Here is a 113,308-nt window from a genome sequence, read left to right as displayed (position 1 = left end):
TCTCGCGCGGCAGCGTCAGCCGGAACCGGGCGCCGACGCCGAGCACGCCGGAGGCCTGCAGCCAGCCGCCGTGCAGCCGTGCGTCCTCCAGCGAGATGGCAAGCCCCAGACCGGTGCCGCCGGTCTGCCGCTGCCGGGACGGGTCGGCCCGCCAGAACCGGTTGAACACCAGCGACGCCTCCCCCGGCCGCAGCCCGACACCGCGGTCGGTGACGGTGATCGCGATGGCGCGGGTGCCGGCGGCGAGTTCGATCTCCACCGGCCGGCCCTCGGCGTGGTCGATGGCGTTGTGGATCAGGTTCCGCAGGATCCGCTCCACCCGCCGGTAGTCGATGTCGGCGACGACCGGATGGTCGGGCATCACCAGGCGCAGCTCCACGCCGACCTTGGCGGCGATGCTGCGGACGCCGTCGCAGGTCTGCCGGACCACCGCGCGCACGTCCATCGGTTCCGCGGCCAGTTCGGCCATACCCGCGTCGTGGCGGCTGATCTCGAGCAGGTCGGCGAGCAGGCTCTCGAACCGGTCGAGCTCGTCGACCAGCAGTTCGGTGGACCGGCCGAGGTGCGGCGGCAACTCGTCCCGGCTGGAGTGCAGCAGGTCGGCCGCCATCCGCACGGTGGTGACGGGGGTGCGCAGCTCGTGCGAGACGTCGGAGGTGAAGCGGCGCTGCAGTTTCCCGAACTCCTCCAGCTGCCGGATCTGCGCCCGGATGGCGTCGGCCATGCCGTTGAAGGAGGTGGCCATGGTGGTCAGCTCGATCGGTCCCTTGACCGGCATCCGCTCGGCGAGGTCCCCACCGGCCAGCCGGCGGGCCACCAGCGCGGCCCGGCGGACCGGGCCGACCGCCTGGTATGCGACCAGCGCCGCGATGAAGGTCAGTGCCACCACCAGCACGACACCGCCCAGCAGCAGCGTGTTCTGGACGACGGCGACGGTGCTCTGCTCGCCGGTCAGCGGGAAGATCAGGAACAGTCCGAAGGACGCGGTGGCGGCCTGCGCGGCGGGCGACCCGACCACCAGCGCCGGCACCGAGCTGCCACCGCGGGAGACCGTCGTGTACTGGGTGGCGATGCCGCCGGCGGCCACCCGCTCCAGCAGCGCGTCCGGCACGTCGTCGACGGCACCGAGGTCGTAACCGGGGTCGGCCCCAGGGCCGATGGACAGGATCACCGGTTCGAAGGTGCCCGCCGAGTTCTGGCCGGAGCCGCCGGCGGCGGTGGTGACGCTACCCAGGCTGTCCCGCACCCTGGCCAGCGCGTCGCGCAGCGAGGTCTGATCGGAGTCGACCCCGGCGATCCCCTGCTGCACCACCGCGACGTCGTTGGTCAGCTCGGCGAGCGCCGCGTTCGTCTTGTCCTCCAACAGCTTCGAGGTGATCTGCGACTGCAGCACGAAGCCGACGCCGACCATCACCACGGTCGTGAAGAACAGCGTGAGGATGACGACGCGGAGCAGCAGCGAGCGGCTCCAGAACGCCAACCGGACCCGCAGCCGCCGGATCGCCCCACGCCGGCGGCGGGTGTCGGGGCCGGCGGTGCCGGGGGTGGCGGTGCTCATGGGTGGTGCCGCCGGGTCAGGCGTTCCCCGCCTTGTAGCCCACACCGCGGACCGTCACGACCACCTCGGGGCGCTCCGGGTCACGTTCGATCTTGGAGCGGAGCCGCTGCACGTGCACGTTGACCAGCCGGGTGTCGGCGGCGTGCCGGTAGCCCCAGACCTGCTCCAGCAGCACCTCCCGGGTGAAGACCTGGCGCGGCTTGCGGGCCAGCGCCACCAGCAGGTCGAACTCCAGCGGGGTGAGCGGGATGATCTCGCCGTCCCGGGTCACCTGGTGACCGAGCACGTCGATCTCCACGTCGGCCACCCGCAGTCGCTCGGCCGTGCCGACGTCGGCGCGGCGCAGCCGGGCCCGGATCCGCGCGGTCAGCTCCTTGGGCTTGAACGGCTTCATCACGTAGTCGTCGGCGCCGGACTCGAGACCGAGCACCACGTCGACCGTGTCGGTCTTGGCGGTGAGCATGATGATCGGGACGCCGGACTCGGCGCGGATCTCCTTGCAGACGTCCAGGCCGGAGGTACCGGGCAGCATCAGGTCGAGCAGCACCAGGTCGGGGTGGGCCTCGCGGAAGGCCTCGACGGCCTTGGCCCCGTCCCGCACCACCGCGGTGTCGAACCCCTCGCCGCGCAGGACGATGGTCAGCATCTCGGCCAGGGCGGGATCGTCGTCGACGACCAGCACACGTGCTCTCATGCACCCCATGGTGTCATCCCGCAGGTGAATGTGGTGGCAACCGGGTCCGACGGAGGATCATGACACCATCAGGGGGTGACCTCACCAGGCCCGTACGGCGCACCCTTCCCGTCCCGCCACACCCCGCAACCGGGTATGTACCCGCTGCGGCCGCTGGCGGTGGGCGAGATCCTGACCGGCGCGGTGCGCGTGGCGTGGCGTCATCTCCTGGTGCTGGCGCCGATCGCGCTGCTCTTCTCCGCGATCTCCACGGGCGTCCAGCTCGGCCTGTTGTCCGCCACCGGGATGCTCGAGGCGGTGGCCACCGGCAGCTATGCCCAGCTGCCCGCCGCGCCGACGGCGGCGCAGCTGGAGCAGGTGCTGCAGGACACCGGCACGGTGCTGCTCGCGCTGCTCGGCTCGGTGGTGGTGACACAGGTGCTGGGGCCGGTGCTGGCCGGCATCGCCGCACCCTTCACCGCGGAGGCGGCGCTGTCCACGAAGGGCACGAACGCCCGCGCACTGGCCCGGTTGAACGGCCGTTGGGGCGTGCTGCTGGGCTCGGCCGTGCTGGCCGGGCTGGCCACCGCCGGCGGGTTCCTGCTGCTGCTCGTCCCCGGCATCCTGCTGTGGATCGCACTCGCCCCGGCCGGTCCGGTGGCCGCGATGGAGGGCACCGCCCCGGCGATCACCTTCCGCCGGGCGCTGCACCTGTCCCGGGGTTTCCGCCCGCGCATCTTCGGGACGGTGCTGCTGCAGGCCCTCTTCGTGCTGATCGCCGCCTTCATCGCCGGCATCGTGGCGGTCTCTCTCTTCGGCGTGGGGTCCGCCGGGATCGGGTCCTACATCACCACGCAGATCATCGGCATTGTGGTCGGCGCCTTCACCGGGTCGTGGACCGCCTGCGTGGTCGCTCTGCTCTACGTCGACCTGCGGATGCGCCGGGAGGGCCTGGCCGAGGCGCTGCAGCGGTCCGCGCAGCCGCCCACCAGCATCTAGCCGAGGAGGTCGCGGACGTCCGGCACATCGTCCGGCGCCAGCACCTGCCAGGGCGAGAGGTACTGCGCCGCAGCCAGTTCCCGGTACATCTGCCCGGTGCGGTGCTGCAGGGAGGTGTCGGCCTCGAAGCGGTCCAGCGCCCGGTCGGCGTCGGTCTCGGCGCGGCTGCGCGCCCGCTCGGCGGACAGCTCGACCGAGGTGGCCAGCAGCAGCTGCAGGTCGGGCACCGGCACACCGAAGCGGTCGATCTCCAGCTCCCGCACCCACTCCGGGAAGCCGTGGTCCTGCTCCGGCCCGCCCAATCTGGCGGAGCCGTAGGCGGCATTGGAGCTGACGTAGCGGTCCAGGATCACCAGGTCGTTGCTGCGCAACATGTTCCGGATGTGCCGGGCGGCGTCCCGGCGATCCAGCGCGAAGAGCATCGCGGTGCCGTGGACGGAGTCGGACAGGTCGCCGAGCCGGCCGTACAGCGCGTCCTGGCAGAGGTCGGCGAAGATGCTGTCGCCGTAGCGCGGGAAGCCGAGCCGGGCAACCTCCAGGCCGCGGGCCTCGGCCGCGACGGTCATCTTCCGGGTCAGCGTCTGCTTGCCGGAACCGTCCAGCCCCTCCACCACGATCAGCCTGCCCACGTCGGGTCACCCTACGGCAGCGGGGGTCGGTGGCCGGATCGTGCTTGGATGGGCGCCATGACATCTGCATCCAAGCCCGAGGTCGACCACCCGACCGGGCCGGCCCCGACCGACCTGCACATCCGCGACATCACCGTCGGCGACGGTGCCGAGGCCACCCCCGGTGCGAAGGTGACCGTGCACTACCTGGGCGTCGAGTTCGACTCCGGCGAGGAGTTCGACTCGTCCTGGGGCCGCGGCGAGTCCATCGAGTTCCCGCTGCGCGGCCTGATCAAGGGCTGGCAGATGGGCATCCCGGGGATGAAGGTCGGCGGTCGTCGCGAGCTGATCGTGCCGCCGCACCTGGCCTACGGCCCGGCCGGCTCCGGCCACCGCCTCTCCGGCCAGACCCTGATCTTCGTGATCGACCTGCTCGGCGTCGGCTGAGCTCAGGTTCTCGAACGGAACAGCACAGCGCCCCGGTCACCGCGAGGTGACCGGGGCGCTGCTGCGTACAGGTGGGATCAGAAGCAGATCAGTACCGGTAGTGCTCCGGCTTGTACGGACCCTCGACGTCGACACCGATGTACTCGGCCTGGTCCTTGGTGAGCTTGGTCAGCTCGCCACCGAGGGCCTCGACGTGGATCCGGGCGACCTTCTCGTCCAGCGCCTTGGGCAGCCGGTAGACCTCCTTGGCGTACTCCCCGTTCTTGGTGAACAGCTCGATCTGCGCGATCACCTGGTTGGAGAAGGACGAGGACATCACGAAGGACGGGTGCCCGGTGGCGTTGCCCAGGTTGAGCAGCCGGCCCTCGGACAGCACCAGGATGGTCTTGCCGCTGGCGAAGGTCCACAGGTGCACCTGCGGCTTGATCTCCAGCCGGTGGATGCCGGGGATCCGGGCGAGGCCGGCCATGTCGATCTCGTTGTCGAAGTGGCCGATGTTGCCCAGGATCGCCTGGTGCTTCATCCGCTGCATGTGCTCGGCGGAGATGATGTCCTTGTTGCCGGTGGTGGTGACCACGATGTCGGCCCGCTCGATGGCGGTGTCGACGGTGGCGACCTCGAAGCCGTCCATCAGCGCCTGCAGGGCACAGATCGGGTCGATCTCGGCGATGATCACGCGCGCACCCTGGCCGCGCAGCGACTCGGCCGAGCCCTTGCCGACGTCGCCGTAGCCGGCGACCAGTGCGACCTTGCCGCCGATGAGCACGTCGGTGGCGCGGTTGATGCCGTCGATCAGCGAGTGGCGGCAGCCGTACTTGTTGTCGAACTTGCTCTTGGTGACCGAGTCGTTGACGTTGATCGCCGGGAACAGCAGCTCACCCTGGGCGGCCAGCTGGTACAGGCGCAGCACGCCGGTGGTGGTCTCCTCGGTGACGCCCTGGATGGCCGGGGCGATCGTCGAGTAGTAGGTCGGGGCGGTGGCCAGCGAGTTGCGGAGCAGGTCGAGGATGACCTTCCACTCGTCGGAGTCGCTCTCGTCGGCGGGCGGTACGACGCCGGCCTTCTCGTACTGCAGGCCCTTGTGCACCAGCATGGTGACGTCGCCGCCGTCGTCCAGGATCATGTTCGGCCCGAGCACCGAGCCGTCGGCGGTCGGCCACTTGAGCATCTGCTCGGTGCACCACCAGTACTCGGTGAGGGTCTCGCCCTTCCAGGCGTAGACCGAGACGCCCTTGGGCTCCTCGACGGTGCCGTGCGGCCCGACGACGACCGCGGCGGCGGCGTGGTCCTGGGTGGAGAAGATGTTGCAGGAGACCCAGCGGACATCGGCGCCGAGGGCGACCAGCGTCTCGATGAGCACGGCGGTCTGCACGGTCATGTGCAGCGAGCCGGCGATCCGGGCACCCTTGAGCGGGTTGACCTCGGAGTACTCGCGACGCAGGGCCATCAGGCCCGGCATCTCGTGCTCCGCGAGGGTGATCTCCTTGCGGCCGAACTCGGCCAGGGACAGGTCGGCGACCTTGAAGTCCAGGTCACCGATCTTGTCGGCGGTGGGGAGGGTGACTGCGGGGGCTGACATGGCGCTCCTCGTCGAATGGGCGCCGCCGGACTGCGGCGCGGTGTGGCCGGACTCGGGGGCCTTCGGGCTCACCCTGCACCGGACGCCCCGCGCGGGGCGTGCATGTCGGCTACCAGGGTACCCGGCCGGGCCCGATCCGCCGGACATCCGCGCCGCGGGTCAGCGCGACCGCGGCGACGCCGCCCACCAGCACCACACCCCACACCGAGAGCAGCCGGTAGATCAGCACCGCGGCGGCGGCCGGTGCCGCCATCGCACCCGCCGCGGCCAACCCGGCCAGCAGTGCGGCCTCGACCGGCCCGGTGCCGCCCGGGGTGAGCGGGATCTGCCGGATCAGCTGCACCCCGAGGTAGAGGGCGAGCAACGGCAGCAACGCGACGGACACGCCGAACCCGACGCAGACCAGCCACAGCGAGGCGGCGTCGAGCAGCCACTTTGCGGTGGAGGCGGTGAGCACCGAGCGCAGCTGCGGTCCGGTGAGCCCACCGATCCGCCGGCCGGCCCGGACCAGTTCGCGCGTGACGGCCGCCGTCCGCGGCCGCCGCTGCGCCCACCGGTCGATGCCGGGCATCGGGTCGTCGACCGCGGCGACGTTCCCGAGCGGCCGCAGGGTCAGCAACCACAGGGACACGACCACCGCCGCCGGCAGCAGCCACCAGAGCGCGGACCCGGACAGCGCCGGCAACAGCAGCGCACACAGTCCGAGCCCGATCGCCGAGAGCACGCCGGACAGCACCATCACCGTGCCGGCCGTGCCCGGATCGGCACCGAGCCGGCGGTACTCGCGGAAGGCGTAGCCGCCGGCCACCGCGCCGCCCGCGGGCAGCACCGAGCTGACCGCGCCGGCACCGTAGGTGATGGCCTGCACCCGCAGCACGCCGGCGCGAACACCGAAGGCGCCCAGGAGGAGTCGCTGCTGGCGGGCGACCAGGCCGATGGACGCGCCCTGCAGCAGGACGGCCACGCCGATCCATCCCCACTGCGCGGAGGTCAGCGCGGACCACAGCTCGGCGGGGTCCGGCAACCGGTCGCGCACCAGCAGCAGCGCCGCTCCGGCCAGTGCGACCCCGACGACCACCGGCAGCCAGGTCCGCAGCCGGGAGCGGGACACCGGCAGCTCGGGGGCGATGGTCACACCGGAATTGTCTCCGGTCCCGGCCACCGAAAACCTCAGGGAGAAACCCCGAGGTCGCCCCGGGACTTCTCCGGCTCCCGCGCGGCCGGGGCCAGGACCCCCGCCAGCGCGATCAGGCCGACCACCACCAGCAGCGCGTGCAACAGCCCGGTGTGCTCGCCGAGCAGGCCGATCAGCGGCGGGCCGGCGAGAAAGGCCAGGTAGCCGACGGTGGCGACGGCGCTGGTACGGGCCGCGGCGACGGCCGGGTCGTCGGAGGCGGCGGACATCCCGACCGGGAAACCGAGCGACGCGCCGAGGCCCCAGAGCACCACGCCGGCCACGGCGACCGCGGGACTCGGGACCAGGATCACAATCAGCAGGCCGGTGACGGCGAGTCCCGCGGTCACCCGGAGCACCGGCACCCGGCCGAACCGGTCCAGCACCTTCACCCCGACGATCCGGCCCACGGTCATCGCGCCGAGGAAGACACCGAGGATCAGCGCGCCGCCTGAGTTGCTGACGCCGTGCCCGTCGACCATGGCCAGGGCCAGCCAGTCGTTGGCGGAGCCCTCGGCGAAGGCCATGCCGAGCACGATGAGCCCGATCAGCAGGGTGCGCCGGTCGCGCCACATCGCCAGCCGGTCGCGCCAGCCCTTCTTCGCCGCGTCCGGCTCCGGCGCGGCGTCCGCCCCGACGTCGGGCACGCCGCGGATCACCACGAAGGTGGCGCCGAAGACCAGCACGCAGATGATCGAGACGTGCGTCAGTACATCGAGTCCGGCCTTCTCGGCGAGCGCGCCGAGGCCGGCGCCGACCATCGTGCCGACCGAGAACGCCGCGTGGAACAGCGGCATGACGGTGCGGCCGAGCTGCCGTTCGTTGGCGGCGCCGGAGACGTTCATCGAGACGTCGAGGATGCCGTTCGCCGCACCGAACACGGCGAGACCGATCACCACGGCGATGATCGAGCCGAGCAGCTGGGCCGCGAGCGCTGCGGCGAGCAGGCCGACGGGGACGAACAGCAGGCACACGAACATCACCGCGCGCGGTCGGTACCGGGCGATCAGGTGGCTGGACCCGAGCAGGCCGGTGATGGAACCGACCGCGATGCCGAACACCACCCAGCCCATCTGCGCGGTGCTGGCATCGAGCAGGGTCCGGATCGCGGGGTTGCGGGACAGCCAGCTGGCGAGCGCGACCCCGCTCATGCCGAACACGGCGAAGATCGCAGTACGCCACCGGGTGACGTCGTGCCGGTCCATGAGCTGCGGGGTCGTCAGCGGCTGCTCGATCATTCGAAACTACCTGTGCCTGGGCTGGGAGGGCGATCGAAACGATTCGACCGGAATGCGGCTACCATAGCCAGCGATCCGCGCGGTCGTCAAAGACCCGGATCCTTCACGGTGGTCTTCGAGGACGGAGCAGTACTGGTGGTGGGCAAGAGACCGACCCTGGCCGCGGTGGCGGCCCGGGCGCAGGTCTCGGTGTCGACCGCATCGCTGGCCTTCAGCGGGTCCGGCCCGGTGTCGGAGTCCACCCGCGAGCGGGTGCTGGCGGCGGCGAAGGAACTGGACTACGCCGGGCCGGACCCGCGAGCACGGTCGCTCCGCCGCGGGAAGTCCGGCATCGTCGCGGTGGCCATGGAGGAGACGGTCCGGTACGCGTTCCGGGACCCGGTGATGATCGCCTTCCTGGACGGTATCGCGGCGGAGATCGCTGCCGCCGAGCTGGCGCTGCTGCTGGTGCCGGAGATCGGCCACGGGCCGGCCACGGTGGAGACGGCGTCGATGGACGCGGCCATCCTCATCGGCTGCAGCCCGGTGGTGATGGAGTCGGTGGAGATCGCCCGGCGCCGGTCGCTGCCGGTGGTCGCGCTCGGCACCCCGCCGTCCCCGGAGCTGCCGGCGGTCACCCTCGACGACCGGGCGGCGAGCACCGCGCTGGCCCGGCACCTGGCCGACCTCGGCCATTCCCGGGTCGCCGTGGTGGGCCTGGAGTTCGACGGGTCCAAGCACCGCGGACCGCTGACCCCGGCGAAGGAAGCGGCGGCCACGGTGCAGGTGTCGCTGGACCGGCTGCACGGGGTGCGCGAGGTGTACCCGGACGTGCCGGTGTTCGTCACCGGGGGCAGCCTGGTCGAGGAGGGCTGGCACGCCGGGCGGGCCCTGCTCGGCCTGCCGGCCGGGATCACCAGTCCCCCATCGGTTCCGGACACCGGCGGCCTCGACCTGTTCCCGGCGGACGGCTCGGTGGAGCTGGTGCCGCGACCGCGCGAGCACCGGCCGACCGCGGTGATCGCACAGAGCGACCTGCTGGCCGCGGGGGTGATCCGGGCGGCCGAGGAGCTGGGTATCGCTGTCCCGCAGGACCTCTCGGTCGTCGGGTTCGACGGCATCCGAATCGACACCGTGATCCCGCACGACCTGACCACGATGGTGCAGCCGGCGACCGACCAGGGGCGGGCCGCCGCCCGGATGGCCCTGGACCTGCTGGACGGTGTGGTGCCGGCGGACGTGCACTTCCGGTCCACGTTCCACCAGGGCGCGACGACCGCGCCGGTCAGCTCCTGACCCAGGTCCGCCGCCCGATCTGCAGCGCTCGGGTCCGCCCGGCCCGTGCGGTCCTGATCCACCCGTGTCGTGGCCGCGGCGTGCTGCTGCCGTCGTAGGTCAGATCCAGTCGGCGCAGCACCAACTCCCTGCGCCCCAGTGTCTTGAGGTGACCGGCATTCTCGGCCAGTTCGGCGAGATCCCATCCGTCCCGCAGCGATCCGAGGGTGGCGCGGTGTGCTGCGAGCTCGACGAACATCGGCAGGAACTGTGTGCCGAGATCGGCGGCCAGGTAGGGCCACCGGGCCCTGACCTCACCGGCCCGCTTGCGTAGCAGGGCCTTCCGGGCCACCTCGAGGTGCTGCGCGTCGAAACCCGGTGGCACCGGGCCGGTGCCGGTCACTCCGGCCACCAGGGCCGCCTGGGCGCGGGCGAGGTCAGGTGACACGGGGCCGCCCGGCGGCGTCGGCGATCGCGTCGAGCTCGTGCGCGAGTGCGGCGGCCGGCGGGTAGTCGCCGTCGCGCTCGAGCAGGAGTCCGGGCGGGGTGCTGCGCCGGCACAGTTCCGCAACGAGGTCGAGCACCTCCGCCGGCACCGGGTCGGTGTGGGTGTCGTGGTAGACGCCCTCCTGCGGTGTCGCCGAGCCGCCGGCCACGTGCACGTAGGCGATCCGGTCGAGCGGGAAGGCGGTGAGCTCGGCGACCGGGTCCTGCCCGCGGTTGATGGCGTTGGCGTAGACGTTCGCGACGTCCAGCAGCAGCGGACAGCCGGTGGCGTCGAGGATCTCGGTGACGAACTGCGCCTCCTTCAGCTCCTCGTCGGGCCAGTCGAAGACCGCGGCGATGGGTTCGAGGGCCAGCGGCACGTCGAGGTCGGCCTGCACCCGGCGGACGTTGGCGGTGACCGCGGCGACCGCTTCCCGGGTGCGCGGCAGCGGGAGCAGGTGCCCGGCCTCCACCCCGCCGGCCCGGACGAAGGCGATGTGCTCGCTGACCAGCGGGCTGCCGGTGAGCCGGGCGGTGCGGGCGAACTGCTCGATGCGGTCCGCCGGCACCGGTTCCGCGCCGCCGAGGGAGAGCCGGGTGCCGTGCGGGACGACGGTGACACCGCGGTCGCGGAGTTGCTGCAGGGACTCGGGCAGGTGGTCGCCGATCCCCTCCGCCACGACCTCGACGAACCGCAGGCCGGGCAGCCCGGCCACGAAGTGCTCGATCTCCGGGCGCCAGCCGATGCCGATGCCCAGGTCAGCCACCGCAGCCGCCTCCCCCGCCGCCGCATCCTCCCCCACCACCGCCGCCGTCCCCGCCACCCCCGCCGCCGTCACTGCTGCCACCGCAGGAACTGCTGGACGTGATGCCGCCGTCGCCGCCGGCCCGCGGGTCGCCGTAGCGCTCGAGCGGCAGTCCGATGGTCTCGGCGAAGGCCGGATCGAAGGAGAACATCGCGGCGGTGCCGAACAGGGCGACGCCGAGGGCGAGCCCGCCGGCTCCGTAGGTGGCCCAGGCCGGGTTGCGGGTGGCGAGCAGATGCCGGTTGCCGGCGCGGAGCGAGAAGACCCGCAGCCGGCCGCGTCTGGTCACGCTCTGCACCTTGAGCAGCGGCAGTGTGCAGATCAGCAGGACGCCCATGGCGACGAGCAGGTAGCCGAAGGCGTGGCCGTTCTGGAGAGCGAACGCCAGCCGCACCATGCCCAGTACGAGTACCGCCACCGGGATCAGAAAAGTGAGCTGCATGGCCACTCGGGTGCCGTCGCTGCGGATCAGCCCTTCGGCGATCAGCCGCTGCCGGATCGCCCGGAGCGCCTCGTGCACACCTGGGTCCGACCGCACGCCGGGCAGGGTGCGGCCGGGGCCGGTCGCGGCGACCAACGCCTGCTGCAGCGGGGTCAGCCGCTGTCGCGGGTCGAGGGTGCCGACCGCGACCGCGCCCGGACCGGCATCGACCAGGACCTGTTGGGCGCGCAGCGCGGCCAGCGCGACGTACACCGCCCGCGCCGGTCCACCGGCGAGATAGCCGGTCTCCTCCGGGTCCGGGGTGGGCGGCGGGCCCTCGGGTGCCGGCGAGCGGCCGATGACCGCCCGCACCACCAGCGCCAGCACCAGGGATGCCAGGCCGAGGACGATGTACCAGCCCAGGAACGTCGGGCCGGGGATACCCCAGGTGTCGTTCATCTGCGCCTCCTGGGCACCAGTGTGCCCCGGGAGGGCTCAGCCCGTGACCGCTCCGGTGGAAGCCGACTGCACGAGTTTCGAGTACTTCGCGAGGACGCCGCGGTCGTAGCGGGGCGGCAGCGGCTGCCATTCGGCGCGGCGCCGGTCCAGTTCGTCCGCGTCGACCAGCAGCTCCAGCGACTTCGCGGCGATGTCCACCTTGACCCGGTCGCCGTCGCGGAGCAGTCCGACCGGTCCGCCGTCGGCCGCCTCCGGGGCGATGTGGCCGATGCACAGGCCGGTGGTGCCGCCGGAGAACCGGCCGTCGGTGAGCAGCAGCACCTCCTTGCCCAGGCCCGCGCCCTTGATGGCGCCGGTGATGGCCAGCATCTCCCGCATGCCCGGGCCCCCCTTGGGGCCCTCGTAGCGGATCACAACGACGTCGCCGGGCGAGATCGCACCGGCGGTGAGGGCGTCCATTGCGGCCCGCTCGCGTTCGAAGACCCGCACCGGTCCCTCGAAGACGGCGAGGTCGAAGCCGGCGGTCTTCACCACGGCACCTTCGGGCGCGAGACTGCCTCGCAGGACGGCGATCCCGCCGGTCCGGTGGATCGGGTTGTCCAGGGTGCGGACGACATCGCCGTCCAATCCGGGGATCTCCATCTCGGCCAGGTTCTCGGCCATCGTCTTCCCGGTGACGGTCAGCGCGTCGCCGTGCAGCAGCCCGGCGTCCAGCAGCGCCTTCATGACCACCGGGATGCCACCGACCCGGTCCATGTCGTTCATGACGTACTTCCCGAACGGCTTGAGATCGCCGAGATGCGGGGTGCGGTCGCCGATCCGGTTGAAGTCGTCGAGCTCCAGCGGGACACCGGCCTCGTGCGCGATCGCCAGCAGGTGCAGGACCGCGTTCGTGGAGCCGCCGAGCGACATCACCACGGTGATGGCGTTCTCGAACGCCTCGCGGGTCATGATGTCGCGGGCGGTGATGCCCAGGCGGAGCAGGTTGACGGCGGCCTCGCCGGACAGCCGCGCGAAGTGGTCCCGCCGCCTGTCGGCCGACGGCGGTGCCGCAGAGCCGGGCAGGCTCATCCCGATCGCCTCGGCCACGGAGGCCATGGTGTTGGCGGTGTACATGCCGCCGCAGGCGCCCTCGCCCGGACAGATCGCCCGCTCGATCCGGTCCAGGTCGTCCTCGCTCATCCGGCCGGCCTTGCAGGCGCCGACCGCCTCGAAGGCGTCGATGAGCGTCACGAAGCCCTCGGTGCCGTTCGACAGCTTCACCCAGCCCGGCGCGATCGAGCCGGCGTAGAGGAACACCGAGGCGAGGTCGAGCCGGGCGGCGGCCATCAACATGCCCGGCAGTGACTTGTCGCAGCCGGCCAGCAGGACGGAGCCGTCGAGCCGTTCGGCCTGCATGACCGTCTCCACCGAGTCGGCGATCACCTCGCGGGAGACCAGGGAGAAGTGCATGCCCTCGTGCCCCATCGAGATGCCGTCGGACACCGAGATCGTGCCGAACTGCAGCGGGTAGCCACCCGCCGCGTGCACGCCTTCCTTCGCGGCGCGGGCCAGCCGGTCCAGGGACAGGTTGCACGGGGTGATCTCGTTCCAGGAGCTGCCGATCCCGATCTGCGGCTTCTCCCAGTCGTCGTCGCCCATCCCGACCGCCCGCAACATTCCACGGGCGGGCGCCTTCTCGATCCCGTCTGTCACGTCCCGGCTGCGCGGCTTCAGGTCGGCGGCGGTGGTCGCGGTGGTCGTACCTGCGGTGGTTCCAGCGGCGGCTGTCATCACCCGACCCTATTCCTGCACCTGCCGGTCCGCGCCGGACACCCCGGTCAGAACGGCGGCGGTTCGTCGGCATCGGTCACCTGCTCCGTGGTGTCGGTCTGGGTGGTCTCCGTGGTGGTGGTGATCCAGGTGTCGGTGTCGGTCCATTCGCCGGGGTCGGTGGTGGCCGGTGGTGGTTTCTCGGCGATGCGGCCGGTGGCGGTGGTGAAGGTGGCGGACCGGTCGGGGTGCTTGCGGATGGTCCAGTCGGTGTGGGTCTTGAGTCGGTGGTGGAAGCGGCAGTAGGGCTCGAGGTTGCACAGGTCGGTGGCGCCGCCGGCGTCGGGATCGTCGTGGTTGTAGGGGATGTGGTGGTCGGTGTCGCAGCGTTCGGCGGGACGGCTGCAGCCGTACCAGGAGCAGGTGCGCGAGAGGGCGCGGACCTTGCGGGCGAGTTCGGTGGAGGGCACGTAGCGGCGCTTGGAGGCGCCGACGGGTGCGCCGGTGGCGGGGTCGATGATGACGAGTTGGACGGAGGTGAACAGGGCGGCGATGGTGCGGGCGAGGTCGGGTGAGACGGCGCCGTAGTGCTCGAGGTGGCCGGGGTGCTGGGCGAGTTCGGCGTAGGTGTCCAGGGACAGGGTGAGCAGCAGGTGCGGGGTCAGGCCGCGGCGGACGGTGCGGTGTCCGCGGGCGGGGGTGATCAGCGGGTCGGTGCAGTTCTCGTGGGCGTCGTCGCAGGGCCGGTCGCGGTGGCAGCGGGGTCCGAGTCGGGTCGCGAATTCCCGGACCCGGCGGGCGCGGGCTTCTTCCTTGGCTGCAGCCCAGGCGGGCTCGTCGACGCCGGTGTCGGCGAGCGAGTCGGGTCCGGTGTCTGCGGGCGAGTCGGGTCCGGGCGCCGGTTCGTCGGGGTCGCCCGGGGTCGAGGTGCCCGTGTTGGAGCTGTTGAAAGCTGTTCCGGAGCCGTTGTCGGGGTCGCTCGAGCCGGTCGGCGCCGTGGTGGCGTCGGCCTCGCATGGGTGGGCTTCACCCTCGTCCGGGGTTGGTTCGTCCGGTGGCAGGGCGCACTCCGGGTCAGATCCGGGATGCTGGCCGCGTTCGGATTTCTCGTCGTCTTCCACCACACCCTCGTCGAGACCGTGCCTGGTGCCCTCGGCCCGCTCGTTCAGGACGCCCACGCTGCGCTCGTATCCGTCGACGGGCTCCCCAAGGACAGGGTCCTGGTCGCCGGCGTCGCCGGTGTTCTCCTCGGCGGCACTCCGCTCGTCCGAATCCTGGACGCAGGCATCCTGTTCCGCCAAGTTCTGCTCGTCCGGCTGCCGGTCGTCGGCGCCCTCGTCATCGGGGCTCCCGGCCGTCGACCCCAGATCGACACCGCTCCAATTCCCCTCGGGATCGAAAACCTGCTCGCCGACACCGGTATCGATGTCCGTCCCGCCGGAGCGGTCGCGTCCGAAGCCTTCGCCCGCGACACCGGTCTCCTCGTTCGAATCCTGGTCGGCGTCGAAGCCATCAAGATCCTCGCCGTCGGGACTTACGCCGTCGTAGCGATTCTCGCCGCCCTGGCCCTCGTCGCCCGGAACGTCTGAATCGGAACTTCCTCCCAAGCCGTCGCCGTCCAGGTTCCCACCTTCAGAACCTTCGCCATCCGGGCCGCCGCCACTGCAAGTACCCTCATCGCCGTGGCCTTTGGCGCCCGAAGCGTCGCTGTCCGGCCTGTCGCCGTCCGGGCCGTCGCCACGGTCAGAGCTCTCATCCTCGAGGCCCTCACCGCCGGAACTGTCGCCGTCGGCGTTCTCGTCGTCGCGGCCGCCGTCGTCCGAGTTACCGACTTCGGCGCCGTCCGACTGGTCGCCACTGTTGGGGCCGTCGACATCGGGGCCGCCGTCGTCCTGGCTTTCGTCGTCAGAGTTCTCGTCTGTGCTGTCGCCGGCGGCGTGGCGGGCCAGGTCGGGGTCGGCGGCCAGCACCGCGGCGGCGGCCAGGATCCCGGACACGTCCACCGCACAACCCTCGGCCAGCCGGGCGAAGATCGACACGAACACATCCGCCCGCCGCTGCGCCAACGTGCGCCCGTCCTGCTCGTCCAGGGTGCGGGCGATCGCATCGATCAACTCCTGCACCATCACCGCGTCCTCCACCCGCAACTCGGCGTAGAACCGCGACATCGCATGATCAAGATCCCGCCGCCCCGTGCACCGCTGCTGGAAAGCCCGCTCCTCGGCCTCCGCGGCGGCCACCGGGTGCATGTCCAGCCACAACCGGTCCAGCAGCCGCTCCAACTGCGCCGGCGCCCGACCAGGCACCAACGCCAACGCCCGCGCCTCGAACTCGCCGATCCGCTCCGGGTCCTCCACCCGCATCGCCCGGTCATGCACCATCCGCATCCGCTGCTGATCCAGCCCGCCCCGCTCGAACACCGCCCACGTCGCCTGCAGTTCGCCGACCAGGTTCAACGCCCGGTCCACGAACAGATCACCCGACACCGGCGACAGCGTCAACGCCGCCGACACCTCCGCACCCGCCATCCGCCGCCGCGCATCCGCCCGCTCCCGCGACTCCCGCGACTCCTTCGACCCCTCGACCCCTTCGGACCCGGCAGCCTTCGCCGCTGCAGCTTTCGCCGGGTACTTGAGCAGACCGATCGCCGACGGAATCTTCTCCGGCGCCGCCAAGGCGGCCGCCCACAGATACATCCGCGCCTGGACGAAGGCCACCGCCTCCCCCGCCGCAGCCACCCCGTCCGCCACCGCCCGACCGGAGAGCTGCAACGGATCCTTCGACACCAACGCGGACAGCGCCGCCACCGCACGCCGATCCGCCGGCAGCACCCGAGCATCCCTGCGGCGACGCGCCATCACACACCCTCCCTTCGACGAGAACCGGAAACCCCACCCCGAGGCAACTGCCAACAAACTTACCAGTTCCAGACGCGCTATGGAACAGATGTTCTGAACTTCTCGAACTACTTCGCTCCGCGACCACCGCGTGACACCCTGCTACCTGCAACAGATATCGGTCACCTACAGCGGCAAGCCTCCCGAAGTCACCCCACCACCACATCGCCGGCGGCACCGCCGCCGTGGCAGCAGATCTCAGACACGGCAATATTCAGCACCTGCCTCGGCAGTTGCGTTGACCGACCGGGACACCCCTCACCTCGAGGGCACCCCGGGAATCACCCCAGCATGCAGACCCACCCCCTCCGACACCAGAACCACCACCACCCTTCTCGGAGAACACCGCACCACGAGGCACCGACAGGCGCTGCGAGTGCGACCCCGGACCGACCAAGGGTGGCCCGGCAGGTGTGCCGATACAGGTTGGAATACAATGTATTTCGGCTCGACCACTGTCAGGCGTTCCCAGAGTCAGGCTACTTCAACCTCATGGCGAGGTCGACGCTTCGCGGCGATCGCGGTCGGCGACGACCTCCACGCGGGACCGGTCCAGTGGATGTCACATCTGTCGACGGTTGCTGCCGACTTCTACCTCGCCACGGACCTCGGTACCGGTTGCAGATCCGCCACCAGAGCGGCAAGGCCGATGTCCGACCGCCGGAGGCTGCCGACGCCGGCGCACCGGCCCGGCCCCCGACCAGCAGCTGGTCCCTTCAGCCCCACCAGAACCTCAGGACAACAAGCGGGACAACAGGTCCCGCAGGGCCAGCACCGCCGGATGCGGCGCGTGCAACGGCCAGGCGAGCTGCACCGGCACGTCCGGCGCATCGACGAGCGGCAGGTAGACGACGCCCGGCAACGGGTGCTGGAAGGCGGTCGCGGCCGGAGTCACGCCGATCGCCTCGCCCGCAGCGATGCTGGCCAGCCACTCGTCGACGTTGCCCACCACGACGATCCGCTGCGGTCGGTGCGCGGACGGCCAGAGCCCGGTCGTGGTGGTGCCCGTCGTCGGCGTCAGCGCCAGGGTCTCGTCCGCCAGGTCGTCCAGACGCACCTCCACCCGCCCCGCCAACAGGTGTCCGGCCGCGACTGCCGCCATCCGGCCCTCCCGCGCGAGTTCGACCGTCTGCAGCAGCGGGTCGGAGAAGTCACCTCGGATGATGGCCACGTCCACCGCACCCCGGCGCAGTCCGGCATCCCGGCGGTCGACCCGACGCAGTTCCAGCGGCACCTCCGGATGCTCCTGGCGCCACGACCGCAGGATCACCGTGGTGCGCTCGCCGAACGCCGCCCAGCTGAATCCCACCCGCAGCGGCGGCACCACCCCTGACGCCGCGTCCTGCACCGCCGCCACCGCCCGCAGCGCCGCGACTGCGGCATCGTAGGTGCGCGCACCCGCCTCGGTCAGCGCCAGCTCCCGCGAGGACCGGGCCACCAGCTGCACCCCCAGCACCTGCTCCAGCTGCGCCAACGACCGTGACACCGCGGGCTGGGACAGCCCCAGATCGATCGCCGCATCGGTGATCGTGCCGGCGTCCTGCACCGCCACCAGCGTCCGCAGATGACGCAGCTCGAGCTCCATGCGTCGGAAGCATAGATGGTGCACGGCAGACATTTTTCAACCCACCACACCCGGTCCTACCGTGACCGGCATGAGCACGCAGTCGACCGCACCGCAGCAGGCAGCGGACCGCACCCTCGGCGGGATCGGGCTGACCGTCACCTCGGTCGCGGCGGTCCAGTTCGGCGCCGCAACCGCGGACGGCCTGATCCTCGCGGTCGGTGCGGTCGGAGCGGTCGCGCTGCGGCAACTGGCCGCCGTTGTGGTCATGGTCGGCGTCTCCCGACCGTGGCGCGTCCGCTGGAACGCGGCGGACATCCGTCGCTCGGCGATGTTCGGCGGGATCCTGGTGGTGATGAACCTCAGCCTGTACGAGGCCATCGCCCGGCTGCCGTTGGCCACAGCCATCACGCTGGAGTTCCTCGGCCCGCTGGTGCTGTCCCTGGTGACGGCACGCGGCCTGTGGCAACGACTGTGGGCACTCCCGGCGGGTGCCGGCGTCGCCCTGCTCGGCGGCGGCCTGGACCTGACCGACCTGGTCGGTGTGCTCTTCGCCCTCACCGCGGCGGCCTGCTGGGTCGGCTACATCCTGCTCGCCCGCAGGATCGGGCAGTCCGGTGACCCGCTGGTCCAACTCACCGTTGCCAGCGCACTGGGAGCGGTGATCCTGGTGCCGATCGCCGCCTTCTCCGCCGGTGCCGTCCTCTGGCACCCGCAGACACTCTGGATCGCGCTGGTCGTGGGCGTCCTGTCCTCGGCCCTGCCCTACTCACTGGACGTGCTCGCGCTGCGCCGGCTGCCGACCGCGGTGTTCGGCGTGCTGACCAGCCTGCACCCGGCGGGCGGCGCACTCGCCGGTTGGCTGGTGCTGGACCAGGTGCTGCCCGGCCACGACCTGACCGGCATCGGGCTGATCGTGCTCGCGTCCATCGGGACGACGATCACGGCGACCAGAAAACGGCAGCAAGCGATGCAGCGGCCGACCGAGGTTCAGCCCAACGCGGCCTGCACCTGATCGACCGACTTCCGGGCGGCGGCGCGCAGGGCCGCGACATCCGGCCCGGCGCCGAGCACCTCACGACTGGTGGTGGGTAGCACCGCGGACAGGTCGTCGCCGAACACCGTCCGCAGGTCGGCGGCGGTCGCACCCTGGGCGCCGATGCCGGGGGCGAGCAGCGGCCCGTTGACCGCCGACAGGTCCACCCCGGTCCGGCCGATGGTCGCCCCGACGACCAGCCCGACACTGCCCAGCGGGGAGGCCCCGGCGTTCTCCGCGGCCGCGTGGTCGGCGATGGTCTGCGCGACCGAGCGCTCCCCCGCCACCGCGTGCTGCAGCTCGGGACCCTCCGGGTTGGAGGTCAGCGCGAGCACGAACAGCCCCCGCCCCGAGACGGCTGCGGCGTCCAGTGCCGGGCGCAACGACCCGAACCCCAGGTACGGGGAGACGGTGAGGGCATCGGCGGCCAGCGGTGAGTCGTCGGTCAGATACGCCGCGGCGTACGCGGCCATGGTGGACCCGATGTCGCCGCGCTTGGCGTCCAGCAGCACCAGCGCACCGGCCTCCCGGCAGCCGGCCAGCACCTTCTCCAACACGGCCACCCCGGCGCTGCCGAAGGCCTCGAAGAACGCCGACTGGGGCTTGATCACCGCGACCTCGGGACCGAGCGCCTCGACTGCCGTCATCGCGAAGCGTTCCAGACCGGCCACGGTGCGCGGCAGGTCCCAGGCGTCCAGCAGGCCGGGGTGCGGGTCGATGCCGACGCAGAGCGGGCCCCGCGTCGCCGTCGCGGCCGTCAACCGCTCACCGAAAGTCGTCATCGAGACTGCCTCTCCCGCTGCAGGATCGCCTTGTTCAGGCCCGTCACGAGGCCCGGCCCCTGGTAGATGAATCCGGTGTAGAGCTGCAGCAGGCTCGCACCCGCGTCCAGCATCGCGAGCCCGTGCTCGGGCTGCGACAGACCGCCGACGCCGATCACCGGCAGGTCGCAGTGCCCGGCCACGAACCGGACGACCTCCAGCGCGCGCGACCGCAGCGGGTCCCCGGAGAGCCCACCCGCCTCGGAGGCCAGCCGGGAGTCGTTGCCCCGCAGCCCGTCCCGGGACAACGTGGTGTTGGTGGCGATGATCCCGGCGATGCCGCGGTCCGCACACACCTGCAGCAGATCACCGATCGCGGCGTCGTCCAGATCCGGCGCGATCTTCACCAGCACCGGCACCGGCCGCCCGGCCCGCCGGTCCGGCGAGGCGAGCAGGGCGGCCTGCTCGGTGAGCGCGCCGAGCAGCTCGTCCAGCGGCGCCTTGTCCTGCAGCCCGCGCAGGCCCGGGGTGTTCGGCGACGAGACGTTCACCGCGATGTAGTCGGCCCGGTCGTGCAGCAACCGCAGCGAGGTCAGGTAGTCGCCGACCGCCTCGTCCACCGGGGTGATCTTGGACTTGCCGAGCGAGATGCCCAGCGGGACATCGATCGGGCCGGTCCGGCGCAACGTCGCCGCGAGCGCCTCGGCGCCGGCGTTGTTGAAGCCCATCCGGTTGATGATCGCCCCGGACTCACGCAGCCGGAACAGCCGCGGTCGGTCGTTGCCCGGCTGCCCCACCGCCGTGACCGTGCCGACCTCGACGAACCCGAAGCCGAGCGACGGCCAGGCGCGCAGCGCCGCGCCGTCCTTGTCCATCCCGGCGGCCAGCCCGACGGCTGCCGGGAAGTCGACGCCGAACACGGTGCGGGTCAACCGGTGTCCGGCCAGCAGCTTGTGCAGGGCGGTCCGCGCAGGTTTCACCTTCCCGACGGTCGAGAGCAACCGCAGCGTGGTGTGGTGCGCGGTTTCCGCATCGCCGCGGCCGAGCCGGAACAGCACCGGACGGGCCACCCGGCGGTAGGCGGCGTCGAGCACGGTCACGGCCTCACCCGGCCACCGGTTCCCGGCTCGCCCGGAGCCGGGCCTGCAGCACCTGCAGCGGCGCCACCCCGACGTCGGACCGGGTCAGTGCCTCGATGCCCTGGATCGCAGCTGCCGCGCCGGCCACCGTGGTGATGCACGGGACGTCGACAGCGACGGCGGCGGTACGGATCTCGTAGCCGTCGACACGCGGTCCGGACTGGCCGTACGGGGTGTTGATGACCAGGTCGACCCGACCGGCCCGGATCAGGTCGACGATGGTCTCACCCTGCTCGTTCTCGAAGTGCTTGCGCACCACCTCGACGTCGATCCCGTTGCGCTGCAACATCTCCGCGGTTCCCTCGGTGGCCAGCACGCGGAACCCGAGGTCGGCCAGCCGCTTGACCGGGAACACCATCGACCGCTTGTCGGCGTTGGCCACCGACACGAAGACGGTGCCCTTGGTCGGCAGCGATCCGTAGGACGCGGTCTGCGACTTGGCGAAGGCCGGCCCGAAAGCCGTGTCCACGCCCATCACCTCGCCGGTGGAGCGCATCTCCGGCCCGAGCAGCGAGTCGATGCCGCTGCCGTCGGCCTTGCGGAAGCGGTGGAACTGCATGACCGCCTCCTTGACCGCGACCGGTGCGTCCGCCGGCAATGTGCCGCCGTCGCCGACCGGCGGCAGCAGGCCCTCGGCGCGCAGGTCCGCGATCGTCGAGCCGGTCATGATCCGGGCGGCGGCCTTGGCCAGCGGGACCGCGGTCGCCTTCGAGGAGAACGGCACCGTCCGGGACGCGCGCGGGTTCGCCTCCAGCACGTACAGCGTCTCGCCCTTCAACGCGTACTGCACGTTGAGCAGACCGACCACCCGGCCGCCGAGCGCGATCGCCTCGGTGTGCGCCCGCACCCGGGCGATGTCGCTGCGCCCCAACGTGATCGGCGGCAGCACACAGGCGGAGTCGCCGGAGTGCACACCGGCCTCCTCGATGTGCTCCATCACGCCGCCGAGGTAGACCTCGGTGCCGTCGCAGAGCGCGTCCACGTCGATCTCGATCGCGTCGTCCAGGAACCGGTCCACCAGCACCGGTCGGTCGGCGGAGATCTCGGTGGCGCGGGAGATGTAGTCGGCCAGCGACTGCTCGTCGTAGACGATCTCCATGCCGCGGCCGCCCAGCACGTAGGACGGCCGGACCAGCACCGGGTAACCGACGCGCGAGGCCACCGCCCGGGCGTCGTCGAAGGACACCGCGGTGCCGAACGCCGGCGCGGGCAGACCGGCGGTCGTCAGCAGGTCGCCGAACCGGCCGCGGTCCTCGGCGAGATCGATGGCGTCGGGCGAGGTCCCGAGCACCTGGACCACCGTCGACCCGCTGCCGTCCCGGTGCGCGACGGCGACGCCGTCCAGCGCGGAGGCCAACTTGAGCGGGGTCTGCCCGCCCAGGGTCACGATGACGCCGGCGACGGTGCCGCTCTCCTGCTCGGCGGCGATGACCTCGAGCACGTTCTCCTCGGTGAGCGGCTCGAAGTAGAGCCTGTCGGAGGTGTCGTAGTCGGTGGAGACGGTCTCCGGGTTGCAGTTGACCATGACGGTCTCGAACCCGGCGTCGCGCAGCGCGAGAGCCGCGTGCACACAGGAGTAGTCGAACTCGATGCCCTGCCCGATGCGGTTCGGACCGGAGCCGAGGATGATCACCTTCTGCCGCTCGGTCTGCGGCGCCACCTCGGATTCCGCGGCCGGGTCGGTCTCGTAGGCGCTGTAGTGGTACGGGGTCAGCGCCTCGAACTCGGCGGCACAGGTGTCGACCGTCTTGAACACCGGCCGCACCCCGAGCGACCAGCGCAGCTCGCGGACCGTCTTCTCGTCGGTGCCGCGCAGCACCGCGATCTGCTCGTCGGACAGGCCGTAGCGCTTGGCGGTGCGCAGCAGGTCGGCGCTCAACTCCGCCGCGTCCCGCACCTGGCCGCCGATGGCGAGCACCAGCGCGATCTGGTCCAGGAACCACGGGTCGATGGCCGTCGCCTCGTGCACCTGCGCTACCGACGCACCCATCCGCAGCGCCTGGAAGACCCCGTAGATCCGGCCGTCGGTCGGCACCGAGATGCGCTGCAGCACAGCGTCCGACGACTCGGCGGGGTCCTCGGGGGCGGTCCAGAAGCCACCCACCTTGGTCTCCATCGACCGCATCGCCTTGCCCAGCGCCTCGGCGAAGTTCCGGCCGATCGACATCGCCTCGCCCACCGACTTCATGGTGGTGGTCAGCGTCGGGTCGGCGCCGGGGAACTTCTCGAAGGCGAACCGCGGGATCTTGACGACCACGTAGTCCAGGGTCGGCTCGAAGGCGGCCGGGGTGGCCTTGGTGATGTCGTTGGCGATCTCGTCGAGGGTGTAGCCGATGGCCAGCTTGGCGGCGATCTTGGCGATCGGGAAGCCGGTGGCCTTGGACGCCAGCGCGGAGGACCGGGACACCCGCGGGTTCATCTCGATGACGATCATCCGGCCGTTGTCCGGGTTGATCGCGAACTGGATGTTGCAGCCGCCGGTGGCGACGCCGACCTCGCGCAGGATGTCCAGGCCCAGATCCCGCATGTCCTGGTACTCGCGGTCGGTGAGGGTCATCGCCGGCGCGACGGTGATCGAGTCGCCGGTGTGCACGCCCATCGGGTCAAGGTTCTCGATGGAACAGACGACCACGGCGTTGTCCTTGCCGTCGCGCATCAGCTCCAGCTCGAACTCCTTCCAGCCGAGCACGCTCTCCTCGATCAGCACCGACCCGGCCGCGGCCTCGGTGGAGGACTCCAGCGAGGCGTTCGACGCGGCCAGGCCGGCACCGGCGATCCGCTCGAGATCCTCGACGTTGTAGGCCATTCCGGAGCCGAGACCGCCCATGGTGAAGGACGGCCGGACGACCACCGGCAGGCCGAGCTCGGCGATCGCCGCGTGCACGTCGTCCATCGTGTGGCAGACCGCGGAGCGCGGGACGTCGCCGCCGACCTTGCGGACGATGTCCTTGAAGATCTGCCGGTCCTCGCCGCGCCGGATCGCCGGGATGTCGGCGCCGATCAGCTCGACCCCGTATTTCTCCAGGATGCCGCGGTCGGCGATCGACATGGCGGTGTTCAGCGCGGTCTGGCCGCCGAGGGTGGCCAGCAGCGCGTCCACCGGGTGGCCGGCGGCGGCCTCCCGGGCCAGCACCTTCTCCACGAAGTCGGCGGTGATCGGCTCGATGTAGGTGGCGTCGGCGAACTCCGGGTCGGTCATGATCGTCGCCGGGTTGGAGTTGATCAGCGAGACCCGCAGGCCCTCCTCGCGGAGCACCCGGCACGCCTGGGTGCCGGAGTAGTCGAACTCGCACGCCTGGCCGATGACGATCGGACCGGATCCGATGACCAGAACGTGGTGGATGTCGTCCCGACGGGGCATCAGGCACTCGCCTTTCCAACTGCAGGTACGTCCGCGGGCGTGCCCTCGAGCAGGCCGATGAACCGGTCGAACAGGTATTGCGCGTCGTGCGGACCGGCGGCCGCCTCCGGATGGAACTGCACCGAGAAGGCCGGTCGATCAAGGCATTCCAGCCCCTCGACGCAGCCGTCGTTGAGATTGGTGAAGGCGACCTGCGCCCGGCCGTACGGGGTGTCGACGACCTCGCCGACCGGCGCGTCCACCGCGAAACCGTGGTTGTGCGCGGACACCAGCACCCGGCCGGTGACGTGGTCGAGCACCGGCTGGTTGATGCCGCGGTGCCCGAACTTGAGCTTGTAGGTGCCGAAACCCAGTGCCCGGCCGAGGATCTGGTTGCCGAAGCAGATACCGAAGAGCGGCATCCCGGCGGCCAGCACCTGCTCGGTCAGGGCCACCAGGTGGTCCTGGGTACTCGGGTCGCCCGGTCCGTTGGACAGGAAGACCCCGTCCGCACCCAGCGCCCGGATCTCCTCCAGGGTCACCGTCGCCGGCACGACATGGGTGGTGATGCCACGGGCGGCCATCATCTGCGGGGTGTTCGACTTGATGCCGAGATCCACTGCGGCGACGACGAACCGCTGCTCGCCATGGGCGGCGACCGTGTAGGTCTCGGAGGTGGAGACCTCGTCGGTCAGGTTCGCGCCGGCCATGCCGGGCTCCTGCAGCACCTGCGCGACCATGTCGTCGACGGACCCCACCGCCGCGCCGGAGAAGACGCCGCAGCGCATGGCGCCCGCGGTGCGCAGGTGCCGGGTCAGCGCCCGGGTGTCGACACCGCTGATCCCGACCACGCCCTGGGCGCGCATCTCGGTGGGCAGGTCGGAGGTGGACCGCCAGTTCGACGGCTGCGGTGAGAGGTCGCGGACCACGAAGCCGGCCACCCAGATGCGGTCGGACTCGTCGTCGTTGGCCGCGCGGTCACCGCCGGCCACCCAGCCGGTGTTGCCGATCTGCGGCGCGGTGGCGACCACCACCTGGCGGCGGTAGGACGGGTCGGTGAGGGTCTCCTGGTAGCCGGTCATCCCGGTCTGGAAGACGACCTCGCCGAAGGTGACACCCTCGGCACCGAAACCGGTCCCGCGGTAGACCCGGCCGTCCTCGAGGACCAGCGCGGCGGGGCTATCGGTCATGCTGTGGCTCCATCCGTTCTCGTGCTGCTGCCACCCTGGTCCTCGGTCCCCTCCGGGGCCGTGGCCGGTGCGTCGGTGGTGGGTGTGTCGATCGGTGTGTCGAAGTCGCCGGCGTCGGAGACCAGGCCGCGCGCGGCGGCGATCCAGTCCTGCTGCAGGTCGCGGTCCTCGGCCCGGATCCCGCTGTCCAGCAGCCGGGAGCCGAGACGCCAGCTGATCACCAGGATCCCGTCCGGCTGGCCGATGACCTTGCCGGCGATGCCCGGGGCGGTGCCGATCATGGTGATCGACGCGGCCGGGATGAACACCGGTGTCTCCCCCACCCGGTCGATCAGCACGCCTTCGGGCACGGCGCGCACCTCGGCGGCCGCCCGGCGGCCCAGGGTGTGCACGACGACCCGGTCCTGCCAGGAGCCGGACCGGGTGGTCGCGACGTAGACACCGGCCAGCGGCTCCACCAGGTCGGCGCCGAGGGTCGCGGGCACCTCCGGCAGCGCCGGGATGTCGACCTGCCGGCCGGCGCGGTGCCGCCAGCCGAGCAGCAGCAGGCCGGCCATCAGGGCGATGAAGGCGACCAGGCCGAGGGTCCAGAGTGCGCGGTCCATCTCAGACCGCCTGCACTGCCGCGAGGGTGCCGTCGAGCACCGTGGGCCGGCCGCGGAGGAAGGTGGCGACCACCCGGCCCGGCAGCTCCATGCCCTCGAACGGGGTGTTGACCGACAGCGAGGCGAGCTCCGCGCCGCGCACCGTCCAGGTGGCGTCCGGGTCGACGAGGGTCAGGTTGGCCGGCTCACCGACCGCGATCGGCCGGCCGTGATCGGCCAGACCGCCGATGGCCGCAGGGTTCTCGCTCATCACCCGGGCGACGCCGCGCCAGTCCAGCAGTCCCGGCCGGACCATGGTGTCGACCACCACGGACAGCGCGGTCTGCAGGCCGAGCATGCCCGGCTTGGCCTGGTCCCACTCGCATTCCTTGTCCTGCACCGCATGTGGCGCGTGATCGGTGGCGACGATGTCGATGGTGCCGTCGGCCAGCGCCGCCCGCAGCCGCTGCACGTCGACGTCGGTGCGCAGCGGCGGGTTGACCTTGAAGACCGGGTCGTAGCCGACCGCACGCTCGTCGGTGAGCACCAGGTGGTGCGGGGTGACCTCGGCGGTGACCCGGGTGCCGCGCGCCTTCGCGGCGGCCACCACGTCCACCGAGCCGGCGGTCGACAGGTGGCAGACGTGCACCCGGGATCCGACGTGGTCGGCCAGCAGGCAGTCCCGGGCGATGATCGCCTCCTCGGCCACCGCGGGCCAGCCGGTGAGCCCGAGCCTGGCGGACAGCTCGCCCTCGTGCATCTGCGCACCCTCGGTCAACCGCGGTTCCTGCGCGTGCTGGGCGATCACCCCGTCGAAGGCCTTCACGTACTCCAGCGCCCGGCGCATCAGCAGCGGGTCGGACACGCAGTCCCCGTCGTCGGAGAACACCCGGACCCGGGCGGCGGAGTTCGCCATCGCGCTCAGCTCGGCGAGCTTGGCGCCCTTGCGGCCCACGGTGACGGCGCCGATGGGCTGCACGTCGACCAGCCCGGCCTCCTCGCCGAGCCGGCGCACCTGCTCGACGACACCCGCGGTGTCGGCCACCGGCTCGGTGTTCGGCATCGCGAACACCGCGGTGTATCCGCCGAGGGCGGCGGCGGCGGACCCGGAGGCGACCGTCTCGGCGTCCTCCCGGCCCGGCTCCCGCAGGTGCGTGTGCAGGTCGACCAGACCCGGCAGCAGCACCGTGCCGGCGCCGTCGATCACCCGGGCACCGTCCGGACGCGCGAGAACCGCTGCGATGGCGGCGATCCGGCCGTCGGAGAGCAGCACGTCGACAGGGTCACCGCCGTACGGGCGGGTCCCGGTGATCAGCACGGCCGTCTCGTCGCTCGTTCCATCCGTCATCGGTCGGTTCACCCGTTCTGTTCGGTCAGCAGCAGGTACAGCACGGCCATCCGGACCAGGACGCCGTTGGCGACCTGCTCGACGATGACCGATCCGGTGCCGTCGGCGACGTCCGGGGTGATCTCCATGCCCCGGTTCATCGGGCCGGGGTGCAGCACGATGCCACCGGGGCGGAGCAGTCCGCGGCGCCGTTCGTCGAGGCCGAAGGCGCGGCTGTATTCCCGCGCGGTCGGGAAGAAGGCACCGGCCATGCGCTCCTGCTGCACCCGCAGCATCATCACCGCGTCCGCACCGGCCAGCGACGCGTCCAGGTCGTAGGACACCCCGACCGGCCAGTTGCCGACCCCGACCGGCAGCAGCGTGGGCGGCGCGACCAGGGTGACATCGGCGCCGAGCGTAGACAGCAGCGCCACGTTGGACCGGGCGACCCGGGAGTGCAGCACGTCGCCGACCACCACGATCCGGCGGCCGGCCAGGTCACCGCGGCCGTCGGCCAGGTGGCGACGCAAGGTGTACGCGTCCAGCAGCGCCTGGGTCGGGTGCTCGTGGGTGCCGTCGCCGGCGTTGACCACGTGCCCGTCGACCCAGCCGGACAGCCGTTCCGGGGCGCCGGAAGAGCTGTGCCGGCAGACCACCGCGTCGGCACCCATGGCCTGCAGGGTCAGCGCGGTGTCCTTGAGCGACTCGCCCTTGGACACCGAGGAGCCCTTGGCGGAGAAGTTGATGACGTCGGCCGACAGCCGCTTCGCCGCCAGCTCGAACGAGATCCGGGTGCGGGTGGAGTCCTCGTAGAAGAGGTTCACGACGGTGCGACCGCGCAGGGTCGGCAGCTTCGGCACCTCGCGGCCGGCGATCGCCTGCTCGAGCCGGGCCGCGGTGTCCAGCACGTGCACCGCGGTGTCGTGGTCGAGGTCGCCGGCGGAGAGCAGGTGCCGGGGCATCCGCACGGCCTGCGCGGGCACGGTCGTCGAGGTGGGCGCAGTCGTGGTCATGAGGCACGCTCCAACGCGACGGCGTCGAGTCCGTCGACCTCGGCCAGCCGCACCGCGACGTCGTCGGCCAGGGCGGTGGGGATGTTCTTGCCGACGTAGTCGGCGCGGATCGGCAATTGCCGGTGACCGCGGTCGACGAGCACCGCGAGCTGGACGACGGCCGGGCGGCCGTGGTCGCGCAGCGCGTCGAGGGCGGCCCGGACGGTGCGGCCGGAGTAGAGGACGTCGTCGACCAGGACGACGGTGGCGCCGTCGACGCCGCCGACCGGCAGCGAGGTCTCCTCCAGCGCGCGCGGCGGGCGCAGCCGCAGGTCGTCGCGGTACAGGGTGATGTCGAGCGAGCCGACCGGGTAGCCGTCGCCCCCGGTGAACGCCCGGAGCCGGTCGCCGAGCCGGGCGGCGAGATGGACGCCGCGGGTGGGGATGCCGATCAGGACCGCGGGCTCGTCGCCGAGCTTCTCCAGGATCTGATGGGCCATCCGATCGATGGTCCGGGCGATGTCGGCCGGGCCGAGGAGCTGGGTGCCCGCTCCGTGATCAGGGCGCGCCGAAGCCACTCTGACCTCCTTTCCCGCCTCACTGGACGGTGACTTAAAGGATGTCGGACGGTGCCGGTGGGACCGCACGATCCCCGGGCGCCGTACCTTGCGATCCTAACAAGTGACCACCGGGAGTCCGACCACCGCGGGAGCGGGCCACTGCGGCGCCGGGTGACCGCCCGTTCGCGGACCCGGTGACGCCGATCGGCTGCCTCGGGTGGCGCGCGGCACGCCGTCGGGTGGCGCGTCCGCCACGAACGGTCGAGCGCTCCGGCATCGTGGCCGGTCACCGAATTTCCACGGATGTAGCGGGCCCCGGCGCGTCATGCAGCGGAGGGACGGTGACGGCGCGGAGACTCAGGTTTTGAACACGTAGAGGAATGTTTGGTTACCTGTAGTCAGATCGGCGCAGTTTCGACTACTCTATGTACAACAGAATGTCGTCGGAGTCACCAAGCCCGGGTCACCGGGTGGCCGGGATTCCACCAGTGCTCGGAAGGGCCGTCATGAGTCAGGACTACGCGCGGGCGCTCGGTCAGCGCCTGCGCTCCATTCGATCCCAGCAGGGTCTGAGCCTGCACGGTGTCGAGGAGAAGTCCGAGGGTCGCTGGAAGGCAGTGGTCGTCGGCTCCTACGAGCGCGGTGACCGTGCGGTGACCGTCGCCAAGCTCGCCGAGCTGGCCGAGTTCTACGGCGTCCCGGTGGCCGAGCTGCTGCCCGATGCGCGGGCCTCCCGTCGTGGTGCCCCCGCACCCAAGCTGGTCATCGACCTCGGTCGGCTCTCCGAGCTGCCGGCGCACCAGGCCGGACCGCTCGCCCGCTACGCCGCCGCCATCCAGTCCCAGCGCGGTGACTACAACGGCAAGGTGCTGACCATCCGCCAGGAGGACCTGCGCTCCCTGGCCGTCATCTACGACATGTCCCCCGAGAGCCTCACCGAGCAGCTCGTCGGCTGGGGCGTCCTCCCCGCCGGTACAGAACTGGATTAGGTCGCTCGTCGGGATCGTGCGGGCGAGCATCGCAGCCGGCGCGAGGGACGAGCAGAGGCGAGAAGCGCAGCCCGCGGGATCCCTTACAAGACGAGCGACCCGCGAGCGCCAGCTCGCCATGAATGGTCGTCCGTCGGGATCGCGGGAGCGAGCATCGCAGCCGAAGCGAGGCACGAGCGCAGGCGAGAAGCACAGCTCCTGCGATCCCTTACAAGACGGGCGGCCCGCGGCCGCCAGGCCGCCATGTTCAGCGCAGGACGCGGGATCCCATAAGAGACGAGCGACCCGCGAGCGCCAGCTCGCCATGTCACCTGCTGGCCCTCAATCTCGGGGCGATGGTGACGATCTGGCCGAGGACCCCGTTGACGAAGCGGGGGGAGTTGTCGGTGGACAGCGACTTGGCGAGCTCGACGGCCTCGTCGACGGCGACCGCCGGCGGGACGTCGGTGGAGTAGGCCAGCTCGTAGGTCGCGATCCGCAGGATCGCCCGGTCCACGGCCGGCATCCGGTCCAGGGTCCAGCCCTCGGCGTGCTCGGCGATCAGGTCGTCGATCCGCAGGATGTGCTCACGCACCCCGCGGACCAGCTCCTCCGCGTACTCCCCCATCGGCACCGCACCGACACCGGCCGTGCCGCCCGCGTCCTCGGCGGTCAGCCGTTCCTGGAGGATCGACTCGGGGTCGACGGAGCGGGCGTCGGCGGCGAACAGCACGTCGAGCGCGCGTTTGCGGGCCTTGGACCTGGCAGACATCGTGAGCAGCTTTCGCGGTGCAGGAGCAAGCGGGGATCAGGCGGCTGGGATCAAGCGTTGACGCGGCCGAGGTAACGGCCGTCGCGGGTGTCCACCTTGATCCGGTCGCCGGTGTTCAGGAACAGCGGCACCTGGATCTCTGCGCCGGTCTCCAGGGTGGCGGGCTTGGTGCCGCCGGTGGATCGGTCGCCCTGCAGGCCGGGATCGGTGTGCTGCACGACCAGCTCGACCGAGGCGGGGAGCTCGACGTAGAGGACGACGCCCTCGTTCTGCGCGACCATCGCCTCCTGGTTCTCCAGCAGGTAGTCGGCGGCACCGCCCACGGTCGCGGCCGGCACGGTGATCTGGTCGAAGGTGTCGCCGTCCATGAAGACGAAGTCGCCGGCGTCCTTGTAGAGGAACGTCATGTCCCGCTTGTCGACGGTCGCGGTCTCCACCTTGACGCCCGCGTTGAAGGTGCGGTCGACGACCTTGCCGGAGAGCACGTTCTTCAGCGTGGTCCGCACGAAGGCCGGGCCCTTGCCGGGCTTGACGTGCTGGAACTCGGTGATCGTCCAGAGCTGGCCCTCGATGTTGAGGACGAGGCCGTTCTTGAAGTCGCTGGTCGAGGCCATGGGAGGGGGACGTGCCTTTCGTGTCGGTGCGGGCAGGAGTGCCCGTGCCGCCGCCCGTCGGGCGGCCGCGATCGGAACCCGATCAGAGCTCGAGGAGTTCCTTGGAGGTCAGGGTGAGCACCTCGTACCGCGACCCGGGAGCCCCGTTGCGCACCACACCGCTGTCCTCGATCCGTACGCCGCCACGGCCCGGGAGGTAGACCCCCGGCTCCACGGTGACGCACATGTCCGCGTCGATGATAGCCGCTGCGCCACGCCCCAGGCCCGGCGCTTCGTGGATCTCCAGGCCGATGCCGTGGCCCAGACCGTGCGCGAACCGCTCCCCGTACCCGGCGGCGGTGATCACGTCCCGGGACACCGCATCGACCTCGCCGCCGGTGATGCCCGGCACCAGCGCGTCGCACCCGGCCTGCTGGGCGGCCGCCACCAGGTCGTAGATCTCCCGCTGCCAGTCGGCGGGCGGCCCGAGCACCACGGTGCGGGTCATGTCGGAGTGGTAGCCGCCGACCTCGGCACCGAAGTCGAACTTCACCAGGTCGCCGGTGGCCAGCACGGCCCCGGTCGGCCGGTGGTGCGGGATCGCGCTGTTCGGCCCGGCGGCGACGATCGTCTCGAACGACGGCTCGCGGGCGCCGAGCAGCCGCATCCGCTGGTCGAGGTCCAGACCGACCTCGCGTTCGGTGCGGCCGGCGCCGATGCCGCCGGCGGCGATCAGCTCGGCGAAGGCCCGGTCGGCCACGGCGCAGGCCTGCCGGAGCAGCTCGATCTCGCCCTGGTCCTTTACCGCGCGCAGGCCCTCGACCAGGTCGGCGGTCCCGCTGAGCCGGGCGCCGGTCGCCGCTGCCTCGAGACGTTCCAGGGCCAGCACGCTCACGTGCGCCGCCTCGAAGCCGGTGCGGCCCTGCGCCTTGCCGGCCAGTGCCAGGTCGCTGGCCCGGTCCAGCACCAGCGGGAGGTCGGGAACCTCTGCGGCGGACTGGGTCTCGTAGCGACCGTCGGTGCAGAACAGGTCCCCGGCCGGGTCCGCGGCGACCAGCAACGCCGCGTTGGAGCCCGTGAATCCGGTCAGGTAGCGGATGTTCAGCAGGTCGGTGACCAGCAGCGCGTCCAGGTCCTGCGCGACGAGCAGAGCGCGGAGACGGTCACGGCGGGCGCGGGTGTCGGCGGTCGGGGTGCTCACGCACCGATGCTAGTGCCGGCCCGCCCGTCGCGATCCGCACGCAGGTACTCCACCAGCCGGGCCTCCGGCAGCGCCCGCGCGAAGTGGTAGCCCTGCGCGGTGCGACACCCGGCGGCCAGCAGCAGGTCGGCCTGCTCCTGGGTCTCGACGCCTTCCGCCACCACGTCCAGGCCGAGGGCTTCGCCGATGGCCAGGATCCCCCGCACGACGGCTGCGGCGGCCGGGTCGGCGACCATGCCCGCCACGAAGGTGAGGTCGATCTTCAGCATGTCGACCGGCATCTCGGTGATCCGGGACAGGCTGCTGTACCCGGTGCCGAGGTCGTCGATCGCCAGCCGCAGGCCGCGGTCCCGCAATCGCAGCAGGTCTTTGAGCAACGACTCGGCGAGCAGTGGCATGTGCGTCTCGGTCAGCTCGAGCACCAGGCCACCCGGCGGGACCCGATGTCGCTCCAGGGATGTCAGGACGTCGGCGTACAGGTTGCCGATGTCGAGCTGCCGCCCGGAGATGTTGACGTGGACCGCCGGCGCCTCGTCGCCGAACTCCTCGGCCCACTGCGCCGCCATCCGGCACGACTCGTCCAGCGCCCGCCGGCCGACGTCGAGGATCAGGTCGGAGGCCTCGGCGACGTCCAGGAAGTCCGCCGGGGAGAGCAGCCCGCGGGTGGGATGCCGCCAGCGGAGCAGGTTCTCGACCGCCACCACCTCGCCGGTCCGCAGGTCGTGCACCGGCTGACCGAACAGCACCAGCTCGTCGTTCTCCAGCGCCCGGGTCAGCTCGCCCTCGAGCCGCATCGCCCGGGACAGCCGCGCCGACCGGGCCAACGACTCCGGGTCCTCGGCGCCGCTGATCCGGACCCGGCCCTTGCCGTCCCGCTTCGCCCCGTACATCGCCTGGTCGGCGGCCTGCAGCAGCTGCGCCGGGGAGGAGTCCTCCCGGGACATCGAGACACCGACACTGGCGCTGAGCGCATAGGTCTCGCCTCCGTGCACGAACGGGACGCGCACCGCGGCCAGGATCCGTTCGGCGATCCGGCTGACGGTGCCGTCGTCCTCCAGTCCCTCGCACACCACCACGAACTCGTCGCCGCCGAGGCGGGCCACGGTGTCCTCGGGCCGCAGCGCGTGCCGGAGCCGGTCGGCCACCTGGACCAGGAGGTCATCACCCGCGGCATGGCCGGCCGTGTCGTTGACGGCCTTGAACCCGTCCAGGTCGAGGTACAGCACTCCGACGAACAGGTGGGAACGGGTGGTCGCGGCCAGGGCGTGCTCGATCCGGTCCATCAGCAGCAGCCGGTTCGGCAGCCCGGTCAGTCCGTCGTGCAGCGCCTGGTGGGTGAGCCGCGCCTCGGCCTGCCGCCGGGCGGTGACGTCCTCGACCTGGCCGACCACGTAGGAGGTGTCGCCGGGCGGCGGCGGGCTCGCGTTGAAGTGCACCCAGAGATCGGCGCCGTCGGCGCGCCGCCAGTGCCACTCCCCCGCCGCCTCCGGGTCCCCGTCGACCAGCGCACGCAGCCAGTCCTGCTGGACAGCGGCGTCGTCACCCGCCGCCAGGTCGGTGACCGACATCGACAGCAGCTCGGTCTCGGTGTAGCCGGTCAACCGGCACAGGGCCGGGTTCACCTGCTGGAACCGGCCCAGTTCGCCGGCCAGGCCGACGAGCATCATGCCGTTCGGCGCGAACCGGAAGGTGTTGCGGAACCGCGCCTCGCTGTCGGCCAGCGCGGACCGGGCGGCCATCAGGTCGGTGACGTCCGCGCCGACGGTGATGTAGCCGGTGATCCGGCCGTCGCCGTCGGTCATCGCGTTGGCGGTGACGAAGGTCTGCAGCGCGCTCCCGGACTTCGTCAGATAGGTCCACTGCCGGGACACCGGGCCGGCTGCGGTGGTCCGCTCCAGCATCGCCGCGATGGTCGGTGCGACGCCGAGTTCCCCGGCGCGGGCATCGATGTCGCGGATGTCGAAGAGCCGGTACGGCGGGTGGCCGACCATCTCGTCGGCGGTCCAGCCCAGCATCCGCTCGGCGCCGGCGTTGAACACCGTGACGTTGCCCGCCGGGTCCAGCGCGATGATCGCCTGCGAGGTCGCGGCCAGCACGCCGGCGAACAGGTCCCGCGACTCGCGCAGCCGGCGCGCGGTCTCGCGGCCCTCGGTCAGGTCCTGGAAGCTGCCGGCCAACCGGAGCAGCGTCCCGTTCTCCGCGTACTCGCTGCGACCCCGGCCGATGACCTCGCGGACGGAACCGTCCGGACGGACGATCCGGTGCTCGGAGACGTAGGGGGTGCCGTTGGCGTAGGCCTCGGTGATGATCGCGACGTGCCGGTCCCGGTCGGCGGGGTGCACCTGCTGCAGGTAGCCGTCGAGGTCCAGCTCGCCGGCCGCCGGGTCGATGCCGAGGATGCGGAAGATCTCCTCCGACCAGAGCACCTCGCCGGACCGGGCGCACCACGACCAGGTGCCGAAGTGCGACAGCTCCTCGGCGGCCTGCAGCGCCCGCTCCCGGCTCTGCGACCGGGCGATCTCGGCGGCGAAGGACTGGGCGATCTGCGGCGCGTGCCCCGGGCGTTGCGCGGGCACGGTGCCGTTGGCGCGCGCGGGCGGGCCGCTGCCGTGCGGTCGCCGTGATGCTGCCATGTCTTCCCCCGTGGGATGCCGGATGGCTCCTGGACGTGCACCGACGGTGAAGGCCGGCGCAGGGACGGGGCGCGATCTGCTTCGGCGACCCACACACAGAGTAGTCGAACGATCACAATCAGCGCTGCTGTGCACACCACAAGATCCACAAGTCGCCCGGATCGTGTGGCGCCGAATCCGTGCGGGACCGCATCGGATGGTCCGATCGCGCGACGTCACGACTCTGCGCTACGGCGGCGCTGCTCCGGTGGTGTGCCGCGAACGCGTTTCAGCGACCGCCGTGACGGAACGAAGATTGGTGCAGGGCAACAGGAATCGCCCACCGGGAACGACAATTCGGACACCGCGGGCGTTTTCGTGCACGGAGACGTGACACGCATCCGGGCCGGACTCAGCCCTTGACCAGCCGCTGCAACCGGGTCAGATCGGCGGGTGCGAGCGTATCCAGCGGGATCACGTGCGCCGCCCTGACGTCCCGCCGCTGCAGCACCAGCACCCCGGCCCGCGCCCAGCAGTTGCGGATCGCGGTGTACGGGATCTCGCGGCTGCCGTCGACGTCGCCCAGCACGACGGCGGACTTCCCCAGCCGCAGCGAGTGCTCGGAGCCGGCCGGGAACCGGCTGCGCACCGCCGCGCGGCCCTGGGCACCCAGCAGCAGCACGAGCAGCACCGCGACCACCAGACCGATGAGGATGCGGTCGAGCACACCCGACCCCAGGCCGAACCCGATCAGCCCGGCGGCGACCGGGACGACGATCACGTTGAGTGGTTGCAGCAGCCGGACGACGGCGAACCCGTCGGCCATCCGGCGTCCGGTGCCCTCGTCCGCGATCACCACGTTCGTCCCACCGGCCACCGGAGAAGTCTCGCACGCGGCCGGTCCGGTCCACTGCCGCGAAATGTGCAGGACACCGCGGCCACGGCACGGCAGCATGTGCGGATGGGGATCCCCGAGCGGATGAACGACGTCTCCGCGCAGCCGTTGATCGACTGGGCCATCGCCGGACTGGCCGAGCAGGGCATCACGGCGGACGGCGCGCCGGAGGTGCGGAACCGGGACTGGTCGATCGTGGTCCGCCAGCCCACCGACCGCGGGGTGGTGTGGCTGAAGGCGAGCGCCCGCGGTTTCGCCGCCGAGGCCGGCCTGCTGGTGCTGCTGGGTGCGGCGGCGCCGGAGCACGTGCTGCAGCCGCTGCTGGCGGACCCGGACCGCGGGTGGTTCGTCACCCCGGACGGCGGCCCGGTGCTGAGCGATTCCGGGGCGGCCGGCAGCGGGCAGTGGATCAGCCTGCTGACCGGCTACGCCGACCTGCAGCGCGCGGTGGCCGACGAGGTCGACGCGCTGCGCGCCACCGGGCTGCCGGACATGTCGCCCGCGACCCTGCCGGCGTGGTGGGAGAAGGTGCTGGACCGGGCGGCGGAGGAACCCGATGTGCCGTTGGGCTTGGCCGATCTCGACGCACTGCGCGGGCTCGGCGGGCAGGTCGCGGCGTGGGCGGCGGAACTGGACGAGGACATCACCTCCGGCCGGCTGCCGCTCAGCGTCGACCACAACGACCTGCACACCGACAACGTCTTCGTCACCGGTGGCGAACTGCGGATCTTCGACTGGGGCGACGCCGCCCTCGCGCACCCCTTCACCTGCCTGGGGCTCGCGCTGCGCACCGCCACCGGCATCGAGGACGTCCCCACCGGCATCGACGACGGACCGCTGCGTGCGGCCTACCTGCAGCGATGGGCCGGTCCGGACGCCGAGGTGCCGACCTGGATGCAGCGGTCCTGCCTGCTCGCCGAGGGCATGTCCTACCTCTCGCTCGCGGCCAGCTGGCTCCGGCTGCCGGGCGGGTTCGGCCCGGAGTTCGCCGGGTACTTCGCGAGCTTCCTCACCGGCTTCCGCGACTTCGCGGCCGACCCGCAACTGCCGACTACAGGTTGACGGTGCCCGGGCTGCGCCGCTGCCCGGCGACCACGGAGTAGGCGGCGGCCAGCAGCGACGGGTCCGGACCGACCAGCCGGCCCGGCTTCGCGAGGGCATCGAGCACCACGAAACGCAGTGTGCCGGAACGGGTCTTCTTGTCCGATCCCATGGTCTTGACCAGGTCACCCAGCGCGTCCGGGTCGTAGGTGGTGGGCAGGCCCAGCGTGTGCAGCACGGTCAGGTGCCGGTCGGCGGTGGCGTCGTCGAGGCGGCCGGCCGCCCGGGACAGCTCGGCCGCGAACACCAGACCCACCGACACCGCGGCACCGTGTCGCCAGCGGTAGCGCTCGCGCTTCTCGATCGCATGCCCGAGAGTGTGTCCGTAGTTGAGGATCTCGCGGAGATCCGACTCCTTCAGGTCGGCGGCGACCACCTCGGCCTTGACCGCCACCGCCCGCCGCACCAGCTCGGCGAGCTGCGGCGTGGCCGGGTCGACGGCAGCCTCCGGGTCGGACTCGACGATGTCCAGGATCGCCGGGTCGGCGATGAATCCGGCCTTGACCACTTCGGCCATACCGGCCACCAACTCGTTGCGCGGCAGCGACTCCAGGGTGGCCAGGTCGGCGATGACGGCGCTGGGCTCGTAGAACGCGCCGACCATGTTCTTGCCGGCACCGGTGTTGATCCCGGTCTTCCCGCCGACCGCCGCGTCCACCATGCCCAGCAGCGTGGTGGGCACCTGCACCAGCTTCACGCCGCGCACCCAGGTCGCTGCGGCGAAGCCGGCCAGGTCGGTGACGCTGCCGCCGCCGAGACCGACGACGACGTCGCCGCGCTCCAGGCCGATCTGGCCGAAGACGTCCCAGCAGAACCCGAGCACCTGCAGGCTCTTGCCGTCCTCGGCGTCCGGGATCTCCAGCAGGTGGGCGTCGATCCCGTTGTCCTGCAGCGCCTCCCGTACGGTCTCGGCGGTACGCACCAGGGTCGGCGCGTGCACGACCGCGGCCTTGCCGCTGCTGTTCGCCTTGACCGCGGCGACCAGGTCGTCCAGCAGGCCGCGGCCGATCAGCACGTCGTACGGCGAGGTCGCCGACCGCACCGGCACGGTCACGGGTTCGGTCGGTGCGCTCATGACAGGTCCAGCTCCTCGATGATGTGCACGGCGACCTGGTCGGCGGTGCGGTGATCGGTGTCCACCTCGAGCACGGCGAGCCCGCGGTAGATGGGCAGCCGGGCGTCCAGCAGCGCCTTGTAGGTGGCCCGCGGGTTCACCCCGGACAGCAGCGGCCGGTTGGTGGCCATCCCGGTCCGCCGCACGCCGACAGGCATGGACAGGTTCAGGAACACCACCCGGTGGCCGCGCAGCAGCTCCTGCGTCTCCGGTGCCAGCACGGCGCCGCCGCCGAGGGACAGGATCCCGTCGTGGCCGGCCAGCGCCTGCGCCACCGCCGAGCGCTCCAGCGCCCGGAAGTGCTGCTCGCCGTCGTCCACGAAGATCTCCGGGATCGGTTTGCCGGCAACGGTTTCGATGTCCGCGTCGGTGTCACGCAGGCGTGCGCCGAGCCGCCGCGCGAGCGCCTTGCCGACGGTCGTCTTGCCCGACCCCATGGGTCCGATCAGGACGACGACGGGGCGGGTGGCGGGATCAGGCGACACCGGTGTGCCCGGCGCCGGACCCGGCCGACGGGTCCGCCGGGATCGGCAGCGTGTCGGTGAGCCCCGCCAGGTACGACTCCACGTTGCGCCGGGTCTCGGCCACCGAGTCACCGCCGAACTTCTCCAGCACCGCGTCGGCCACCACCAGGGCGACCATCGCCTCGGCGACCACGCCGGCCGCCGGGACGGCGCAGACGTCGCTGCGCTGGTGGATGGCGACCGCCGGGTCCCCCGTGGACACGTCCAGCGTCGACAGCGCGCGCGGGACGGTCGAGATCGGCTTCATCGCCGCACGTACCCGGAGCACCTCGCCGTTGGTCATGCCGCCCTCGACGCCGCCGGCCCGGTTCGACCGGCGGGTGACGCCGGGGTGCCGTGGGTCCATCTCGTCGTGCGCCTGGCTGCCGCGGCGGCGGGCCGTGCGGAAGCCGTCGCCCACCTCGACGCCCTTGATCGCCTGGATGCCCATCAGTGCGGCGGCGAGCCGGGCGTCCAGCCGGCGGTCGGCGTGCACGAACGAGCCGAGCCCCGGCGGCAGGCCGTAGACCAGCACCTCGACCACCCCGCCGAGGGTGTCGCCGTCGGCCTTGGCGGCGTCGATCTCGGCGACCAGCGCGTCGTTGGACGCCGGCTCCAGGGTGCGGGTCGGCGAGGCGTCGATGGCGTCGCGGTCCGTTGGCTCCGGCAACCGGCCGTCGACCGCGTCGGCATCACCGATGGACACCACATGGCTGACCACCTCGGCACCGACCACCTCGCGCAGGAAGTGCTGGGCGATGGTGCCGAGCGCCACCCGTGCCGCGGTCTCCCGGGCCGAGGCCCGCTCCAGCACCGGCCGGGCGTCGTCGAAGCCGTACTTCTGCATGCCCGCGAGGTCGGCATGGCCGGGGCGCGGCCGGGTCAGCGGGGCGTTGCGGGCCAGGCCCTCCAGGATCTCCGGGTCGACCGGGTCGCTGGACATGATCTGTTCCCACTTGGGCCACTCGGTGTTGCCGACCTGCACCGCGATCGGCCCGCCGAGGGTGATGCCGTGGCGGACACCACCGAGCACGTCGACCACGTCCTGCTCGAACTTCATCCGGGCGCCGCGGCCGTAGCCGAGTCGGCGCCGGGCGAGCTGGGTGGCGATGTCGGAACTGGTCACCGGTACACCGGCGGGCAGTCCCTCGAGGACGGCGATGAGGGCAGGCCCGTGCGACTCGCCTGCGGTGATCCAGCGCAACACGTGGACCATCCTCCCACGCGGCGGAGCCTCCCCCGGCCGGTGCGGGCGGGGGAGGCCCGGGCCGGAGGCTCAGGCGTTGTTCGGGTCGGCGGAGGTCATGCAGACCTTCCAGCCGTTCTGCTGCACCATCATCGCGGTGAGCCTGCTCAGCTGACCGTTGGCCGAGCTGCCGCCGCGGGTCACCTCGAGCCAGGCGTGGTCGCCGCTGGGGGTCACCGCGCCGACGTCCAGCACCACACCGCCGCCGGAGTTGCTCGGCATGGCGCCCTGCTGCAGGTAGGACGCGATGTCCACCCGGCAGGAGACCGAGACGAAGGTCTGGGCGTCCTGGTAGTTGAACGCGGTCACCCAGGCCACGGCGACCTGCTGCGGGCTCATCGACCGGGTGTCGGCCTGCATCGCGGACACCTGGTCCTCGGGCTGCTGCTGGTTCTGGCCCTGCTGGTTCTGGGCCTGCTGGACCGGGGGCTGCTGGACCGGGGGCTGCTGGACCGGGGGCTGGTTCTGGTTCTGCTGGGCCTGACCCTGCTGCTGGTTCTGCTGCTGAGCCTGGCCGAGGGCGCCGGACTGCTGGGCGGGTGCCGGAGTGGTGCCGCGGGTGGTCAGCAGGATCACCACGACCACGGTGCAGATCATGACCAGGATCGCGGTCACGCTCAGCACCACGCGGTGCGACGACCGCTGCGGCTGCGCGACCGGGGCCCACTGCTGCGGGTACGGGTGCTGGGTCTGCGGGTACTGGGTCTGCGACAACATGGCCGGGCCTTCCGGGGCGGGTGGAACAGCAGGGGTGGTGCTGCTCCGACGACATCCCGGCCGGTTCGGTTCCGCCTGGTTGGGCGCCGGATGTCCGGATCTCCCGCGGGCGTCACGCAGCCGTCAGTGCGCGGCCTCCCAGGCGGCGTAGGCGTCGTGCACGACCCGCACCATGTCGTCGACGTCGTCGGTGACGTGGATCAGGTCGAGGTCGGGCGGCGAGACGTTGCCGTTGCCTGCGACCGTGGTGCGGATCCAGTCGACCAGCCCGCCCCAGTACTCCGACCCGAAGAGCACCACCGGGAACTTGGTGACCTTCTTCGTCTGCACCAGGGTCAGCGCCTCGAACAACTCGTCCAGCGTGCCGAAACCGCCGGGCAGGCAGACGAACGCCTGGGAGTACTTGAGGAACATGGTCTTCCGGGCGAAGAAGTACCGGAAGTTGATGCCCAGGTCGACGTACTGGTTGATGCCCTGCTCGAACGGCAGCTCGATGCCCAGGCCGATCGACATCCCGCCGGCCTCCTTGGCACCGCGGTTCGCCGCCTCCATCGTCCCCGGTCCGCCGCCGGTGATCACCGCGAAACCTTCCTGCGCCAACGCGGCCCCGATCCGCTGCCCCAGGGCGTACTGCGGATGGTCCGGCTTGGTGCGCGCACTGCCGAACACGGTGACCGCACGCGGCACCGCGGCCAGCGCGCCGAATCCCTCCACGAACTCGGCCTGGATCCGCATCACCCGCCACGGGTCGGTGTGCACCCAGTCCGACGGACCGCGGGAGTCCAGCAGCCGCTGGTCGGTGGTCGAGTCGCTGCGGCTCTGTTCGCCGCGCAGCACGACCGGGCCGCGCATCTTCTCGCCGGTGGGGACCCGCTCGCCGGGAGGCTGTTCGGTGTTCGTCACACGCGCAACAGTAGTGACCGGTGCCAGGGATCAGGCCAGGAACGAGCGCAGCGTCTCCGTCATCTCCCGGATCTGGGTCAGCGACACGTGTTCCTCGCGGGTGTGCGCCAGCGACGGGTTGCCCGGGCCGTAGTTGACCGCCGGGATGCCGAGGGCGGCGAACCGCGCGACATCGGTCCAGCCGTACTTCGCGCTCGGGGTGCCGCCGGCCGCGGCGACGAACTCCGCCGCCGCCGGGGCCGAGAGTCCGGGCAGCGCACCGGCTGCCACGTCGACCACCTCGACCTCGTAGCCGTCCAGCAGCTCCCGTACCACCGCCACCGCCTGCTCCGCCGACCGGTCCGGCGCGAACCGGAAGTTGATCCGCACCCGGCACTCGTCCGGGATCACATTGCCCGCGACGCCTCCGGTGATGCCGACGGCGTTCATGCCCTCCCGGTAGACGCACCCGTCGATGTCGACCTCGCGGGCCGGGAACGACGCCAGCCGCTGCAGCACGTCGGCCGCGCCGTGGATCGCGTTGACGCCCATCCAGGACCGGGCCGAGTGCGCGCGGTGCCCCCGCACGGTCGCCCAGGCCGCCAGCGTGCCCTGGCAGCCGGCCTCCACCTTGCCGTCGGTGGGCTCGCCGAGGATCGCCAGGTCCGCGGCCAGCCAGTCCCGGTGCTCCCGCTCGATCCGGGTCAGGCCGTTCCGCTCGTGCTCGATCTCCTCGCAGTCGTAGAACACGACAGTCAGGTCGCGGGAAGGGTTCTCGAGCGTCGCGAGCAGGTGGAGCAGCATCGCGTCACCGGACTTCATGTCGGTGGTGCCGCAGCCGTGCAGCACATCGCCCTCGGTCCGGGACGGCACGTTGCCGGCGATCGGCACGGTGTCCAGGTGCCCGGCCAGCAGCACCCGGGTCGGCCTGCCCAGATCCGACCGGACCAGCACGGCGTTGCCGGAGCGCAGCACCTCGTACCGGCCCAGACCGCGCACCGCCTGCTCGACGGCGTCGGCCAGCAGCTGCTCGTCGCCGGACACCGACGGGATGTCGACCAGGGTGCGGGTGAGGTCGGCGGGGTCGGCGTGCAGGTCCAGACGCGGTACGGCGGCGCTCATGGAAGCGCACAGTACCGTTGCCGAATGCGCAGATCGGTGGTGTGGCTGGTGGCCGCCCTGGTGGTGACCCTGGTCGCAGCGGCGGTCGTCTGGGTGGTCATCTTCGTCCGCGGACCGCAGGGCACCTCGTCCGCCGAGTGCTCGGTCCCGGCCGTGCCCGGACCGGACGTCACCGTCGTGGTCGAGGGGCCGCAGACCACCGGCGCCGGTGCCGCCGGGCAGGCCGAACTGGGTGCCAGCGCCACCGCGTCGACCGAGATCGTCACCGCACCGGCGGTCTCGCTCACCGCCGTGCAGCTGCAGCACGCCTCCACCATCAACGCGATCGGCCTGTCCCGGGAGCTGCCGGAACGGGCCCGGATCATCGCCGTGGCCACCGCCTGGCAGGAGTCCGGGCTGCGCAACCTGCCCGGCGGCGACCGCGACTCGGTCGGCCTGTTCCAGCAGCGGCCGTCGCAGGGCTGGGGCACGGTGGCCCAGGTCGGCGATCCGGTGTACGCCAGCAACGCCTTCTACGACGCCCTGGAGCAGGTCGACGGCTGGGAGTCGATGTCGCTGACCGCCGCGGCGCAGGCGGTGCAGTACTCCGGCTACCCCGACGCCTACGCGAAGTGGGAGCCGACGGCGACCACCCTGGTCCGCGAGCTCTCCGGCGCGGCCGACCTGGCGCTGAGCTGCCGGGCCGGCGCACAGGGGCCCTCCCCCGTCACCGCCACCCGGACCGCGGTGTCCGGGGCGGCGGAGGCGAACGCCGCGCTCGGCCTGCTGCTCGCCGACGCGCAGGCGGAACTCGGTGGCCTGACGGTGGTCTCGGCCACCGGCGGGGCCGCTGTGCTGTCCGCGCAGGTGCCCGGTCTGTCCGACACCGATGCCGCCCGCGCGCTCGCCGGCTGGCTCGTCGCGCACGCCGCCGGCGACGGCGTCGCCGACGTCACCGTGGCCGCGCGCCGGTGGACCACCGCCGGCTGGGCGGCCACCGACGCACCGGCCGCCCCGGGCCGGGTGTCGCTGACCCTGACCGGCTGAGACTCCTGGACCCCGCCTCCGACCCGGACTGCCCGGGGCTCAGGCGATGTCGGCGCCCCGGCCCACCCCGGCCCACTCGTCGAGCTCGGCACGTGTGCGGTCCATGCTCGCGGACACCGCGGCCACGGCATCGCTGCCGACCACCAGGTGCAGCGGCGTGCGCTCCGCGGCCAGCGCGGTGAGGATCGCCGCGGCCGCCTTGTCCGGGTCGCCCGGCTGCTGCCCGTCACCGCCGGCGAGACCGTCGCGGACCGGCGCGATCTGGTCGTCGTACTCGGGCATTCCGGCCGACACCAGCAGCGCCTGCGGCCCGTTGAACGATGTCCGGAACGCACCCGGCTCCACGACGAGCACCCGGATCCCGAACCCGGCGACCTCGCCGGCCAGCGCCTCGGACCAGCCGGCCAGGGCGAACTTGGTCGCCGAGTAGCCACCGACACCGGGGAAGGACAACCGGCCGCCCTGGCTGCTCATCTGCACCACCGCGCCCGATCCCCGTGCCCGCATCGACGGCAGCACGGCCCGGGTCAGCGCCACCGGCCCGAAGAAGTGCAGCTCCATCAGGCCGCGCAGTTCCTCGTCGGTGGTCTCCTCGACCGCCCCGACCAGGCCGCGGCCGGCATTGTTGACCAGCACGTCGATCCGGCCGTGGGCGGCCAGCACCTCCTGCACCGCCGCCGGGATCCGCGTCGCGTCGGTGACGTCCAGCGCCACCACGCCGACCCGGCCCGGGTACCGCTGCTCCAGGTCGGCCATCGAGTCCGGCCGCCGGACCGCGGCGACCACCGTGTCCCCCGCGGCCAGTGCCGCCTCCGCGATCGACCGGCCGAAACCGGACGACGCACCCGTGATCATCCACACCCGCTCGGCCATGTCCGTCTCCCCGGTCCGCCGGTCCTGCCCTGGGTCGTGCCTGCTGTAGTCCCGCTGAAGTCCATGGTGCCCGTGCCCGCCCGATAGGGTCGTTGCTCATGAGCGAGACGCCTTCCACCACCACCGGCGCCCGGGTGATCGGCCTGGCCACGGTCACCGCCGACGACGTCGTGCTCGACGTCTGGTACCCGGAACCGGCACTGACCGGCGCCGGTCGGGCCGAGGTCGCGCAGCCGGACCTACGGGCGGCGGAGCGGTTCGACGAGATCCGTGAGGTCACCCTGCGGATCGTGGAGACGGAGATCGAGGATCTCGCCGCACCGGCAGCCGGCACCGCCGACATGTACCTGCGGCTGCACCTGCTGTCGGCCCGGCTGGTCACCCCGCGCAGCATCAACCTGGACGGCGTGTTCGCGCTGATGCCGAACAACGCCTGGACCGATCTCGGACCGGTCCCGCCGGAGCGGCTGGAGCAGGTGCGGCTGGCGGCGCTGTCCGCCGGCCGCCGGCTCACCGTCTTCGGCGTCGACAAGTTCCCGCGGATGACCGACTACGTGCTGCCGTCCGGGGTGCGGATCGCCGACGCCGACCGGGTGCGGCTCGGCGCGCACCTGGCGGCCGGGACCACCGTCATGCACGAGGGCTTCTGCAACTACAACGCCGGCACCCTCGGCACCTCCATGGTCGAGGGCCGGATCTCGCAGGGCGTGCTGGTCGGCGACGGCAGCGACGTGGGCGGCGGCGCCTCGATCATGGGCACCCTGTCCGGTGGCGGCAAGGAGCAGGTGACGATCGGGGCCGGCTGCCTGCTCGGCGCGAACAGCGGCGTCGGGATCTCACTCGGCGACGGCTGTGTCGTCGAAGCCGGGCTCTACCTGACCGCCGGGACCAAGCTGACCCTGCTGGTGCCGGACGAGCAGGCGCGCACGCTCAAGGCCCGGGAGCTGTCCGGGGTGGCCGGGCTGCTGTTCCGCCGCAACTCGCTGACCGGCGGGGTCGAGGCCGTGCCGCGCACCGGCAGCTGGGGCGGGCTCAACGAGATCCTGCACACCCAGTAGGCCCGGCGGGCCGGACCGGCGGGTTCACCTGCGTGATGGATACTCGCGCCGTGGCAGTCCAGCGACCTTCCCGCCGGCCGGCAGCGAACCCGGCACCGGCACCGGCCTTCTCCGACTCCCCGGCTGCGGTCCCGGCCGCGCCGGCGACCCCGGCTCCGCGGACCAGGCGCCCACGGGCGGCCGCGGCGGCACCGGCGGACGCACCGGCAGCACCGGCAGTTCCGAAGGCAGCAGCAGCTCCGAAGGCAGCGCGGGCGCGCGCGACCCCGACCGCCCGACCGGCCCGTCGCCCCAGGACCGCCGCGGCGACCACGCCCGCCGACAGTGCCGCTCCGGCCCCCGCCGCGGCCCGGCCCGCGCGCCGGTCGCGCGCGGTGAAGGCACCGATCGCGGCGACACGGGCCACTGCTCCGGCCGCCCCGGCTCCGGTCAACCCGGCTGCGCCGGTCGCCGACGAGGCGGACCTGCTCCCGGCCGACCCGGTGACCGCCGAGGAGGCGTTGCCGGAACCGTTGCCGGCGCCCCGCCGACCCGGGCTGATCCCGACCGACATCGCCGACGCGCTGGCCCGGGTGCTCACCGCGGCGACGTCGAGCATCCGCTCCCACGAGGCCGGTAGCCGGGCGGGCGGCGACATCGAGAACGTGCACCAGATGCGGGTCGCGACCCGTCGCATCCGGGCCTACCTCAAGGCCGCGAAGCCCGCGCTGGACCCGGACGCCTCCGGCGGGATCCGGGACGAGCTCAAGGATCTCGCCGACGCGCTGGGCCAGGTGCGCGACCTCGACGTGATGATCCAGCGGATGCACACCGAGGCCGCCGGGCTCGAGGAGCCGGACTCCACCGCCCTCGAAGGACTGATCGGCGCCCTCGACGACGAGCGCGGCACCGCCCGGTCCGCGCTGATCGAGGTGCTGGACGATCCCGGGCACGCCGCGCTGCTGGCCGACCTGGACCGGGCCGCGTTCCGTCCGCCGGTCGCCGACCCGTGGGCGGATCTGGAGGAGCTGGCCTCCGCCGAGTGGGGCAAGCTGGCCAAGGGCCGCCGCAAGCTGCACAAGACCTTCGGCGAGCACCCGCCGGACGACGACCTGCACGACCTGCGCATCCTCGGCAAGCGCGCCCGGTACACCGCGGAGCTGCTGCCGCGGAAGAAGAAGGTGCAGCGGTTCCTCGCCGCCCTCGCCGACTTCCAGGAGGTGCTGGGCGACCACCAGGACGCCTGTGTGCTGGAGGACCGGCTGCGCGAGATGGTCGCCGGGACCGGCAGTGCCGCGGGCGGGATCGCCGCCGGCCGGGTCATCGAGCGCTGCCGGGCCCGCCGGGTGCAGGCCCGCGCCGACTACCCGAAGGCCTGGGCGGCGGTCGAGAAGGCCGCTGCCGACGCCTATCCCGCGTCGAAGTAGGAAGACGCCGTCAGCCGGCCAGGCGCTCGCAGGCGGCCTGCACCCGCTCGTCGGTCGCGGTGAGCGCGATCCGCACGTGCTGGGCGCCGCCCGGCCCGTAGAAGGTGCCGGGAGCGGCGAGGATGCCGTCGGCGGCCAGCCGCTCGATGGTGGCCGCAGCCGGCTCGCCGCGGGTCGCCCACAGGTACAGCCCGGCCTCGGAGTTGCTGATCCGGTAGCCGGCGGACTCCAGCGCCTCGGCCAGCGCCGTCCGACGCTGCTCGTAGCGACCGCGCTGCGCCTGGACGTGGCTGTCGTCGTCCAACGCGGCGATGGCGGCCGCCTGGATCGGGGTGGAGAGCATGAATCCCAGGTGCTTGCGCAGCTGCAGCAGGTCACCGATCAGCGCCGGGTCGCCGGAGACGAAGCCGACCCGGTACCCGGCCAGGTTGGACCGCTTGGACAGCGAGTGCACGGCCAGCAGGTTGGTGTGGTCACCGCCGCTGACGTCCGGGTGCAGGATCGAGACCGGCTGGGCGTCCCAGCCGAGATCGATGTAGCACTCGTCGGAGGCCACCACGGCCCCGTGCGCACGCGCCCAATCGACCACCTTGGCCAGGTGCTCGACCGGCAGCACCCGCCCGGTCGGGTTGGACGGCGAGTTGATCCAGACCAGTTTCGGCCGTTCCGGGCCGAGACCGGCCAGGCCGTCCGACCGGACCGGGGTGGCACCGGCGGACAGCGCACCCACCTCGTAGGTCGGGTAGGCGATCTCCGGGATCACCACGACATCGCCCGCGCCCAGTCCGAGCTGCGCCGGCAGCGAGGCCACCAGCTCCTTGGAGCCCAGGGTCGGCAGCACGTCGCGCTCGTCCAGGTGGTCGATCCCGTGCGCCCGGGCCAGCCACCCGGTGTAGGAGCGGCGGAGCGCGTCGGTGCCGTGCACCGTCGGGTAGCCCGGGGAGTTCGCGGCGTCGCCCAGTGCCCGCCGGATCGGTGTGCAGACCGGGTCGACCGGGGTGCCGATGGACAGGTCCACCAGCCCGCCCGGGTGCGCCGCAGCGGTTCGCTTGGCCCCGATCAGCTGGTCCCAGGGGAACTCGGGCAGCCGGGCGGCGGGCGACAGCGAGGTGGTCATGACGGGGTCAGTGGTCCTCGCCCATCGGGGGGAGCCCGGCGACGAACTTGTCGTCCTTGCCGACCTTGCCCACCTTCGAGGCACCGCCCGGCGATCCCAGGTCGTCGAAGAAGTCGACGTTGGCGCGGGTGTACTCGCCCCAGGCGTCCGGCACGTCGTCCTCGTAGAAGATGGCCTCGACCGGGCAGACCGGCTCGCAGGCGCCGCAGTCCACGCACTCGTCCGGGTGGATGTACAGCATGCGATCGCCCTCGTAGATGCAGTCGACCGGACACTCCTCGACACACGCCCGGTCGAGGACGTCCACGCACGGCTCGGCAATCACATAGGTCACGGCAGTTTCTCCACCTACACGGAAGGTTCTCGGTCCTGACGGGCCACCGGCGGCGGTCCGATCGGGCCCGTACCCCTGCAATCTATCCCGCGCACCGCCGGGAACCGTCATCCCGAGCGCCCGGCACCGCCCTGACACGGCCCCGGCGAGACGACCGTCACACCTGCGGGGCGGCCGGCGGCCGGGCGACCCGGCCCAGCAGCCCGCCGAGGGTCCAGGCGGCGACCAGCACACCCACCCCGATCAGCAGGTACATCCGCCAGTCGGACACCGACACCGGCGCCCGGTACATCGCGTTGCGGGTGAGGGCGAGCCAGGCGGTGACCAGGAACCAGACGATGACCGGCGCCCCGGCGCCGAGCACCGAGCCGGTCAGCCCGTGGCAGGCCCGCGGGGCCCAGGCCAGCACGGCGCCCACCAGCAGCACCGACACCGGGAACGGCACCGCGCCCAGGTGCTGCGGCAACTGGAAGACGGAGACCAACGCGGTCAGCGCGGCCACCGCGCACACCAGCACCACCAGCGCCCAGTCGGCGGGCCCGCCGCGGCGGACGTCCGCGACCGGCTCCGGAACCACGGGCTCCGGCTGCTGCTCCGTGAAGGGCGCGGTCACAGGCCGGCGTAGAGGTCGGTCCGGTCGGTGACCGGAGGTCCGGACAGCACCCGGAAGTACTCGCGCCCGAGCAGCGGCTGGGCGAACCGGTTGGAGAGCGCGAACGCATCCGCGCCGAGCACGTCGACCTGGGTGGCGTGGGCGGCCAGCGCAGCGGACCGGGCCCGCGCCCCGCCGTCGGTCACCGGCACCGCCACGCCCACCAGCTCGTCCTCCACGAAGAACCCGAGATCGCCGTCGCCGGCCGTGAGGTATCCCGCCGGCACCTCGAGTGCGGTGAGCGCGATCCGGTACGGCGCAACGGGTTTCACCACCGCCAGCACCCGGGGCACCCCCGCCTGCGCCGCCGCGGCCACCGCCACCTCGTGCGCGGCCAGGTGGTCCGGGTGGCCGTACCCGCCGTCGGCGTCGTAGGTCAGCAGCACATCGGGACGCACATCCCGCAGCACCTCGACCAACTCCGCCACCGCGGCGGCGTGCCCGGGGCCGCCGCGCCGGCAACGGACGAAGGCCCGCGGGTGGTCGGCGGACGGGGTGCCGACCATCCCGGAGTCCCGGTGGGCCCCGAGGCCGCCGAGCATCCGGTGGTCGACGACGCCGAGCGCAGCACAGGCCGCGCGCAGCTCGGTGTACCGGTAGCCGCCGAGCTGGTCCGCGGCCCCGGCCACCAGGCCCTGCAGCTCGTCGCCGATGACCTCGCCCTCCTCGCCGAGGGTCGCGGTCACCAGCACCACCCGGTCGCCGGCCGACACCCGGTCGGCCAGCGTGCCGCCCATGGTGATCGACTCGTCGTCGGGGTGGGCGTGCACGGCGAGCAGGGTGCGCCGTGGGGTGGTGCCGGTGGTCACCACCCCACAGTAATGAGCCGGGTCAGAAGACCTGGAACTCGTCCTTCTCCACGCCCACGCCCGCGGCCAGCAGCTGGTCCCGCCGTTCCCGGCGGACCTGCTGCTCGGCCGGGTCGGGCACCGGCACCGCGGCCAGCAGCCGCTTGGTGTAGTCCTCGATCGGGTCGGTGAGGATCTGCTCGCGGGTGCCCTGCTCGACCAGCCGGCCGTGGTGCAGCACCGCGATCCGGCGGCAGAGGATCTCGATGACGGCCAGGTCGTGCGAGATGAACAGGCAGGCGAACCCGGCCTCGGCCTGCAGCTCCTGGAAGAGGTCGAGCACCCGGGCCTGGACCGACACGTCCAGCGCCGAGGTCGGCTCGTCCGCGATCAGCAGCTTCGGGCTCAGCGCCAGCGCCCGGGCGATGCCGACGCGCTGCCGCTGCCCACCCGACAGCTCGTGCGGGTAGCGGTTGCGCAGCGCCCGCGGCAGCTGCACCTGGTCCAGCAGCTCCTCGACCCGCTTGGAGCGGGCCTTCTTGTCGGTGGCCACCTTGTGCAGCAGCAGCGGCTCGCCGATCGACTCGCCGACCGGGAGTCGCGGGTTCAGCGAGGAGCCCGGGTCCTGGAAGACGAAACTGACGTCGCGGCGGATCGGCCGCAGCGCCGACTGGCTGATGCCCCGCATCGGCAGGCCGATGACGGTGGCGTCGCCCTCGACGAACGGCAGTAGGCCGACCAGTGCCCGGCCGATGGTGGTCTTGCCGGATCCCGACTCCCCCACCAGCCCGACGACCTCGCCCTGGCCGATCTGCAGGTTGAACCCGTCGACCGCCCGGAAGGCCGGGGAGCGGCCACGTTTCGGGTACTCGACGGCCACCTCGCGCAGGTCGACCACGATCGGCACCGACGGGTCCACCGACGCCCGGTTGGTCGGGTCGACGCCGGCGTGCGCGGCCAGCGCCTCCTCACCGGTGTGCTCGACGTCCAGCCCCTCGGCGATCTCCTCGACCGTGGTGCCGCTCTCCGCGGCGACGATCGCGCCGAGGTGCGGCACCGAGGTGAGCAGCGTCCGGGTGTAGTCCTGCTGCGGGGCGCGGAAGATCGCCTCGGAGGTGCCCTCCTCGACGATCCGGCCGTCCTTCATCACCACCATCCGGTCGGCCATGTCGGCCACCACACCCATGTCGTGGGTGATCAGGATGATCGAGGCGTCGATGCGGTGCTTGAGATCCCGCATCAGCTTGAGGATCTCGGCCTGCACGGTGACGTCCAGCGCGGTGGTCGGCTCGTCCGCGATGAGCAGCTTCGGGTCCATCGCCAGCGACTGGGCGATCATCGCGCGCTGGCGCTGGCCGCCGGACAGCTGGTGCGGATAGGCGTCGACACGCTTCTCCGGGTCCGGGATCTCGACCATCTTCAGCAGCTCGATCGCCCGCTTCCGGGCGGCGCTCGGTGACATCGCCCGGTGGCTGCGCAGCATCTCGGCGATCTGGAAACCGATGGTGTACACCGGGTTCAGCGCCGTCATCGGCTCCTGGAAGATGACCGCGACGTCCTTGCCGCGGATCGAGCGGTAGGTGCGCTGGGAGGCGTCCACCAGTTCCCGCTCGCCGAGCTTGATGGACCCGTCGACGTGCGCGTTCTTCGGCAGCAGGCCGAGGATCGCCATCGCGGTGGTGGACTTGCCGGAGCCGGACTCGCCGACGATCGCCAGCACCTCGCCGGCGGCCAGGTCGAAGTTCGCCCGCTGCACCGCCGGGTACCAGGTCCCGCCGACCCAGAAGTCGATGTCGAGATCACGGACCCGCAGCACGGTGTCGCGGCCGCCGGCCGGCTTGCTCAGGTCGGGTGCGGTCTGGGTCATCGGGTGAGTCCTTCCGTGCCGGTGGCCACCGAGCCGGGGGCCTCGACGGTGGCGCGCGTGCCACGATGGGGCCCATGGCAGCATCGTCCGCAGGTGTCCAGCAGTTCCGGCCGCTGTTCGGCCGCATCCTGTCCGTCGGGGTGTGGGCGGTGTCCGCCGTGGTGCTGGTGGTGGTGATCGTCGGTTCCGGCTGGCCGGCCGCCGTGGGCGCGCTGCCCTGGCTGCTGCTGCTGTCCGGCGCCGTGTGGGCAAGCTTCTGGAACCCGCGGGTGGCGGTCGACGTCGGTGGCGTGCACCTGGTCAACGTGACCCGCACGATCGACGTCCCCTGGCCGGCCCTGCAGGCCGTCGACACGAAGTGGGCACTGACCCTGCAGACCGCGTACGGCACCTACACCGCCTGGGCCGCGCCGGCACCCGGCGGCGTCGCCACCGCGCGGATGACCATGCGCGAGGCCAAGGCGCTGCCCGCGGCCTCGGTGGACCTGGCCCGTGGGATCCGGCCCGGGGACCATCCCGACTCCCCTTCCGGTGCCGCGGCTCTCGCCGTCCGCCGGCAGTGGGCCGAACTGCGTGAGGCCGGCCACCTGGACGCCCCGCAGCTCGAGCACACCCGGGTGCCGGTGCGCTGGCACGTGCTGAGCCTGTCGATCGGCGGCGTGCTGATCGCGTTGTGCGTGCTGACCCTGCTGGTCTGACACACCCCGCGACGAGCGGCGCCTCACAGCGGGTCCTTCAGGTCGCCGGGGCCCATCGCGGTGGACATCCGGGTCTCCTCGGCGCGGTCCTTCGCCCGGGTGGCGCGCAGCTCGCGCGCCTTGGGGATCCGCTTCTGCCGCGGGTCGAAGGCGTCGCGCAGGCCGTCACCGATGAAGTTGAGGCACAGCACGATCAGGATGATGAAGACGCCCGGCCACAGGAACAGGTAGGGCTCGCCGGTGAGGATGCGGCCCTGGTAGTGCGAGAGCAGCGACCCGAGCGAGACGTCCGGGAACTGGATGCCGAAGTTGAGGAACGACAGCGCTGCCTCGACCAGGATGCCGTTGGACACCGTCAGGGTCACGTTGACGACGATGACGCCGACGCAGTTCGGCAGGATGTGCTTGAAGATGATCCGCGGCGCCGACGCTCCGGCCACCCGTGCGGCATCGACGAACTCGCGCTCCCGCAGGGTCAGGAACTCGGCGCGGACGAGCCGGGCCAGCGAGGTCCAGGACAGCAGGCCGAGGGCCAGTGCCACCGACCAGACACCGGTGAAGCCGAGGGTCCGGCCCAGCACCGCGGTGACCAGGATGATCGGCAGGGTGATCATCAGGTCGGTGAACCGCATGACGACCGAGTCGACCCAGCCGCGGTAGTAGCCGGCCAGCGCGCCGAGCACCACACCGATGACGGTGGAGATGATGCCCATCGCCACCACGATGACCAGAGTCTGCTGGATGCCGCGCATGACCTGGGCGAAGTTGTCGTAGCCGCGCTCGCCGTCCGCGCCGAACGGGAAGCCGCCCATCGAGAAGAAGTCGTGGCCGCCGATCCACAGCACCGACAGCGTGGCCCGGGCACCTTCCGGCGGGGCGTAGGTGTCGAAGTAGGTGTACTTCCACCAGCCCGGGATCGGGCCCCAGCCGATGCTGGTCGCGGCCAGGAGCAGGATCAGGATCAGGATGCCGACGGAGATCATCCCGCCGCGGTGCCGGAGGAAGCGCTGCCGGACGATCTGCCCCTGGGACAGGCCGGCGACCTCCTTCTGCTCCAGGGTCGTCTCGTCGCCCGGGTCCACCGGCAGCGGATCGGTCTCGTGCGGGTCCTGAGGGGTGTTGATCGTCATCAGCTCAGCCTGATTCGTGGGTCGAGGGCCGCGTAGGCGATGTCGGCGAGGAGGTTGGCCAGGACCGCGATCAGCGCGCTGACCACGAAGAAGGCCATGACCGGGTTCGGGTCCGACTGGGTCAGGCCGGTCTGGAACAACGAACCCATCGATTTCCAGCCGAACACCGTCTCGGTGAGCACGGCGCCGCCGATCAGACCGGAGATGTCGAAGGCGACGACGGTGGCCATCGGGATGAGGGCGTTGCGGAACGCGTGCCGCATGACGACGGTGCGCTCGGTGAGGCCCTTGGACCGGGCGGTCCTGATGTAGTCCTGGTTCATCACCTCCAACATGCTGGAGCGGGCGAACCGCGAGTGCCCGGCCAGCGAGATCAACATCAGGGTGATCGTCGGCAGGATGAGGTGGGTGAGCATGTCGGTGGTCTGGATCCAGAAGTCACCGCGCAGGTTGGGTGTGGCCGGCAGCGTGGTGCGGATCGGCCGGCCGTTGATCGCCGGGTTCTCCGAGTAGCTCTTCCACGCCTGCAGCAGCCGGTCGATGAAGATGACCAGGCCGGTGAAGAACGCGGTGAGCCCACCGTTGCGGGCGGACAGCCCCTTGTCGTCGCCGCCGTAGAGGTAGCCGATGCCCATGCCCACGGCGATGGCGACGACCAGCAGCAGCAGCAGCTTGAGGAAGTCGAAACCCTCGTAGAAGAAGTACTGCAGCGGGTACCAGAGGGCGATGCCGACGGCGACCGTGGTCATCGACGTGTAGAGCGACTTCTTGTTCGCCAGGCCGGAGGTCAGCGTCGTCATGCCCAGGCCGAGCAGCACCGAGATGATCGCGACACCGACGATGCCCAGGCTCGGGTCGAGCAGCCACTGGGTCACCGTGACCACGTACATGATCACGAAGAACAGGATGCCGACCGCGCCGCCGATGGCGAGCCGGCGTCTGAGCTCGCCGGGGATCAACGAGAAGGCGACCAGGCCCATGAAGGCGCCGATCGCGATGATCCAGCCCCAGCTGTACTGCGCGCCGTCCTGCAGGAAGGTGTTGAACCGCAGCGCCATCAGGTCCTTCAGGATCACGCCGATGAAGAACACCGGGAGCGAGAAGAACAGGAACGACAGGAAGGTGACGGTGTAGTCCAGGCCGGAGTACTGCCGCAGCGCCGAGATGATGCCGATCGCGATACCGAGCACGACGGCGAGCACGGTGGCGGCGGTGACCAGGCGCAGCGAGGACAGCAGCGCGGAGCCGAGGGCGTTCGTCACCGGGACCAGCCCGGTGGTGGTGCCGAAGTCGCACTGGCCGATGAAGCAGCCGGCGACACCCTTGAGCCAGATGAAGTACCGGGCGACCGGGTTGACGTCCAGGTTCAGCGCCGCGGTGATGCCGTTGATCGCGGTCTGGCGGCGGGTGGGGTCGGAGATGCCGCGAGCGGCCTCGAGCGGGTCTCCGGAGTTGATGACCAGGAACCAGGCGATGACCGTGGCACCCAGGGTGAGGAAGAAGGCGGCGATGACCCGCCGGACGATGAAGGTCAACACGGGTGGACCGACCTCTCGCGCGGGCCCGGGGACGGCGCGTGGTTCACGCGGACATCACCGGGCCACAGTTTTCCGGGAATTGTGTCGCAACCGGCTGCGGCCGGGAAGTGGGGGAACCACCTCCCGGCCGCAGCACCAGGTCACGGTAGGAACACCGACGTCAGCCGGCGATCTTCCACTCCCAGAAGTTGTAGAACACGGCCGGCACGACCGGGATCGACCCGACGCCCGTCACCTTGGTGGAATCGAAACCGACGATGTCCGGGTGCTGGAAGATCGTGGTGCCGAAGCCGTCCGCCACCAGCTGGGCCTCCGTGTCGGAGATCAGCTTGACCTGCGCATCGGTCTCGGTGGTGGTGTTGAGGTCCGTCATCCAGGTGTTGACGTCCTCGTTGTTGTAGTGGCCGAAGTTGTTCTGGCCGGCCCACGCACCGTCGATGTTGCCCAGGTAGTTCGGCGGCATCTGCGAGACACCGGTGGTGGTGTTCTGCCAGCCGAACAGCGAGGCGTCGTAGATCTTGGTGTTGGACAGCTGCGAGCTCCAGTCGGCGTTCTTGCCGTCGACCACGTTGAACCCGACCTCCTTGGCCGCGTTCGCGATCAGCTGGTACTCGTTGGCCCGCCGCGGGTTGTTGTCGGCGTACATGAAGCGCACGTCGATCGGCGTGGTGGTGGAGACACCGGCATCGGCCAGGATCTTCTTGGCCTCGTCGATGTTGCCGTTGAAGGCGTCCGCCATGCCGTTGGCCGCGGTGACCTCGTCGTAGCCCGGGGCACCGGCCACGAACTGGTAGGAGTCACGGACCGTGGCCTCCGGGTTCAGCGGCTTGATCAGGCGATCGATGATCTCCTGACGCGGGATGGCCTTCAGGAAGGCCAGACGCACGGCCTTCGCCTTGTCCTCGTCGCCGCCGTAGGTCTTGGGGTCGAACGGACCGCCGTTGTCGAACACGAGGTCGACGTGCTCGTAGGTGCCGCCGTTGCCGTTGACCGTGGTGATGCCGTTGGGCTCCTGGGCCTGCAGGCCCTTCAGCACGTCGGCGGTGGCCTGCGGCTCGATGATCTGCAGCTCACCGTTGGCCAGCGACTGCACGGCCGCGGTCGGGTCCGGTGCGTACTGGATGGTGATCTGCTCGATCGCCGGCTTCGGGCCCCAGGTGTAGTCCGGGTTGACCTTGAAGGTCATGAACTGGTTCTCGGCCCAGTCGGTCAGCATGTACGGACCGTTGGACAGGTACAGCGCCGGGTCGCTGGGCAGCGAGGTGGCGTCGAAACCGGTGTTCCAGAAGTTGGCGATCTTGATCAGCGACGCCTTGTCCTTGTCCTGCGCGGCCTTGACCAGCGCGGCGTTGGCCTCGGTGGCGTCGGTGATCTCGAGCGCCTTCTGGGCCACGACGTGCGCCGGGACCAGCTGGCCGACGAGGGTCAGCTTGTAGTCCACGAACGGCTCGGAGTAGACGAAGGTGATCGACTTGTTGTCGTCGCTCATCTCCGGGAAGTCCTTGATCAGGGCCAGACCCGGGCTGGAGGCGTCGAAGGAGACGTTGTCGGTCGACGGGATCAGGTTGCCGTCCTCGTCGTACTCGGCCTCGGCGGTGTTGAAGTTGCCGCTCTGCGCGATCCAGGCGAGCAGGATGTCGTTGGCGTCGACCGGCACGCCGTCCGACCACTTGGCATCCGCGTTGACCGTGTACTTCACCGTCAGCGGGTCCTCGGACACCGTCTCGCAGGTGATGAACGAGTCGTTGTTGACCAGGGTCAGGTCCTTGTCGTAGTACGACGCCTGGGCCTGGAGGAGGTACATCGCGTTCGAGTTGTAGACCGAGTTGCCGTGTCCGGTCAGACCGTTGAACGAGGTGGAGATCTCGTTGTAGCCCACGGTCACGGCGCCGGTGGCGGCACCCGGGTCGTCGTAGGCGCCGTGCGGGGTGCCGGCGCAGTCACCGGCGGTGCCGGCACCGCCGGTCGCGCTGGTCGACGCGGAAGCGGACCCGGTCGGCTCGCTGGTGGCGCTGCCGCCGCCGGTCGCACTGCTCTCCGCGGCACTGGGAGTCGTGGCAGCGGTGGTCGTGGTGTCGCTCTGTCCTGGTGTCGAGCAGGCGGCCATGATGACCGCTGCGCTCGAGACGAGAGCAGTGAGAACCACTGCTCGTGACTTCCTCATGTGGACAAGTCCTCCTCGGAGCACACCTCGGTACGACACTTCCGGCCCCCATCGACCGGCAGCGTTCCCGTACCGAGCAGTAACCCCTGTCTGTGTCTGACCGCCAGACTGTACGAACCATCCCACTATCCGGGCCAGCCGACAAGATTGATCGTGACCATTTGGTGACCGCCGGTGCGCCATTGGGAGAAACCAAACGGTCAAGTCGGTCACCGGCAGATGAACCGGAGGAATTCCGGTGAGATCACCGTCACTCCGGAAGACTTTGCGCGAATGGGTGAGTGGTGGCCCGGTCACGGAGCGTGCGGGCATCCGCGGATGCCTGCCCACCGGCTGGTGGGTTCAGCCGGTGGGCCACTCCGGCAGCCCGGCCAACGGGCCGGTCCAGGCCCAGCCCGGGCCGGCGTCGGCCAGGATCCCGGCCAGCAGGTCACCGGTGGCCACCACCTGGTCCGGCGCCGACAGCGGCAGCACCGGCAGTTGCGACCACAGCGCGTCGTCCAGCTGCCCACCGGACACGCCGCTGTCGGTGCTCCCGGTTGCCACCGCATCGGCGAGCAGGGCGTCGATCGCCGGGTCGCAGAACCCACCGGGGTTGCCGACCGGCACCGGGGTGTCCGGGTCGGCATCGTCGGCCGGGCACCCGAAGGCGGAGGCAGCAGCCAGCGAGTCGGAGACCGAGCGTGGCCGGTCCACCAGGGCCAGCTGCACGGTGCCCGCGGACAGCAGCGTGCCGAGCAGGTCGTTGCCGGTGTCCCGGCGCAGGGTCACCTCGATCCCCACCCGGCCCAGCGACTGCTGGATCGCCTGCGCCGCCGACTGCAGCCGGGCGTCGCCGGTGCCGTCGGTCGGGAAGCCCAGGGTCATCCGGAGGACCTGCCCGTCCTTGACCCGGTACACCCCCGGCCCCTGCGTCCAGCCCGCCTCGTCCAGCAGATCCCTTGCGGCATCGGCGTTCCCGGTGACCACCGGGGGCAGCAGCCTGGTCCGGTCCGGCAGCGTCACCAGGGAGTCGGGCACCCGGCCCGCGTTCCCGCTGCCCAGCAGCGCGGACAGCGCCGGCAGGTCCAGCGCGGCCGCGACGGCCCGGCGCACGCCGACGTCGGCGGTCACCGGCGGGACGGCGGCCGAGTCGTCACCGGTGCCCGGGTCGGTCCCGTCGGACGGGGACGAGGTGTCCACCGGATTGCCGAAGGACATCAGCAACTGGACCGTCTCGGCCGCAGGCACGGTGACCCGGTGGTCCGCGGGCACGGCGGCGGCCAGCTCGGCGGTGGCGGCGGCGTCCGGACGGAGCACCGCGGCCTGCAGATCACCCCGGGCCAGAGCGGCGATGAGGGCACTGCTGGTGCCGATGCGCAGCACGACGGTGGCCGGACCGGGCTGCGGGCCCCAGTACTTGTCGTTGCGGACCAGGGTGATCTCGCCGGTGGTGCCGTCGTAGGAGTCGACCTTGTAGCGACCGCCCGACACCGGCAGGCCGGTGGCCAGGGTGTCCGACCACCCGCCCGGCGAGTCCTTCAGCAGGTGCGAGGGCAACAGCGGGGAGAACAGGGTGAGCCAGTCGGCGACCGGACCGGAGAACTCGACCTCGACCGTTTTCCCGGCGTCCAGCGACCGGATGTCGGTGATCAGCCGGTACCCCGCCGGCTCGACGGTGCCGGGCTGGCTGAGCAGCTGGTCCCGGAGGTAGGAGAAGTCCTCGGCGGTGATCGGGGTGCCGTCCGACCACGCCGCGTCCCGCACCAGTGAGTAGGTGACGGTGAACGGGTCCTCGCTGGTCACCTCGGCGGAGCTGACCAGCTCGGTGTTCAGCCCGACCGCGCCGTCGGCGGAGATGGTGGAGACGGACGGCAGCACCAGGCCGGCCACCGCGACGGTGGCCGCCGAGTGGTCGGCGATCACGTGCGGGTTGAAACCGGTGGGTGTGCCCTCCATGCCGATCACCAGGGTGCCCGGCGCCTCGTCCGCCGACGTACTGACCGACGGTGCGGCGCTGGGCGACTGCGGCGGGGGCAGTCCCGGTGGGGTGCAGGCGGTGCCGGCGGTCGTGGCCAGGACCAGCGCGAGCAGACCGAGGGCGGTCCGCGTCGGTCGCCTCCGGGCCGTCCGGCCGGTCACCCCCACGAGTGCCCCGGCTGCTCCGTCAGCCGTTCTTCCCGCGGGTGCGGGCCCGGGCCCGCTCCCCCGCGTTCAGGATGACCTTGCGGATCCGCGCCGAGACCGGCGTGATCTCCACGCACTCGTCGTCCGCGCAGAACTCCAGCGCCTGCTCCAGGGAGAGCGCACGCGGCGGCACCAGGTGCACCAGCTCGTCACCGGTGGCCGAGCGCATGTTGGTGAGCTTCTTCTCCTTGGTGATGTTGACGTCCATGTCGTCGGCGCGGGAGTTCTCGCCGATGATCATGCCCTCGTACACCTCGGTGGTCGGCGGCACGAACATGGTGCCGCGCTCCTGCAGCGAGAACATCGCGAACGGGGTGGCCTTGCCGGCGCGGTCGGCGACCAGCGAGCCGCTGGCCCGGGCGCGCAGCTCGCCGGCCCACGGGCCGTAGCCGTCGAAGATGGCGCTGGCGATGCCTGTGCCGCGGGTGTCGGTGAGGAAATCGGTGCGGAAGCCGATCAGCCCGCGCGACGGGACGTGGAACTCGAGCCGCACCCAGCCGGTGCCGTGGTTGCTCATGTTCTCCATGCGGCCCTTGCGCACGGCGAGCAGCTGGGTCACCGCGCCGAGGTACTCCTCCGGCACGTCGATGGTGAGCCGCTCGAACGGCTCCTCCTTCTTGCCGTCGACGACCTTGGTGACCACCTGCGGCTTGCCGATGGTGAGCTCGAAGCCTTCCCGGCGCATGGTCTCCACCAGGATCGCCAGCGCGAGCTCGCCGCGGCCCTGCACCTCCCAGGTGTCCGGCCGCTCGGTGTTCAGCACGCGGAGCGAGACGTTGCCGATCAGCTCGGCGTCCAGCCGGTTCTTGACCTGGCGGGCCGTCAGCTTGGTGCCGCCGTCCTTGCCGGCCAGTGGCGAGGTGTTGATGCCGACGGTCATCGAGATGGCCGGCTCGTCGACCGTGATCAGCGGCAGCTGGTGCGGGTTCTCCGGGTCGGCCAGGGTCTCGCCGATGGTGATGTCGGCGATGCCGGCGACGGCGATCAGGTCACCGGCGCGGGCCTCCTCGACCGGCACCCGCTCCAGCGCCTCGGTCATCAGCAGCTCGGTGATCTTGGTGCGGGTGGTGCTGCCGTCCTGGCTGATCCACGCGACCTGCTGGCCCTTGCGGATCGTGCCCTCGACCACCCGGCACATGCCGATACGGCCGAGGAACGGGGAGGCGTCGATGTTGGTGACCTGCGCCTGCAGCGGCGCACCCTCGTGGTAGGTCGGTGCCGGGATGGCCTGCAGCAGGGTCTCGAACAGCGGGTCCAGGTTCTCGTGGTCCGGCATCTCGCCGTTGCCCGGCTTGGTCAGCGAGGCGCGGCCGGCGCGGGAGGAGCAGTAGACGATCGGGAAGTCGATCTGCTCGTCGTCGGCGTCGAGATCCAGGAACAGGGCGTAGGTCTCGTCGACGACCTCGTCGATGCGGGCATCGCTGCGGTCGGTCTTGTTGATCACCAGGACCACCGGCAGCCGGGCCATCAGCGCCTTGCGCAGGACGAACCGGGTCTGCGGCAGGGGTCCCTCGGAGGCGTCCACCAGCAGGACGACGCCGTCGACCATGGACAGCGCGCGCTCCACCTCGCCGCCGAAGTCCGCGTGACCGGGGGTGTCGACGATGTTGATCGTCATGTCGCCCCGCTTCACCGCGGTGTTCTTGGCGAGGATGGTGATGCCCTTCTCGCGCTCCAGGTCGTTGGAGTCCATCACCCGGTCGGCAACGTTGGAGCCGACCCGGAAGGCGCCGGACTGCCAGAGCATGGCGTCGACGAGGGTGGTCTTGCCGTGGTCGACGTGCGCGACGATGGCGACGTTGCGGAGGTCCTCGCGGACCAGGAGCGGCAGGTCCGCGATTACGCTCGACGACGCGGTGGGGCTGGACGACTCGGTGGTGCTGGACACAGCGGGGCACTCCATCAGGCGGGGATCAGGGGCAGGTTCTCGGCAGGCGCACCCGGTGGGTCCGAGGAATTCCGCCGGAGCCGATGCAGTGCAGCCTTCCCAGGCTACCTGGTCGGCTGCTCCACCCCGGCATCGTGCGTGTCGGTACGGGCTGCTCCGGCCCGGACGGTCAACAGGGCCCGCACGGCCTCGACGAACGGTGCGTCGCCGGGCAGCCAGTCGACCTCGTCGAGTTGGTCCGCCCGCAGCCAGCGGACCTCGTCGTGCGCCGGGTCCGCCTCCATCGGCCGCGGCTCCCCGCCGGTCCAGTCCGCGGTCCACGGGTGCAGCACCAGACCCGGTCCCACCTGGGCCGACGGTTCGATCCGCTCGCCCACGCGCACCGTGATGCCCAGTTCCTCTGCCAGCTCGCGGCGCAGCGCCACCGGTTCGGTCTCCCCCGGTTCCACCCGGCCGCCCGGCATCTCCCACAGCCCGGCCAGCGCTTCCGGCCGGGCCCGGCGGGCCGCCAGCACCGTGCCGTCCCGGAACACCGCACCGGCGACCACCACCTGCGGATCGCGAGCAGTGACGGTCGCCACGCCCAGCACCGCCTGGCCGAACCGGATCAAACGGCGGCGGGCGTAGGGGGTGTACCGGTCCGGACCGGTGATCCGCAGGTCCAGCGTGGTCAGCACGCCCGCGCCGGTCTCCGCCGTGCGGATCCGCAGGTCGGCCCTGGTCAGCCGGCCGAGGGTGACCGCCAGCACCGGCAGCCCCTGCTCATCGGTGCCGGTGACGGTGAGCCGGGCGGTGTCGGTGGCCAACCGCAGGTCGGAGCGGAAGTGCAGGTCGGTACCGGTGGTCAGGGTCGGGCCGGCGTCGGTGCTGCATCGCAGGCCGAGCGAGCGCAGCGCGCGCACCCATACCTGGGATCCGGCCAGCACCCGACGCACCGAGGCCGCGGGGGCGGGGACCACGACGGCACAGCGCAACGGACGGGGCATCCGATCAGCGTGCCACGAGCGGTCGCGGCGCGAGGATCGCAGCCCCCGAACCTGGAATGCCCGGCAGAACGACTCCAGGGGCGAGGACCGGAGCGCCCAACGGGCCGCGAGCATCAGGCACCCAACGGGGCGCAATGGGTGGGGTCGAAACGGAGGTGCACCTTGGTGCCGGGGGCGGGCGGGCCGGGCGGGCCGAGGGCGTCGAGCTCCCCCAGGCTGGGGAGCTCCACCCGCACCCGGGACCGGTCCGGACCCGGCAGCGAGCGCAGCACGGTCGCCGCCAACCCGGCCCCGTCGACCACCTCGAAGGCGGCGGGACGCAGCGCCCAGTCACCAGGTGCCAGCGGGACCCCGGTCGCCGCGGTCAGCTCCCCGGCGTCCCGGACCGCGCCGAACCCGACGAAGCCGGCCACCCAGGCATCGGCCGGGTGCGACCACACCTGCGCCGGTGCACCCAGCTGCCGGATCCGGCCGGCATCCATGAGCCCGACCCGGTCGGCCAGCGCGAAGGCCTCGCCCTGGTCGTGGGTGACGTACAGCGCCGTGGTGCCGGTGCTGCGCAGCACCTCCCGCAGGTCGCCGATCAGCCGCTCCCGCAGCTCCCGGTCCAGCGCGGCCAGCGGCTCGTCCAGCAGCAGCAGCCGCGGCCGCGGCGCCAGCGCGCGGGCCAGCGCCACACGTTGCGCCTGACCGCCGGACAACGTCCCGACAGCGCGGCCGGCGAAGCCCGGCAGCCCCACCAGGTCCAGCAGTTCGTCCACCCGCTCCCGGATCGCGATGCGCCGCACCCCGTTCCGCTCCAGGCCGTAGCCGATGTTGCCGCCGACGTCGCGGTGCGGGAAGAGCACACCGTCCTGGAACATCAGCCCGAACCCACGCCGGTGCGCCGGCACCCGGGCGAGATCGGTGTCGTCCCAGCGGATCCGACCGCCGGCCGGTGGTTCCAGCCCGGCGACCGCGCGCAGCAGGGTCGACTTCCCGCAGCCGGACGGGCCGAGCAGTGCGACCACCTCGCCGTCGGCCACCGTCAGGTCCACCCCGTCCACCGCGGCCGGGGCAGTGCCGTCCGATCCGTACCGGACCACGAGATCCTCGATGTGAAGGGTCATCTCACGTCACCACCAACGCGGGTCACCGTCATCTCAGAAGCCGCCGATCCCGCCGGCCCGGCGGGTGTCGCCGAGCAGGTCGATCGCCGCCACCACCAGCACGCAGAGCAGGGCCAGCACGGTGGCGGCGGCCAGCGCCATCCCGGCGTTGACCTCACCGGGGCGGGAGATCAGCCGGCCGATCACCACCGGCAGCGTGGGTGTCCGCGGCCGCGCCAGGAAGCTGGTGGCACCGAACTCCCCCAGCGCCACGGCGAAGGCGAAGGCCGCCGCGCCGGCCGCGCCGCGGGCGGCCAGCGGGAGATCGACGGTGCGCCAAACGGTCAGCGGCGGGGCACCGAGCACCCCGGCGGCCTGCCGCAGCCGGTCGTCGGTGGACCGGACCAGCGGCACCAGCATCCGCACCACCAGCGGGGTGACCACCAGTGCCTGGGCCAGCGGCACCAGCAACCAGGAGGACCGCAGGTCCAGCGGCGGGGCGTCGAGGGCGACGAGGAAGCCGAAACCGACGGTCACCGCGCTCACTCCCAGCGGCAGCATGACCACCGCGTCCAGCAGCCCGGTGGCCCGCCGCCCGGCCCGGCTGCGCGGCCGCCGGCCGAGCACCACCGCGAGCATCGCGCCGAGGGCGATCGCCACGGCGGCGGCCACTGCGGCCGACTGCAGCGAGTTGACCAGGGCGTCGGTGACCGGCACGAGCAGCACGTTGTCCTCGCCGACACCGGCCAGGGCGCGGTAATTCTGGAGTCCCCACCCGCCGCCCGGGGTGCGCAGGGAGCGCAGCATCATCACCACCACCGGGCCCAGCACCACCAGCCCGACCAGGACACCGACGATGACCGCCGGCAGGTCCCGGCGGCCCACCTGCGGGGTTCGCACCGACCGCCGGCGCAGCGTCCGCTCGGTCCGCCGGCGCAGCCTCGCCGCCACGACCAGCACCGCGCACACCAGCACCAGCTGCAGCACCGAGAGCACGGAGGCGGTCGGCAGGTCCAGCATCTCCTCGGTCTGGCGCCAGATCTCGGTCTCGATGGTGGAGTACCGGCCGCCGCCCAGCACCTGCATGATGCCGAAGCTGGTGGCACAGAAGAGGAACACCATCACCGCGGCCGCGGCGATCGCCGGTCCCAGCGCGGGCAGCGTGACGGTGCGCAGCACCCGCAAGGGCCCGGCGCCGAGACTCCGTGCCGCATCGGCAGTCCGGTCGTCGATCCCGGCCCAGGCCAGCCCGACCGTCCGCACCACCACGGCCACGTTCAGGCAGACGTGCGCGGCCAGCACGGCCCACACGCTGCCGTCCAGGCCCCAGGACCCGAGCGGGCCGTTCTCCGCCAGCAGCGTCCGGAAGGCCAGCCCCACCACCACAGTCGGCAGCACGAACGGCACGGTGATCACCGCGCGGGCCACCGCCCGGCCGCGGAACCTCCTGCGGTACAGCAGATGTGCCAGCGGCAGCCCGAGCAGCAGGCACAGCCCGGCGGAGGCCGCGGCCTGCCAGACCGTGAACAGCACGATCCGGCGGATCCGGGACCTGGCCAGCACATCACCGAGTGCGCCGACCCCGTCCGGGCCGGCGAACCCCTGCCCGACGATGACCGCCACCGGGTAGAAGAACAGCACCAGCAGCACCAGCACCGGGACGGCCGCCAGAGCGAGCAGCCCGGCGGTCCGGAGTCGGCCCAGCGCAAGCGGTTCCGGGTTCGGGCCGGGCGTGGCGCCGGACCGGGCGGCAGCCGCCCGGTCCGTGCCGGCCCGTTCCCGGAGGTCCGTCACGGCGGTCCGATCAGCCCTCGACCAGGTCGGACCAGGTCTGCACCCAGTCCTCCCGGTTCGTCGCGATCTCCGCCGGGTCGACGGTCGCCGGATCGGTGGCCGGCGGGGCGTACTCGGTCCAGGAGGCCGGCAGGTCGACCGCGGTGTCCACCGGGTAGACGTACATCTGCTCCGGCAGCGAGGTCTGGAACTCCTGCGACAGCAGGAAGTCGATCACCTTCCGCGCGCCGGCCGGGTTCTTCGCCCCGGTCAGCACTCCGGCGTACTCCACCTGCCGGAAACAGGTGTCGAGCAGGGCGCCGGTCGGCGCGGGGGTCCCGGCGGCGGCGTCGGCCGGCACCTCGTACGGCGGGGACGACGCGTAGGACACCACCAACGGGCGCGCACCCTTGCCGGACGAGCCGGAGAAGTCGACCCCGTAGGCGTCCTCCCAGCCGGAGGTGACCTTGACCCCGTTCGCCTTGAGCGAGGTCCAGTAGTCCTGCCAGCCGTCCGCACCGAAGTGCGCGACGGTGCCGAGCAGGAACGCCAGGCCCGGGGAGCTGGTGGCCGGCGACTCGACCACCAGCAGGTCCTTGTACGCCGGATCGGCCAGCTGCTCGTAGGTCGTCGGTTCGGCGAGACCCTTGTCGGTGAACCAGGTGTGGTCGACATTCACGCACACGTCGCCGTAGTCCACCGCGGTCAGCCGGTGGTCCGGGTCGCCGGCGCCCAGACCGTGCTCGTCCGAGCCGTTGCCGGCCTCCGGCGAGGTGTACGGGTCGAGCACACCGGCCTCCAGCGCGCGCGAGGCGAAGGTGTTGTCGATGCCGAAAACGGCATCGCCCAAGGGGTTGTCCTTGGTGAGCACCAGCTTGTTGGTGACCGCACCGGCATCGCCCTGGGCGAGCAGGGTGACGGTCAGGCCGGAGCTCTTCTCGAAGTCGGCGAGCACCTGCTCGTCGACGTTGAAGCTGTCGTGGGTGATCAGCACGACCTCGCCGGTGGCGACCTCGGTGCCCGGCGTCCCGCTGCTGCCCGACCCGGCCGCGCTGCTGCTGACCGCGGTGTCTGTGCTGGTGCCGGTGCTTCCTGCCGGTTCCGAACCGGAGCCGCAGCCGGTGGCCAGCAGCAGGATGCCGGCCAGTGCGGCCGCCAGGACCGGCCTTCTACCGGCGAACAGAGCTGTTCTCATGTGGTGCCCTTCCTCGGGCACGGGTGGATCGAAGAGAGCGACGTTCCTTCGCCGGCATGACCCGGATCAGGTTCGACGGTCAGGGACTTCGTGTCCCTCTCTCAGCCCGGCGCACCGGACTCCCGTGTCGGTCGCCCACTCTACGACACCGCCAGGCGATCGCCGCCAGGGTGAGCAGGCCGAGCACCGGATAGACGGTGCCGAGCAGCGACAGCACCAGCGGGCGCGACGGCCCGTAGTCGGACTGCTGCACCGCGATGAGGACCGGCACCAGGTAGCTGAAGGTCGCCACGATCCAGGCGATGCCGAGGGCGACGACCGGCCGCGAGCGCCGGCGCTCGCCGGTCAGGCACCAGAGGATCGCCGGCAGGATCCACACCCAGTGGTGCGACCAGGAGATCGGCGAGACCAGCAGGCCGGCGAACTGGATGCTCAGGAACGCCGCCGCCCGGTCCCCCGCCCGCAGGGCGTACGCGCAGGCGGCGCCGGCGAGCACCAAGCTGACCAGCGCGGCCAGGTAGTACGAGGTGGTGACGTCCTCCTGCCCGGCGAGCCGGGCCAGCGCGCCACGCCAGGACTGGTTGATCGCCGACCACACCGGCCCGGTGCGACCGGGATCGAAGATGAGAGCGGTGAAGTAGCGCCAGGTCTCACCGGGGATGACGAGCAGCATCAGCCCGGCGGTGGCCAGGAAGACCGCCGCCGACACCCACACCGCGGTCCACTGCCGGCGCAGCAAGTAGTAGAGCCCGGCGATGGCCGGGACGAGTTTGATCCCGGCGGTGAGGCCGACGCTGACGCCGGCCCACACCTGCTTCGTCGCCACCGCACCGGCCAGCAGCACCAGCACGAGGAAGAGGTTGATCTGGCCGTAGTTCAGGGTCGTGCGCACCGGTTCCAGCCAGATGCCCAGCGCGGTGCCGGTCACCACGCCCGCCCGCAGCCGTTGCCGCGTCGCACCGGACGGGGCGATCCCGAGCAGCCGCAGCGACAGCCACACGATCCCGGCCAGCGCGGCGATCGACGCGACCTGCCAGATCACCCGGGCCAACCACCACGGCAACCAGGCGATCGGGGTGAACAGCAGGGCGGAGAACGGCGGGTAGGTGAACGGCAGGTCGAACGGCGGGACCAAGAAGTCGTAGAGGGTGCCGTCGGTGAGGTGCCGTGCGCCCTGGACGTACACCTCCAGGTCGATCATCCGGAACGGGTCGGCGCCGATCAGCGTGACGACGACGTGGCCGACGAGGCTGACCAGGAGCAGCGTCCAGGGCACCCAGCGGGTGTCCAGGACCCGTCGACCGAAGGCGTTCAGCACCGCCCGATCCTATGAGCCGGATCGGGCGGTGCTGTCGCGGTGGAGCTGACGGGCCGAAACGACCGGGACGGGTCAGCGACCGGCGGGGACGATCGGGGCGATCTGCGCGGCCACCTCGGCCACCAGGTCGAAGGTGCCGGGCACCGCGACGGCCGGCATGTTCACCAGCGCATGGTCGATGCCGATCTCGGCGAGCCGGCCGAACCGGTCGACCGCCTGCTGCACGGTCTGGGTGCCGTCGGCACCGTCCTTCGACAGCGCCAGGGTGCCCAGCGTGGTCTTCTCGATCGCGGCGTAGTCGCGGCCGACGTCGGCGGCGTGGCTCTGCAGCACCTCGAGCTTGTGCGTGATGCCGGGCAGGTCCATCTCGAAGATGTTGCAGGCATCGGCGTACTGCCCGACCAGTCGCAGGGTCTTCTTCTCGCCGGTGCCGCCGACCAGGATCGGCGGGTGCGGCCGGCTGACCGACTGCGGGTGGTTGAGCGGCCGCTGCAGCTGGTAATGCGTGCCCTGGAAAGGACTGTCGTCGTCCTTCCACATCTGGTGCGCCAACTGGAGGGTCTCGGTGAGCCGCTCGAAACGCTCCTTCAGCGGCGGGTACGGGACGCCCAGACCGAGGTGTTCCTCCTCGTTCCAGGCGGCGCCGATGCCGAAGTAGGCGCGGCCGCCGGACAGCACGTCCAGCGTGGTGGCGGTCTTGATCAGCACGCCGGGGTGCCGGTAGGTCACCCCGGTGACCATGGTGCCGAGCTTGATCCTCTCCGTCGCGGCGGCGGCGAAGGCGAGTGCCGACCACCCCTCCAGCATGTCGTCCTCGGCGGGACCGACCATGCTGATCTGGAAGAAGTGGTCCATCACCCAGAGGCTGGCGACGCCGGCCTGCTCCGCCTCGACGGCGATGCGCTTGAAGGTGGGACCGGTCGCGGCCGGGGCGTCCGGCCAGGTGAACGAGGGAACCTGCAGTCCGAGAAGCATGGTGTCGAGCCTAGGCTCGGAACCCGGCCTCCGGCAGGGTCGTTCAGACGTGCTCCCGGGCGTCCGCCCGACGGTCCCGCTGCTCGGGCAGGGCCGGGACCTGCACCGATGCACCGCGATCGTGGGCCACGGAACCGGTGGCAGCCTCCGCCTTGTTCGCTTCCGGCGCAACCCCTTGACCGATGCCCAGCCGGAGGCCGATCCTGCGCAGCCCGCGGTCCAGCCAGGCCGGGGGCGAGAACAGCCACCCCAGATGCCATCTCGGCGCGAGCACCGCCGCTAGGATCGGGATGCCGACCCCGGCCAGCATGCCGACGACCATGTGCACGGTGAAGTTCTCGATGCCCGCCTTCAGCAGCACCACCCGGGTACCGGCGTAGAGAACGATGTGCATGACGTAGATCTCGAGCGTGTGCCGGCCGATCAGCTGCAGCGCCTCCGACACCCGCGGGATCATCGACAGCAGCTTCGAGACCGCCAGCAGCGCAACGATACCGAGCAGGGTGGCGATCAGGCTGGCCACGAGCACCGAGGTGGTCACGCCACCCTCACCGGTGACAGCCGGGCGGTGCGGCCAGCGGACGGCGACCAGGAAGCCGGCGGTGCCGATGACACCGAACAGCACCCAGAGCCAGGTCGGCCGCTCCAGCGCCGTCACCATCCGGCGCAGCCCGACGGTGGCACCGATGGCCGAGAAGAACAGCAGGCTCAACCCGTAGGTGCCGGCGATCTCGAAGTTCCGCCCCCACATCAGCACCGCCACCGCGGCGAACACCACCAGCACGACCGTGCCGAGCACCGGGTGCCGCCACGGCCGCAGGACCGCCATCAGCACGCTCGCCACGACCACGTACGGCAGGAACCACAGCTGCAGTTCCGGGGTCCACAGCGTGAGGATGTCCAGGATGCCGGTCTTGTTGTTCCGGACACCGGAGGTGATGACGCCGATCGCGCCCTGGATCACCGACCAGATCACGTACATGTAGCCGACGATCAGCACCCGCGAGTAGATGTAGCCGCCGACCCCCCGTTTCCCGACACCCCCGGGGATGAACAGCCCCAGCAGCAGGGCGAGCGCAGGCAACCGCAGCAGGCCGATGTCGACGATCGCCGGGGCGAGCCGGTTGCCGTCCGGGATCAGGTCGAGCGGGGCCAGTCCGTTGACGATGTGCAGCGCCACCACCGCGCAGACCGCCAGCCCGCGGGCGATGTCGATGGCCGCGGAGCGACGGACGGGAGCCGTGACCGGAAGGGTGTCTGCCACCGGAGGAAGGTAACGACCGAATCGTGTCCGGAAGATTGCCGGGAATCGACGATCTCGATTCCCGGGCGAATTTCATCCCGGTGCGTGAAGTGTGCCCGAATGTCTTTCCCACGATTCCTGTGGCCATGGAATGTCAATTGTCCGGATGGCCGCACCTGATCGGAATGCCGCGCCCCGTTCGGCCCAGCACAGCGGTAGAGCATGACTTCCTGGGATTCGGTCACGGAGTGCATACTGTTGCTGACGCCGAGTGAAGGAGCTGGTCATGTCGACGAGGACCTCCCGCCGCTGGTCCGCGGCCTGCCTGGCCGCGCTGATCGGTCTGGCCGGCCTGGTGACCGGCACCGGAACGGCCGCGGCCGCACCGGTCCCGACCCCCGCCGCACCGGTGCAGGACTTCGAGATCGCCCCCGACTCCGCCTTCGCAGCTGCCGGCTCGCCCGCATCCGCACTGGCCTCGGCGCAGGACGCCCTGGCCACCCCGGCGGTCTCGGCAGCGGCCCCGACGGTGCCGATCCGGCCGACCGGGTCCGACCCGCAGCCCCGGTTCCCGATCCGCGCGGCCTTCTACTACGGCTGGGGATCGACCTCGTCGCACTTCACCGCGACGTACGGCACCGACGACCCGTACGCCGCCCCCGGCGCACCGCGCCGCAACGTGACGCAGATGCGCTACGCCGGCCTGAACGCCGGTATCGCCTCCTGGATGGGCCAGGGATCGTTCGCCGACGTGCGCTTCCCGTACCAGCTGCGTGCCGCCGACGGCACGCCGTTCCGCTGGTCCCTGTACTACGAGCCGGCCGGCCGGTCCTACGCACAGATCAACTCCGACCTGACCTACATCCGCGGCAAGTACGGCATCGACAAGAACTTCCTGCGGGTGGGCGGCAAGCCCGTGCTGTTCGTATGGGCCGGCGGCAGCTTCTCCTGCAGCCAGGCGCAGACCTGGGTCCAGGCCAACCAGTCCCGGTTCTACCTGGTGTTCAAGGTCTTTCCGGGCTACACCGGCTGCCCCTACAAGCCGCGGGCCTGGCACGAGTACGGCCCGGTGCACCGCATCGTCACCGTCCCGGGCAACTCCGCCGCCGTGTCGCCCGGCTTCTGGCACACCAACAGCTCGTCGCCGATCCTGGCCCGCGACCCCCGGTCCTGGGACCTGGCGATCAAGCAGATGGTCGGCTCCCGGGTGCCGTGGCAGTTGGTCACCAGCTACAACGAGTGGGGCGAGGGCACCGCGGTGGAAACCGCGAACCAGTGGCGCAGCGGCACCCCGTACGGCCGGTACCTCGACCTGCTGCACGTGAACCTCTGGCGCAGCGGGGTCTGACCGGCCTCGCCGGTGACGCTCAGCGGATCCGGCCGGCCAGCAGCTCCAGCGCCGCCTCCGCGTGGCGGAGCACGGAGAGGTGGCCGTCCTCCGGGTGGTGCTGCTGCTCGCCCTGCGGCGCCCGGTCCGCGATCCAGCCGCCGTGCGCGGCGGGTGCGATCCGGTCCTGCCCGCCGGTGAGGACCAGGACCGGGCAACGGATGTCGGCGACGTCGAAGCCCCAGTCACCGACGTAGGCCAGGTCGTCGGCGATCAGCCCGCCGGGTCCGTTCGCGGTGCCGGGCCCGACCACCTCGTCGAGCCAGGCCCAGTCGCTGCGGAAGGTGTCCATGTCCGCCGCGGTGAACCCCGGGTCGTAGTCGGCGCCGGACGCCTCGTAGGCCTCCTTGGCCGCGGCACCCTGCGCAGCGGCCTGCAACGAGTCCACCCCGGACGGGATCATGCCTGCCCAGTAGTCCAGGCCGTCGGCCTGCCACTGCTGCAGCGGCGCCATCGGGGCGATGGACAGCACCCCGAGCGCGCGGTCCGGCAGCAGCGCCGCGGAGGCCAGCGCATGGCTGGCACCGCCGCTGTGCCCGACCAGTGCGAACGAGCCGACGTCCGCGGCATCCACCAGCGCCTCGACATCCGCTGCTGCAGCGGCGATGTCACGGCCAGGACGGGGCGTGGACCCGCCGTAGGACGGCCGGTCGTAGGACAGCCAGCGCAGGCCGAGCCGATCGGCCGCGGCGAACAACGGACGGGGCGGTGCTCCGATGTTCGGCGAGCCGTGGTGCCAGACGACCGCGGTGCGGCCGTCGCCCGGCTCCCCGGTGTCGTAGACATGCAGCGTGCGGCCGTCGGCCAGGGTCAGGTCCCGTTCGATCACGACCGGAGTGGTTCCCGCGTTGCGCCTGTCCACGCCGGCTCATTCCGGTTGCGGCGGGTCCTCACCGGTGAGGCCGTCGATCCGCTCCCGGAACAGGTCCGCGTGCCCGACGTGTCGCGCGTACTCGTCGTGCAGGTCGACCAGCAGCAACCGCACGTTCGGCGGCTCCCCCTCCCACGGCCAGACCGCCACCGGCCGGTCGAGGTCCGCGTCGGTGAGCCCGGCGAGCGCGGCCTCCGCGCGGGCCACGGTCGCCCGCCACAGGCCGTAGAGCTGCTCCGGGGTGTCGGCGGCCGCCGACGTCCACTCGGTGTCCGGCTCGTGGGTGTCCCACGGCGGCGCCGGCGGGCGCCCGGTCAGCGCGAGCGCGATCTTCTGCTCCTCGACCAGGGCCAGGTGCTTGACCAGCCCGCCGATGGTCATCGAGCTGGGCGGCATCGGCCTGGCCAGCTGCTCGGCATCCAGCCCACCCACCTTCCAGGCGAACTGCGCCCGCGAGCGGCGCAGCGCGAACAGCAGCATCCCCGCCTCCCCCGGCCGGCGGCCGGGCTCGTCGATCCGGGTGTCCAGGGTCTCCACGGCGTCCATGTGCGGCACACTAGGTCCGGTTCCGGACGTAGAGCGTCCGCTATCCGACCTGGAGGTGTTCGTGACCGCCGCACAGGACATCGGACCGACCGCGCGCGCCCTGCGCACGCTCGAGCTGATCCAGGCGAATCCCGGGGTGACGGCCCAGCGGATCGCCGACGAGCTGGAGGTCTCCGAGCGTGCCGCCCGCCGCTGCGTGACGGTGCTGCGGGACGCCGGCATCGCGATCGAATCGGTGCGTGGTCCGTACGGCGGGTACCGGATGGGCCGCGGCCTCCGGCTGCCGCCGCTGGTCTTCACCGGCGGTGAGGCACTCGGCCTGGTGATGGCCGTGCTGGACGGGCACCACGACGCCGCGGACCGCGCCGACCCGGCCGGCAGCGCCCTGGCCAAGATCGTCCGGGCGCTGCCGGAACCGGTGGCCGCGGCGGCGGAGGTCGTCCGGCAGAGCACCACCGCCGCGCCGGACCGGGCGGCGGCCCGGCCGGACGCCGGCACCACCACCACCCTGGTGCAGGCGGTGCAGCGGCACCGGGTGGTGCACCTCGACTACCGCTCCGAGGCCGGCCGCGCGTGGACCGCGCAGGTGCAGGCCTGGGCGGTGGTGGTCCGGCACGGTCGCTGGTACCTGTTGGGGCGCAGCACATCGGACTCCGGAACGCTGCGCGCCTACCGCATCGACCGGGTGCAGCAGGTGACCGTCACCGACGAGACCTTCGTTCCTCCGGCGGATCTCGACCCGGTCGGACTGCTGGAGGAGCACCTGGCCGTGGGCTGGGAGTACCGGGTGGAGGTGGACATCGACGCCCCGCTGGAGAAGGTGCGCCGGGTGCTGCCCCGCTCCCTCGGCCGATTGACGGCGGTCGACGACCTGCGCTGCCATTTGTCCGCGACCACCGGGAACCCGTACTGGTACGCGGAACAGCTGGCCGTGCTGCCCTCGCCGTTCACCGTGGTGGATGGGCCGGAGTTGCGGGCGGCGGTGCGGGATCTCGGGGCCCGGTTCCTCGCTGCCGGCGGTGGTGAGCGGCACCGAGCCTGACGATCCGCCGGCTCCCACCGGCCGGCGATGTCCGCCGATCCGCGACCTGCTCAGCCGCCGAGACCGACCACCCGGCAGGCCAGCTGCACGGCGAGCCGCTGGTCCGGGTCGTCCAGGTCGACCTGCAGCGCCTGACGGATCCGGGCGATCCGGTTGATCACCGTGTTCCGGTGCACGCCGAGCACATCGGCGGTGGCGGTCGGCGACGACTCGTTGTCCAGGTGGACGGCCAGCGTGCGCAGCAGGTCCTCCCCCGGGTCGATGGCGGTGATCGGTCGCAGCAGGGTCCGGGCGAAGTCGCCGAACTCGTCGGAGGTGTACCAGCCGACGAGAATCCTTTGTACGCCGAGCTCGTCGACGTGCTGCACGGCCGTGCGCGATCCGGTGGCCTGCGCGACGGTCGCCGCCTCGCGGCTCTCCGCCAGGCTCTGCCGCAGTCCGACCACGCCCGCATACGGGCGGCCGATGCCGGCGTGCACCCGGAGGCCGTCCCGGCCGGTCACGAACTCCTGCAGCGCCCGCCGGAGGTCCGTCACCAGCAGGCGGTAGGAGGTGGCCGGCGGTTCGGTCGGGGTCGTGGTCCACGAGCTCCAGCCGTCCGGCCGTTCGATCAGCGGCCCGGGGAACACGCGCTCCAGCACGGAGGCGAGAGCGTCGGTGAGCACCGGGATCCGGGCCGGGTCGACCCGCTCGACCGGCCCGGCGATCCTCAGGTGCAGGGCCGTGCACCAGCCGTCGGTGGACCAGCCGAGCAGCCCGAGCTGCCCGACCAACTCGGCGGACGGCCGCTCGCCCACCGCCAGGATCGAGTTCAGCGCGCCGATCCGGGCCCGGGCGTCCCGCTCCCGTTCCAGCCGGTCGGACAGCAGCCGGGTGGCGAGCTGTGCCGCCGCCGGACCGGCGATCCGGGTCAGCAGCTCGGCGTTGGTCGACGATCCGGAGTCATCGGTCAGCACCAGCCAGAACGCCGGCTGCTCCCCGCGGGCCGGCGGAACCGGTTGCACCACAAGAGTTCCCGTGCCGGTCGTCGATCGCACCGGTACCGCCAGCCGGTCCCGGCCGGGGACCGGAGGATCGAGGGGAGCACCCGCCACCACCTCGCCCTCCGACCCGACCAGACTGCTGCGGGCGGCCAACGCCCGGTCCAGGGTGCCCAGCACGTCGGCGATCCCGGGGCCGGTCCGTGCGACGGCGTCCAGCGCCTCGAGCAACAGCCGGGCCACCGTGCGCAGCGGCGCCTCGACGAGATCCCGCATGCCGTCGGCCACCTCGAGCACATCGCCGTCGATCCGGACCAGCGCGAGGCCGAGCTTGTCGGCCAGTCGTCCGGCGGACAGGCCGATCGGCTGGGCCGGCGCGACGACGACCAGCAGTGCCGCCCCCGCCTCCTCCATCCGGCGCAGCGTGGTGTCCACCACGAAGGTGTCGCGGTGCAGCCGGTGACCGTCCAGCACGTAGGCGGCCCCGGACAGGTCCGCCGCGCCGGTCCAGGTGTGCGGCACGAGGCGGACCCGGGACAGCCGGCGGTCCAGTGCCGGCGCGCCGCCGAGCAGCTCCGCCCCCGTCAGCCCGGGTAGGCCCAGGACGTCGCGCACCCCGACCCTGGAGGTGGGCTCCGGTTCCTGGGCCATCGAGTCCTCCTCCGCTCCCGGTGGCACGGACGCTACCGGGCTGTGTCAGATCGCCGAGGAGAGGAAGGCGATCAGGTTGCCGCCCATCACCTTCCGGGTCAGGTCCGCGCCGAGCCGCTGCTCCATGGCCGCGGCCAGTCCGGGCAGGTCGGCGGGCCGCTGCAGTCCGGCGGTCACCGGGATCGTGGTGCGGTCGACCAGCAGCCCGGTGAAGATCGGGTCCACGACATCGGCGACGTCGTCGATGAAGTCGGTGCCGAGGCCGACCCGGTCCGGGCCCAGGATGCCCAGCGCATGTTCGACGTGGTCCAGGTAGTCGGCCACGCCCGGGGTCGGTGCATCAGTGAGGAACGGGCCGAACGCGTTCAGCGCGACGAAACCACCGGTGTCGGCGAGCACCCCGAGCTGCTCGTCGGAGAGGTTGCGCGGGTGGTCGGTCAGGGCCCGGCACGAGGAGTGCGAGGCGAGGAACGGACGGCGGGCCACGTCGGCGAGGTGGAAGAAGCCGGCCTCGGACAGGTGTGAGACGTCCACCACCACGCCGATCTGCTCCATCCGGCGGACCGCGTCGACACCGAGCCGGGTCAGCCGGCCTCCGGTGTCCTGCTCGGCGACCCCGTCGGCCATCTGCGTGCGCCGGTTCCAGGACAGCGAGCACATCCGGATCCCGGTGCGCTGCAACACGTCCAGCAGTTCGAGCGAGTGGCCCACCGGTTCGGCGCCCTCGATCGCGAGCAGCAGCGCGATCCGGCCGGACTCGAGGACCTCGGTGATCTGCGCGGAGTTCTCCACGATCGCCACCCGCTCGGCATGCACGTCGGCGAGGTGGCGGGCCTCCTGGAGCAGCAGCAGCGCCCGGCGCAGGGCGCCCTCCCCGACGAACTGCTCCTCGGTGCACACCGGCAGCACCTGCAGCCGGACGCCGCCGGCCTCCAGCTGCGGCAACCAGAACTCGCCGAACGGATCGACGTGCCCTCGTTCGCGCTGGTGCCGCACCGCCAGCAACAGGTCGTTGTGGCAGTCCGCCACCGGGTACCCGGTCACCCGGGATTCCCGGACAGCGACGCGTCCAGTGCATCGCCCTGGTAGTACAGGGCGGCCCCGGTCATCACCCCGTCGGCGGCGGTGACGATCGAGCAGCCCTGGACGTCGAGGACCGGGTGCGCGGGATCGGCCGGGGTGCCGCGCATCCGCCAGCGCGCGGTGGCCCGCTCCCCGGCAGCGATCACCTCGACCACCTCGCGGCGGTAGTCCGGGTACTGCTCGAGCAGCCGCCGCATGGCCCGCTCGTCCTCCTCGGCGGACGACACCGCGGGGACCCCGTTCACGGTCGCGACCAGGTCCGGCGCGACCAGGGTGGACATCGTCGCGAAGTCGGCCCGGTTCTCCGCGACGTTGTAGGCCAGCCAGATCGACGCGGCGTCCTGCCCGGTCATGCCAGCGGGCCGGCGGCCTTGACCTGGACCCGGCAGGCCTGGCCGGGCACGTAGGTCAGCGGGACCTCGTGCACGGCGGTCACCCGGATCCGGGCCGGGTCGGCCCCGGACCGGACGGCCGCCTCGGTGGCCAGCCGGCGCGCCTCGTCCAGGCAGGCCTCGCGGCTGCTGTCGTCGTAACGGAAGACCCGGTCGATGGAACCGGACGCCTCGGCGATCGCCGCACCGTAGGCGTTGGCCACCGCGTGGTGCGGCGGCCGCACCACCTCGGAGATGCCCGGGATCACGTCCGGCACCAGGTGCGAACCGCCGCCGACCGCGATCAGCGGCATCTCGTGCCGGCTCGGCTTCATCCGGTCGGTCATGTGGCGGATCTGCCGGTCCACCCACTCCAGCGCCGCGTCGACCACCTGCTGCGGCACGCCCTCGACCAGGCCCGGATCACCGAATCCGGTGAGACGCCCGCCGCGCACCGAGATGTCGGACAGCGTCAGGGTGGACCCGCCGCGCACCAGCGCCTCGTCGACCACCCGGTAGCCCACCGAGTCCGGCCCGACGGTGACCTCGCCCGGGCCACCGGTGACGATCGACCCGCCGCCCAGGCCGATCGAGATCAGGTCCGGCATGCGGAAGTTGGTCCGTACCCCGCCGACCTCGACGGCCGCCGCCGACTCCCGCGGGAAGCCGTCGGCGAGCACCCCGACGTCGGCGGAGGTGCCGCCGACGTCGATCACCAGCGCATCGGACAGACCGGCCAGGCTGCAGGCACCGCGCATCGAGTTGGTCGGCCCGGATCCCAGTGACAGCACCGGGAACCGCGCGGCGTCCTCGACGGTCATCAGCGTGCCGTCGTTCTGGGTCAGGTAGGACTCGACGTCCAGCTCGTTGGCCAGCAGCGCCGCCCGGAAGCCGTCGATGACGGTGCGCGCCACGCCGAGCAGCGAGGCGTTCAGGATCGTCGCGTTCTCCCGCTCCAGCAGGCCGAGCGCGCCGACCGCGTGGCTGACCGAGATCTGGTGGTCCGGGCCGAGTTCCGCGGCCAGGATCTCCGCGGCGCGCAGCTCGTGGTCGGTGTTGGCCGGCGAGAACGGCGCGGACACCGCGATGGCCGACACCGTTCCGGCGCAGGCGGCCGCGAACCGCTTCACGGCGTCCTCGTCCAGCGGCGCGATCTCGTTGCCGTCGAACTCGTGGCCGCCGCGGATGATCTCCGACGGTCCGATGATCTCGGCGAGCAGGTCGGCCGGCCAGGAGGCGGCCGGACGGACACCGAGGGTGGCCGGGGCGGCGAGCCGCAGCACACCGACCCGGAGCAGGTCGCGGCGGCGGATGATCGCGTTCGCCGGGTGCGTGGTGCCCAGCATCGCCTGGGTGATGGCGCCGCGGTCGACCTCGGCGATCACCGTGGAGAGCGCGGACCTGATGCCGTCCAACGGATCCGGGGTGGTGGCCGACTTGGTCGCGGCCACCACCGAGCCGTCGGCGGCGACGACCACCGCGTCGGTGTTGGTGCCGCCGACGTCGATGCCGATCTTCAACGAACCGGTCATGCCGCTCACTCCCCTGCTGCCGGCACGAGCGGCGTGTACTCGACGTCGTAGCCGAAGGCCGACGGCCCGACCACGTCCAGCATCCCGGGCTTGTGCCACTCCGGCGCGCAGGGCATCGCCAGCACCCGGACCCGCTGCCCGTAGGCGAGGGTCTCCGTGGTGATGGGCTCGGCGGTCTCGTGGTCGAGCATGCAGATCAGGTCCGGCGGCGTGACCACCGGCCGGCCGTCCTCGATCGCCAGCAGCAGTTCGTTCTGGATCTCGATCCGCATGACCTTCGTCGGATCGGCGAAGTCCTCGATCGTCACCGTGCCGCGGGCGAACCCGGTGGTGGTGCGCCGGTCCAGGTCGATGATCTTGCCCTCGAAGACGACCCGGCCGTCGGTGAACGCGAGCAGGTCGTCCCAGTCGGACTCGTGCCGCTGCACGGCGCGCAGGGTGGCGCCCAGCTCGGTGCAGTAGGCCATGGAGCCGGCAATCGCCGCCTCCTTGGCCTGCTTGACGGTCATCGGGTAAAGCGCGATCGCGTTGGCCAGGCCGAGCATGATCACGGACCCGCGGACCAGCTTCTCGGCCATCTGGTTGCTGGTGGTCTCGAAAGCGACCCGGTTGCCCTTCTCGTCGGCCAGGCTCATCGGGGTCGCCGAGAGCCCGGACAGCGTGAAGGTGGTCATCTCGATCTGCGGGAAGGCGCGACGCATGCCGTCGGCGTCCACGCACGGCACGCCGAGTTCGGCGGCGACGGCCAGCGGAATCAGCGTGTTCATCCCGCCCACCTCCGCGGGCATCACCGCGTCGATCGGGCGGCCCAGGTAGGCGGCGAGAGCCCTGACGGCATCGGCGAACTCGCTGCCGGACGGGATCTTCTCGATGATCACCGTCGGCGCACCGATGACGGCGACAGTGGCGAGCTGGGCGTCGTCGGGCAGGTCGTCCAGGTCGGCGATGGTGATCGGGCCGTGGTCGGCGATCGCCTGCCCGACCATCAGCTTGGCGATGAACGGGTCGCCACCCCCGCCGCAGCCGAGCACCGTGGCACCCAGCGTCAGCGGGTCCAGGTCCTCCGATTCCAGCCGGCGCATGCGCATCGTCCCTTCCGGACAGGTTTCGTGTCGGTCGATGCCCACGCTAAACCTGCTGGCTGCCGCTGCCGATGGGCAGAGCGCACCTCGTTCCGCATCCGACTGTGCGATCCGCCCACCCGAGGTCACTTGCCGCGGATGGTCATCTCTCGGACCAGTCCGTCATGGAAGCGGTAGACGTGGTCGAGCAGGTCGTCGGACATCATCTCGCCGGCGTGACTCCGGACCAGTTGGCGGACCTGCACCGCCAGTGCACCGTCCGGCTCGGTGGTGACGGCGACCGGGGTGACGACCGGGTCGATCTCGCCCCACTGCCGCAGCCAGTAGGCCCTGACCTCCTCGTGCCCGGTCACCCACCCGCCCTCCTAGCCGTTCGGCCAGTGCACGTCGGGCGTGAAGTGACGCAGCACGGCGTCCTCGTCCCGGGCGTTGAAGGAGGCGTACAGGTCCTGGAACCAGGGCAGCGGATCCCGCCCGTCGATCGTCGTCATGCCCCGATCGTCATCCCCGGAGCACCGGCGCCGCAACAGGATCCGCGCTCGGCGGACGGACGGACAGTCACCACGTCAGGCATCGAACCGCGGGCAACCCGATGACCACACGGTCGACGGTGGCGAGCTCTCACTCCCAGGCCGCGAGCTCACTGTCCGGGAGAGCAGCATCGAACGTTGCGGGCACCATCAGGCGGGTCCGACCGAAAACGCGCGGTCCGGGTGCTGGGTCGGAGAGTGCATCCCTCTTCGCAACGGGTCGGTCATCCTTGGTCAGACCGGCTTCCTCGGAGCGATCAACGCGATCGACCACCCTGTCCCACCGCCCGTCCGCCTGCTGGCCGGTCACGTCCATGCATCGACGGTAGACCTGCGGCCGTCGGCAGCGCACTCCCGTTCTTCCAGATGATTCAGCCCGGAACAGCGCGGTCGGTGTGGGCGCGCCAGCCGGGCACCACCTGGTCCAGCAACTGCTGGTGGATGAGCGTGAGTTCGTACGTCATCAATCCCAGGCGTTGCGCCGCGAGCCACTGGGCCAGCTCCCGCTCCCCCGGCTCGGTACGTCCGTCGGTCTGCGGCCAGCCGTCATGGTGCGACCGGAACCGGGCCACCGCCAGCATGTTCCGTTCCCAGGCGATCTCCGATTCCTGTTCCGCCGGATCAGAGGTGGCGTCGACGAGTGGCATCCGTCCCCTTTCACGAAGTTCTCGCCACCCACCGTTGCCCAGGCCCGGACCGTGCGACACCCTTCCAGCACGTCGCCACGCTTTCGGACGCCCCCGCTCACCCCACGGAGCCGGACGGCGGCTGTAACTATACCGACCGGCTGGTACAGTTTCATGCGTGAGACCCAGTTCCCGCACGGCGATCCTGGATGCGGCGTTCCGCCTCGCCGATCACGACGACGGCGCACTGGCGGTCACCTTCGACGCCGTGGCGAAGGAAGCGGGCGTCACCAAAGGTGGTGTGCTGTATCACTTCCCGACGCGGAACGAGCTGATCATCGCGGTCACGGCATACGCGGCACAGCGGGTGGTCGACGCGATGGCCGAGCTGCTGGGCGCCCCGCTGGAGCAGGCCACCCCGGAACACCGCATCCGGGCCTACATCACGGTCGTCGGCCGCGGCCGGCTCACCCGCGCAGACCTGGCGATCTTCACCGAGAGCCTGTCCGACCCTGCCCTCGCCGAACCGTGGGAATCGGTGCTCGGCCCGTGGATCTCCGTCGACGGGATCGACGACCCGGTCCGCCGTGCCCGCCTGTCCACGGCCCGGCTCGCCGCGGACGGTCTCTGGATGGCCGACGCCACCGAGGTGCTGCTGCCGCATCCGGACGACCGTGACCGGATCCTCGACCACATCCGCTCGCTGACCGACGATCTCGCATGAAGGTGTGGTCATGAAACTCTGGCTGCTGCTGGCCGCTGCCATCTCCTCCGAGGTGATCGCGACGCTCTCCTTGAAGGCCGCACTGGATCATCCGGCGTGGTACCTGCTGGTGGTGACGGGCTACCTGTCCGCCTTCGCGTTCCTCAGCATCTGCCTCCGGTTCGGCATGCCGATCGGCAAGGCCTACGGGATCTGGGGCGCCGGCGGGGTCGCCGCCACGGCACTGCTGTCCGCCGCGCTGTTCGGCGAGAAGCTCACCCTGGTCATGGGTCTCGGCATCCTGCTGATCATCGCCGGGGTACTGACCGTGGAACTGGGCTCCTCGGCGCACAGCCGTGATGCCGGCAACGGCGACGCGGCGGAAACCGCCGCATGAGCTGGCTCTATCTGGTGCTGGCGATCCTCTGCGAGGTCGGCGCGACGATGTCCCTGCGGGCGTCCGGTGGTCTCCGCGAGCGGAAGTGGATCCCGGCGGTAGTCGGTGGCTACGTCGCCGCGTTCGTCCTGCTCAGTTTCGCCCTCGGGCACGGCATGGCACTCGGTGTGGCGTACGGGATCTGGGCCGCGGCCGGCGTCGCCCTCACCGCGGTGCTGGCCCGTTGGCTCTTCCGCGAGCCGCTCACCCGGGTGATGGCGCTGGGCATCCTGCTGATCGCCGGTGGTGTGCTCCTGGTCGAACTCGGTGCCGAAGCGATGGCCTGACGTCCGCGGACGTCATGGCCTTATGGTCCCGATGATGTCGCACCAGGTGATAGCTCCTGGGCGAGCTGCACCGGGTTGCCGTCGGGGTCGAGCACCCACGCGATCAGCAGACGTCCGAGCCAGACCTCCGGCTCGCGGTGAGCTGGCACCCCGGACGCGACGAGGTCGGCGTAGGCAGCTCGGGTGTCAGCGGTCCACACCGTCAGAGTCGAGCGCTGACCGGCGGTGGCCGGCGTGAGACCGTGGTCCCGGCGCGAGGAATCGAGGGTGGCGAATCCGATGCGGTAGCCGTCCATCTCCAGATCTGCGTGGATCGGCCGACCCTCGGCCGGTACCCGGAACACCTCACGGAAGCCGAGCCCGCAGTAGAACGCCACCGCCCGCTCGACGTCGTCGGTGAACAGGATCACCTGCGGGTTCGAGAACATGCGGGTCGTCAGGCCGGGGCTGGTGTCCGTGGCGTCGCGCATGCTGCAGAGTACCCACGGACCGATGTCCGTCTCCCCGGCCACCGCTGATCAGGTGCGAGCTGCCGCCTCGCGGCGCAGCTGCTCGAGCGTGGCGGTGATCCGCTCCGGGGTCACCGGCCCGACCATCGTGTACGGGAACACCCGGCGCCGCTTCCCCCGGGTCGTCACCGCGCAGATGCCCTTGACCGGACCCAGCTCGAACCGCTCGATGCGGTCCCAGGGCAGTCTCCGGATGCGGAGCTCGCCGATCACGACGATGCCCTCGGCGTTGGCCCGGACCGACGTGAACCAGGCGAACGGCGCCGACACCAGCGCCAGCCCCACGTACAGGAACATCCACCAGAATCCGGCAACTGCGGCGACCACCCCGACCAGCACCGCGCCACCCGCCCAGGCCGCGGCCATCAGCTTCCGGCGCGGGTGCCACACCAGGACCTCGGTTCCGGTCACCTCGATGTCCCCGGGGAGCTCCGTTCCTCCGCCTCCCGGGGCACCGCTGTCGGCTGCTGTCATGATCAAGGCAGTGCCCGCTCGGCAGTCCTTCGGAACGGGCGGAGCGCCGACAATGTCAAGGCGTAGGTGCGGCCTGGCGGAGATCATCGTGCCCGGGAGATCGATCCGATCAAGGGCTCCACGGGTCGAACAGTTGGACGGGCATTGCACTGAAGTCCCGAGTGTTCCGGGTGGCCAACACCATCCCGTGCACGGCCGCGGTCGCTGCAATCAAAGCGTCGCGCTCCGGGCGCGGATCCGGGACGTGGCTCCGCGCAGCCCAGCGTGCCACCGGCAGATCCACCGGGAGAATCCTCAGGTCGAAGGCCAGCAGCACACGTTCGTCCAGCCAAGCACGAAGTCGTTTGCCCTGTTGAGGATCTCGCCGTTCCACCCGGCCGACTCCGATGTCGATCTCCATCACTGTGATCACACTCAGAAAGAGCGACTCCGGAGCCATGCCGGCAACCCAGTTCCGAACTGCTCGACTGGCGCTGCTCCCGGACTTACGGAGTTCGCTGATCACATTCGTGTCGAGAAGATGGTTCACAAGCGCGGCACTCTGGGCCCAATCTCGAGCGGTTCCGGCTCGAACTCGATCTCATCTTCCATCTCCAACCAGGTCACCAGGTCTGCACCGGTCACTTCGTTCGAGCCGGCCAAGCGACGGTAGGCATCGATGGACAGCAAGACGTACGCGGGACGACCTCGATCGGTGATCACGACAGGTCCGGCACTGGCCGCACGCTTGGCCGCGCTGACGTCGTGATTGAACTCCCGTGATGTCACAGTTGTCATCCGGCCTCCTGTAGGTACGTACCTACGATAGCGGCTCCGAGCGTCGAATGCAGGATGGTTCTGTCAGAGCCGATCAGCACTCGGCCGAATCTGACCAGGTCCAAGGGCTCAGCGTCTCCCGATGACGACCAGCTCGTTGCCCTCGGGATCGGCGACCCGGCACCGGTCTACGGACTCCTCGAGCACCCGACCGCCGGCGGCCACCGCGACGTCCACCCGGGCCGTCAGCATGTCCGCAGGCACTGCGAGCTCGAGGTGCAGCCGACCTCGCTGCTCTCGCCTCTCGGTGTCCGAGGCGTCGAGCTCCTGGAACACCAGTTCCGGGTTCAGCCGGAGCGGATCGAGGATGTCGGTGGTGCCGGTCCTCCGGTCGTGGACGTAGCCGAGCGCGGCTGTCCAGAATGCGCGGACCGCGGGCACTTCGGCGGCGTCGAGGAAGAGCTGCACGAAGCGCGGCTGCGCCGGGTCCGCGATGGCGCCGAGATCGCGGGCGGCCGCCTGCAGGGCGACGGCGAGGTCGGAGAAGTCGAGGTCCAGGCCATGCGCATCGGCATCCGCCTGGTCCTTGCCGCTGTCCATCACGACCAGCCCGGGCCGGAGGTCGATCAGCAGCGGGAATTCTGCCACATCAGCACATCTCGCTGCCGCGACGGCCAGCTGCACCTGCTGTTCGGGTGAGTCGACGCGATAGCAGGCCATCGCGGCGAAGACGACCTGCCAGTCGGCCGTGCCCGGGCCGTCGCCGAGCGGATCGCCCGGCACCAGGTCCACCTCGTTGCCGTCGGGGTCCGCATGCCGGACCCCGTACGGTCCGGACGGCTCGCCGGGACTCACCCGAGCCACCACCTCGGACGGCCGCACCACGTCGAGATGGATCCGTCCGCGCCGCGGCCGCGCCTCGCCCGACTGCCGGATCCGCAGGTCGGGATCACGGCGCAGCGGGTCCACCAGGCCGCCGGTGGGCTCGTCGACGTAGTCGAGCACCGGTTGCCAGAACTGTTGCGCCGCAGCCGGGTCCGACGCCTCCAACACGACGCCGACCACCTGCAGCACGGACGGATCTGCGGCGAGGCCCAGCTCGGAGACCGCCGCCGCGTGCGCACCATCAACGAGCCGTACCCGAACTCCGGTGGCCCGGATGTCGATCGCGCAGTCAGCCGAGATCTGCACGATCCGGCCGGCCAGCGCCGCTCCCTCGGTCAGCGACGACGTGCCGAACCACGCCGTCGCCACCCCGTCCAGCACCCGCCAGTCAGCTCCGAGCTCTGTCATGCCCGGCACTGTAGAGCGGGATCCGGACACTCACCGTCCGGATGGTGGCTGACCATCGCCAACCCGATGGACCTGATCACGTGGTGCTCTTCAGCCAGCTCTGGTCGTCAGCAGCACGACCATTCACGGCCGGATCCACCACATTGCCGGCGTCGTCGATCTCCGCACACCGCTCGCCCGCCGCACCGAACTCCGCCGCGTAGTCCAGCTGACACCGGACAGCAGCCGCGCGGCGGGCCCATTCCTCGCGGACGAGCACCTGATCGTCCTGGCCGAGCAGATCGTAGGGATCGCTACCCGCCAGCACTTTGTCGATGGCACTCCGATGGCTGCTCACGGCATCACCGACGCCTTCACACATTCACCTGTCAGTGGCCCAGACGTTCAAGAAGGTTGGCGTAGCGGGTTCGAGCCGCGCTCGACAGGTTGTTGATCTTCGCCCTGTTCACCCTGTGCTCGGATGGCGGGACGGTCACATCGTGGCGAGAACCGGCGTCCGCCTCATCCCGAATCTGTGTCACCCTCACCACCCCGTCCACGAGACCACGGTAGCGGCAGTCGCAACCGCGGCGCATTGTCGAGCGGTGCAGTTGCCGGGCGCTCACGCTTTGCGAGCCTTTCGGTCGCGTGGAACTCAGTCATCTACAACCATCCCGGTCAGTCTCTGCAGATAGCCGGCTCCGGTCGGTTCTACAACGTCAAACCAGCGGAACGGGTGACGTTCTGCCAGAACTGCTGGCAACAGGGGGTGACCGCGTAGGAGTGGCACTTCCCATTCGTCCCAACAACACTCGTCGTCGAAAATGTCCGAGACAACGCTCCAGTCGTCGTCTCCGATCACACTCGCCACTTCGTCGTCGTCATCATCGACCGAATCCCGCCGAGGAATCCGCTCGAAGAGTTCAGGCATGTCCTGCAACCAGGTACGCGCCCCGTCCAGAGCTGCTCCGATCAGGACCTCGTCGATGAGGGGGCCTGGACGGTCGAAAGGGAGCGTGCCGGCTTCGACCTCGTCATAGAGGACTCGACAACGTTGCCGAACTGCTTCCGCCCAAGCCCGGCTGTCGCCCACCAGCATCATGACGCGCAGATCGAAGCGATCGAAAGGAGCAACGTCGTGAAGTGGCTCGCTCGGATCCTGGAGCCACTCACCGATGTCGGTGTCAATCCACGTGCCCAGCTCGACGGCAATCGCGTATGCCTGGCGCGGTGTGAGCCGATGCGAGTCCACCCAGGCCTCGACGAAGGCCCCGGCAGACTTCAATGACCTTCGCTCCAGCTCAGACATGCCTTTCAAGGCGCCCTCACAGGCGACCCTCGTTTTGGCACTGACCGCGGCGGGATCCTCTTCCCAGCGTCGCCAAGTCGCCAGCGAGACACCAGCCGAGCGGGCTGCGTCAGCCTGGGTCAGTTCGAGTTCAACTCGTCGATCGGAACGCTCACTCATAAGGCACAGCATTACTGAGTACTCAGTGAGTAGTCAACGACCAGTCCCGCTCTCGGCAACCGCGCTCGGGATTGGGACTGGGCATGCAAACGCGAATCGCCCGGCGCACGGGAAGACTGCTCCTGGCTCACCTTCCGGCTCGAGAAGACACCACAACGACAGCGTGTTGCTCGCACATGCCTTCCGGAGCTGTCCTGAACGCTCATACCGGATCAACCACACGTTGATGCGGAACTACTCCCTCAGGTTAGCTAGCAGCACTGAGCGCGATTGCGGTTGGCTGACCTGCGGCGATGCGACAGGCGAGATTGGCAGCGTCAAACACCGGATGGATCTGCTGCGGGACGCACTGCGGACGGGGGCATGATCACGGTCATGGTGACTGGCCCGAACGAAACCCTCCGAGTCTTGCTCGATTCCCTCCGCAACTGCAGCGACGACGAGGACGTCAACAGCGTGCTCAGCAGCAGGACCGGGCCGCTCGGTAGCTCGGTCCGCGGGGCACTCTCCGCGGCCTACTACTTGATCGGCAGCGACCCGGGAGAGGTCGAGTACGTGACGGCCGGCGTCGACGCCGACGAGAACCTGGTCTTCACCGTGCTCACACCGAAGTCCATCGTGCTCGCCTTCGCCAACCTGCACGCTAGCGACACCTACCGGGCCGACGTGATCTCTCGGCAGTCGATCAAGGCAGTCCGGGTGGTGGCATGCCCTGATGAGATTCCGACACCGAACCTCATCTTCGGCCAGGACGAGACTCTGCGGTTGGTGCTCGTCTCCGACGATGGCACCGAGGTTCCACTGCCGATCACCCAGAGGCCGGCCTACTCCAACAACGAGCTGCTGCGATCGAAGCTCGAGGGTTTGATCAACCAGCTGGTGACTGGCCCTTCCCACGCTCAACCGTGAGAACTCGATCTGAGGGCGTGCGGGCTGGTTCGTACCCACGGACAGTCATGGTCAGGTTGACCATGACTGAGATTAACTCCTGGAACGGCAGAGTCGTGTCGATGCGTCCTCTCTGGGTGGACCTGGTCGACGCGGCCCGCTTGTCGTCGTTGTCGGAGTCGGAGATCCGGCGGGCGATCAACCGGGGCGAGATCCGGGCGAAGCGACTGTGCAGGTGAAGGGACCGGACGGCCGGCCGCCGAAGAACGCGCGGCTGTCCGTGTCGGTCGTGTCGCTGGACCAGCACGTCGAGTCGTACCCGGACGCGTGACGGAGGCGGCCCCGCCGGCTGTAGTCGGTCAACCGGCGGAGCCTGACGGTCGTTCATCCCCGGGAGGAACGGAACCGCTGCGGAACTGGATGCCCATAGCAACAGGGGGCTCAAACGATCTGCAACCCCGGTCGGGTGAATCGGTCCGAACTGCCGACCTGGGTCGGTCTCCTGCCCGGATACTGCGGTCGCCTGATCACTGATGCCCTGGGGGGACCATGACGTCGCCGTCGAACGAGCCGCTGCACTGGACCGAACCGGATCCCGTCGCACCTTCTGGCCATAGGCGGAACCGAAGCCCGGAGCAAGTCCAGCGAAACCTGATCGTCGCCCTGGTCGCCGTCAGCGTCGTGGCAGTCGTGGCAATCATCTCGCTGATCGGAGTCGCGACCAGTAAGAACAATCAGCCGTCGGCGGGGTCGGGATCCGGTGCAGCTGTGCAGGCGGCCGAGGTTGCCACCACGGCACCGGACATGCTTTATCAGACGACCCCGATGACGACGAAGACGTCACCGACCAAGTCACCGGCGCCCGCCGGGTTCAAGTCTGCGGGCGGCGGAATGTGGGTGAAGTGGGCCAGCAAGGGCACGTTCAGCTGCGGCTACTACGACAGTTGCTGGGGCCTGGATGTGTTCTCGGAGTACGGGTGCCCGAGCGGTCTGTATGTCGAGATCTCGATCTCTACCGGCGGCGTGGCAACCGACTGGACCAACGGCACGTTGAGTGGCCTGAGCCCCGGCGAACGCGGGCAGCTGGTGATGGGCACCGTCGGGCGAGGCAGTGGCAACCGCAGCGCGAAGATCACCGAGGTCAACTGCAGGTGACCGGCGGCGCTGCAGGCGGACTGCCGCAGACCTGGTCTCTGCCAGAGATTTGCGCGGCCCTGGGCATCACCGACGAGCAGGTGGCGCGGCTAAACGCGGAGGGAATGCTCGGCTTCCACCGGGGGAAGCGCCGTCAGCGTCGGTTCCTGCCGGAGCACGTCGCCCAGACAACACCGCGGCCCTGCCGGTGCAGCCGAAGGCGGTCGCTGTCCGTGGCCATGAGAAGGTCCCCGTTCGTGGCCAGTTGAGGTCCCCGGTTTTGGCCAGTTGAGGTCCCCACCTGCTGTCTCTCGTCGTGTCGGTTCCGGTTGTGAGGGCCCTGGGCGGTGACGGTGGCGGTGCCAACCAGTCACCGGACCGCCCAGGGGATCTTCATGTTGTCAGCGAGGGAAGAGATGGACATCATTTCCGCGTATCGAGAGGTGGGCACCTATCGTGGTGCCGCCGTGTTGTGTGCCACGACCCATAAGACCGTCCGCCGGGTGATCGAGCGTGCGGAGGCCGCGGCGGCGGGCCGGCCGAGGGTCCGGGCGAGGTCGAAGAACTTCGAGTCGGTGACCGATCTGGTGGCCGGGAAGGTCGCCTCTTCCAAGGGGCGGATCTCGGCGAAGAGGTTGTTGCCGGTGGCTCAGGCGGCCGGTTACGGCGGGTCGGCGAGGAACTTCCGCCGGCTTGTCGCTGAGCAGAAAGCGTTGTGGCGCAGCCACAATCACCGGGGTCGTCGGCCGGCGGTGTGGGAGCCGGGCGGGTTTTTGGTGTTCGACTGGTCGATGGTGGCGCCGGGTCTGCACCTGTTCTGCGCGGTGCTGGCATGGTCGCGATGGCGGTTCGTCGCCTTCGCCGCCGACGAGCGGGCGGCCACCACGATGGGGCTGCTGGCCGAGGTGATGCACGCGGTCGGCGGGGTGCCGGGGAAGCTGCTGACCGACCGGATGGCGTGTCTCAAGGGCGGTGTCGTGGCGAATCTGGTGGTGCCGACACCGGACTACGTGCGCTTTGCTGCGCACTACGGGTTCACCCCGGACTTCTGCCACGCCCATGACCCGGAGTCCAAAGGCATCGTGGAGCACCTGGTCGGCTACTGCCAACGGGACCTGGTGGTGCCGTTGCTGACCGGCGCCGAACCGGCCGGCCGCCAGGTCGGAGTGCACGAGGCCAACGACGCGGCCCGCCGGTGGTGCGCCGAGGTCAACGCCCGCACCCATTCCGAGATCGCCGCGGTCCCCGACGAGCGGCTCCTGGTGGAGCGAGAGGTGTTGCGGCCGTTGCCGTCCCTGCGGCTGGAGTTCGGTCCGGCGCCGGTGATCCGCAAGGTCGACCGGCTCTCCTGCGTCCGGTTCGCCTCCGCCCGCTACTCGGTGCCCACCGCGATGATCGGCCGGCAGGTCCGGCTGATCCCCGCGGGTGGGCGGCTGGCCATCACCGACCCGGCCGGCCGTCAGGTGCTGGCCGATCACCCGTTGCTGGCCCCGGGGCAGGTGTCGGTCCTGGACGCCCACTACGACACGCCCCGGACCGCCCCGTCGCGGGCGCCGCGGCCACGCTCGGAGGCCGAGAAGCGGTTCTGCGACCTCGGCGGGCCGGCCGAGGCGTTCCTGGTCGGCGCCGCCGCGATCGGCAACACCCGCCTGGGCGCCGAGCTCGAGGTCCTGCTCGCCCTGGGCGCCGCGCACGGCACCGAGCAGCTGCTGGCCGCGCTGGGCCGGGCGGTGGCCTTCGGCCGGTTCCGGGCCGCCGACGTCCGCTCGATCCTGGCCGCGGGCACCAGCGCACCCACCCCCGTCCCGGCCGGCGGCGCCCTCGTCGTTGACCTCCCGGTCGCGACGATGAGGTCGCTGGCCGACTACAACACCGCCGCGATCACCGGCCACACCAGCACTACTGCAACAGTTCCCACACCATGACCGGCACCAGAACAGGCACCGGCCGGGCGGCCGCCACCGCCTCGGGGACCACCACGTCCACACCGCCGCCGGCCCCGATCTCCCCGGACCTGCCGGCCGATCTCGCCGCCGGGCTGCGGCGGCTGAAACTGGCCAGGATCCGCGGCATCGCCGCCGAGGTGATGCTCACCGCGAAGACCCAACGATGGACCCCGGAAGAGCTGCTGCGCACCCTGATCGACGCCGAGCTGGCCGCCCGCGACGCCTCGAACACCATCAACCGGCTCAAAGCAGCAACCTTCCCCGTGACCAAGACGCTGGACACGTTCGACGTCGCCGCGTCCTCGATCCCGGCCAACACCTTCCACCACCTGGCCACCCTGGAATGGATCCGCAGCCGGTCGAACCTGGCGTTCATCGGACCACCCGGCACCGGCAAAACCCACACCCTGATCGCTCTGGGCCACGCCGCCGCCACCACCGGGATGAAGGTGAAGTACTGCACCGCAGCCGATCTCATCGAACAGCTCTACCGCGGCCTGGCTGACAACTCCGTCGGCAGAACCATCGAGAACCTCACCCGCAACGACTTGCTCATCATCGACGAGATCGGCTTCGCACCCCTGGACAACACCGGAACCCAGCTCCTGTTCCGCCTCGTCGCCGCCGCCTACGAACGCCGCAGCCTGGCCATCGCCTCCCACTGGCCCTTCGAACAATGGGGACACTTCCTACCCGAACAGACCACCGCCGTCAGCATCCTCGACCGGCTCCTGCACCACGCGACCGTCGTAGTCACCAACGGCGAATCCCACCGCATGAAAGACGCCCGACACCACCGGGAGGCCACCACGAACACCTGAACACCAACGACAGCAGAGGTGGGGACCAACCCTGGCCACCAGCGGGGACTTCCACCTGGCCATTGACAGTCGCGTCGGACGACATCGACGTGATCCTCGGCCTGTCACGTACGACCTCGAGCCGGACCCGCCGGCGTAGAGACCTCCCGGGCTGAGTTGCTTTGTTTCCGGCCCGGCAAACGGCAGCATCTGCGGTATGCCGAAATTCTTCGTGCCCGCTGCTGACACTCCTGAGATGGCTGAACATGTCTGGGGTGCCACTCGAGACTTCGCGGCCGACAGCGGCTGGGACGTGACGGACCGAAGAATCTTTCGCCTCCGTTACGAGCATGCGGGAGTTCTCTACGAAGCAGAGGTGGGATGTCCTGAGCCTCGCTCGCGCGCGATCGTCTTGGTGATCCTCGAGTCGCGGGCATTCCTGGTTTGCACGAGGACTCGGGGCGTGGCGCGTGGCGGACCCATCTTGGTTGGCAAGGACGAGGTCCTGACCGTCGAAGACTTCAGCTGACCGTAACGGTCTCACCCGACCTGTGATTGAGTCGCCCGTGATCCGCGTGTGCTTCCCCACTACCGAGGTCCAGACGCCACCGATAGGTCGTGCGTTCACAGAGCGGGTGGTCCACCGCCCGACGTGGTCTTGAGCCGCATCAGTTCAACAAGCTCCGCGCACGACCCACAGACCTCCATGGGCGCGTGGTCCTGTCTCGGAACAAAATGCACACCACATAGCGCCCGGACAGCTGTACCCTGCACACTACCGTCGCCAATGGCGGCTGCGTCAGCATAGTGAGAGATCGTCCCTGCGATCACTTCCCCGGGGCGACCAATGGCCGCTGTCGACATCCGTGCAAGCAACGCGTCCTGAGTCTCGAGCAACGAGTAGACGTGCTCCGACCCAGTGTGTCCGGCGGTCCAGTCCTGCTCGTAAGGGCATAAGGCAGTCATGATCACAATCTCGGCCCGAGCAATCAATTCAGCTGACGCGAAGTCGAGAGTAGCGACTTCAAGGGTCAGCTCGGACAGCAGGCCCTCTGCCTCTCCCATATCCACTGTCTCGACAGACAGAGTGACCGTCGCGACGGCTCGATCGCCAACCACGTCGGCGATCGAGATCTTCTGCGGGGAAGTCAGTGCGGCTTCGACCGCTTCGATCACCGCCCGCTGCAATTCGAGCTCCCACTCAAGCAGACTGGCCGCCACGGTCTCGTACTTAGCTCGAGCACGGTCGTCGGCACTGGGGAGAAACGGTGCGCTTCCGCCGGCCGAGATGGCTCGCATAAAGGCCTTGTAGAAGTCTTCTGCTTCGTTTTCCCGGCGAAGGCCTCCCGCCACCAGCCAAAAGTCGCCCGATTCCGGATCCTGCCAGACGGCCCCGCGCCACCGTCCAGTCTTGACCTTCCAGAAGGGTGGATCAGTCAAGCCTGTGATGCTCTCCCGCGCGACGCCGCCTTCGTCATCGCTATGACCATTGCGAAAGACTGCGGCAGCATGGCGAATCAGAGGGTGTGCGAGGTCAGGCAGGTTGGGCAGGGCCGCGCTTCCAACATTCACCGACCGGGTCAGCCGAAGGTGTGAGACATCCTCCCAGCCATCCGTCAAGTACTCCTCAAGGCAACGGATGGTGGGGCGGGCGCGGGCCAGCATCTGCCAAGTATGCATGGGTCCACACCGAAACTCGCATCGAAGATCAGGTCACGAGTCCAGCAACGATCGAAGGAGGCGCTGCCTGTCCCGGTCGGCATGAGCGAAGCGCTCCGCGAGCAGCGCCTGATCCCGCTGACGAGACTTGGCGTACTCCCCTACTTCGCTCAACTTCAACCGGCGGTCCCTGCCAACGTGAGTGCTCGGAATGATCCCGCTATCCAGAAGCTTGTACAGGTGACCTCGGCTCATCCCCAGGATCTTCGCGGCTTGAGCTGGAGTCAACTGAGTGTCATCTGCCGAGAAGGTCAGGTCCTGCCCCGACCTCATGCTGTCGGTCAAGAGGGTCAGTGCCGCGCCCAGCGCGGAGCCCCTCGGCAGGCGCCGGATACAGGAATCAAGCTTCTCGAGCTCAGCCGAGGTAACGTCAGCTGCGTTCAGAACTTCCATATGGAGCACGTGTCCAATCAACTCAGGCCCCTAGCACATCGCGAGCCACATGTCACAGATGTCTTCAACATTAGGACCCTAGTGACTCCCGGGCAAGCTGATTCCTCAAGCTCACACCCTGGGTACTGGGAACCCAGAGCCTCCGATCAAGGGGTGCTCGGCCGCTCCGGGTGAGGATAGTTCTGCAGACCTAGCGTGAGTGTTCTTGCGGTCGACCGGGAGAACTCGATCTGAGGGAGTGTGAGCTGATCCGTACCGAGAAGCATCTGGCCGACGCGGACCTCGACCACCGAGCCGTCCGCACCGAAGTCGGCGGTGATCGTCCACGTCGAATGCCTGCGGCGCCGGCGACGCAGTAGATGCTCTTGCAGGTGCACATGCGGATCTGCGGCTGGTTCGGCGGGATCGCGCCGAGGATCCGGCGGGCGGCGTCCTCGTAGGTCGTGGCTGGAAGTTCTCGTCCGGTCGGGTGGATGCGCAGGTGACTTGCTGAGGCTCGCCGACCGACATCGGGTAGGTGACCTGCTGGATCTGCAGCACCTCCGCCCCTCCGGGCGCGTCAGGGTCATCGTGTCCGACTCGCGTCCGGCAGGCATGTGAACCGCACCTGACGGACCAACGACGACCGGCGGGTCAGCTCCTTCTCCGCCGCCGCCCGAGCCTGCGCCGTCGACGTGGCCGCGATGTCCAGGCGGAACGGCCGGAGGGAACGCCAGGCCGCGGGAACGCCGGATGCTTCGAATCCGCGATCCGCACCGTCACCGGCGCCACATAGAAGGCACGCGTCGGCGAGAGTCCCGTTGTCGACGTACAGCCATCTGTGGCGGAAGGCGGAGGACCGCACCCGGGCCGCGGCGGCCGGGCTGATGGCTTCCGCTACTGCGGACGGAGGGGCCGACTAGCCCTCTGATCTGCGGTCTTACACGTTGAACCTGAACTCCACCACGTCACCGTCGGCCATGACGTACTCCTTGCCCTCCATGCGGACCTTGCCGGCGGCCTTGGCCGCGGCCATCGAGCCGGCGGCCATCAGGTCGTCGTAGCCGACGATCTCGGCCTTGATGAAGCCGCGCTCGAAATCGGTGTGGATGACGCCGGCGGCCTGCGGGGCCGTGGCGCCCTGCTTGATGGTCCAGGCCCGGGACTCCTTGGGGCCGGCGGTCAGGTAGGTCTGCAGACCCAGGGTGTGGAAACCGGCGCGGGCCAGGGTGTGCAGGCCGGGCTCCGGCTGGCCGACGGACTCCAGCAGTTCGCGGGCCGACTCCTCGTCCAGCTCCAGCAGCTCGGACTCGACCTTCGCGTCCAGGAAGACGGCGTCCGCGGGTGCGACCGCCGCGGTCAGCTCGGCCTTGCGGGCGTCGTCGGTCAGCACGCCCTCGTCGGCGTTGAACACGTAGAGGAACGGCTTCGTCGTCATCAGCGACAGTTCCTTGAGCAGCGGCAGATCGATGTCCTTGCGCGCGCTGAACAGCGTGCGCCCGGAGTCGAGGATGCCGACCGCAGCCGCGGCGGCGTCGGCCACCGGCTTGCGGTCCTTGGCGTTGCGCGCCTCCTTCTCCAGGCGCGGCACCGCCTTCTCCAGGGTCTGCAGATCGGCCAGGATCAGCTCGGTGTTGATGGTCTCGACGTCGGCGAGCGGGTCGATCCGACCGTCGACGTGCACCACGTCCCCGTCGTCGAAGATCCGGACCACCTGGCAGATCGCGTCCGCCTCCCGGATGTTGGCCAGGAACTTGTTGCCCAGACCGGCACCCTCGCTCGCGCCCTTGACGATCCCGGCGATGTCCACGAACGACACCGTGGCCGGGACGATCTTGACCGAGGAGAACATCTTCGCCAGCTCGTCCAGCCGCGGATCCGGCAGCGGCACCACGCCGACGTTGGGCTCGATGGTGGCGAACGGGTAGTTCGCCGCGAGCACGTCCGACCGGGTCAACGCGTTGAACAGGGTCGACTTTCCGACGTTGGGCAGGCCGACGATTCCTAGGGTGAGACTCACGGGTGGTCAGTCTAGGTGCAGCCCGGGGCTGTCCCCGCCGGTGCAGGTCACTCGGGGTACCGAGCCGGACCCCGCGTCAGGCCGGCGCGACCCAGTCCTGCGGACGGCGGAGCACCACGACGGTCCAGCCGGCGTCGTCGGTCATCGGGTCGAGCTGCCAGGTGGCGAAGGAGTGCTCGAGCGGCAGGCCCAGGGCCTGCGCATCGGCGCGCAGGTCGGCCGGTGAGTAGTCGCGGTCGGTGGCGAACCCGGCGACCAGCCGGCCGCCCGGCACCAGCAGTCCGGCCAGGTTGGCCAGCACGGCACGCTCGGTCCCCGGCGCGACGAACACCAGCACGTTGCCGGGCAGCACCACGACGTCGAACGCCTCGGGTGCACCCACCTCGGCCAGGTCGGCGGCGGTCAGCGCCAGCAGGTCGGCGGCCAGGTAGTTCACGCCCGGGTAGCGCCCCTGCGCGACCTCGATCAGGCCGGCGTCCTTGTCCACCCCGGCCACCCGGTGGCCGAGCCGGTGCAGCGCCGCGGCGATCCGGCCGGTGCCGCAGCCGGCGTCCAGAACTGCGGCGCCGCGCTCGCAGAGCGCGTCGACGAACCGGGCCTCCCCCTCGACGTCGGTGCCGATCTCGAAGAGCTTCTCGAACCGTGCCCGGTAGGCCTCCCAGTTGTCGCCGGTGTACTCGAGCTCCCAGCGGGTGGGCGGTGTCGTCATGGCCCCCACCCTGCCACGGCGCCCGGGTACTCCTGGCCCGGGAGCGGTACCGGTCCACCGGACCGCCGTGTCCGAAAACCGCCGGTGCCCGGCCGCCGACGGTGGCAGGCTGGCCCACATGTTCACCGATCCCGATGTCGCCTACCGGGCCGTGATGTCCCGGGACACGCGGTTCGACGGTCAGTTCGTCACCGCGGTACGGACCACCCGGATCTACTGCCGGCCGGGCTGTCCGGCCCGAACCCCGTTGCGGCACAACGTGACCTTCTACCCCACCGCCGCCGCGGCGCAGACCGCCGGGTACCGCGCCTGCCGCCGCTGCCTGCCCGATGCCGCCCCCGGGTCACCGGAGTGGAACCTCCGGGCCGACACCGTCGGCGCAGCCATGCGACTGATCGACGACGGCGTGGTCGACCGGGAAGGAATTCCCGGTCTGGCCGGTCGACTCGGCTACTCCGCCCGCCACCTGGGTCGACTGCTGACCGAGGAGGTGGGCGCCCCGCCGCTGCGGCTGGCCCGGGCGCGGCGCGCCAACACCGCCCGGATCCTGCTGACCACCACCGACCTGCCGATGTCCGACATCGCGTTCGCGGCCGGGTTCTCCTCCATCCGCCAGTTCAACGAGACGGTGCAGGAGGTCTACGACACCGACCCGACGACACTGCGCGCCCGCAAGCGACCGGAGACCACCGGCGAGTCCGGGTCGCTGACCCTGCGGCTGGCGGTGCGCGCGCCGTTCGACACCGACCGGCTGCTGTGGTTCCTGGCGAAGGAGCACGTTCCGGGTGTGGAGACCGTCCTCGGCCGGGTCTACAGCCGGTCCCTGCGGCTGCCGGCCGGGGCGGGCGTGGTCCGCCTCGAACTCCCCGATCCCGGGGCGCCGCCGGTGGTCCGGGCCACCCTGCACCTGGAGCAGCTCTCCGACCTGGTGCCGGCCGTCGAGCGCTGCCGCAGGCTGCTGGACGCGGACGCCGACCCGCAGGCCGTCGACGAGGTGCTCGGCGCCGACCCGCTCTTGGCCGCCTCAGTCCGCGAGCGGCCCGGCGTCCGCGTCCCCGGCTCCGTCGACGGTCCGGAGATGTTGGTCCGCGCGCTCTTCGGGCAGCAGATCTCGTTGGCCGCCGCCCGGGCGGCGCTCGGCAAGCTCACCGTCCGCGCCGGCCGGGAGCTGCCGGAGACCCTGCGCGGCGCCGCCCACGGCATCACCCACCTGTTCCCCGCACCTGCCGACCTGGCCGCACTCACCCCGGAGGACATCCCCGGTCCCGGCCGGCGTGCCCGGACGGTCATCCACACCTCCGGACTGATCGCCGCCGGTGACCTGGTCATCGACACCGGTTGCCGCACCGAGGAACTCGTGCCCGCACTGGTGGCGCTGCCCGGGCTCGGTCCGTGGACGGCCAACCTGATGGCGATGCGCCTGCTGCGTGATCCCGATGTGCTGCTGGGCGGCGACCTGGTCATGCAGCGCGGTGCGATCGCGCTCGGCCTGCCCGACAGACCACCTGCCCTGCTCGCCCACGCCGAGCAGTGGCGCCCGTTCCGTTCCTACGCCGGCCTGCACCTGTGGCTGGCGGCCATCGAAGGAGTCCCCGCATGAGCCCCACCCGCACCGCACCCACGACCGGCCTGACCGCCACCGTGGACACCGCGACCGGCCCGTTCACCGTCGTCACCGACGACACCGGCACGGTCCTCGCGTCCGGCTGGACCGCCGACACCGGCACCCTGCTGCCGCTGATCGCGGCATCCATCCGGCCGGACGTGCTGGAGCCGATCGAGCGGCAAGGCCCGGGATCTGCCGCCGTTGCCGCCGTGATCGCCTACCACAACGGGGATCTCGGTGCGATCGACGACATCCCGGTGCGCCAGCACTCCGGCGAGTTCCTGGAGCACGCCTGGGACGTCCTGCGCACGGTGAAGGCCGGCACGCCGATCACCTACACCGACTACGCCGCGCGCAGCGGGCGTCCGGCCGCCGTCCGCGCCGCGGCATCGGCCTGCGCCCGCAATGCCGCCGCGCTGTTCGTGCCGTGCCACCGGGTACTGCGGACCGACGGCACCCTCGGCGGGTTCCGCTGGGGACTGCCTGTCAAGGAGTGGCTGCTGGCTCACGAGCGGTGAGCCGGTCCCGGCGCAGGTCGTCGATCCGCACCAGCACCACGCCGCCGAGAATCAGCACACCACCGGCGATCTGGATCGCGACCGGGGTCTGACCCAGCATGAGCCAGGCGAACAGCACGGCGGCCAGCACCTCGATGAGCCCCAGGAACGAGGCCACCGTCGGGCCGAGCAGCCGGGCGGCGCCGATCCCGGCGATGTAGGCGATCACCGCCGCCACCAGCGACAGGCAGAGCACCGGCACCCACCACGGAGCGGAACCGCCGAAGATCTCCACCTGCACCCGGGGGGCGGCGAACGGCACGATCCCGGCGATCGCCGCGGCCACCAGCACGATCCCGCCGACGGTGAGCCCGGCCCACGCGGTGACCAGCGGCGGCAGACCGTCCTCGGTGCGGGAGGAGATCAGGAAGTAGGCGGCCAGGCCGACCGCGGCCGCCAGACCCCAGAACACTCCGACCGGATCCACCCGCTGGGCACCGGTCAGGTCGAGCACCAACACCAGCCCGACGATCGCCAGCGCCGCGCCAAGCACGGTGAGGCGCTGCGGCCGACGGCCGTGCCGCAGCCACAGCCAGCCGACGACCAGCAGCACCCCGAGATACTCGAGCAGCAGGGCCACCCCGACCGACAGGTGCGCGACGGCATTGAAGAAGAACAGCTGCGCGCCGGCCACGGCCAGCAGGCCGTAGAGCACGACCACCCGCCACTGGGCCACCAGATCCCGCCAGCGGCCACGCATCTGGACCACCGCCGGCGCGGTGAGCACCGCGGCGGCCAGGCAGATCCGCCAGGTCACCGCGGCGCCGGGCGTCCAACCGGCGGCGATCAGCGAGGCGGCGAAACTCCCGGAGGTGCCGAAGGTCGCCGCCGACAGGAGCGCCAGCAGCACCCCGGTGACGGCCCTGCGATCCACGATCCCCGGCATGATGCGACGCTAACGCGGCCAATGAAAGGAGTCAAGTCGCTTTTGGTCATGACACACCCTCGGTCAGCCGAGGTCGGCGCACGCCGGTGGAGTCCGCCTCGGCGGCATCAGATCCTCTCGGCTGCACCGTCTTCGGCAGGTCCGGGGCAAGGGAAGCGGGACGGGTCAGCCGCGACCGGAATACGCACGCGAGGCAGCTGCGGCGGCGAGCCGGACAGCAGGCCCGACGCGGTCCGCACGCACCGCAGCACTGGGCCCGGTCACCGATAGCGCGGCCACCACCTCGCCCGCCGGCCCGAACAGGGGTGCGGCGATGCAGCTGACCCCGATGTCGCCCTCCTCGCGATCGCAGGCCCACCCCCGGTCCGGCACCGCGGCCAGCTCCCGGCGCCACGCGTTCTCGGTGACGATGGTGCGACTGGTGCGCGCCGACAATCCGGCGGCCAGCACCCGGTCCACCACCGCAGGATCTGCGTAGGCCAGGATCGCCCGGCCCAACCCGGAGCAGTGCGCCGGCACCGTCCCACCGACCTGGGAGAGCATCGGCATCGGCCGGTGGCCGGAGATCCGCTCCACCACCACGATCCGGTCACCGTCCAACACCCCGAGCTGCACGCAGATCCGGACAGCGGCGTAGAGGTCGTGCAGGAACGGCAGTGCCACCTCCCGGAGTTCCTGCCGAGCCGGTGCCAGCACGGAGATCTCGGACATGCGGTTGCCGATCCGGTAGCGATCGGCAGGCTTGTCGAGCCAGCCGAGCCGGATCATCCGCTCCGCGGTCCGGTGGGTGGTGGACCGCGGCAGCCCCGATCGGGCCACGAGGGCGGCCAGCGTCAGCTCGCGGTGGTGCGCGTCGAAGGCGTCGAGGATGGTCGCGGCCCGGTCCAGGCCACCGACAGCGACCGGGGCTGCGTCCCCCTCGGTGGGACTCATCGCCGGCGTGCCGTCCACATCCGGTCAGGCTAGACCGGTCCGGCCGGTTCCACCTGTCGGGACGGGTCGGCCGACGCGGGAGCCGGCGCCGTGCCGGCGCCTGGTGCGACGACCGTCGGACGGGCGCCGCGGGCACCGGCTGCTGATCGGCCCGCCCGGTACGCTGGGCGGCGAACCGGAAGGAAGTGCAGTGGTCTTCCCGCACGACACGGAGTACGCCCTGGAGTCGGCCGCGGCGCTGGTCAACACCGGGCGGGATCCGTCCGGTACCGACCTGCTGCCCGACGTCGCCGGCCTGGACACGTTCGTCGACCGTTGGGGCTGGACCGGCCGGCGCGATCACGACGAGACGGAACTGGCTGCGGTGCAGGCGCTCCGGCCGCGGCTCGAGGTGTTCTGGGGCCAGGACCGGGACGCCGCCGTCGACATGGTCAACGAGCTGCTGGCCGAGTTCCGGGCACTGCCGCAGCTGGTCCGGCACGACCAATGGGACTACCACCTGCACGCCACCCGGGCGGAGGCGCCGCTCGCCGACCGGATGGCGGTCGAGGCCGCCATGGCGATCGTCGACGTGATCCGCCTCGACGAGCTCGGCCGGCTGTTGGTCTGCGCCGCCACCGACTGCACCGACGTGCACATCGACCTGTCCCGCAACAGGTCCCGGCGCTTCTGCAGCACGGGCTGCGCGAACCGCACCAACGTGGCGGCCTTCCGCGCGCGCCGCGCGAACGCCGTCTGACGCTGTGCCCGTCCTGTTCCCACCGCTGCGGCGGTCCACCGGCGCGAACGCGATCCGAACACCCCGCCCGTCAGAATGGCGGGGACCTGACAGGCTGCACACCCCCGAGGAGCCCCGACCGTGCCCGTGACCGGCCGCCACCCACGGCGCGCTGCCGCGCCGCTGTCGGCGGTGCTGCTCTTCGGGCTGGTCGTGGTCGGGCACGTGCTCTTCGGCCATGCGGCCGCGGTCTCCGGCACTGCCCTGCGAGCCACCGCAGCTCCGGCTGCCGTCACCGGCCCGGCCGGGTCCGCCGTCCCGGGCACCGCGGTGCGCTCCACGACCCCGACAGCCCCGCAGGTCGACGACCGCCCCGGCGGTCACTGCCCCGGCCACCGGCAGATGTTCAGCGGCTGCACCATGCTGCTCGTCGTCGGGCTCTCCGCCGGCGCACTCGCCCTGCTCCGGGTGATCACCACGACGCCGCGCCCGCCGGCGATGTCGGCGCTGCTGCTGCTCCGTGGCCGGCGCGGCCCACCGCGCTCCACCGGTCGACTCGCGCTCTGCGTGTCGAGGGTCTAGGGACGGGACACCCGTCCCTGCTCCGTTCGACCCCCAGCTCCGCCGTGCGCCGAGGAGCGCACCTGCCATGACCCACCACCCCCGCACCAGCAGCAGCGCCGTCCGCTCCGCGGTCCCCCGCCGCTCCTTCCTGGCCGCCCTGGCCGCCACCGCGCTGACCGCCGCCTGCACCTCCGGCGGCGAGCAGGCGGCCGTGACGGTCACCTCGACCACCGGTCCCGGCACCACCGCACCCGGCTCCGGGACCACCACGTCCGGTAGCAGCGCGTCGGCGGGGACCACAGCGAGCACCACCAGCTCCAGCACGCCGGAGATCGTCCAGCCGGTGGTCACCACCGTCCCGGAGGCGGGCGCCGTCGACGTCTCCCCCGTCGAGCCGGTGACCGTGACCGTCGCCGATGGCACCTTCACCGACCTGGTGATGCGGAACCCGGAGGGCAAGGAGGTGAAGGGCACGCTGTCCGCGGACAAGCGCACCTGGACCTCTGCCGAGGTGCTCGGCTACGGCCGTGAGTACACCATCACCGGCACCGCCGTCGGCAGCGAGACCGGCGCCGACGACGCCGATGTGGCGGTCACGTTCACCACCCTGGAGCCGGCCGAGACGATCTACCCGTCGTTCTTCCCGAACCCGGAGCTGAAGACGATCGGCATGGGGCAGCCGATGGTGGTCATCTTCGACAAGGCCCCGGCCGACCAGGCCGCCGCCGAGCGGGCGCTCACCGTCACCTCCGACCCGGTGCAGGAGGGTGCCTGGTACTGGTGGGACGAGCGCACCCTGCACTACCGGCCGAAGGCGTACTGGAAGAAGGGCACAGAACTCACCGTCGAGGCGAAGATCTACGGGGTCGACCTCGGCGGCGGGGCGTACGGCGAGACCGACCGGACGCTCAACGTCACCGTCGGACCGGCGAGGATCGCCGAGATCGACGACGCCACCAAGCAGATGGTCATCACCGTCGACGGCAAGGTCACCGACACGGTGCCGGTGTCCCTCGGCATGAACCAGACCACCACCGGCTCCGACGGTGAGGAGATCTCCTTCGTCACCCCGTCCGGCATCTACGTGGTGCAGGAGAAGTACGAGGTGAAGCAGATGAGCTCGGCCACCTACGGGCTGCCGGTGGATGCCGACCTCGGTTACGACAGCTCCATCCCGCTGGCGGTGCGGCTGTCCAACAGCGGCATCTTCGTGCACTCGGCACCGTGGTCGGTCGACGACCAGGGCGTCCGCAACGTCTCGCACGGCTGCATCAACATCAATCCCGAAGCAGCGCAGTGGTTCTACGACAACTTCAGCTACGGCGACGTCGTCGTGGTCAAGGGCACTTCCACGGAGCTGCACCCCACCGACGGCTACGGCGACTGGAACATCTCCTGGGCCGACTGGCAGCAGGGCAGCGTGCTCGGCTGAACACGGGCTGCGACCCAGGACGTTCAGGAACCCGCGAGCGCCTCGTCGTACCGCTGGAGCACCAGGGCCGCCAGCCCGGTGCCCAGTGGTGCGGCGAACGGGCAGCCGGCGGCCGACGGGTGCCGCAGCACCTTGTCCAGCAGCAGGCCCGGGGCGAGGAAGAGCGGGACGATCCCCGGCCGGTCGAGCCGGTCGAGCACGTCCTCGGCGCGCGGCGCGCAGGTGGCGAAACCGGTGCGCACGGCGCCGGTCCGGCGTGCCGACCAGCGGGCCGCCATCTGCTCGACGGCGGCGTTGGCGGTGCTGTGCGAAGAGCCGACGGCCAGCAACAGGATGTCCCGGGCGTCGTCGATGCGGGCCTCGGCCGCGCGCACCTGCAGGGCCTCCAGCACCTCGTCCCCGGTGCCCAGCACGGCCGAGATCGTCAGTGCCGCACCGGTCTCCGCGCGCGCGGCGGCCACCTGGTCCGGGACGTCGGCGGTGGCGTGGAAGGCCTCGCCGAACAACAGGGGCACCACCACCGCCGGACCGGTCTCCCGGACCACCGGCAGCAGCCCGGGCTCGGACAGCTCGAGGAACGCCGGGCGGGCGACCAGCCCGGGGCGGAGCGCACCGACCGCCGCCATCAGCTCACCCACCATTGCCGCGGCCCGCGGGTCGCGACTGCCGTGGGCGAGGCCGATGAGCGCCGGCCCGGTCACCGGGTGGGCGTGAGTCCGCGCCGGTGCAGGATGGACCGCTCGACCGGCCGGAAGAACAGCAGCTCGATGCCGATGCCGACCAGGAAGATCAGGATCAGCGCGGTGTACATGGTCGGCGGGTCCTGCAGGGACCGGCCCTGGTCCATCAGCTGGCCCAGGCCCAGGCCGAGCGAGGTGGAGGTGGCGATCAGCTCGGCGGCCATCAGCGACCGCCACGAGAATGCCCACCCCTGACGCAGGCCCGCGAGGTAGCCGGGCAGCGCCGCGGGCAGCAGCACGTCCTTCATCAGCCCGATCCGGCCCAACCCGAGCACGGTACCGACCCGGGACAGCAGCGGCGGCACGGTGTTCATGCCGCCGAGCAGACCGTTGGCCACCGAGGGCACGGCGCCCAGCAGCACCACCGCGTAGATCGCCCAGTCGGTGAGGCCGAACCAGAGCACCGCCATCGGCACCCACGAGACCGACGGCAGCGACTGCAGTCCGGTCAGCAGCGGGCCGATGGACCGCTGCAGCCAACGGATCTGGAAGATCAGCAGGCCGAGCACGGTGCCCAGCAGCACCGACACCGCGAACCCGATCAGGCCGCGGCTCACCGACGTCCAGATCACCGAGAACGCCTGGCCGTCGGCCACCATCGAGATGAAGTTGTCCCACACGCTGGCCGGCGACGGCAGCACGTAGTCCGGCTTCCACTTCTGCAGGTACGCGATCTGCCAGACGCCGAGCAGCACCAGCAGCGCGATGACCGGCGGGTAGAATCCGGACAGGAACCGGCGCCACGCGGGCGGCCGGGTGTCGACCTGCTGCTCCAGCGCATCCAGACCGGCGCCGACGGCGGCGGTGTCCTCGCGCTCGACCTGCTCCTCGGTCACCGTGTCCGAGCCGGTCTTCGACAGGTCAGCGGGTGCGGGCATGACTGGCGATCTCCTCCCGCAGCCGGACGGTGATCTCCGCGGCCAGGCCGGCCACCTCGGGGTGCTCGATGGTCCGCGGGCCGGCGATGTCGACCGCCCACTGGCCGACGATCCGGCCCGGACGCGAGGACAGCAGCACCACGCGCTGGCCGAGACGCACCGCCTCGCGGACGTTGTGGGTCACGAAGACCACGCTGGAACCGGTGCGCTTCCAGATCCGGGTGAGCTCGTCGTGCATGACGTCCCGGGTGATGGCGTCCAGTGCCGCGAACGGCTCGTCCATCAGCAGCACGCTGCCGTCCTGGGCCAGCGCACGGGCCAGCGCGACCCGCTGCCGCTGCCCGCCGGACAGCTCGTGCACCCGGCGGGACGCGGTGCCCGGCAGCCGGACCAGCTCGAGCAGCTCCTCCACCCGGCCGGGCCGGTCGGACCGGGCCACCCCGGCGAGCTTGAGCGCGAGCGAGATGTTCTGACCCGCGGTCAGCCACGGGAACAGCGCCGACTCCTGGAACATCAGCGCCGGCCTGCCCTCGGCGGTGACCGTGCCCGCGCTCGGCCTGTCCAGCCCGGCGATCAGGTTCAGCAGGGTGGACTTCCCGCAGCCGGACGCGCCGAGCAGGCAGACGAACTCGCCCGGGGCGACCGAGAGGTCGATCGTGTCGAGCGCCGGGACGGTGCCACGGGAGCCGCGGTACACCTTGCTGACCCGGTCCAGTTGCACCCGCGGGGTCGCCGCCGGCTCCGGCAGCGGCGGCACCACGCGGGGGTCGTCCGGGTGGAACTGCGGGGAGGACTCCCCGGCGTCGAGCACGATCGTCATCGGTACTACTCCTGTCCGAGTCCGCCGGCGCTGACGGCCTTCTCGCCGTCCGCGGTGAGCACCTTGTTGAGGATGCGCAGGTCGAAGATGCCGTTCACGTCCGGCGCGGTCTTGAGCAGACCGGCGTCGACCGCGTGCTCACCCTGGGCCTGGTAGGTCGAGGCGAGCGGGTCCGGGGTGATCACGATGTTCGCGAACGACCGCTCCATGACCTCGTCCGAGAGCGGCTTGCCGGTGAGGTCGCCGATCGCCTTGTTGATGGCGGTGGACGCGGCCGCGGGGTCCTTCTCGATGGTGGCAATGGTGGCGAGCTCACCCTTGATCAGGTTCTCCACCACGGTCGGGTTCGCGTCCAGGTAGGACTTGGCGACGATCAGGATGGTGGTCGGGAACTGCCCGTCCGGCCACAGCTTCGTCTCGTCCACGAGCACGGTCGCGCCGGCGTCGATCACCAGCCGCGACGCCCACGGCTCCGGCAGCCAGCCGCCGTCCACCTGGCCGGCCCGGAACAGGTCGAGGGTCTGCGAGTTGTCCTGGTTGACCACGTCGACGTCGCTGCCGCCGTTGGTCTGCACCTTCATCCCGTTGTCGAACAGGTACTTCCGCAGCGCGACGTCCTGGGTGCCGCCCAGCTGCGGGGTGGCGATCTTCTTGCCCTTGAGCTGCTCCACCGAGGTGATCTCCGGCTTGACCACCAGCGACGCGCCATTCGCGGTGGCGCCGGCGACGATGCGCAGCGACGCCCCGGAGGACTTCACGTAGGAGTTGATGGCCGGGCTGGGCCCGAGGAAGGCGGCGTCGATGGACCCGGCATTGAGCGCCTCGATGGCGGCGGGACCGGCGTTGAACACCTGGGTCTCGAGCTTCGTGTCACCGAGCGCGGTCTGGAACTCGCCGTCGGCGACGCCGAGGACGGCAGCGGCGTGGGTGACGTTGGCGAAGTAACCCAGGCGCAGGGCGGAGGCGTTGCCGGCGGCGGAGCTCCCCCCGGTGCCGGCGTCGGACGACCCGCAGGCGGCGAGCACGGTCGCGGCCAGGGCGGCGGTCGCGAGGCCGGCAGCGGCTCTGCGAAGGGATCGGCGGGACGGGAGGAGCGTCATGACAGTGCCTTTCGGCGCCCCGTCGATGGGGCGCAGGAGCGAGGCGGCCTCAGGGGCCTGGGGTGGGAAAGCTGTCGGAGTCGGTCGCCGTGGCGGCGACAGCGAGCGGGGTGGGGTCGACGGGATCGGCAGCGGGGCGACATCGCCCGTCGGCCGCGGGGGCGGAGGAGGTGTCGCTGCCGTCGGTGACGGTGCCGTCCTTCTGCACCACCCGGCGGGAGCCGGCGTGCGGGCGCAGCGCGGCCCGGCGGTCGCCCACCATGCCGACGGCCAGCGTGGTGCCGTCGGCCGGATCGATGACCAGCAGCGAGCCCACGGCCCCGCCGGGACGGAAGTCCTCGACCGGGAGCGGGCGGGCGAGCCGCAGCTCCACCTGCGCGACGTCGTTGAGGGACAACGCATCCGGCGCCGGCTGCGGGGTCAGGGCATCGATGTCGAGCAGGTGGGCGATGTCCTGCACGATGACCGGTGCCGACACGGTGCCGTAGCGGAGCAGTGCCCGCATCCCGGGCCGCAGGCCCTTCTCCGCCAGCTGGGTCACGGTGGCGGTGAACGACGACACCGTCTCCGGCGCGTCGGTCACCGCGGCGAGCAGGTCACCGCGGGAGATGTCGACGTCGTCGGCGAGCAGCAGCGTCACCGAGTCGCCGACGGTCGCGGAATCCAGTGCCCCGTCGGCGGTGTCGATGCCGGTGACGGTGGTGGTGCGGCCCTCCGGCAGCACCACGACGCGGTCACCGGGGCGCACCACACCGGCGGCCACCCGGCCCGCGTAGCCGCGGTAGTCCGGGTGCTCGGCGGACCGCGGGCGGATCACGTACTGCACCGGGAACCGCAGCCCTTGCGACTCCGCCTCCGGGTGCTCGAGGTCCACCTGCTCCAGATGCTCGAGGATGCTCGGCCCGCGGTACCACGGGATCCGGTCCGAGCGGGTCACGATGTTGTCGCCGTGCAGCGCGGACACCGGGATGGCGGTGACCTCGCCGATGCCCAGATCCCGGCAGTAGACGTCGAAGTCGGCGGCGATGCGGTCGAAGACCGCCTCGTCGAAATCGACCAGGTCGATCTTGTTGACCGCGAGCAGCAGATGCGGGACACCGACCAGCGCGGCGACCGCGGCGTGTCGCCGGGTCTGCGAGACGACGCCGGTGCGGGCGTCCACCAGGATGACCACCAGGTCGGCGGTGGACGCACCGGTGACGGTGTTGCGGGTGTACTGCACGTGGCCGGGGGTGTCGGCCAGGATGAAGGTCCGGGTGGGCGTGGCGAAGTAGCGGTACGCCACGTCGATGGTGATGCCCTGCTCCCGCTCCGCACGCAGGCCGTCCACCAGCAGCGACAGGTCGGGCGACTCGAGACCGCGGGCGTCCGAGGCCTTCTCGACGGCGTCCAGCTGGTCGGAGAGCACCGACTTGGAGTCGTGCAGCAGCCGGCCGACCAGCGTCGACTTGCCGTCGTCGACGGACCCGGCGGTGGCGAAGCGCAGCAGCCCGCGCTCGGCGGCCCGGGCGCTCGGCCCGAAGGCCTCCGCCGCGGTGTCGGCGTCGGCCCCGAGATCCGGTGTGGTGGTCAAGGTCTCGCTCATCTCTAGAAGTACCCCTCGCGCTTGCGGTCCTCCATGGACGCCTCGGAGAGCTTGTCGTCCGCCCGGGTCGCACCGCGCTCGGTGATCCGGGTGCCGATGATCTCGGTGATCACCTCGGCCACGGTGGCGGCCTGCGAGTCGACCGCACCGGTGCAGGACATGTCGCCCACCGTGCGGTAGCGCATCCAGCGCAGCTCAGGCGTCTCGTTCTCCCGGGGGCCGCCCCACTCGCCGGCGGTCAGCCACATCCCGTTCCGGCGGAACACCTCCCGCTGGTGGGCGTAGTAGATGTCCGGCAGCTCGATGCCCTCGGCCTCGATGTAGTTCCAGACGTCCAGCTCGGTCCAGTTCGACAGCGGGAAGACCCGGACGTGCTCCCCCGGCGCGTGCCGGCCGTTGTACAGCCCCCACAGCTCCGGCCGCTGCCGGCGCGGGTCCCACCCGCCGAAGGCGTCGCGCAGCGAGAAGATCCGCTCCTTGGCGCGGGCCTTCTCCTCGTCACGGCGGGCGCCGCCGATCACCGCGTCGTACTGCTCGGCGACGATGGTGTCGACCAGCGGCACGGTCTGCAGCGGGTTACGGGTGCCGTCCGGCCGCTCGGCCAGCCGGCCGTCGTCGATCCAGTCCTGCACCTTGGCCACGGTGAGCCGGAAACCGCCCTCGGCCACCACCTTGTCGCGGTACGCCAGCACCTCGGGGAAGTTGTGCCCGGTGTCCACGTGCAGCAGGGTGAACGGCAGCGGTGCGGGGTGGAACGCCTTGCGCGCCAGGTGCAGCACCAGGACCGAGTCCTTGCCTCCGGAGAACAGGATGACCGGCTTCTCGAACTGGCCGGCCACCTCACGCAGGATGTGGATCGACTCGGACTCCAGCGCCCGAAGGTGGCCGGTGCGCGGCACCTGTCCCGTCCCGGTGGCAGGCGCGTTGAGCGTGGTGGTCACAGGATTCCCTTCGCGGACAACAGGTCCAGCAGTGCCTGCACGGAGGCGTCCAGGTCGGTGGTCGAGGTGTCCAGCCGCAGATCCGGATCCACCGGGATCTCGTAGGGGTCGTCGACGCCGGTCATCGAGCTGATCTCGCCGCGATAGGCCTTGGCGTACAGGCCCTTCACGTCGCGGTCGGCGCAGACCTCCACCGGCGTCGACAGGTGCACCTGCAGGTGCCCGGTGCCGTGGCTGTGGTGGTGCGCGCGCACGGCCTGCCGGGTGCTCTCGTAGGGCGCGATCACCGGCACCAGCACCACGACGCCGTGCCGGGCCAGCAGCTCGGCGACGAAACCGATACGGGTGACGTGGGTGTCGCGGTCCTCGCGGGAGAACCCGAGCCCGGCGGACAGGTGCGTGCGCACCTCGTCGCCGTCCAGCACCTCGACCTCCGCGCCGGCGGCGCGCAGCCGCTCCGCGACGGCCAGGGCCAGGGTGGTCTTCCCGGCGCTGGGCAGGCCGGTGAGCCAGAGCGTGGTGCCGGTGCGGGTGGTCCGCCCCGGCAGGGTGGGTGTGCTCACGTGTGCAGCCCACATTCCGTCTTGGCCAGTCCGGACCAGCGTCCGGCCCTGGCGTCCTCCCCGGCCTGCACCCGGCGGGTGCACGGCTCGCAGCCGATCGACGGGTACTCCGGCCCGAGCAGCGGGTTGACCAGCACCCCGTACTCGGCGATGTAGGCGTCGACCTGCTCGTCGGTCCAGGCCGCGAGCGGCGCGATCTTGACCCGGCCACGCTTGGCGTCGAAGGCCACCACCGGGGTGTCGGCGCGGGACGGCGACTCCGACCGGCGCAGCCCGGTCGCCCACGCCTCGTACCGCTCCATCGCCTGCTGCAGCGGGGCGACCTTGCGCAGCGCGCAGCAGCGGTCCGGATCCGTGGCGAACAGGTCCTTGCCCTCGGTCGCGTCCTGCTCGGCGACAGTCTGCAGCGGCAGCAGCCGGCGCAGGGTCACCGGGTACACGGCCTCGACCGCGTCGGCGGTGCCGATGGTCTCGATGAAGTGGTACCCGGTGTCCAGGAACAGCACGTCGATGCCGGGCTTCACCCGGGCGGCCAGGTGCGCGAGCACCGTGTCCTGCATGGACGCGGAGACCGCGAGGCCGTCGCCGAACTCCTCGGCGGCCCAGCGCAGGATCTCCTCGGCCGGGGCGTCGGCGAGCCGGACCGCGGCCTCCTCGGCCACCGACCGCAGCTGCTCGGGGCTGCGCAGGGTGCTGATCACGAGACCACCCCCTGCGGCTCGGGTGTGACGGCGGGCGCCAGGTCCGGTGACCCGGCCAGGCCGAGGAACTTCACCGCGAAGACCCGGCGGCAGTCCCGGCAGGACCACGCGCCGTGCGAGGCCTCGTGCGGGAACAGGCTGGTCTCGCCGCAGTAGGGGCAGTACTGGGCGGGGGCACGGTTCTCGCTCATCGCAGCGCCTCCTCGTCGGCGCGGTTCACCCAGCGGGCGAAGCGCTCACCGGGCTCGCGCTCCTTCTGGTAGGTGCGGACCACGCGCTCGACGAAGTCGGCGAGCTGGTCGCCGGTCACCTTGTGGCCGCGGACCTTCCGGCCGAAGCCGGCGTCCAGGCCGAGCCCGCCACCCAGGTGCACCTGGAAACCTTCGACCTGGTCGCCGTTGTCGTCGGTGACGATCATGCCCTTGAGGCCGATGTCGGCGATCTGGGTGCGCGCGCAGGCGTTGGGGCAGCCGTTGATGTTGATGGTCAGCGGCACGTCGAGGTCGCCGATCCGCCGCTCCAACTCGTCCACCAGCGCGATGCCCCGGGCCTTGGTCTCGACGATCGCCAGCTTGCAGAACTCGAGTCCGGTGCAGGCCATCATGTTCCGCCGGAAGGTCGACGGGGTGACGCTCAACCCGATGGCGGCCAGGCCGGCCACCAGGGAGTCGACCTGCTCCGGCGCGACGTCCAGGATGACCAGGCCCTGGTCGGTGGTGGTGCGGATACGGCCGGAGCCGTGTGCCTCGGCCAGATCGGCGATCTGCGTGAGGATCGTCCCGGAGACCCGGCCCACCGTCGGGTTGATGCCGACGTAGAAGTTGCCGTCCTGCTGGAGGTGCACGCCCACGTGGTCGCGCGCGCCCTCCCAGACCGGGGGCGCGTCGCCGTCGGTGAGAGTCCGCTTCAGGTACTGGGTCTCGAGGACCTCGCGGAACTTCTCGATGCCCCAGTCGGCGACCAGGAACTTCAGCCGGGCGCGGTTGCGCAGCCGGCGGTAGCCGTAGTCGCGGAAGATGGAGACGACACCGGCCCAGATCTCCGGGATCTCGTCCAGAGTGGCGAAGATGCCGAGCCGCTGGGCCAGCATCGGGTTCGTGGACAGGCCGCCGCCGACCCACACGTCGAACCCGGCGCCGAGCTCGGGGTGCACCACCCCGATGAAGGCGATGTCGGCGATCTCGTGCGCGACGTCCTGCCGCGGCGAGCCGGAGATCGAGGTCTTGAACTTGCGCGGCAGGTTGGAGAACTCCTCGCTGCCGATGTGCCGGCGCAGGATCTCCTCCATCGCCGGGGTGCCGTCGATGATCTCGTCCGCGGCGATGCCCGCGAGCGGCGAGCCGAGCACCACCCGCGGCACGTCGCCGCAGGCCTCGGCGGTGGACAGGCCGACGGACTCCAGCTGCTGCCAGATGTCCGGGACGTCCTCGATCCGGATCCAGTGGTACTGCACGTTCTGCCGGTCGGTGAGGTCGGCGGTGTCCCGGGCGTAACGGGTGGAGATCTGGCCGACGGTGCGCAGCGAGGCGGGGGTCAGCTGCCCGCCGTCCATCCGGACCCGCAGCATGAAGAACTTGTCCTCGAGCTCCTCCGGCTCGAGCACGGCGGTTCGGCCGCCGTCGATGCCCGGGGCCCGCTGCGTGTACAGACCCCACCAGCGGAAGCGGCCGCGCAGGTCACCCGGGTCGATGCCGTCGAAGCCGGTGTAGCGGTAGATGTTCTCGATCCGGGCCCGGCAGTGCAGGCCGTCGTCGTCCTTCTTCATCCGCTCGTTGGGGTTGAGCGGCTCCCGGTGGCCCATCGCCCACTGGCCCTGGCCACGGCCCGCGTCCGGCCGGCGGCGCGGTGCCGGGCGCTCGGCACGCGCCGGCTTCGCGGCGCGGTCGGTCGGGGCGGCACGGTCGGTCGCGACGGCGCGATCGGTGGCGGCCGCATCGGCGGCAGCGGCGGGAGGCACAGGAGGCACGGCGGGTCCTTGCAGGCGGGAGCTGGGCAGCGGTCACGCAGGCAGGACGAAGAGGTGCGGCGGGCACGTCCGGGTCGCCGACGCTGGGCGGCCCCGCTCGATGGAACGGCGGGGTTCAGCGATCGGCCGGACACACGGCGCTGGCGACGCGCACGAGGTCGACCTCGCGGCGGCACACCAAGAGCACCGGGTGAACGGACATGCGGACGATGCTACAGCCTCGACCGGCCGATCCAGTCCATCGTCCGGGACAGGCGTCCACATGCTGGGACGGCCGTGCGGGCGTGACCGGTCCCCGGCCGGGACGTGGGCCTCGCCACATGTCCGCCCCGGACCGTACGGCCCGCACCGGGGCTGCCGGAAAGGTGCGGTCGGGTCCGGGGACGGGGCCGGCGCAGAGTGACTGTCGGTGGGCGTCGGCACACTGCCGCACATGACCACCGGACCGCTCCTGCTCGGCGCCGCACTGCTGGCCGCCGGCCTCGTCCTCGGGCTGCTGCTCGGCAGGTGGAGCCGGCGTCCCGACGGCCCGGTCCCGGCCTCCGGCGCCGAGCTCGCGGCACTGGTCGCACCGGCCGCCGACACCATGCGGCGGGTCGAGCAGCGGCTGGCCGAGGTGGAGCGCGACCGGGTCGGCGCCTACGCCGGCATCAGCGCACAGCTGCAGCAGCTCGGCCGCACGTCCGCCGAGCTGGGCGCGGAGACCCGGTCGCTGGCTGGTGCGCTGCGCTCCCCCACCGTCCGCGGGCGCTGGGGCGAGCTGCAGCTGCGTCGGGTGGTGGAGCTGGCCGGGATGGCCGAGCACTGCGACTTCGAGGCCCAGGTCAGCGTGCCCGGGGCCCGTCCGGACCTGCTCGTCCGGTTGCCCGGCGACCGCTGTGTGCCGGTGGACGCGAAGGTGCCGCTGGACGCCTGGCTCGCCGCCCGCGAGGCCGGCGACCCGCAGGAGTCCGGGCGGCTTCGGGCCGCCCATGCCCGTGCGCTGCGCGGTCACGTCGACGCGCTGGCCGACAAGGCCTACTGGCGCCACTTCCGCCCGTCCCCGGAGTTCGTCGTGCTGTTCGTGCCGGGTGAGGCGCTGCTCGACGCCGCATTGTCCGCCGACCCGGGGCTCTGGGAGCACGCCGCCGCCCGCCGGGTGGTCCTCGCCACCCCGACCACGCTGATCGTCCTGCTGCGCACCATCGAGTTCGGCTGGCGGCAGGAGCGGCTGTCCACCTCCGCCGAGGAGATCCTCGAGCTCGGCCGCGAGCTGCACGACCGGCTCGACG

At 71.3% G+C, this 113,308-nt stretch carries 109 protein-coding genes, 1 pseudogene and 1 riboswitch (2 of these 111 cut by a window edge); of the genes and pseudogenes, 26 read left to right on the top strand and 84 right to left on the bottom strand.

Translation table 11 applies throughout. The features are described from left to right. Positions 1-1,558: the 5' portion of an MtrAB system histidine kinase MtrB gene (gene mtrB, locus GIS00_RS03290; RefSeq protein WP_154766936.1), read on the bottom strand. 146 nt of this gene lie to the left of the window's left edge; the window shows 1,558 of its 1,704 coding nt (coding positions 1-1,558); the start codon lies at positions 1,556-1,558; its stop codon lies off the left edge, out of view. A 16-nt stretch (positions 1,559-1,574) separates the two neighbouring features. Next, positions 1,575-2,252, bottom strand: coding sequence for an MtrAB system response regulator MtrA (gene mtrA / locus GIS00_RS03285; RefSeq protein WP_154766935.1), 678 nt, complete (start codon positions 2,250-2,252; stop codon positions 1,575-1,577). A 75-nt stretch (positions 2,253-2,327) separates the two neighbouring features. Here mtrA and GIS00_RS03280 point away from each other — a divergent pair, with 75 nt between their 5' ends. Further along, positions 2,328-3,230 carry a hypothetical protein gene (locus tag GIS00_RS03280; RefSeq protein ID WP_154766934.1) on the top strand — a complete coding sequence of 301 codons (903 nt, stop codon included), beginning with the start codon at positions 2,328-2,330 and terminating at the stop codon, positions 3,228-3,230. On the opposite strand, the gene GIS00_RS03275 is transcribed toward GIS00_RS03280, so the two are convergent. Continuing rightward, entirely contained in the window at positions 3,227-3,859 is a 633-nt protein-coding gene (locus GIS00_RS03275) for a dTMP kinase (protein ID WP_322097419.1), read from the bottom strand. The two genes, GIS00_RS03280 and GIS00_RS03275, sit on opposite strands and share 4 nt — an antisense overlap. A 57-nt stretch (positions 3,860-3,916) precedes the next feature. Here GIS00_RS03275 and GIS00_RS03270 point away from each other — a divergent pair, with 57 nt between their 5' ends. After that, positions 3,917-4,285, top strand: a complete 369-nt coding sequence (locus tag GIS00_RS03270) for an FKBP-type peptidyl-prolyl cis-trans isomerase (protein WP_154766933.1) — start codon at positions 3,917-3,919, stop codon at positions 4,283-4,285. A gap of 88 nt (positions 4,286-4,373) precedes the next feature. Here the strand turns inward: GIS00_RS03270 and ahcY are convergent, their stop codons facing one another. From ahcY to GIS00_RS03255, 3 genes are all read right to left on the bottom strand, one after another. Then, a complete protein-coding gene (gene ahcY / locus GIS00_RS03265) occupies positions 4,374-5,864 on the bottom strand; it encodes an adenosylhomocysteinase (protein ID WP_154766932.1) in 1,491 nt (496 codons plus the stop codon). Between the two features lie 109 nt (positions 5,865-5,973). Then, positions 5,974-6,999: a lysylphosphatidylglycerol synthase transmembrane domain-containing protein gene (locus GIS00_RS26775; protein ID WP_196073096.1), complete on the bottom strand. Its 1,026-nt coding sequence runs from the start codon at positions 6,997-6,999 to the stop codon at positions 5,974-5,976. Between the two features lie 35 nt (positions 7,000-7,034). Continuing rightward, complete coding sequence (locus GIS00_RS03255; RefSeq protein ID WP_154766930.1) at positions 7,035-8,276, bottom strand: MFS transporter; 1,242 nt, start codon at positions 8,274-8,276, stop codon at positions 7,035-7,037. 138 nt (positions 8,277-8,414) lie between these two features. Between GIS00_RS03255 and GIS00_RS03250 the strand changes: the two genes are divergently transcribed. Beyond that, entirely contained in the window at positions 8,415-9,551 is a 1,137-nt protein-coding gene (locus GIS00_RS03250; protein WP_322097418.1) for a LacI family DNA-binding transcriptional regulator, read from the top strand. On the opposite strand, the gene GIS00_RS03245 is transcribed toward GIS00_RS03250, so the two are convergent. From GIS00_RS03245 to GIS00_RS03220, 6 genes are all read right to left on the bottom strand, one after another. Then, positions 9,541-9,978: a hypothetical protein gene (locus GIS00_RS03245; RefSeq protein WP_154766929.1), complete on the bottom strand. Its 438-nt coding sequence runs from the start codon at positions 9,976-9,978 to the stop codon at positions 9,541-9,543. The two genes, GIS00_RS03250 and GIS00_RS03245, sit on opposite strands and share 11 nt — an antisense overlap. Beyond that, entirely contained in the window at positions 9,968-10,783 is an 816-nt protein-coding gene (locus GIS00_RS03240) for a DUF692 domain-containing protein (RefSeq protein ID WP_322097417.1), read from the bottom strand. The genes GIS00_RS03245 and GIS00_RS03240 overlap by 11 nt, the downstream gene beginning before the upstream one ends. Continuing rightward, positions 10,776-11,702: a TIGR04222 domain-containing membrane protein gene (locus tag GIS00_RS03235; RefSeq protein ID WP_154766928.1), complete on the bottom strand. Its 927-nt coding sequence runs from the start codon at positions 11,700-11,702 to the stop codon at positions 10,776-10,778. The genes GIS00_RS03240 and GIS00_RS03235 overlap by 8 nt, the downstream gene beginning before the upstream one ends. Positions 11,703-11,738: 36 nt before the next feature. After that, entirely contained in the window at positions 11,739-13,475 is a 1,737-nt protein-coding gene (ilvD, locus tag GIS00_RS03230) for a dihydroxy-acid dehydratase (protein WP_154766927.1), read from the bottom strand. A 47-nt stretch (positions 13,476-13,522) separates the two neighbouring features. Further along, the gene (locus GIS00_RS03225) at positions 13,523-16,312 is read right to left on the bottom strand and encodes a DUF222 domain-containing protein (protein ID WP_154766926.1); all 2,790 of its coding nucleotides are present in this window, start codon (positions 16,310-16,312) and stop codon (positions 13,523-13,525) included. Positions 16,313-17,084: 772 nt separating this feature from the next. After that, on the bottom strand, positions 17,085-17,936 hold the full coding sequence (locus GIS00_RS03220) for a LysR family transcriptional regulator (protein WP_154766925.1): 852 nt from the start codon (positions 17,934-17,936) through the stop codon (positions 17,085-17,087). A gap of 70 nt (positions 17,937-18,006) precedes the next feature. Here GIS00_RS03220 and GIS00_RS03215 point away from each other — a divergent pair, with 70 nt between their 5' ends. Then, a complete protein-coding gene (locus tag GIS00_RS03215; protein ID WP_196073095.1) occupies positions 18,007-18,930 on the top strand; it encodes an EamA family transporter in 924 nt (307 codons plus the stop codon). Here GIS00_RS03215 and pyrF read toward each other — a convergent pair. Genes pyrF through pyrR form a run of 8 tightly spaced genes read right to left on the bottom strand, consistent with a single transcriptional unit; the run spans position 18,906 to position 28,862 of the window. After that, complete coding sequence (pyrF, locus tag GIS00_RS03210) at positions 18,906-19,733, bottom strand: orotidine-5'-phosphate decarboxylase (RefSeq protein ID WP_154766923.1); 828 nt, start codon at positions 19,731-19,733, stop codon at positions 18,906-18,908. The two genes, GIS00_RS03215 and pyrF, sit on opposite strands and share 25 nt — an antisense overlap. Beyond that, on the bottom strand, positions 19,730-20,812 hold the full coding sequence (locus tag GIS00_RS03205; RefSeq protein ID WP_322097416.1) for a quinone-dependent dihydroorotate dehydrogenase: 1,083 nt from the start codon (positions 20,810-20,812) through the stop codon (positions 19,730-19,732). Before GIS00_RS03205 ends, pyrF begins: the two co-directional genes overlap by 4 nt. Before the next feature lie 4 nt (positions 20,813-20,816). Beyond that, the gene (gene carB, locus GIS00_RS03200; protein WP_154766922.1) at positions 20,817-24,212 is read right to left on the bottom strand and encodes a carbamoyl-phosphate synthase large subunit; all 3,396 of its coding nucleotides are present in this window, start codon (positions 24,210-24,212) and stop codon (positions 20,817-20,819) included. After that, positions 24,212-25,381, bottom strand: coding sequence for a glutamine-hydrolyzing carbamoyl-phosphate synthase small subunit (carA, locus tag GIS00_RS03195; protein ID WP_154766921.1), 1,170 nt, complete (start codon positions 25,379-25,381; stop codon positions 24,212-24,214). The genes carB and carA overlap by 1 nt, the downstream gene beginning before the upstream one ends. Further along, the gene (locus GIS00_RS03190) at positions 25,378-25,986 is read right to left on the bottom strand and encodes a PH-like domain-containing protein (RefSeq protein WP_154766920.1); all 609 of its coding nucleotides are present in this window, start codon (positions 25,984-25,986) and stop codon (positions 25,378-25,380) included. Before GIS00_RS03190 ends, carA begins: the two co-directional genes overlap by 4 nt. Position 25,987: 1 nt before the next feature. Beyond that, positions 25,988-27,313: a dihydroorotase gene (locus GIS00_RS03185; protein ID WP_154766919.1), complete on the bottom strand. Its 1,326-nt coding sequence runs from the start codon at positions 27,311-27,313 to the stop codon at positions 25,988-25,990. Between the two features lie 8 nt (positions 27,314-27,321). Beyond that, positions 27,322-28,254 carry an aspartate carbamoyltransferase catalytic subunit gene (locus tag GIS00_RS03180; protein ID WP_154767838.1) on the bottom strand — a complete coding sequence of 311 codons (933 nt, stop codon included), beginning with the start codon at positions 28,252-28,254 and terminating at the stop codon, positions 27,322-27,324. A gap of 47 nt (positions 28,255-28,301) precedes the next feature. Beyond that, on the bottom strand, positions 28,302-28,862 hold the full coding sequence (gene pyrR, locus GIS00_RS03175; RefSeq protein ID WP_322097415.1) for a bifunctional pyr operon transcriptional regulator/uracil phosphoribosyltransferase PyrR: 561 nt from the start codon (positions 28,860-28,862) through the stop codon (positions 28,302-28,304). A gap of 488 nt (positions 28,863-29,350) precedes the next feature. Between pyrR and bldD the strand changes: the two genes are divergently transcribed. Next, entirely contained in the window at positions 29,351-29,833 is a 483-nt protein-coding gene (gene bldD, locus GIS00_RS03170; RefSeq protein WP_154766918.1) for a transcriptional regulator BldD, read from the top strand. Between the two features lie 307 nt (positions 29,834-30,140). Here bldD and nusB read toward each other — a convergent pair whose 3' ends face one another. From nusB to GIS00_RS03145, 5 genes are all read right to left on the bottom strand, one after another. Beyond that, on the bottom strand, positions 30,141-30,584 hold the full coding sequence (nusB, locus tag GIS00_RS03165; protein ID WP_154766917.1) for a transcription antitermination factor NusB: 444 nt from the start codon (positions 30,582-30,584) through the stop codon (positions 30,141-30,143). A gap of 50 nt (positions 30,585-30,634) precedes the next feature. Beyond that, on the bottom strand, positions 30,635-31,198 hold the full coding sequence (efp, locus tag GIS00_RS03160; protein WP_154766916.1) for an elongation factor P: 564 nt from the start codon (positions 31,196-31,198) through the stop codon (positions 30,635-30,637). 82 nt (positions 31,199-31,280) lie between these two features. Continuing rightward, complete coding sequence (locus GIS00_RS28775) at positions 31,281-32,378, bottom strand: M24 family metallopeptidase (protein WP_322097414.1); 1,098 nt, start codon at positions 32,376-32,378, stop codon at positions 31,281-31,283. After that, entirely contained in the window at positions 32,375-35,011 is a 2,637-nt protein-coding gene (locus GIS00_RS03150; RefSeq protein WP_154766915.1) for a sensor domain-containing protein, read from the bottom strand. The genes GIS00_RS28775 and GIS00_RS03150 overlap by 4 nt, the downstream gene beginning before the upstream one ends. Before the next feature lie 391 nt (positions 35,012-35,402). Beyond that, a complete protein-coding gene (locus GIS00_RS03145; RefSeq protein ID WP_154766914.1) occupies positions 35,403-35,867 on the bottom strand; it encodes a hypothetical protein in 465 nt (154 codons plus the stop codon). Between the two features lie 84 nt (positions 35,868-35,951). Between GIS00_RS03145 and GIS00_RS03140 the strand changes: the two genes are divergently transcribed. Then, entirely contained in the window at positions 35,952-36,947 is a 996-nt protein-coding gene (locus GIS00_RS03140) for a phosphotransferase family protein (protein ID WP_154766913.1), read from the top strand. Here the strand turns inward: GIS00_RS03140 and aroB are convergent. The 6 genes from aroB to dapE form a co-directional block, all read right to left on the bottom strand. Beyond that, positions 36,937-38,061, bottom strand: coding sequence for a 3-dehydroquinate synthase (gene aroB / locus GIS00_RS03135; protein WP_154766912.1), 1,125 nt, complete (start codon positions 38,059-38,061; stop codon positions 36,937-36,939). The two genes, GIS00_RS03140 and aroB, sit on opposite strands and share 11 nt — an antisense overlap. Beyond that, positions 38,058-38,537 (bottom strand): shikimate kinase, encoded by a 480-nt coding sequence (locus GIS00_RS03130; RefSeq protein WP_154766911.1) that lies wholly within the window; start codon positions 38,535-38,537, stop codon positions 38,058-38,060. Before GIS00_RS03130 ends, aroB begins: the two co-directional genes overlap by 4 nt. A gap of 37 nt (positions 38,538-38,574) precedes the next feature. Continuing rightward, positions 38,575-39,819 (bottom strand): chorismate synthase, encoded by a 1,245-nt coding sequence (gene aroC, locus GIS00_RS03125; RefSeq protein WP_154766910.1) that lies wholly within the window; start codon positions 39,817-39,819, stop codon positions 38,575-38,577. Between the two features lie 60 nt (positions 39,820-39,879). Beyond that, positions 39,880-40,566, bottom strand: coding sequence for a hypothetical protein (locus GIS00_RS26770; RefSeq protein WP_196073094.1), 687 nt, complete (start codon positions 40,564-40,566; stop codon positions 39,880-39,882). A gap of 123 nt (positions 40,567-40,689) precedes the next feature. After that, positions 40,690-41,418, bottom strand: a complete 729-nt coding sequence (locus GIS00_RS03115) for an LOG family protein (protein ID WP_154767836.1) — start codon at positions 41,416-41,418, stop codon at positions 40,690-40,692. Between the two features lie 81 nt (positions 41,419-41,499). Continuing rightward, positions 41,500-42,570: a succinyl-diaminopimelate desuccinylase gene (dapE, locus tag GIS00_RS03110; RefSeq protein WP_154766909.1), complete on the bottom strand. Its 1,071-nt coding sequence runs from the start codon at positions 42,568-42,570 to the stop codon at positions 41,500-41,502. Positions 42,571-42,594: 24 nt separating this feature from the next. Here dapE and GIS00_RS03105 point away from each other — a divergent pair, with 24 nt between their 5' ends. Further along, positions 42,595-43,596, top strand: a complete 1,002-nt coding sequence (locus GIS00_RS03105) for a hypothetical protein (protein ID WP_154766908.1) — start codon at positions 42,595-42,597, stop codon at positions 43,594-43,596. A gap of 39 nt (positions 43,597-43,635) precedes the next feature. Here GIS00_RS03105 and GIS00_RS03100 read toward each other — a convergent pair whose 3' ends face one another. Continuing rightward, positions 43,636-44,469 carry an oxidoreductase gene (locus GIS00_RS03100; RefSeq protein WP_154766907.1) on the bottom strand — a complete coding sequence of 278 codons (834 nt, stop codon included), beginning with the start codon at positions 44,467-44,469 and terminating at the stop codon, positions 43,636-43,638. A gap of 98 nt (positions 44,470-44,567) precedes the next feature. On the opposite strand from GIS00_RS03100, the gene dapD reads away from it, so the two are divergent. Both dapD and GIS00_RS03090 read left to right on the top strand, forming a co-directional pair. Then, a complete protein-coding gene (dapD, locus tag GIS00_RS03095; protein ID WP_154766906.1) occupies positions 44,568-45,527 on the top strand; it encodes a 2,3,4,5-tetrahydropyridine-2,6-dicarboxylate N-succinyltransferase in 960 nt (319 codons plus the stop codon). Positions 45,528-45,901: 374 nt separating this feature from the next. Then, positions 45,902-46,933 (top strand): CHAD domain-containing protein, encoded by a 1,032-nt coding sequence (locus tag GIS00_RS03090; protein WP_196073093.1) that lies wholly within the window; start codon positions 45,902-45,904, stop codon positions 46,931-46,933. A gap of 10 nt (positions 46,934-46,943) precedes the next feature. On the opposite strand, the gene dapC is transcribed toward GIS00_RS03090, so the two are convergent. The 5 genes from dapC to GIS00_RS03065 form a co-directional block, all read right to left on the bottom strand. Then, positions 46,944-48,050, bottom strand: coding sequence for a succinyldiaminopimelate transaminase (gene dapC, locus GIS00_RS03085; RefSeq protein ID WP_154766904.1), 1,107 nt, complete (start codon positions 48,048-48,050; stop codon positions 46,944-46,946). A gap of 7 nt (positions 48,051-48,057) precedes the next feature. Beyond that, on the bottom strand, positions 48,058-48,384 hold the full coding sequence (fdxA, locus tag GIS00_RS03080) for a ferredoxin (RefSeq protein WP_322097409.1): 327 nt from the start codon (positions 48,382-48,384) through the stop codon (positions 48,058-48,060). 157 nt (positions 48,385-48,541) lie between these two features. Then, positions 48,542-48,997, bottom strand: a complete 456-nt coding sequence (locus tag GIS00_RS03075) for a hypothetical protein (RefSeq protein WP_196073092.1) — start codon at positions 48,995-48,997, stop codon at positions 48,542-48,544. Next, the gene (gene mshB / locus GIS00_RS03070) at positions 48,994-49,845 is read right to left on the bottom strand and encodes an N-acetyl-1-D-myo-inositol-2-amino-2-deoxy-alpha-D-glucopyranoside deacetylase (protein ID WP_322097408.1); all 852 of its coding nucleotides are present in this window, start codon (positions 49,843-49,845) and stop codon (positions 48,994-48,996) included. Before mshB ends, GIS00_RS03075 begins: the two co-directional genes overlap by 4 nt. A 22-nt stretch (positions 49,846-49,867) precedes the next feature. Beyond that, positions 49,868-51,640, bottom strand: coding sequence for an ABC transporter ATP-binding protein (locus tag GIS00_RS03065; protein WP_407666784.1), 1,773 nt, complete (start codon positions 51,638-51,640; stop codon positions 49,868-49,870). 125 nt (positions 51,641-51,765) lie between these two features. Here GIS00_RS03065 and GIS00_RS03060 point away from each other — a divergent pair, with 125 nt between their 5' ends. Then, positions 51,766-52,389, top strand: a complete 624-nt coding sequence (locus GIS00_RS03060) for a PH domain-containing protein (protein WP_196073091.1) — start codon at positions 51,766-51,768, stop codon at positions 52,387-52,389. 23 nt (positions 52,390-52,412) lie between these two features. Here the strand turns inward: GIS00_RS03060 and GIS00_RS03055 are convergent, their stop codons facing one another. The 9 genes from GIS00_RS03055 to GIS00_RS03015 form a co-directional block, all read right to left on the bottom strand. After that, a complete protein-coding gene (locus GIS00_RS03055) occupies positions 52,413-53,519 on the bottom strand; it encodes an ABC transporter permease (RefSeq protein ID WP_154766899.1) in 1,107 nt (368 codons plus the stop codon). Beyond that, a complete protein-coding gene (locus tag GIS00_RS03050) occupies positions 53,519-55,057 on the bottom strand; it encodes an ABC transporter permease (protein ID WP_322097406.1) in 1,539 nt (512 codons plus the stop codon). The genes GIS00_RS03055 and GIS00_RS03050 overlap by 1 nt, the downstream gene beginning before the upstream one ends. Positions 55,058-55,217: 160 nt before the next feature. Then, entirely contained in the window at positions 55,218-57,221 is a 2,004-nt protein-coding gene (locus GIS00_RS03045) for an ABC transporter family substrate-binding protein (RefSeq protein WP_154766898.1), read from the bottom strand. 342 nt (positions 57,222-57,563) lie between these two features. Beyond that, on the bottom strand, positions 57,564-59,342 hold the full coding sequence (locus GIS00_RS03040) for an ABC transporter family substrate-binding protein (RefSeq protein ID WP_154766897.1): 1,779 nt from the start codon (positions 59,340-59,342) through the stop codon (positions 57,564-57,566). Positions 59,343-59,367: 25 nt separating this feature from the next. After that, complete coding sequence (gene typA / locus GIS00_RS03035; RefSeq protein WP_230313082.1) at positions 59,368-61,218, bottom strand: translational GTPase TypA; 1,851 nt, start codon at positions 61,216-61,218, stop codon at positions 59,368-59,370. 161 nt (positions 61,219-61,379) lie between these two features. Beyond that, positions 61,380-62,261 (bottom strand): (deoxy)nucleoside triphosphate pyrophosphohydrolase, encoded by an 882-nt coding sequence (locus GIS00_RS03030; protein WP_154766895.1) that lies wholly within the window; start codon positions 62,259-62,261, stop codon positions 61,380-61,382. A gap of 113 nt (positions 62,262-62,374) precedes the next feature. Then, on the bottom strand, positions 62,375-63,370 hold the full coding sequence (locus tag GIS00_RS03025) for an ABC transporter ATP-binding protein (protein ID WP_154766894.1): 996 nt from the start codon (positions 63,368-63,370) through the stop codon (positions 62,375-62,377). A 33-nt stretch (positions 63,371-63,403) separates the two neighbouring features. Further along, a complete protein-coding gene (locus GIS00_RS03020; protein WP_322097405.1) occupies positions 63,404-65,143 on the bottom strand; it encodes an ABC transporter permease in 1,740 nt (579 codons plus the stop codon). Between the two features lie 10 nt (positions 65,144-65,153). Beyond that, positions 65,154-66,317 carry a thiamine ABC transporter substrate-binding protein gene (locus GIS00_RS03015; protein WP_154766893.1) on the bottom strand — a complete coding sequence of 388 codons (1,164 nt, stop codon included), beginning with the start codon at positions 66,315-66,317 and terminating at the stop codon, positions 65,154-65,156. A gap of 26 nt (positions 66,318-66,343) precedes the next feature. Beyond that, a riboswitch (TPP riboswitch) is annotated at positions 66,344-66,452 on the bottom strand. Between the two features lie 167 nt (positions 66,453-66,619). Here GIS00_RS03015 and GIS00_RS27195 point away from each other — a divergent pair. Continuing rightward, entirely contained in the window at positions 66,620-66,838 is a 219-nt protein-coding gene (locus GIS00_RS27195; protein ID WP_230312735.1) for a hypothetical protein, read from the top strand. Here the strand turns inward: GIS00_RS27195 and GIS00_RS29240 are convergent. The 3 genes and pseudogenes from GIS00_RS29240 to GIS00_RS03000 all read right to left on the bottom strand — a co-directional run. Beyond that, positions 66,778-67,518 (bottom strand): annotated as a pseudogene (locus tag GIS00_RS29240) (glycosyltransferase 87 family protein); the annotation flags it as partial. The gene GIS00_RS27195 and the pseudogene GIS00_RS29240 overlap by 61 nt on opposite strands. Before the next feature lie 189 nt (positions 67,519-67,707). Next, positions 67,708-68,610, bottom strand: coding sequence for an LLM class F420-dependent oxidoreductase (locus GIS00_RS03005; protein WP_154766892.1), 903 nt, complete (start codon positions 68,608-68,610; stop codon positions 67,708-67,710). 43 nt (positions 68,611-68,653) lie between these two features. Further along, on the bottom strand, positions 68,654-69,874 hold the full coding sequence (locus GIS00_RS03000; RefSeq protein WP_154766891.1) for an acyltransferase family protein: 1,221 nt from the start codon (positions 69,872-69,874) through the stop codon (positions 68,654-68,656). Positions 69,875-70,139: 265 nt separating this feature from the next. Between GIS00_RS03000 and GIS00_RS02995 the strand changes: the two genes are divergently transcribed. After that, complete coding sequence (locus GIS00_RS02995; RefSeq protein WP_154766890.1) at positions 70,140-71,201, top strand: glycoside hydrolase family 71/99 protein; 1,062 nt, start codon at positions 70,140-70,142, stop codon at positions 71,199-71,201. A gap of 19 nt (positions 71,202-71,220) precedes the next feature. On the opposite strand, the gene GIS00_RS02990 is transcribed toward GIS00_RS02995, so the two are convergent. Together GIS00_RS02990 and GIS00_RS02985 are read right to left on the bottom strand one after the other, a co-directional pair. Then, complete coding sequence (locus tag GIS00_RS02990; RefSeq protein WP_322097404.1) at positions 71,221-72,102, bottom strand: alpha/beta fold hydrolase; 882 nt, start codon at positions 72,100-72,102, stop codon at positions 71,221-71,223. 6 nt (positions 72,103-72,108) lie between these two features. Then, positions 72,109-72,657, bottom strand: coding sequence for a DinB family protein (locus tag GIS00_RS02985; RefSeq protein WP_154766889.1), 549 nt, complete (start codon positions 72,655-72,657; stop codon positions 72,109-72,111). 61 nt (positions 72,658-72,718) lie between these two features. On the opposite strand from GIS00_RS02985, the gene GIS00_RS02980 reads away from it, so the two are divergent. Next, complete coding sequence (locus GIS00_RS02980) at positions 72,719-73,699, top strand: helix-turn-helix transcriptional regulator (protein ID WP_322097403.1); 981 nt, start codon at positions 72,719-72,721, stop codon at positions 73,697-73,699. Positions 73,700-73,749: 50 nt separating this feature from the next. Here the strand turns inward: GIS00_RS02980 and GIS00_RS02975 are convergent, their stop codons facing one another. From GIS00_RS02975 to GIS00_RS02940, 9 genes are all read right to left on the bottom strand, one after another. After that, complete coding sequence (locus GIS00_RS02975; protein WP_154766887.1) at positions 73,750-75,330, bottom strand: helix-turn-helix domain-containing protein; 1,581 nt, start codon at positions 75,328-75,330, stop codon at positions 73,750-73,752. A gap of 45 nt (positions 75,331-75,375) precedes the next feature. Further along, positions 75,376-76,374: a dipeptidase gene (locus tag GIS00_RS02970; RefSeq protein ID WP_322097402.1), complete on the bottom strand. Its 999-nt coding sequence runs from the start codon at positions 76,372-76,374 to the stop codon at positions 75,376-75,378. Continuing rightward, entirely contained in the window at positions 76,371-76,766 is a 396-nt protein-coding gene (locus tag GIS00_RS02965) for a nuclear transport factor 2 family protein (RefSeq protein WP_154766885.1), read from the bottom strand. The genes GIS00_RS02970 and GIS00_RS02965 overlap by 4 nt, the downstream gene beginning before the upstream one ends. Further along, positions 76,763-78,316, bottom strand: a complete 1,554-nt coding sequence (locus tag GIS00_RS02960) for a hydantoinase/oxoprolinase family protein (RefSeq protein WP_154766884.1) — start codon at positions 78,314-78,316, stop codon at positions 76,763-76,765. Before GIS00_RS02960 ends, GIS00_RS02965 begins: the two co-directional genes overlap by 4 nt. A 5-nt stretch (positions 78,317-78,321) precedes the next feature. Beyond that, positions 78,322-79,398 carry a DUF917 domain-containing protein gene (locus GIS00_RS02955; protein ID WP_154766883.1) on the bottom strand — a complete coding sequence of 359 codons (1,077 nt, stop codon included), beginning with the start codon at positions 79,396-79,398 and terminating at the stop codon, positions 78,322-78,324. A gap of 125 nt (positions 79,399-79,523) precedes the next feature. Continuing rightward, positions 79,524-79,751 carry a hypothetical protein gene (locus tag GIS00_RS27185; protein ID WP_230312733.1) on the bottom strand — a complete coding sequence of 76 codons (228 nt, stop codon included), beginning with the start codon at positions 79,749-79,751 and terminating at the stop codon, positions 79,524-79,526. A gap of 12 nt (positions 79,752-79,763) precedes the next feature. Continuing rightward, positions 79,764-79,889, bottom strand: coding sequence for a nuclear transport factor 2-like protein (locus GIS00_RS28280; protein ID WP_255454595.1), 126 nt, complete (start codon positions 79,887-79,889; stop codon positions 79,764-79,766). Between the two features lie 130 nt (positions 79,890-80,019). Next, positions 80,020-80,244 (bottom strand): type II toxin-antitoxin system prevent-host-death family antitoxin, encoded by a 225-nt coding sequence (locus GIS00_RS02945; RefSeq protein WP_154766882.1) that lies wholly within the window; start codon positions 80,242-80,244, stop codon positions 80,020-80,022. A 55-nt stretch (positions 80,245-80,299) separates the two neighbouring features. Further along, the gene (locus GIS00_RS02940) at positions 80,300-80,575 is read right to left on the bottom strand and encodes a hypothetical protein (RefSeq protein ID WP_154766881.1); all 276 of its coding nucleotides are present in this window, start codon (positions 80,573-80,575) and stop codon (positions 80,300-80,302) included. A gap of 157 nt (positions 80,576-80,732) precedes the next feature. On the opposite strand from GIS00_RS02940, the gene GIS00_RS02935 reads away from it, so the two are divergent. From GIS00_RS02935 to GIS00_RS02925, 3 genes are read left to right on the top strand one after another with little or no spacing between them, the layout of a single operon-like run. Beyond that, the gene (locus GIS00_RS02935) at positions 80,733-81,278 is read left to right on the top strand and encodes a TetR/AcrR family transcriptional regulator (protein WP_154766880.1); all 546 of its coding nucleotides are present in this window, start codon (positions 80,733-80,735) and stop codon (positions 81,276-81,278) included. 10 nt (positions 81,279-81,288) lie between these two features. Beyond that, a complete protein-coding gene (locus tag GIS00_RS02930) occupies positions 81,289-81,654 on the top strand; it encodes a DMT family transporter (RefSeq protein ID WP_154766879.1) in 366 nt (121 codons plus the stop codon). After that, positions 81,651-81,980 carry a DMT family transporter gene (locus GIS00_RS02925; protein WP_154766878.1) on the top strand — a complete coding sequence of 110 codons (330 nt, stop codon included), beginning with the start codon at positions 81,651-81,653 and terminating at the stop codon, positions 81,978-81,980. The genes GIS00_RS02930 and GIS00_RS02925 overlap by 4 nt, the downstream gene beginning before the upstream one ends. Before the next feature lie 20 nt (positions 81,981-82,000). On the opposite strand, the gene GIS00_RS02920 is transcribed toward GIS00_RS02925, so the two are convergent. The 7 genes from GIS00_RS02920 to GIS00_RS02890 all read right to left on the bottom strand — a co-directional run bounded on the left by GIS00_RS02920 (position 82,001) and on the right by GIS00_RS02890 (position 86,459). Beyond that, positions 82,001-82,450 carry a VOC family protein gene (locus GIS00_RS02920; RefSeq protein WP_154766877.1) on the bottom strand — a complete coding sequence of 150 codons (450 nt, stop codon included), beginning with the start codon at positions 82,448-82,450 and terminating at the stop codon, positions 82,001-82,003. Positions 82,451-82,498: 48 nt separating this feature from the next. Beyond that, on the bottom strand, positions 82,499-82,900 hold the full coding sequence (locus tag GIS00_RS02915) for a hypothetical protein (protein WP_154766876.1): 402 nt from the start codon (positions 82,898-82,900) through the stop codon (positions 82,499-82,501). Positions 82,901-83,072: 172 nt separating this feature from the next. After that, on the bottom strand, positions 83,073-83,492 hold the full coding sequence (locus GIS00_RS02910; protein WP_322097401.1) for a type II toxin-antitoxin system VapC family toxin: 420 nt from the start codon (positions 83,490-83,492) through the stop codon (positions 83,073-83,075). Beyond that, on the bottom strand, positions 83,489-83,740 hold the full coding sequence (locus GIS00_RS02905) for a type II toxin-antitoxin system Phd/YefM family antitoxin (protein WP_154766875.1): 252 nt from the start codon (positions 83,738-83,740) through the stop codon (positions 83,489-83,491). The genes GIS00_RS02910 and GIS00_RS02905 overlap by 4 nt, the downstream gene beginning before the upstream one ends. A 108-nt stretch (positions 83,741-83,848) precedes the next feature. Then, positions 83,849-85,012 (bottom strand): VOC family protein, encoded by a 1,164-nt coding sequence (locus GIS00_RS02900; protein WP_154766874.1) that lies wholly within the window; start codon positions 85,010-85,012, stop codon positions 83,849-83,851. Positions 85,013-85,088: 76 nt separating this feature from the next. Next, positions 85,089-85,349 carry a hypothetical protein gene (locus GIS00_RS02895; protein ID WP_230312732.1) on the bottom strand — a complete coding sequence of 87 codons (261 nt, stop codon included), beginning with the start codon at positions 85,347-85,349 and terminating at the stop codon, positions 85,089-85,091. Positions 85,350-85,646: 297 nt separating this feature from the next. Next, positions 85,647-86,459 (bottom strand): helix-turn-helix domain-containing protein, encoded by an 813-nt coding sequence (locus GIS00_RS02890; RefSeq protein ID WP_230312731.1) that lies wholly within the window; start codon positions 86,457-86,459, stop codon positions 85,647-85,649. 363 nt (positions 86,460-86,822) lie between these two features. Here GIS00_RS02890 and GIS00_RS02885 point away from each other — a divergent pair, with 363 nt between their 5' ends. The 3 genes from GIS00_RS02885 (at position 86,823) to istA (ending at position 90,406) form a co-directional block, all read left to right on the top strand. Continuing rightward, the gene (locus GIS00_RS02885; protein ID WP_154766872.1) at positions 86,823-87,368 is read left to right on the top strand and encodes a hypothetical protein; all 546 of its coding nucleotides are present in this window, start codon (positions 86,823-86,825) and stop codon (positions 87,366-87,368) included. 528 nt (positions 87,369-87,896) lie between these two features. Next, entirely contained in the window at positions 87,897-88,502 is a 606-nt protein-coding gene (locus tag GIS00_RS02880) for a hypothetical protein (protein WP_154766871.1), read from the top strand. 374 nt (positions 88,503-88,876) lie between these two features. Then, entirely contained in the window at positions 88,877-90,406 is a 1,530-nt protein-coding gene (gene istA / locus GIS00_RS02875) for an IS21 family transposase (RefSeq protein ID WP_230312730.1), read from the top strand. Here istA and GIS00_RS28620 read toward each other — a convergent pair. Beyond that, positions 90,381-90,575 (bottom strand): hypothetical protein, encoded by a 195-nt coding sequence (locus tag GIS00_RS28620; RefSeq protein ID WP_284700268.1) that lies wholly within the window; start codon positions 90,573-90,575, stop codon positions 90,381-90,383. The genes istA and GIS00_RS28620 overlap by 26 nt on opposite strands. Between GIS00_RS28620 and istB the strand changes: the two genes are divergently transcribed. Beyond that, on the top strand, positions 90,484-91,248 hold the full coding sequence (gene istB, locus GIS00_RS02870; RefSeq protein WP_456094169.1) for an IS21-like element helper ATPase IstB: 765 nt from the start codon (positions 90,484-90,486) through the stop codon (positions 91,246-91,248). The two genes, GIS00_RS28620 and istB, sit on opposite strands and share 92 nt — an antisense overlap. 603 nt (positions 91,249-91,851) lie before the next feature. Here istB and GIS00_RS02865 read toward each other — a convergent pair. From GIS00_RS02865 to GIS00_RS02850, 4 genes are all read right to left on the bottom strand, one after another. Then, positions 91,852-92,892 (bottom strand): DUF3039 domain-containing protein, encoded by a 1,041-nt coding sequence (locus GIS00_RS02865; RefSeq protein WP_196073090.1) that lies wholly within the window; start codon positions 92,890-92,892, stop codon positions 91,852-91,854. A gap of 48 nt (positions 92,893-92,940) precedes the next feature. Next, the gene (locus tag GIS00_RS02860) at positions 92,941-93,339 is read right to left on the bottom strand and encodes a helix-turn-helix domain-containing protein (protein ID WP_230312729.1); all 399 of its coding nucleotides are present in this window, start codon (positions 93,337-93,339) and stop codon (positions 92,941-92,943) included. 919 nt (positions 93,340-94,258) lie between these two features. Beyond that, entirely contained in the window at positions 94,259-95,338 is a 1,080-nt protein-coding gene (gene ychF / locus GIS00_RS02855) for a redox-regulated ATPase YchF (protein ID WP_322097400.1), read from the bottom strand. A gap of 76 nt (positions 95,339-95,414) precedes the next feature. After that, positions 95,415-96,047, bottom strand: coding sequence for a class I SAM-dependent methyltransferase (locus tag GIS00_RS02850; RefSeq protein ID WP_154766867.1), 633 nt, complete (start codon positions 96,045-96,047; stop codon positions 95,415-95,417). Positions 96,048-96,165: 118 nt separating this feature from the next. Between GIS00_RS02850 and GIS00_RS02845 the strand changes: the two genes are divergently transcribed. Both GIS00_RS02845 and GIS00_RS02840 read left to right on the top strand, forming a co-directional pair. Further along, positions 96,166-97,647 (top strand): AlkA N-terminal domain-containing protein, encoded by a 1,482-nt coding sequence (locus tag GIS00_RS02845; RefSeq protein WP_154766866.1) that lies wholly within the window; start codon positions 96,166-96,168, stop codon positions 97,645-97,647. Continuing rightward, entirely contained in the window at positions 97,644-98,171 is a 528-nt protein-coding gene (locus GIS00_RS02840; RefSeq protein WP_154766865.1) for a methylated-DNA--[protein]-cysteine S-methyltransferase, read from the top strand. Before GIS00_RS02845 ends, GIS00_RS02840 begins: the two co-directional genes overlap by 4 nt. Here GIS00_RS02840 and GIS00_RS02835 read toward each other — a convergent pair. After that, positions 98,140-99,096, bottom strand: a complete 957-nt coding sequence (locus tag GIS00_RS02835) for an EamA family transporter (protein ID WP_154766864.1) — start codon at positions 99,094-99,096, stop codon at positions 98,140-98,142. The two genes, GIS00_RS02840 and GIS00_RS02835, sit on opposite strands and share 32 nt — an antisense overlap. Positions 99,097-99,261: 165 nt before the next feature. Then, positions 99,262-100,029: an IclR family transcriptional regulator gene (locus GIS00_RS02830; protein ID WP_154766863.1), complete on the bottom strand. Its 768-nt coding sequence runs from the start codon at positions 100,027-100,029 to the stop codon at positions 99,262-99,264. A 190-nt stretch (positions 100,030-100,219) separates the two neighbouring features. Between GIS00_RS02830 and GIS00_RS27180 the strand changes: the two genes are divergently transcribed. The 3 genes from GIS00_RS27180 to GIS00_RS02815 all read left to right on the top strand — a co-directional run bounded on the left by GIS00_RS27180 (position 100,220) and on the right by GIS00_RS02815 (position 102,743). Continuing rightward, on the top strand, positions 100,220-100,768 hold the full coding sequence (locus tag GIS00_RS27180) for a CGNR zinc finger domain-containing protein (RefSeq protein WP_322097398.1): 549 nt from the start codon (positions 100,220-100,222) through the stop codon (positions 100,766-100,768). A gap of 120 nt (positions 100,769-100,888) precedes the next feature. Next, complete coding sequence (locus GIS00_RS02820) at positions 100,889-101,329, top strand: hypothetical protein (protein WP_154766861.1); 441 nt, start codon at positions 100,889-100,891, stop codon at positions 101,327-101,329. A 67-nt stretch (positions 101,330-101,396) separates the two neighbouring features. Further along, positions 101,397-102,743 (top strand): L,D-transpeptidase, encoded by a 1,347-nt coding sequence (locus GIS00_RS02815; RefSeq protein WP_154766860.1) that lies wholly within the window; start codon positions 101,397-101,399, stop codon positions 102,741-102,743. Between the two features lie 23 nt (positions 102,744-102,766). On the opposite strand, the gene GIS00_RS28770 is transcribed toward GIS00_RS02815, so the two are convergent. The 10 genes from GIS00_RS28770 to GIS00_RS02765 are packed head-to-tail and all read right to left on the bottom strand — an operon-like array spanning position 102,767 to position 112,037. Then, the gene (locus tag GIS00_RS28770) at positions 102,767-103,444 is read right to left on the bottom strand and encodes a sirohydrochlorin chelatase (protein ID WP_154766859.1); all 678 of its coding nucleotides are present in this window, start codon (positions 103,442-103,444) and stop codon (positions 102,767-102,769) included. Continuing rightward, entirely contained in the window at positions 103,441-104,361 is a 921-nt protein-coding gene (locus GIS00_RS02805; protein ID WP_154766858.1) for an ABC transporter permease, read from the bottom strand. Before GIS00_RS02805 ends, GIS00_RS28770 begins: the two co-directional genes overlap by 4 nt. After that, positions 104,345-105,181, bottom strand: coding sequence for an ABC transporter ATP-binding protein (locus GIS00_RS02800; protein WP_154766857.1), 837 nt, complete (start codon positions 105,179-105,181; stop codon positions 104,345-104,347). Before GIS00_RS02800 ends, GIS00_RS02805 begins: the two co-directional genes overlap by 17 nt. Positions 105,182-105,186: 5 nt before the next feature. Next, entirely contained in the window at positions 105,187-106,281 is a 1,095-nt protein-coding gene (locus GIS00_RS02795) for an ABC transporter substrate-binding protein (RefSeq protein ID WP_154766856.1), read from the bottom strand. 49 nt (positions 106,282-106,330) lie between these two features. Continuing rightward, entirely contained in the window at positions 106,331-107,866 is a 1,536-nt protein-coding gene (locus GIS00_RS02790) for a sulfate adenylyltransferase subunit 1 (RefSeq protein ID WP_154766855.1), read from the bottom strand. 2 nt (positions 107,867-107,868) lie between these two features. After that, positions 107,869-108,807, bottom strand: a complete 939-nt coding sequence (gene cysD, locus GIS00_RS02785) for a sulfate adenylyltransferase subunit CysD (protein ID WP_322097397.1) — start codon at positions 108,805-108,807, stop codon at positions 107,869-107,871. Then, positions 108,804-109,385: an adenylyl-sulfate kinase gene (gene cysC, locus GIS00_RS02780; RefSeq protein ID WP_154766854.1), complete on the bottom strand. Its 582-nt coding sequence runs from the start codon at positions 109,383-109,385 to the stop codon at positions 108,804-108,806. Before cysC ends, cysD begins: the two co-directional genes overlap by 4 nt. Beyond that, a complete protein-coding gene (locus GIS00_RS02775; RefSeq protein WP_407666782.1) occupies positions 109,367-110,068 on the bottom strand; it encodes a phosphoadenylyl-sulfate reductase in 702 nt (233 codons plus the stop codon). Before GIS00_RS02775 ends, cysC begins: the two co-directional genes overlap by 19 nt. After that, positions 110,068-110,262, bottom strand: a complete 195-nt coding sequence (locus tag GIS00_RS02770; protein WP_154766853.1) for an eL43 family ribosomal protein — start codon at positions 110,260-110,262, stop codon at positions 110,068-110,070. Before GIS00_RS02770 ends, GIS00_RS02775 begins: the two co-directional genes overlap by 1 nt. Continuing rightward, the gene (locus tag GIS00_RS02765; protein WP_322097394.1) at positions 110,259-112,037 is read right to left on the bottom strand and encodes a nitrite/sulfite reductase; all 1,779 of its coding nucleotides are present in this window, start codon (positions 112,035-112,037) and stop codon (positions 110,259-110,261) included. Before GIS00_RS02765 ends, GIS00_RS02770 begins: the two co-directional genes overlap by 4 nt. Before the next feature lie 433 nt (positions 112,038-112,470). Between GIS00_RS02765 and GIS00_RS02760 the strand changes: the two genes are divergently transcribed. Beyond that, positions 112,471-113,308, top strand: partial view of a DNA recombination protein RmuC gene (locus GIS00_RS02760; RefSeq protein ID WP_154766852.1) — the 5' portion only. 194 nt of this gene lie beyond the right edge of the window; 838 of the gene's 1,032 nt are visible here — the first part of the coding sequence; it begins with the start codon at positions 112,471-112,473; the stop codon falls past the right edge of the window.

The sequence above is a fragment of the Nakamurella alba genome (genome assembly GCF_009707545.1).
Classification (GTDB): Bacteria; Actinomycetota; Actinomycetes; order Mycobacteriales; family Nakamurellaceae; genus Nakamurella; species Nakamurella alba.
The sequence above is the reverse complement of the archived record's forward strand: the minus strand, read 5'-3'. Positions and strand labels throughout refer to the sequence as shown.

What these genes read in the sequence shown, in the direction of transcription:
- GIS00_RS02985 (WP_154766889.1), bottom strand. Translation starts at nt 72,657, where the DNA reads ATGGACGCCGTGGAGACCCTGGACACCCGGATCGACGAGCCCGGCCGC.
- GIS00_RS02880 (WP_154766871.1), top strand. Translation starts at nt 87,897, where the DNA reads ATGACGTCGCCGTCGAACGAGCCGCTGCACTGGACCGAACCGGATCCC.
- GIS00_RS02815 (WP_154766860.1), top strand. Translation starts at nt 101,397, where the DNA reads ATGACCCACCACCCCCGCACCAGCAGCAGCGCCGTCCGCTCCGCGGTC.
- GIS00_RS03180 (WP_154767838.1), bottom strand. Translation starts at nt 28,254, where the DNA reads ATGCCCCGGCACCTGCTCTCCGCCGGCGACCTCGACCACGACACCGCG.
- GIS00_RS28280 (WP_255454595.1), bottom strand. Translation starts at nt 79,889, where the DNA reads ATGACGACGATCGACGGGCGGGATCCGCTGCCCTGGTTCCAGGACCTG.
- dapE (WP_154766909.1), bottom strand. Translation starts at nt 42,570, where the DNA reads ATGAGCGCCGCCGTACCGCGTCTGGACCTGCACGCCGACCCCGCCGAC.
- GIS00_RS03025 (WP_154766894.1), bottom strand. Translation starts at nt 63,370, where the DNA reads ATGACCCTTCACATCGAGGATCTCGTGGTCCGGTACGGATCGGACGGC.
- GIS00_RS03150 (WP_154766915.1), bottom strand. Translation starts at nt 35,011, where the DNA reads ATGGCAGCATCACGGCGACCGCACGGCAGCGGCCCGCCCGCGCGCGCC.
- GIS00_RS03190 (WP_154766920.1), bottom strand. Translation starts at nt 25,986, where the DNA reads ATGGACCGCGCACTCTGGACCCTCGGCCTGGTCGCCTTCATCGCCCTG.
- GIS00_RS03115 (WP_154767836.1), bottom strand. Translation starts at nt 41,418, where the DNA reads ATGCGCGGCCCGGTCGTGCTGCGCGGCGAACAGAGCCGCAGCGACTCG.
- GIS00_RS03015 (WP_154766893.1), bottom strand. Translation starts at nt 66,317, where the DNA reads ATGAGAACAGCTCTGTTCGCCGGTAGAAGGCCGGTCCTGGCGGCCGCA.
- GIS00_RS02905 (WP_154766875.1), bottom strand. Translation starts at nt 83,740, where the DNA reads ATGACAACTGTGACATCACGGGAGTTCAATCACGACGTCAGCGCGGCC.
- GIS00_RS02885 (WP_154766872.1), top strand. Translation starts at nt 86,823, where the DNA reads ATGATCACGGTCATGGTGACTGGCCCGAACGAAACCCTCCGAGTCTTG.
- GIS00_RS02995 (WP_154766890.1), top strand. Translation starts at nt 70,140, where the DNA reads ATGTCGACGAGGACCTCCCGCCGCTGGTCCGCGGCCTGCCTGGCCGCG.
- GIS00_RS02830 (WP_154766863.1), bottom strand. Translation starts at nt 100,029, where the DNA reads ATGAGTCCCACCGAGGGGGACGCAGCCCCGGTCGCTGTCGGTGGCCTG.
- GIS00_RS03225 (WP_154766926.1), bottom strand. Translation starts at nt 16,312, where the DNA reads ATGGCGCGTCGCCGCAGGGATGCTCGGGTGCTGCCGGCGGATCGGCGT.
- GIS00_RS02975 (WP_154766887.1), bottom strand. Translation starts at nt 75,330, where the DNA reads ATGGCCCAGGAACCGGAGCCCACCTCCAGGGTCGGGGTGCGCGACGTC.
- dapC (WP_154766904.1), bottom strand. Translation starts at nt 48,050, where the DNA reads ATGACCACCTCGCTGTCGCCCGCCGCCCGGCTGCCCGAGTTCCCCTGG.
- GIS00_RS03215 (WP_196073095.1), top strand. Translation starts at nt 18,007, where the DNA reads ATGAGCACGCAGTCGACCGCACCGCAGCAGGCAGCGGACCGCACCCTC.
- GIS00_RS03235 (WP_154766928.1), bottom strand. Translation starts at nt 11,702, where the DNA reads ATGAACGACACCTGGGGTATCCCCGGCCCGACGTTCCTGGGCTGGTAC.
- bldD (WP_154766918.1), top strand. Translation starts at nt 29,351, where the DNA reads ATGAGTCAGGACTACGCGCGGGCGCTCGGTCAGCGCCTGCGCTCCATT.
- GIS00_RS02850 (WP_154766867.1), bottom strand. Translation starts at nt 96,047, where the DNA reads ATGACGACACCGCCCACCCGCTGGGAGCTCGAGTACACCGGCGACAAC.
- GIS00_RS02900 (WP_154766874.1), bottom strand. Translation starts at nt 85,012, where the DNA reads ATGACAGAGCTCGGAGCTGACTGGCGGGTGCTGGACGGGGTGGCGACG.
- GIS00_RS03185 (WP_154766919.1), bottom strand. Translation starts at nt 27,313, where the DNA reads ATGACGGATGGAACGAGCGACGAGACGGCCGTGCTGATCACCGGGACC.
- efp (WP_154766916.1), bottom strand. Translation starts at nt 31,198, where the DNA reads ATGGCCTCGACCAGCGACTTCAAGAACGGCCTCGTCCTCAACATCGAG.
- GIS00_RS02770 (WP_154766853.1), bottom strand. Translation starts at nt 110,262, where the DNA reads ATGAGCGAGAACCGTGCCCCCGCCCAGTACTGCCCCTACTGCGGCGAG.
- dapD (WP_154766906.1), top strand. Translation starts at nt 44,568, where the DNA reads ATGAGCGAGACGCCTTCCACCACCACCGGCGCCCGGGTGATCGGCCTG.
- GIS00_RS27195 (WP_230312735.1), top strand. Translation starts at nt 66,620, where the DNA reads ATGCCGAGGGCGACGACCGGCCGCGAGCGCCGGCGCTCGCCGGTCAGG.
- GIS00_RS03045 (WP_154766898.1), bottom strand. Translation starts at nt 57,221, where the DNA reads ATGAGGAAGTCACGAGCAGTGGTTCTCACTGCTCTCGTCTCGAGCGCA.
- GIS00_RS02890 (WP_230312731.1), bottom strand. Translation starts at nt 86,459, where the DNA reads ATGAGTGAGCGTTCCGATCGACGAGTTGAACTCGAACTGACCCAGGCT.
- GIS00_RS03130 (WP_154766911.1), bottom strand. Translation starts at nt 38,537, where the DNA reads ATGGGGTCGGGCAAGACGACCGTCGGCAAGGCGCTCGCGCGGCGGCTC.
- GIS00_RS03005 (WP_154766892.1), bottom strand. Translation starts at nt 68,610, where the DNA reads ATGCTTCTCGGACTGCAGGTTCCCTCGTTCACCTGGCCGGACGCCCCG.
- carB (WP_154766922.1), bottom strand. Translation starts at nt 24,212, where the DNA reads ATGCCCCGTCGGGACGACATCCACCACGTTCTGGTCATCGGATCCGGT.
- GIS00_RS02835 (WP_154766864.1), bottom strand. Translation starts at nt 99,096, where the DNA reads ATGCCGGGGATCGTGGATCGCAGGGCCGTCACCGGGGTGCTGCTGGCG.
- nusB (WP_154766917.1), bottom strand. Translation starts at nt 30,584, where the DNA reads ATGTCTGCCAGGTCCAAGGCCCGCAAACGCGCGCTCGACGTGCTGTTC.
- GIS00_RS02960 (WP_154766884.1), bottom strand. Translation starts at nt 78,316, where the DNA reads ATGACCGGTTCGTTGAAGATCGGCATCGACGTCGGCGGCACCAACACC.
- cysC (WP_154766854.1), bottom strand. Translation starts at nt 109,385, where the DNA reads ATGTGGGCTGCACACGTGAGCACACCCACCCTGCCGGGGCGGACCACC.
- GIS00_RS02840 (WP_154766865.1), top strand. Translation starts at nt 97,644, where the DNA reads ATGAGCCCCACCCGCACCGCACCCACGACCGGCCTGACCGCCACCGTG.
- GIS00_RS02795 (WP_154766856.1), bottom strand. Translation starts at nt 106,281, where the DNA reads ATGACGCTCCTCCCGTCCCGCCGATCCCTTCGCAGAGCCGCTGCCGGC.
- pyrF (WP_154766923.1), bottom strand. Translation starts at nt 19,733, where the DNA reads ATGACGACTTTCGGTGAGCGGTTGACGGCCGCGACGGCGACGCGGGGC.
- istA (WP_230312730.1), top strand. Translation starts at nt 88,877, where the DNA reads ATGTTGTCAGCGAGGGAAGAGATGGACATCATTTCCGCGTATCGAGAG.
- GIS00_RS02930 (WP_154766879.1), top strand. Translation starts at nt 81,289, where the DNA reads ATGAAACTCTGGCTGCTGCTGGCCGCTGCCATCTCCTCCGAGGTGATC.
- GIS00_RS02790 (WP_154766855.1), bottom strand. Translation starts at nt 107,866, where the DNA reads ATGAGCGAGACCTTGACCACCACACCGGATCTCGGGGCCGACGCCGAC.
- GIS00_RS02945 (WP_154766882.1), bottom strand. Translation starts at nt 80,244, where the DNA reads ATGGACGTGACCGGCCAGCAGGCGGACGGGCGGTGGGACAGGGTGGTC.
- GIS00_RS03060 (WP_196073091.1), top strand. Translation starts at nt 51,766, where the DNA reads ATGGCAGCATCGTCCGCAGGTGTCCAGCAGTTCCGGCCGCTGTTCGGC.
- GIS00_RS03255 (WP_154766930.1), bottom strand. Translation starts at nt 8,276, where the DNA reads ATGATCGAGCAGCCGCTGACGACCCCGCAGCTCATGGACCGGCACGAC.
- GIS00_RS03030 (WP_154766895.1), bottom strand. Translation starts at nt 62,261, where the DNA reads ATGCCCCGTCCGTTGCGCTGTGCCGTCGTGGTCCCCGCCCCCGCGGCC.
- GIS00_RS02865 (WP_196073090.1), bottom strand. Translation starts at nt 92,892, where the DNA reads ATGCTGGCCCGCGCCCGCCCCACCATCCGTTGCCTTGAGGAGTACTTG.
- carA (WP_154766921.1), bottom strand. Translation starts at nt 25,381, where the DNA reads ATGACCGATAGCCCCGCCGCGCTGGTCCTCGAGGACGGCCGGGTCTAC.
- GIS00_RS02800 (WP_154766857.1), bottom strand. Translation starts at nt 105,181, where the DNA reads ATGACGATCGTGCTCGACGCCGGGGAGTCCTCCCCGCAGTTCCACCCG.
- GIS00_RS02940 (WP_154766881.1), bottom strand. Translation starts at nt 80,575, where the DNA reads ATGCCACTCGTCGACGCCACCTCTGATCCGGCGGAACAGGAATCGGAG.
- GIS00_RS03220 (WP_154766925.1), bottom strand. Translation starts at nt 17,936, where the DNA reads ATGGAGCTCGAGCTGCGTCATCTGCGGACGCTGGTGGCGGTGCAGGAC.
- GIS00_RS03100 (WP_154766907.1), bottom strand. Translation starts at nt 44,469, where the DNA reads ATGGCCGAGCGGGTGTGGATGATCACGGGTGCGTCGTCCGGTTTCGGC.
- GIS00_RS26770 (WP_196073094.1), bottom strand. Translation starts at nt 40,566, where the DNA reads ATGTTGTCGCAGACCCAGTACCCGCAGACCCAGCACCCGTACCCGCAG.
- GIS00_RS03105 (WP_154766908.1), top strand. Translation starts at nt 42,595, where the DNA reads ATGCGCAGATCGGTGGTGTGGCTGGTGGCCGCCCTGGTGGTGACCCTG.
- GIS00_RS03270 (WP_154766933.1), top strand. Translation starts at nt 3,917, where the DNA reads ATGACATCTGCATCCAAGCCCGAGGTCGACCACCCGACCGGGCCGGCC.
- aroC (WP_154766910.1), bottom strand. Translation starts at nt 39,819, where the DNA reads ATGGTCCACGTGTTGCGCTGGATCACCGCAGGCGAGTCGCACGGGCCT.
- GIS00_RS02965 (WP_154766885.1), bottom strand. Translation starts at nt 76,766, where the DNA reads ATGACCGGGCAGGACGCCGCGTCGATCTGGCTGGCCTACAACGTCGCG.
- GIS00_RS03055 (WP_154766899.1), bottom strand. Translation starts at nt 53,519, where the DNA reads ATGACGATCAACACCCCTCAGGACCCGCACGAGACCGATCCGCTGCCG.
- GIS00_RS02860 (WP_230312729.1), bottom strand. Translation starts at nt 93,339, where the DNA reads ATGGAAGTTCTGAACGCAGCTGACGTTACCTCGGCTGAGCTCGAGAAG.
- GIS00_RS02845 (WP_154766866.1), top strand. Translation starts at nt 96,166, where the DNA reads ATGTTCACCGATCCCGATGTCGCCTACCGGGCCGTGATGTCCCGGGAC.
- GIS00_RS03140 (WP_154766913.1), top strand. Translation starts at nt 35,952, where the DNA reads ATGGGGATCCCCGAGCGGATGAACGACGTCTCCGCGCAGCCGTTGATC.
- GIS00_RS02805 (WP_154766858.1), bottom strand. Translation starts at nt 104,361, where the DNA reads ATGCCCGCACCCGCTGACCTGTCGAAGACCGGCTCGGACACGGTGACC.
- ilvD (WP_154766927.1), bottom strand. Translation starts at nt 13,475, where the DNA reads ATGACAGCCGCCGCTGGAACCACCGCAGGTACGACCACCGCGACCACC.
- GIS00_RS02925 (WP_154766878.1), top strand. Translation starts at nt 81,651, where the DNA reads ATGAGCTGGCTCTATCTGGTGCTGGCGATCCTCTGCGAGGTCGGCGCG.
- mtrA (WP_154766935.1), bottom strand. Translation starts at nt 2,252, where the DNA reads ATGAGAGCACGTGTGCTGGTCGTCGACGACGATCCCGCCCTGGCCGAG.
- GIS00_RS02920 (WP_154766877.1), bottom strand. Translation starts at nt 82,450, where the DNA reads ATGCGCGACGCCACGGACACCAGCCCCGGCCTGACGACCCGCATGTTC.
- GIS00_RS02955 (WP_154766883.1), bottom strand. Translation starts at nt 79,398, where the DNA reads ATGCGCCGGCTGGAATCGGAGGACCTGGACCCGCTGACGCTGGGTGCC.
- ahcY (WP_154766932.1), bottom strand. Translation starts at nt 5,864, where the DNA reads ATGTCAGCCCCCGCAGTCACCCTCCCCACCGCCGACAAGATCGGTGAC.
- aroB (WP_154766912.1), bottom strand. Translation starts at nt 38,061, where the DNA reads ATGAGCGCACCGACCGAACCCGTGACCGTGCCGGTGCGGTCGGCGACC.